Here is a 115343-nt window from a genome sequence, read left to right as displayed (position 1 = left end):
ATGCAGGTCTGCGGCGGCTCACAGTCCTTCAACGTCGTCAATACCCTGCGTCTGCTGGGCCGCTGGATGCGCATGTTCACGATTCCGAACCAGTCCTCCGTGCCGATGGCCTACAAGGAGTTCGACGAGGCCGGGCGCATGCGGCCCTCGGCCTACTACGACCGCGTCGTCGACGTGATGGAAGAGCTTTTCAAGATCACATTGTTGATGCGCGGCCGTACTGACTACCTGACGGACCGTTATAGCGAACGTGACGAGCGGGCTCGCAAGGCGATCGACCGGCAGATCGAAAAGCTGTAGAGCGCTCGTCCACAATCGCATGCACTCATCAGTAAGTCATTGATATGGTTACGTGTTGAAGTAAAACGTCGCGCCCCTCGTGCACACGTTGAAATGCTCTTTCCATGTTTGCAGCCGGCACGAATGGAATCAAGCACTTAGCCCGGTCCTTACGGTTGGGCTTTTTGCTTTCTGGGGTTTGTACACGCGCTACCGTGTGTCACTAGCCAGGCGAATCGGCACACTAATTTCCTGCAGCCAAGATTCACCGTTGTTTGTCACACTTATTTACCGAAACAATGCGTGCGCTTGTCGAGATCGGGGTGATAATGAGTGACTTTTTAGCAAGACCTTGACATCATGGGTCATTCGACCTCAACGGTTTCAGTCTCACCCGAATCGCATGAAACGTAACATCCCGGATGGGCTTTCGATTTACCTCGACCTGGTGCGCCTCGCAGCGGCTTTCATCGTCCTGCTGACGCACGTCTGGTCCTTTCTTTTTCCGCAATACCCCCTGCCCTGGCCCGGGCATTCGGCCGTCGTCATCTTTTTCGTACTGTCGGGTTTTGTGATTTCCCATGCAGCAAGGCCCGACCTTGGCCTGCAAGGTTACGCGCTGCACCGGATCGCGCGGATCTACCCCGTCGTGCTGGCCGCGGCGCTGCTTTCCATCGCCATCGCGAGTGTCGGCATCCCCAACCTCATCAGGTATGGCAGCCCACGCGGCTCTGATTGGCAAGATATCGGTATCAACCTCGCGTTTCTCGGGCAGTCATGGACAGACGTGGCGATGCCTTACGTCGGCACGCTATGGTCCCTGGACTACGAAATCTGGTATTACATCCTGTTTGGCCTGTGGTGCTATTACCGGAGTGTTCCGCTGCTCGCGTGTGCCGCCCTGGTAGCCGGGCCGAAGATTCTGTTGCTGATGCCCGTCTGGCTGCTCGGCGTCGTGTTACACCGCAAGATGGTGCCGCTGAAACCGCGCTATGCACTGTCGCTGTTCGTCGTATCGCTCGCGGCGGGCCTGGCGTTCTTCTGGTTCGATGCCGGCATCCAGATACGCGAAGCCATGCGCGTGGTGTCGCCGTGGTTGATTCAGGTCACCCAAGGGTCGAATCAATTCGTCGGCGATTTCATACTGGGCCTGATCGTGGCGTTGAATTTCCTGGCCGCGGGTTCGCTCGGCATGAAGCTGGCCCTGAAATTCAAGACCGTCATCCGCTATTTATCCAGCTTCACGTTCTCGCTGTACGTATTCCACCTGCCGCTCGCAGTCATCCTCTGGAACGGTCTGCACGTGCGTTCAGCGCCCGTCTTTTTCGGGCTCCTGATGGCTGGCGTCTGGATACTCGGCACGCTGACCGAACGGCGTACGAGCTGGTATCGCTCGAAGTTGAGCAACATCTGGCCTGACAAGAAAAAGGCCGCCGTCCCCGACCCGCTACCTGTTGATGCGGCCGGCGGGGACGAACACCGTCCAGCCGGACAAGCGGCAACCGGCGTTGACCTGGCTGAGCAACAAAGAGAGCGGCTGGCTTCCTAGTCCAACTTCATCGTCCATACTTTATTTCAACGCTGATGAACCGATCACTGTCCTCCTACCTCAACCTCTTGCGGTTCCTGGCTGCGCTGGCGGTGTATGTCTCTCATGCCGGTTACTTTACGAAAATGCGCATCCCTTACGTGGGGAATATGGGCAGCGAGGCGGTGTTCGTATTTTTCGTTCTGTCCGGGATGCTCATCACGTTCTCGGGCATGAAACAGCCCGACGGGTACGCGTTCCTCCGCGCGCGCCTCGTCAGATTATGGTCCGTCTGCTTGCCGGCGCTGGTGCTGACGATGGTATGGGACACGATAGGGCAATCCATCTCGCTGGACGCCTATTCGCCCATGCAGCCCTACAATATCTTCAAATGGGTCGCGTCGCTTGGCCTGAACGCCCTGTTCCTCAACCAGGTCTGGCATGCGAACATCTATCCGGGTACCAATGGGCCGTTCTGGTCGCTCTCCTACGAATTTTGGTACTACATGATTTTCGCTGCCGCAGTCTATTTCTCCGGCAAGAAAAAATACATCGCCATCGCCTGCGCTGCCGCGATCGCCGGCCCGGATATTCTGGTGGGACTCCCGATCTGGCTGCTGGGCTCCGCCATCCACTTTGCCGTGGCGCGCCGCGGTACGTCGGCTTTGGTCGGCTGGACGTTCTGGCTCGGCTCAATCGTTGCTGCCCTCGCATTTTCAGCATTCAATGCCGGTCCGGTACTTGCGGAGACCTTCCCGGGCATTGCGGCGGGTGCGAAATGGAAGGTGGGTTTCTGGCCGGCGAGCTACCTCATCGGCGTACTGGTCGCCATCAATATTTATGGATTCTCGCGCATTGCCGACCGCTTCCAGGCGGTACTGCAGCGCTTTGCATGGCCGATCCAGGTCGGTGCCGATATCAGTTTCGGGCTGTATTTGTTCCATTACCCGCTCATGTATTTCATCAAGGCGATTCTGTACGGCGCAAAGTTGACGAGCGGGCCCGTGTTCGTTGCCGCCATCTACCTCGTGCCATTCCTGGTCGCCGCATGGCTCGCGCTTCTGTGCGAGCGGCACAAGGGCTGGATCGGCAAGTTGATCGATCAAGTCCACAATGTGACCAGGCTAGGATCGTCGACACCTGTCAAGAATGACGTGGCGATCCCGCTCGACGATCTCCTGTTGCCGCCCCAGCCCTCGCCGAGCGTTGCTGCCGATGAAGAACGCCTTTCCGGATAAATCGGGATCTGAGCGATTGAAAAACAAAGGGGTTACGAGCACAAACTCGTAACCCCTTTGTGTTTGGCTGCTCAGCGCAGCTTAAGCACGCTTGCGGCGCAGCAGCCCGAGCGCACCGATGCCCAGCAGTGCCAGCGACGCCGGTTCCGGTACGTCCGCCGGCGGAACGACGACGGCCGAGTCGACGTTCAGGATGTCGAATGCCCAGTGCGCATCGCGCTTGTCACCAGCCACGTCGACGAAGCCGTTGCGGAAGTTCTGGTAGGCGACGCCGTCGCGATCGAACCCGTCCGACAGATGAGCACCCGCCGCGAAGTTGTCATATTGCTGGACCGTCACCGTGTACGTCCCAGCCGCCAGGTCAGTCGTGTATTTGACGTCGAAGCAACGGCCCGTCACGGCATCGCCTGCCACCACGCCGCATCCGGCGTCGTCCTGCTCGTAGAGCTTGTTGCCCGTCGAGTCGAACAGCCCCAGGATCGGATCGAATCCGCCGCGGGCGATCGTGTCGCCGTTCGCGTTCACGCCGCCGGCATACGACCAGCTGCGCAGGGTCACACTCGACGTGCTGCTCACCGTGAAGGTAAAGGCTTGCACGTCATTGTCATGGTTGAAGTTACCCGTGAAAGACAGGTCGGTCGCCTGGGCGCCGGTTGCGAATACGGTCAGCGCCAGCAAGGCGACAGCGGGTTTGAATCTCATTCTCGGTCCTAGTTCATGAAAAAGGTTTATCAAAAGTACCACGGGACCGAGGTTAGCAAGAGCTATGCCAGTAACAAAATGCCATTGATTTGTATGACAAAATAAGATTATGCACAATGAATGTAAATTTACTCGACATTCTTATGCATATCTGTAAATTGCTTGCATTAATATAAAGTTTTATAAGGAAATATCTATTGAACCGATGAGTTAGCCGTCGTCCGGCCCGTCACCGTGCAGCTGTCCACGCCATCGTGCCGTCCGAAGTGGAAACTCACTGGCAGGAACATCTCGATCACTTGAGCGTTGGTCCGCGCATGCATGGACACCTCGTCCAGCGTAAAGCCGCCGGCACCCGCCAGCGCGAGCGGCAGCATCATCTGGTCGGCGAGGTATTCGGCGAACGCGCCTTCCGACACGAGGTATTGGCGCGCACGCTGCACCACCTGGCGCGCCACCTGTTTGGATGACACGGATTTTTCGCCGAACGCCGTGAAGACCTCGGTCGCGTGCTCGTATTCAAGCGTCAGCATCAGCGCGTTGCCCGGCCCCTGGTCGGCCGGCAGGCCACGTATCAGCAGTTGATCGTCGCCCCAGTTCATCGACTTGCCGACGCATTCCAGCTCACGCTGCGCCACCCGCCCCGGCACGCCGGCCACGAACGCCTCGGCATAGGCGGCACGGCGCTCGCCGCGCGTCATCCACGTGCGCGGCAGCAGTCGCGCGCACGGTGCCACGCGTGCCTCGACGCCGCCGCCGCCGGCCGGATAAAAACCGAAGCGCTCGAGGCGGATGTCGATGTGCGCCCCCATCTCGGCCAGGCGCGGACACCAGGCGCGCTGCAGGAATTGCACCGGCGGCGCCATCGGGTTGTGCGTCCCGCCCGTCAGCGTCAATGTCGACGGCTTGTCCGCCGCCAGCAAGGCCGGCAGCACGGTCTGCAGCACCAGCGTGCAGCTGCCGGCCGTACCGATCGCGAACGCGTAGTCGCCCCCCTTCACGGGCCCCGGCAGGAACGTCAGGTCCTGACTGCCGAGCGCGGCCCCGGACGCGTCGCCGCCGCACACCCGCAGCGCCGCCTGCACGGCCACGAGGTGCTGGCGCATCAAGCCCGGCTTGGCGCGATTCGCGCGGATGTTCCGGATGCGGAACGGCTGCCCCGTGATCATGGCCAGCGTGAGCGCGCTGCGCAGGATCTGGCCGCCGCCTTCGCCGACGGCGCCATCCAGTTCGATCATGTGTTGTCCTTTCATCCCTTGACGCAGACGATCTGCTTCAACGTGTGCACGACTTCGACCAGGTCGCTCTGTGCCGCCATCACTGCGTCGATGTCCTTGTAGGCCATCGGGATCTCGTCGATCACGTCGGCATCCTTGCGGCATTCGACGCCTTCCGTGGCGCGCACCTGGTCCTCGACGGAGTAGCGGCGCTTGGCTTCCGTGCGGCTCATCGTACGGCCGGCGCCGTGGCTGCAGCTGTGGAAGCTGTCCGGATTCCCCTTGCCACGCACGATGAAGCTCTTCGCGCCCATCGAACCCGGAATGATACCCAGCTCACCCTCGCGCGCGGACACGGCGCCCTTGCGCGTCACCAGCACGTCCTTGCCGAAGTGGTGTTCCTTCTGCACGTAGTTGTGGTGGCAGTTCACCGCCTCCACGTGCGTCTCGAACGGCTTCGTGATGACCGTGCGCACGGCCGCGATCAGGTTCTGCATCATCACTTCGCGGTTCATGCGTGCGAACTTCTGGGCCCAGCCCACGGCTTCGACGTAGTCGTCGTAATGCTGCGTCCCTTCCGGCAGGTACGCCAGGTCCTGGTCCGGCAGGTTGATGAAGTGCGTCCGCATGTCCTGCTTGGCCAGTTCGATGAAATGCGAGCCGATCGCATTGCCGACACCGCGCGAGCCGGAGTGCAGCATGAACCACACGAAGCCCTGCTCGTCCAGGCAGATCTCGATGAAGTGGTTACCGCTGCCCAGCGTTCCCAGGTGCTTGTAATTGTTCGTGTTCTTCAACCGCGGGGTCTTGCGGCAGATGTCGTCGAACTCGTCCTTCAGCGTCATCCAGGCCTGGTCGACGGGCTGCGGCGGCGTATCCCACGATCCCTTGTCGCGGCCCTTGAAGCCGCGCGTCTTCGGCGACATCCCGTGCGGCACGGAGCGCTCGATGGCGCTGCGCAGCGGCCCCAGGTTGTCCGGCAGGTCGTTCGCGCTCAGCGTGGTCTTCGCGGCCATCATGCCGCAGCCGATGTCGACGCCGACGGCGGCCGGGATCACGGCGCCCAGCGTGGGGATCACGCTGCCGATCGTCGACCCCTTGCCCAGGTGGACGTCGGGCATCGCGGCCATGTGCTTGTAGATGAACGGCATGCGCGCCGTGTTGGCCAGCTGGCGTTTCGCCTCCTCTTCCACCGGGACGCCGCGCGTCCACATCTTGACGGGACGGCCGCCTTCCACGTTCAGCACATCGTAGTGTTCATGTTTCGCCATTTTCGTACTCTCTCTTTCGTATTCGTTCACGTGCCCACGAGCGTGGTCAGCACGTTTTGCCAGACGCGCCGCGCCTGCCAGGCCGGCACCGCACCGGCGACATCGGATGCGAGCGCGACGGCGTCCGGGTTCGCCGTCACCCGCGCCCTCACGCCGTGTGCGTCGAAGCTGACCGACAGCGTCTGCGGCCATCCATTTTTCGTTTTGCTGCCTCTTGCGCCGGCCGTGCCGACGCTGATCGTCCAACCCATCATCGTCTCCGTCCCTTTATCTCGCAATCGCTTCTTTTGCAATCGGCGTGCCAGGCAGCGCCGATCTGATTCCTGGCCTCGCAATTCATTGATTTACTTGTGTTTTTATCTCGTAGGCGAAAAACCGGCGTCTGCCTTGGCAAAAGCAAAACATGCTAGAGTTATCCAAATTTATAAGTCTTTATAAGATGGATAAGAAGAAAACCGTCGTGATCGGCTTCATCGGCACCCAGCTCGACAGCGGCACAGGGAGCGCACGCTGGGAAAAATGGCGGCCGACGGTGGCGTTGACGCAGCACGAAGACATCGTCATCGATCGCCTGGAACTGCTGTTCAACCGTGATCCCACGAGGCTGGTCGACCAGGTGACGCAAGACATCCGGACGGTATCGCCGGAAACGGAGATCGTGCCGCGCCAGATCGACATCGACGACCCATGGGATTTCGAACAGGTCTACGGCGCGCTGTTCGACTTCGCGCGCGCCTATCCCTTCGAGCCCGATCGGGAGGATTACTGGATCCTCATCACGACGGGCACGCACGTCGTCCAGATCTGCCTGTTCCTGATGACGGAGGCGCGCTATTTCCCGGGTAGCCTGCTGCAGACCTCGCCGCCGCGCCGCCACGCGCCCGGCGCGCCCGGTACGCTGGCGCTGATCGACCTCGACCTGTCGAAATACGACCAGATCGCGCGGCGCTTCTCGCGCGAGCAGCAAGATGCCGTCGCCTTCCTGAAATCCGGCATCGCGACGCGCAATGTGCGCTTCAACACGATGATCGACGAGATCGAACGCGTGGCCATCAAATCGCGTGCGCCGATCCTGTTGATGGGACCGACCGGCGCAGGCAAGTCGTTCCTCGCGCGCCGCTTGTACGAACTCAAAAAGACGCGCCGGCAAGTGGCCGGACGTTTTGTCGAAATCAACTGCGCCACCTTGCATGGCGACGGTGCCGGTTCCACGTTGTTCGGCCACGTCAAGGGCGCGTTCACCGGGGCGATGTCGGAACGCAGCGGCCTGCTGCGCACGGCCGACAAGGGCGTGCTGTTCCTGGACGAGATCGGCGAACTGGGCCTGGACGAACAGGCGATGCTGCTCAAGGCGATCGAGGAAAAACGCTTCCTGCCCGTCGGCGGCGACCACGAAGTCCACAGCGACTTCCAGCTGGTCGCCGGCACGAACCGCGACCTGGCGCGCGAAGTCGCGCACGGCCGCTTCCGCGAAGACCTATTCGCCAGGATCAATTTATGGACATATGAATTGCCGGGACTGATCGAACGCAGCGAGGACATCGAGCCGAACATCGAGTACCTGCTGCGCGAATTCGGCGCCGAACACGGGCACATGGTGCGCTTCAACAAGGAAGCGCGCGATCACTACATGCGTTTTGCGATGTCGCAGGACGCACGCTGGACGGGCAATTTCCGCGACCTGTCCGCGTCGATGACCCGGATGGCCACCCTGGCCGAATCCGGCCGTATCAACGATGCCATCGTCGCCGGCGAGATCGCGCGCCTGCGCCAACTGTGGCGGCCGTTCCACGATACCGTGGCGCAGCCGGCGGATCTGGATCAGGTGCTGGGGGCGGCCGCGGCCGCGCAGCTCGACCAGTTCGACGCGCTGCAGTTGCAGGCCGTCCTCGGCGTGTGCCGCCAGTCCGTGTCGCTGTCGGATGCGGGCCGCAAGCTGTTCGCCGTGTCGCGCACCGCCAAGCGCCAGCCGAACGATGCGGACCGCCTCAAGAAATACCTGGCGCGGTTCGGGCTGTCCTGGGACGACGTGCGCGGGTGACAGCGGGACGGCGCGGCGTTTTCGCGGCCTGTACCGCCAATGCTGCAATCCGTCGCAATCGCCGGGTTCCGTGCATGGCACTTGCCTATAGTGATTCCAACAGCACACCAACGGAGACCCGATATGAACAACCTGATCAAGAGCGCCGTCCTCGCCATCGCCCTGGCAATCGGCACGCATGCTGCGCTGGCTGACGACCTCGTCCGCGAAAACCGCCCCGTGGATGCGAGCGTATCGAAAGTGCGCCTGGGCGGCGTGATCCGCCTGAACCTGCACCAGGGATCGACGCCTTCGCTCGTCGTGTCCGGCGACAAGCGTTATGTCGCGAAGGTGACGACCACGCAGCGCGGCGATACGCTCGTCATCGACATGGAAAACAATACCCGTATGGATGGCAACAACAAGAGCGAGCTGCGCGCCGACCTCACCGTACCGAACCTGCAGGAATTCGTGTCGCAGGGCGTCGGCTCGAGCGACGTGTCCGGCTTCAGCGGCGACAAGCTGAAGCTGGCGCTGGACGGCGCCGGCGCCGTGCGCTTCACGGGACAGTATCGCGACGTCGATGCACGCCTGGGCGGTGTCGGCGGTCTCACGCTGAACCCCGGCCAGGCCGAGCGCATCGAGCTGCACCTGGGTGGCGCCGGCCATATCACCGTGGCCGGCCAGACGAAGCTATTGCGCGCGCAACTGGGCGGCGTCGGTGGCCTGGACGCTCAACAATTGCGCGCGGAAACGGTCGATCTGGACATGACCGGCCTCGGCGGTGCCAGCGTGTACGCGAAAACGGCGGCCAACGTGAACCTGAGCGGCATGGGCTCGGCCACCGTGTACGGCAAGCCGGCGACGCGCAATGCGACGACGAACGGCTTCGGCAAGGTCAGCTGGCAGTAAAGCGGTGCGCCGGCACGGCGCCGCCGTGCCGGCGTCAGCGGATCACCGTGTCGTTCTTGACCGATTTCACGCCCTTGACGTTGCGCGCGATTTCCACGGCCTTCTCGGCGGATTCACGGGAGTCGACGAACCCGCTCAGCTGCACCGTTCCCTTGAACGTTTCCACCTTGACCTGGGTCGCCTTGACGGTCGGGTCGGCAGCGAACGCGGCCTTCACCTTGCTGGTGATCAAGGAGTCGTCGATGTATTCGCCCGTGCCTTCGCGGGTCGGCGTCGGGGCGCAGGCGACGAGCGAGACCAGCAGCGAGGTCGCGAGAACAGACTGAGCAATAGCGGTCTGGAAACGAATGAGCTTCATGGCGCTTCTCCCGAGTTATCAAGAATTTTATTATTCCGAATTTCGGGACAGCCTGTCGCCCGCTACTGTTGTGGAATCGGCACGGTTCGCGCCAGGCCGTCGGCGCCGCCTGCCAGTGCGACGAGCAGCCCCGACGGCGGCTTGTCGCCGATGCGGTCCAGCGGCACGTCGTGGCCGATGACGAGGCGCACGTCTGCGCGCCCATCCATGCCGGCCTCGACCGGTTCGCCGGTCCCGACCTGCCGCGCCAGGCGTTCCGCCACCGTCCGGAAGGCCGGCTGGTATTCGACGCGCGTCCGGCGCACGCCGAACCCTTTTTCGTTGGTCAGGCGCACCACCGTGAGCCCGGCATCGCGCAACTGGCGCGCCACGCGGCGCGCGAGGCCCTGGCGGCCGTCGCCGTTGCTGATCTCCAGTCGGGCGACCGTCTCCGGCACGGACGGCCGGGCGATCGGCGCGGCCTCTTTCGACGGCACGCGACGCAGTTCGAGCATGCCGTCGTCCCTGCGGACCACCTCGACGACGGCCCATTCCTCGTCGGGTCGTTGGTCGGCCTTGACGGCCTGCTCGATGGCGGGCAGCCGCGTGCCGCCGTTCGCCGTCGCATAGTCGGCGCGGAAGTCGTGCGCACGCAAGGCCTCGGCCTGGCGCAGCATCTGCCGGCCGCGTTCTTCCTGGCCGAGTTTCAACAGGGTCTCGCCCAGGTATTGCCAGGCGCGCTGGTCCAGCGGATCGAGCAGGCAGGCCTTTTCGAGCGCGACCTGGGCCGCGTCAAAGTCGCCGCTGAGCAGGTAGGCATAACCCAGGTTGGCAAACAGGAAGGCGGCCGCGGGGCCGGACGCCATCGTGGCGTCGCGCGTGAGGTCGCGCCAGATCGGGATCGCACGGGCGAAATCGCGCTTCTCGGCGTACGCGATCGCCAGCCCGTTGCGCGCGTTGACGTGCGTGGCGTCGAGGCGCAGCGCGGCCTCGTAAGCGGCGATCGCATCGTCGTAGCGGCGCGCGAGGTACAGGTTGCGGCCGCGCAGGTAGTTGTCGTTCGCCGCGGAGAACGCCGGTCCGCCGGCGTCGGGCTGCGGCGGCGGACTGCTGCAGGCCAGCAGCAGCACGCCGCTGCACAACAGGGGCAAGGCGGACAACAGGATACGCGAGCGCATGGCAATCTCCGTCGAATCAGTTGGTACCGCCCAGGGCGGTGCCGAAGATCTTGGTGATCTGGATGCCGGCGGGGCCGAGCAGCACCATCAACAAGGTCGGGAAGATGCAAAAGACAAGAGGGAACAACAGTTTCAGGCCGATCTTGGCGGCCGCCTCTTCGGCCACCATGCGGCGCTTGGTGCGCAGCGTCTCCGAATACACGCGCAGGGCGTCGCCGATGCTCGTGCCGAAGCGCTCGGACTGGATCAGCATCGCAACGAGCGAATCGATGTCGTCCAGCCCGATACGCAGCGCGAAATTGCGCAGCGCCTTTTCCTTGCTGAAGCCGGCGCGCGTCTCCATCAGCACCAGCTGCAACTCCTGGCCCAGCGTCACGCTCTTGACGTGGATCTCGGCGGCGACCTTGACCAGCGCGCGCTCGAGGCTTAGGCCCGCCTCCACGCATACGGTCAGCAGATCGAGCGCATCGGGGATGTTCTCGAAGATCTCGCGCTTGCGGCGCTTGACGACGCGGTCGAGGATCACGTTCGGCAGGTAGTAGCCGCACGTCGCCGCGAACAGCAGCACGGCCATCGTCTCGAAGCCGGCGACGGTGGCGGGCACGAACGCCAGCACGAGGCCGACGAGCGCGGGCAGTCCCAGCGCAAGCGCCGTCTTCGATGCGAAGTACAACGTCGGCGCGGCCGGATTGCGCCAGCCGGCGTTCATGAAGCGGGTGCGCAGCGCCGATTTTTCCCAGCCCTCGTCCGGCACCGACAGCTTCGTCAGGGGCTTGGCCGCGCGCGCCACGCGTTCGACCCAGCTGCTGCGCTGCGCCTGGCCGTCGTCCGTGTGCCCCATGAAGCTGGCCAGCCGGGCGCGCAGCGCGGCGGGCGCGAACAGCACCGCCGCCAGCCACGCGAGGCAGCAGACCACCGCGAAGACGATCAACAGGAACAGCAGCTGTGCGCGAGTCATCGATGCCTCCTCAGATGCGGATGCGGATCATCCGCTTCAGCCAGATCACCCCGACGATGATCATCACGAGCGCGGTCCAGAGCAGCTTGACGCCGGCCGGATCGGTCCACAGGACCATGATGTACGTGGGATTCACGAGCACCAGCATGGCGCCCACGGCGAACGGCAGCAGCCCCAGGATCCAGGCGGACATGCGTCCTTCCGCCGACAGCACGCGGACCTGGGCCGCGAGCCGCAGGCGGCCGCGGATGATGTGGCTGATGTTGCTGAGGATTTCGGCCAGGTTGCCGCCCGTCTCGCGCTGGATCAGGATCGCGATGACGAGATAGCGCAGGTCGGTGAGCGGAATGCGCGACGCCATGTTGTGCAGCGCTTCGCCCAGCGGCACGCCGTAATTGATCTCCTCGCGCGCGATGCGGAACTCGCCGCTGAGCGGTTCCGGCAATTCGTTGCCGACGATTTGCAGCACGTTCGAGAACGAGTGGCCGGCACGCAGCGCGCGTGCGATGAAATCGGCGGCGTCGGGCAGTTGCTCCTCGATGCGCGCGAGGCGGCGCAGGCGTGCGCGGCGCACCAGCAGCAACGGCACGAAGGCACACAGCAGTACGAGCGCCACACGCACCAACACCGGCACCGGCAACGGCATCGGCCACTGCAGCACGAGATAGCCGGCCAAAACCGCGACGACGCCGGAGCACAGCAGGAAGTGCTCGACCGACCACCCCATGCCCGCCTGCACGAGCAGCCGGTCGATGCGGTGCGCGAAGCGGGCGCGCTGCAGCAGGCGCTCCGTCAGCGCGTGCCGGCCGAAGCGGCGCAGCTTCAGGATCGAGATGCGTTCGGCGTTCTTGCCCTGGTGTCCGGACATCAGCTGCAGCCGGCGCGCGATGCGCTGGGCACTGGCGCCGTGCGTGTTCACCCACCAGAGATACACGCCCTCGATACCGAGGATGATGGCGGCGAACAGGAAGACGATGAATCCGTAGAAGAGGATGTCCATGCGAGGCTTTCGCGGCGATTCCGCGGTTCAGGTGAAGACGCGGTCCGGGTCGAAGGTATCCTCGGGTACCGCCGCGCCGAACATCCGCAGGCGGTCGGCGAAACGCGGCCGCACGCCCGTCGCGCAGAAATGACCCTGCACCTTGCCGTCGGCGTCGATCCCCGTCTGCTCGAAACGGAAGATCTCCTGCATCGAAATGATCTCGCCTTCCATGCCCGTGATTTCCTGCATGCTGACGACCTTGCGCGTGCCGTCGGCCAGGCGCGAGGCCTGCAGGATCACCGTGATGGCGGACGCGATCTGCTGGCGGATGGCGCGCGGCGTCAGGCTCACGCCGGCCATGCCGACCATGTTTTCCAGGCGCGCGAGCGCGTCGCGCGGCGTGTTCGCGTGGATGGTGGCGAGCGAACCCTCGTGGCCCGTGTTCATGGCCTGCAGCATGTCCAGCGCTTCCGGTCCGCGCACCTCGCCCAGGATGATGCGGTCCGGGCGCATGCGCAGCGAGTTGCGCACGAGCGCGCGCTGCGTCACCTCGCCCTTGCCTTCGATGTTCGGCGGGCGCGTCTCGAGGCGCACGACGTGCGGCTGGCGCAGCTGCAGTTCGGCCGCGTCCTCGATTGTCACGATGCGCTCGTTACCCGGGATGAAGCCGGAGATCAGGTTCAGCATCGTCGTCTTGCCGCTGCCGGTGCCGCCCGAGATCAGGATGTTCACTTTCGCGAGGCCGAGGCTTTCGAGCACCTTGATCATCGGCGGCGTGACGCTTTTGTAGTCGAGCAGGTTCTGCACCGTGAGCGGCGAGGCGCCGAACCGCCGGATCGACACGAGCGGGCCGTCCACTGCGAGCGGCGGGATGATCGCGTTGACGCGCGAGCCGTCCGGCAGGCGCGCGTCGACCATCGGGCTCGATTCGTCCACGCGGCGGCCGACGCGCGAGACGATCTTCTCGATGATCTTCATGAGGTGCGCGTTGTCGTGGAACGAAACGTCGGTCAGCTCGAGGCGGCCGCGCCGCTCGACGTAGACCTTGTCATACGTGTTGACGAGGATGTCGGAGACGGTCGGGTCGTTCAGCAGGGGCTCCAGGGGACCGAAGCCGAGCATCTCGTGCTGGATGTCGAGCACCAGGTGATGGCGCTCCTGCTGGTTCAGCACGATCCGTTCTTCCTCGATGATGCGCTGGACCAGCAGCGCCAGCTCGTGCTTGAACTGTTCGCTCGTCAGGCGCTTCAGGCGCTCCAGGTCGATCCGGTCGAGGATCATCTGGTGCATCGTCTTCTTCAGCTCCGCGTAGGCTTGTTGCGCCGCGGCCGGTACCGGCTGGTATTGGCGCTCCTCGTCCGTCACGGACAGGCGTTCGCGCAGGGACATGGGTGGCTCCTTGAACAATCAATCGTCTTCGCCGCGCCCGAACAGGCGGTCGAACAGGCCCTTGGCCTCGGGAATGCGGCGCGACGTCACTACTTCGACGAGATCGGCCAGGCTGCGCGCGGCGGCGCTCGTGCGTGCCAGCTGCAGCACGGGTATGCCCTGGTTGACGGAGTCGGTGACGGCGATGTAGTCGTTGGGGACGGTGTGCAGCACTTCCGCTCCCAGCGCCGCATGCAGATCCTGCAGGCGCAGCTTGCCGCCCTTTTCGTAGCGGTTGACGATCAGGCGGATATGGTCGGTCACGTAGCCGAGCGAGCGGAAGATGTCGAGCAGGCGGCGCGCGTCGCGGATGTCCGGCAACGCGAGCTGCAGCACCGGGTAGATCGCGTCGGTGCTGTCGAGCGCGCGCAGCGACACCGCGTCGATCTGGCGGCCGACGTCGAGCAGGATGTAGTCGTAGTACTGGCGCGCCACGCGCAGGATCGTGTCGATGTGTTCGGGCTTGGCCTCGACGTTCTGGCCCGGATCGTCGGCCGCCGCCAGCACGCCGAATCCGGGCGCCACGTGCACGAGGCAGGACTCAAGGAACGGCCCGTCGATGCGGGCGATCTGCTGGCACACGTCGGACAGGGTCATGGCCGGCTTCTGGTCCGACACGTACAGCGTGGCGTCGCCGAACTGGCGGTGCAGGTCGATCAGCAAGACCTTCTTGTCCGCCAGCGTGGCCAGCGCGTAGCCGAAATTGGTGGAGATGAACGTGGCGCCGCTGCCGCCCTTGCAGGCGATGAAAGCGAGTATCTTCCCGTCGCGCAGCGCGGCCACGCCGGCGCTGGCCGCGATGCGGTCGATCGCCTCGTGCAGCGCGCGATGCACCAGCGGCAGTTGCAGCACTTCGCGCACCCCTGCGCGCATGGCGCGGATCAACAGGTCGGGGTGGTGATTGTCGGTCAACAGCATGAAATGCGCCGCCGAATAATGGCGGGTCAGGCGCTCCAGCAGGTCACCGTCGGCGGCATCGGCATCGGCGTCGCTGATGTCGACGATGATCAGGCTCGGGCTGTCGGACAGCGGGCGTTCCAGCGCATCGCGCAGGCTGGCGCGGCTGGCGGCGACGTTCAGTGGCGGCACGCGCGCCGCGCCTTGGGAGGCGATCTCCGCGTAAAGCTGGGTGTCGCGGCTGATCAGGAGGGCTTTCATCGTGGTCCTTGGGACGGCAATCGGGATGTTCAGGGCGGACGGTGCGTCAGTTGCTGCCTGCTCCACTGATGACGAGCGGCCTGACGGGTTTTTCCGGTTCCTTGAACGAATTCTGGTAGCGCTCGTGGGCAATGGCGGCGGCGGCACCGTCCATGCCGGCCGCCGGATTCGTGTTCGCCGCGGCGGCCGGATCGAGTACCTGCGCCGCCACGTTGGCGCGCACGGACTGGCCGAAGTGTTCGTTGAAGCGCGGCGTCGTGCTGCATCCGCACAGCAGCATGCCCGCCAGCGCCGCGCACGCCATTCCCTTGCATGGGGTCGTGATGGCCATCGCTCTCTCCTATTTCAATTCGAAGCCGCCCGCGCTATGCACCGGCGGTGTCACCGGCGCCGGCGCCGACAAGGCGGCCGTCGACGCCGGTGGCGGCGGTCCATCGAGGCGGCCGCCCAGCATCAACGCGGCACGCGACGGCTCGCCCACCTTGTCGGTCGGGAGCGTGTAGCTGTTGCCGGCCTGGGGCTTGACGAGGTGCGCGGTGATCACGAACACCAGTTCCGTACGGTCCTGTTGATAATCGGTGCTGCGAAACAGCGCGCCCAGCACGGGCAATTCGCCCAATATCGGCAGCCCTTTCATGTTGGCGACGAGGTTGCTCTTGATCAGGCCACCGATCGCGAAGCTCTGGCCGTCGTACAACTGGACCGTCGTGGTGGCGCGGCGCGTCGTCACGACCGGCATGATGGCGGTGCCGGAAAAACCCGTCGCCGAGATGCCGATGCCCTCGCGCGACAATTCCGAGACCTCGGGCGCGACCCGCAGGTTGATGCGCCCTCCCCCCAGCACCGTCGGCGTGAAGCGCAGACCGACGCCGAACTCCTTCTCCTCGAGCGTCACGCGGTTGTTCTCCTGTGCGACCGGGATGTAGAACTTGCCGCCCACGAGGAACGTGCCTTCCTGGCCGCTGATCGCCATCACGTTTGGCTCGGCCAGCACGCGCACGAGTCCGTCCTGCTTCTCGGCCGCGCCGGCCAGGGTGCCGCTGGTGCCTTTCTGCGCCTGGACCGATGCGTGCGCCGTACCGGTGAGGAAATTCGACAGCAAGGTCGCGCCCCAGCTGCCGGAACCGAAACGCCACGTGACGCCTGCTTCGAGACGATCGAGCAGCGACTTCGACACTTCGGCGATCTTGACTTCCAGCTGCACCTGTTGCGGCGCACGGACGGACAGCATGTTGACCACCCGCGCCGCGGCAGCCGCCGCGCCGCCCTGGTTCTGGCCTTCGCGCTGGTTCTGGCTGGCGGCATCCTGCTTGTCGGGCACGGTCAGCGCGCGCAGCGGCCGCCGCACGTAGGCCGTCGCCAGTTCGACGACGCGCGCGGCGGCAGTGGCATCGCTCACGGTGCCGGTCAACACGAGGGCGTCGGATGCGGCCAGCACCTTGATGTCGTGCTCGTCCGGCAAGGCGACGGCCAAGGTCGCCTGCAGGGCCGACGGGTCCATCGCGACCGTGATGTCGAGCACGCTGCACAAGCCGCTTTTACCCTGGATGATCATATTCGTCGTACCGACGTCGACGCCAGCGATGTACAGCGTGTCGGGCGCCACCATCAGGGCCTGCACGACGAGTGGGTTGCCGACGCTGCGCTGCTGGACCGGTTCGGGCAGGCGCATCAGGCTCGATTTGCCGACCTGCAGGGCCAGCTGGGCCGGCCGCGCGGCTTCGCCCGTGCAATTGGGGCCGGCCTCGGCGCGCGGCGGCACGGCCTCGCCCGGATTGTCCGCGGCCTGGGCTTTCGTTCTGGCGGCCGCGCCGGCGGGTCCGGCGGCCGCCAGCGCCAGGCCGGCGGCGAACAGGCAGCGAAACAACGGCGATGGCGTCAAGCATCCGTTCATGGCTTTACCCTGCGAGGTTCAGAAGCACTCCTGCGACACGCGCAGGCCATTGAGCACGGTGACGCATTCGCGCCGCACCGGCGCCGTCACCTTGACCACCACGGGCGCGGGGCGCACCGCCAGCGCCGGCTTGGTCGCGGGCTTGCGCGGCGCCGCCGGCGTCTCGGGCAGCAGGGTCACCTTGGTCGCGCCTTCCGTGCTGGCCGACTGCGGGTCGACCTGGTTGCGCAGGGCCAGCGACAAGGTGCCGACGCTGCGCGCCAGGTCGAGCTTTTCGGCCTGCTCCGGCGTGACTTCGAGCGTGACCGCGTTGACGACTTTCGGCTTCGTCTCGTCGCGGTTGACTTCCTGGGCGACCGCGAGCACGAGGATCCGCTCCAGCACGATCTTCGAGATGTTCTGCTGGCGGGCTTCCGCGCCGGGCGGCAAGTCCTTCTGGGTGCTGACGATGATGTCGACGTAGTTGCCGGGCAGCGCGAAGCCGGCCACGCCGATCACGTCGTTCACGCGCACCGTGATCGCGCGCTTGCCTTCCGTGATCAGGGCGGACAGGCCGCCGAGCGTGCCGGCCGGCGCCAGCTTGACCTCGCTGACCGGCTCGCCCATCAGCAGATTGGTCCTCAGCACGCGGCCGCTCAATTTCTGCGGGTCCGTGAACGCGCCTTTCGGCACGCTGTCGGCCGGCCAGTCCGCGAGCTTGAACATCTCCGCTGCCAGGCGCTGGCCGAGGCTGATGTCGGTGGCCGCCACGACGATGCGACCGCTGCTGCCGCCCGGCTGCTTCAGCAGCCAGCGCGACGCGAACACGACGGCCGCGAATCCGAACAGGACCGCGACGGTCATGACGATGAGGGCGCGCTTGTTCTTCATGGCTCGACCTCCGTCGTGCCGGCGATGAACATGCTGCGCCAGGCCTGCTCGGCGGCGGCGATCGTGAGGCGCGGCTCGGTCCCGGCGAAACCGGCGAAATCGGCGACCCGGTCGAGCAGTTCGCCCGGGTAGCAAGCCAGCAGCGCGCGCCCGGATTGCGGGTGCAGCCGCTCGACCAGGTGATCGATGGCGGCATCGTCGACGTCGATGCGCCGCATCCGGCACTGGCGCCGCAACAGGGCGCGATAGCCGGCCGGCGTCCACGCGCCGATGTCCGCCTTGTAGCCGATGCGGCGCAGCGCGGCGTCATCGAATACGGTGGACGGCGGCAGGTTGGTCGCAAACACGACGGCCACGTCGAACGGCACCGCTTCGGCCTGGCCGCCCTGCAAGGTCAGCTGGTCGCACCCGGCATCCAGCGGGCCGGTGAAGCGGTTCAGCAGCTCGGCGGCGCCGATGCGCTGGCGGCCGACGTCGTCGAGCACCAGCATGCCGTTGTTCGCCTGCAGGTGCGGCGGCGCGTGATAGACGCCCTGTTCGGCGTCGTGGCGCAAGTCGAGCATGTCGCGTCCGAGTTCCGCGCCGACGTGGACGAGCGGACGCTGGCACACGGTCCAGCGCGCGTCGCAGCTGCGCCGTTCCTCCTGCTGGCGCACGCTCGGCGGGGGCGCGACGTGCAACGCGGGATCGTACAGGCGGATCACGTGGCGTCCGGCCATCAGCGCGTACGGCACGGCGATGGGACCGGGCAGCAGGCGCCCGAGCTTGCGCGCCAGCGTCGTCTTGCCGCCGCCGGACGGCCCATACAGCAGCAGCGAGCGGCGCGCATACAATGCGGCGCCCAGCACGTCGCGCGCGGCCGGGGCCAGGCCGTCCTCGCCGAGGACGCCGGCCAGTTGCGCGAGCGTGATGCGTTCGGCATCGGCATCGCGCAGCGCCTGGCTTTCGACGACGGCGCGGTACGACGCGAGCGTCACGGGCGCCGGGCCGACGTAGCGGCAGCGCGCCAGGGCGTCGGCGGCGCCGCGCTGTCCGTGCGCGGTCAGCTGGTACTGCATGTCGATGTCGGATTCGCCGCACCAGGCCACTTCCACCTGCTGTTCCGCGATCAGGGGATTGAGGACTTCGCGCAACACGCTGATCGACAGCCGCAGCTTGCCGGCCAACAGCGTCAACGGCGCCTTGCCGCCGGCCTGGATCGCCTTCAGCACCAGATCCGTCACGAAGCGCGGTTCGAGGCCCGTATCGCGCACGGTCTTCGCCTGGCGCGGCAGGACCGGCGCGATGTCCGGACTGCCCGCCGCCGGTTGCGCGGCGCGCGGCGCCGACGCGGTATTGCCTGTCGATAGCGTTTCAAACATCGGAACCCCCTTGCCTTGCGTGTTTTCCGAAACAGGTCAGAATGATTCTAACGACCGGTCTTTTGGCCACCCTTGAGGTTCGCCAAGAGCGGACTCATCCATAACGGGTAACGAGGACGGCGATCGTGCCGAGCGCGATGGCCAGTCCGTAGGGCATGGAACCGGCGCTTTGCGGCAGCGTCGTGTCGGCCAGTTTCGTGCCTGGCACGAGGAGTCCGCACAGCAGGTGGCCGATGTTCGCGAGCACCAGGCGCACGCGGCTGCGCAGCAATACGACGAGCAGTGCCATCACGCCGCCTGCGCACCACGTGATGACGGCGATCTGGAATGCCGCGGTCGGGCCGGTGAAGAAGCCGACCACCGCCATCATCTTGACGTCGCCGGCGGCCATGCCCCGCACCAGATAGAACGGCAGGAACAGGCCCAGCCCAAGCGACATGCCACCGAGGGCGGACAACAAGGCGGCGCCCGGTGCGCCGGACAGCCCGTGCAGCACCAGCGCGCCGGCCAGGCCGACGAGCAGCAGGCGGTTCGGGATACGCCGCGCCGCCAGGTCATTGACGGCGGCGATGCTTACCATGAGCAGCAGCAGCGCATCGCGATATTGTTCGACTTGCATGACGCCCCCAAAAAAAAGCCCCCCGGGCTGGAAAACCCGGAGGGCTGCCACTACATTAAGCGCCAATAGTGCCCATCTGGCCGGAAATGTAGTCGAACGCCGCTTTCACCTTCGCGCCCACGTCTTTCGCCGAGGCTGCCATCACCACGCCGATCACGGCGGCGATCAGGCCGTATTCGATGGCCGTCACGCCGTTTTCGTCAGCGGCGAAGGTTTTGACTGCAGAGATGAAGTTGCTCATGACAAACTCCCATATGGTAGGTTGATAAGAACTGCCACTAGCCGGAGGGGCGCTGGTCAAGTCACTGTGGCTGGCTTGCTGCGTTCCGTGCCAGTGAATTCACTATAAGAGTTGATGCCACACAGCAAGTTGAGCCCACGCAACTTTTCCATAAAGAACTAGTAATTGCTTTTTAGGATCTAAATCGCCGCTGATAAGGGGAGTATGATGTGGTGTATGGTTGAGAAAATTCACTCAGGCTAAAGAAATTGCATTTGCATAATTGCTCGGGATGCAAAAACCCGATATCCTGTTTCGCTTGCTCTTTGTGAAACGCCAGACACCTGCGAACGCGACGGCGGCTGTGCCCAGTCCGCAGGTCGGTTGATTACATTGCTGAGAACGACATGGATTCGCTCCTGAAACACATGGTTGACATGACCGGCCACCGCGATCACGCGATGCTCGACATGTCCGTAATCTCGGCCGTGCAAGAGCTGGCGGACGCGGCTCAGACGCGCATCCTGACCATCACGACCGTGTCTGGACAGCAATACCTGCGTGCGCGCGCCAGCGTCGTGAAAGGCGGCACGGCGCGCCTGGAAGACACGTACGACGGCGCACTGGGCGAAGCCGTGGCGGCCCTTCCCGAGCTGAAGCGCTGCCTCGCGGAGCACCAGAACAGCGTGGAAGCGATCCTTCCCAACGGCATGCGCGTGCTCTGGCTGCCGATCTGGTTCGGCGACAAGGCCACGACCTGCCTCGAAATCCGCGACGACAAGGCGTTTTCGCACGATAGCGTCTACGTGATCGGCGGCATTGTCGGGGTCTACCGGAATTTCCAGAATCTGCTCGACTACAGCGAACGCGACTCCCTGACCGGCCTGCTCAACCGCAAGACCTTCGACGACCAGCTGGCGCGCATGCTGCAGAATGCGCACGAACACGACCCGCGCCTGCCGGGCGAGCCTGAGCGGCGCCAGCACCATGCCGAGGAAAGGCAGTGGCTGGCCGTCGTCGACGTCGACCACTTCAAGGCCGTCAACGACAAGTTCGGCCACCTGTACGGCGACGAAGTGCTGATCCTGATCGCGAACCTGCTGCAATCGTCGTTCCGCGCCCAGGACCGCGTGTTCCGCTTCGGCGGCGAGGAATTCGTCGTGCTGCTGCGCTCGACCACACTGGACAACGCCTGGAAGATCATCGAGCGCTTCCGCGCCAACGTGGAAACCCACGTGTTCCCGCAGGTGGGACGGGTCACGGTCAGCGTCGGCTTCGTCAGCATCAGCGCATATGATTCGCCGGTAGTCACGCTCGGCCACGCCGATCAGGCGCTGTACTACGCGAAAAGCAATGGGCGCAACCGCGCCTGCCATTACGACGACCTCATCGCGCACGGCCTGTTGCAGACCGTTGCCTCCAACGACACCGCCGAGTTTTTCTGACGACCGCCCCCGCGGCTCAAGCCACCTGCATGAAGCGCAGCGGGTCGACCTGCCATTTCTCAGGCGATTCGTAGCGCACGATCTTGTCACCGCCGCCAAAGCCCAAGCCCCGAGCCAGGTCCACGGTGTGGGGCTTGATATAGGTCTGGCTCTTGGTGCTGTAGAACACGTTGACCTTGGGCGTGAGCAAGCTCGTTTCGTGCGGTTCCACGACGACGGCCAGGCGCCCCGATTCCAGCAGGACGAGCGTCCCGACCGGATAGATGCCGACGCAGCGCATGAATTCCTGGGTCAGCGCCGGATTGAAATGGAATTTGCTCCACTCGTACATCTTGCGCAGCGCCTCGGCGGCCGGCATGCCCTTGTGGTAGCAGCGGTCGGCCGTGATGGCGTCGTACACGTCGACGATCGCGGCCATCTGCGCCAGCTCGCTGATGCTCTGCTCGGCCTGGCGGTCCGGATACCCGGTGCCGTCGCGCCGCTCGTGGTGGTGCAAGGTGATGTCGAGGGGGATCGGGCCGACGCCCTCGGAACGGCGCAGGATGTCGTACCCGTCCTTCGGATGACGCCGGACGATGTCGAATTCCTCTTCCGTCAGGCGGCCCGGCTTGTTCAGGATGGCATCCGGCACGAGCGCCTTGCCCGTGTCGTGCAGCAGGCCGCCGATGCCGGCCTGGTACGTGGTCTCGGCATCCAGCTGGCGCGAACGACAGAACGCCACCAGCAACGTGCAGACGCTGACCGAATGCAGGAACGTGTAGTCGTCCTTGTTCTTGATGACGGACAGGCCCAGCAAAGCGGACGCATTGCGCAGGATCGACGCCGTGATGTTCTCGACGACGTGCGACACCTTGTCCAGTTCCACCGCCTTGCCCAGGCGCGCATCCTGCATGACCGCCCTGACGAGGCCCGCGGCCTGGCGCCGGATCGACACGGCGCGGTCGAATTCCTCGGCGAGCGTGACACGCAGCGGCGTCACAGGCTTAGCGGCCAGCGCGGCCACCTCGGCCTCCGTCGCGGCGTCCGCTTCCGCGATCGTGGGCGCATCGGCCACGTCCAGCCCGCGCGCGCAGTCGATCGTCACGCTGCGGATGCCGGCGGCGACGATCTTGCGGATCTCGTCCTCGCCCGTGATGACGAAGCGGTTGCGGACGAACGGATGTTCCATCCAGCCGCAGTCGAGGTCATGGATGAACATCCCCACTCGCAACTGGGAAGAACCGACTTTCTTGAGCATGGAAGTGTCCAGGGGTATGTTAATCTCGGCGCCTTTAGGTCGTTCAAGTATAACGACTTGATGACAAAAAGTTTCCAATAATAAACATGTGGCGATCGCGTGTAGCCATAAAGATACAAACATTTACTAAATGGAACTTCGCCAGCTGCGCTATTTCGTCGCCATCGTGGACCACGGCTCGTTGTCGCGCGCCGCGCTGGTCCTGCATGTGGCGCAGCCGGCGCTGACGCAGCAACTGCGCCAGCTCGAAGAGGAGCTGGGCGTGCAACTGCTGCACCGCTCGGCCCAGGGCGTACTGAACACCGACGCCGGCAAGGTCTTCTACGAGCATGCGCAAGCGATCCTCAAGCAAGTCGCGGATGCGCAGGCCGCCGTCGTGCAATCGGCCGAGCGCCCATCGGGCAGCGTCACGCTCGGCCTGCCGCACAGCATTTCCGATGCCCTTGCCTTGCCGCTGCTGACCGCGATCCGCGCGCGCTATCCGGAAATCACGCTGCAACTGACCGAGGAAATCACGGGCAGCCTGGCCGAGCAGCTGCGCGCCGGCCGCATCAACCTGGCCGTGCTGTTCGACGATGGCCAGCTGGGCAGCTTCAGCGCCACCCCGCTCGTCGAGGAAGAGCTGCGCTACGTCTGCCGCGCCGACGCGCCGGCCGCCGCCGGACGCGACAGCCTGTCCTTGCGCGACGCCCTCGACACCACGCTGATCCTGCCCGGGCTGCAGCACGGCGTGCGCCCGCGCATCGAAAGCACGGCGCGCGCCGCAGGCCTGGCCACGCGCAATGTCATCGAGATCAATTCGATCGCCATCCTGAAATCGGCCATCCTCGCCGGCATGGGCGCCACCATCCTGCCCGTGGCGCCCGTGCAGGCCGAGGTCGAACGCGGTGCCATGCGGGCGCTGGCCATCCGCGATCCGGCCATTGCCCGCACTGTCGTGCTGTGCGCGTCGCGCAATATTCCGCTGACGAATGCGGCGGCGGCCGTCGGCCGTCTCGTCACGCAGGTGGCGCACGACCTGTGCACGGATGGCCGCTGGGTCGGCGCCCGCGCGCTCGCCGGCTAATCCCGGGCCATCATTTTTTCTTATGGCTCCATCCCCAATCCGTATTTCCGTATACGTCAACTTGTCTCTACACTGGGTGTAACAGCCGCCAAAGCGGCCCCCGGCCCCATTCCGGCCAGCGCCTACCCGGCGCGCCACCGGCACGGGTCCATCTGAAAACACAAAGTTTGGAGACTCCATGCCTGACACCGTCCTGGGCCAGGGCGCATCCGCGTCCACCCCTGCCACGCCCGCCGTTCCCGCTCCCCTCAAAGACGTCAGCCTCGACGACAAGTACACCGCCACCTCCGGCAAGATCTTCCTGTCCGGCATCCAGGCACTCGTGCGCCTGCCGATGATCCAGAAACTGCGCGACGAGCAGGCCGGCCTGAACACCGCGGGCTTCGTCTCGGGCTATCGCGGCTCGCCCTTGGGCGGCCTGGACGAGAACCTGTGGAAGGCCAAAGGCCACCTCGAAGCGAAATCCATCAAATTCGTGCCGGGCGTAAACGAGGACCTGGCCGCGACGGCCGTCTGGGGCACGCAGACCGTGGACCTGATCGGCCCCGCGAAATACGACGGCGTATTCGCGATGTGGTACGCGAAAGGCCCGGGCGTGGACCGCTGCGGCGACGTCTTCAAGCACATGAACCATGCCGGCACGGCAAAGAACGGCGGCGTGCTGCTCGTCGCGGGCGACGACCACGGCGCCTATTCTTCCACGTTGCCGCACCAGTCCGACCACATCTTTGCCGCCTGCATGATCCCCGTGCTGTATCCGTCCAACGTGCAGGAATACCTGGACCTCGGTGTGCATGGCTGGGCAATGTCGCGCTTTTCCGGCCTCGCCGTCGCATTCAAGGCGCTCGCCGACACGGTGGAATCGAGTGCTTCCGTCGATGCCGATCCGTTCCGCGTCGACGTGAAAATCCCGCAGGATTTCGCGATGCCGGAAGGCGGCCTGAATACGACCCTGTCCTCGATCCCGCTGGGCCAGCAGGCGCGCAACCAGGAAGCGCTGATGCAGGACTACAAGATCTACGCGGCCCTCGCGTATGCGCGCGAGAACAAGCTGAATCGCACGACGATCGACAGCCCGGATGCGAAGCTCGGCATCATCGCGTCCGGTAAATCGTACGTGGACGTGCTGGAAGCGCTGGAAGAACTGGGCATCGACGAAGCGATGGCGGCGCAGGTCGGCCTGCGCCTGTTCAAGGTTGCGATGATCTGGCCGCTGGAGCCGGAAGGCGTGCGCGAATTCGCGCAGGGCCTGGACGAGATCCTCGTCGTGGAAGAGAAACGCCAGGTCGTCGAATACCAGCTCAAGGAACAGCTGTACAACTGGCGCGACGACGTGCGCCCGCGCGTGATCGGCAAGTTCGACGAAAAGGGAGAATGGGTCGCGCCGCGCGGCGAATGGCTGCTGCCGCCGAAGGCCGATTTCTCGGTCGCCCAGGTCGCGCGCGTGATCGCCGGCCGTATCACTCGCCTGAACCTCGACGAGCGTACCCGCGATCTGATCCGCGCCCGCCTGGCGTTCCTCGAAGCGAAGGACGCCGTCCTGATGAAGGCCGTGACGACGCCGTTCCGTCCCGCTTTTTACTGCTCCGGCTGCCCGCACAACACGTCGACGAAAGTACCGGACGGTTCGTTCGCGCTGGCCGGCATCGGCTGCCACGTGATGGCCACGTCGATCTACCCGGAGATGAACAAGCTGACGACGCATATGGGCGGCGAAGGCGCGCCGTGGATCGGCCAGGCCGCGTTCTCCAACGTGCCGCACGTGTTCCAGAACCTGGGCGACGGCACCTATTTCCACTCCGGTTATCTCGCCGTGCGCGCCGCCATCGCGGCCAACGTGAACATCACTTATAAAATCCTGTACAACGACGCCGTCGCGATGACGGGCGGCCAGCCGGTGGACGGTACGACGTCCGTACCGCTGATCGCGCGCCAGATGGCGGCCGAAGGCGTCAAGCGCATCGCGCTCGTGACGGAAGACCTGTCGCGTTATGAAGACCGTTCCGCGCTGCCGGCTGAAGTGACGCTGTACGACCGCAGCAAGATGGACGACGTGCAGCGAGAACTGCGCGAGATCCCTGGCGTGACGGTGCTGATCTACGACCAGACCTGCGCCGCCGAGAAGCGCCGTCGTCGTAAAAAGGGCGAGTTCCCGGACGTGGCGAAGCGCATGGTGATCAACGAAGCCGTGTGCGAAGGCTGCGGCGATTGCGGCGTGCAGTCGAACTGCGTGTCGATCCTGCCGAAGGATACGGAGTTCGGCCGCAAGCGCGCCATCGACCAGTCCGCGTGCAACAAGGATTATTCGTGCGCGAAGGGCTTCTGCCCCAGCTTCGCCACCGTCGAAGGCGGGACGCTGAAGAAGAACAAGGCCGGCGCCAGCAAGAAGGATGGCGACGATGGCTGGGGCCCGCTGCCGACGCCCGTTCTGCCGTCGATCGCGGCGCCGTACAACATCCTGATCAACGGCATCGGCGGCACGGGCGTCATCACCGTCGGCGCGCTGATGGGCATGGCCGCGCACCTCGAAGGCAAGGGCGCGTCCGTGCTGGACATGACGGGCATGAGCCAGAAGAACGGCTCCGTCACGTCGCACGTGAAGATCGCGGAGACGCCGGAGCGCCTGCGCGCCCAGCGCATCGCCACCGGCGAGGCCGACCTCGTACTGGGCTGCGACATGCTGACGGCCGGCGCGGCCGACGCCATCTCGAAAATGCGTCCGGGCCGCACGATGGTCGTCGTCAACCTGCACGAGCAGCCGACCGGCACGTTCGCGCAGCAGCGCGACTGGGAATTCCCCGCCGCCCAGGTACGTTCGCTGATCGTGGAAGCCGTCGGTGGAGAATCGGGCGCCGACTTCCTCGACGCGACGAAGCTGGCGACGGCACTGATGGGCGACTCGATCGCCGCCAACCTGTTCATGCTGGGCTATGCGTGGCAGAAGGGCCTCGTGCCGCTGTCGGAAGCGTCGCTGCTGCGCGCCATCGAATTGAATGGCGTGGCCATCGCATCGAACCAGCGCAGCTTCCTGTGGGGCCGCCGCGCCGCCGTCGACTTCAAGCGCGTCGAGCAGGTGGCGACGCCGGCGCAGCCGGTCGTGCTGCAGATGCCGCGAAGCCTCGACTCGGTCATCAAGAAACGCGTCGAGTTCCTGACCGGTTACCAGGACGCGGCCTACGCGGCGCAGTACGAGGCGCTGGTCGCGCGCGTGCGCGAGCGCGAGGCGGCACTCGGCCTCGGCAACAAGCTGGCCATGGCCGTCGCGAAGTCGTACGCCAAGCTGCTGGCCTACAAGGACGAATACGAAGTGGCCCGCCTGTACACGGACGGCCGGTTCGTCGAACAGCTGCAAAGCCAATTCGACGGCACGTTCAGCGTGAAATTCAACCTGGCGCCGCCGCTGTTCGCGAAGAAGGACGCCAAGGGCCACCTCGTGAAAGCCGAATTCGGATCGTGGATGTGGAGCGCGTTCAAGCTGCTGGCCAAGCTGAAGGGCCTGCGCGGCACGGCGTTCGACGTGTTCGGCTACACGGCCGAGCGCAAGATGGAGCGCGCCCTCATCACCGAATACCATGACATGATCGAGGCGCAGCTCGCGTCGCTGGATGCGGCGAATCACGCCGTTGCCGTCGAGCTGGCGGCGCTGCCGGAGCAGATCCGCGGCTTCGGGCACGTCAAGGAGAAGGCCGTGGCCGAGTATCGGATGCGCAGGCAGGAGCTGCTTTCCGGGGCCGTCAAAAAGCGCGCCGTGCAAGCCGCGTAATTTCCGTAGGGTGGGCACCCCGTGCCCACGCGGGCGTTTGCGACATACACACGTTACGCGTGGGCTCGGGGGAGCCCACCCTACGCACTTCGACACGATCCCGATCGCATTCTTGACGTTTACGTTAACGTCATATACCGTACAAAGAACCAAAAGTTCGCTTCCGTTTTCCAAGGAACACCATGAACGACATCACGCCCGCCGCCAAGCTCGACCTGCCGGAGCACGCCAAACTGTCCAACAAAGTCCGCTTCGTCACGGCCGCCTCGCTGTTCGACGGCCACGACGCCTCGATCAACATCATGCGCCGCATCCTGCAGACGAACGGCGCCGAAGTCGTGCACCTGGGCCATAACCGCTCGGTCGACGAAGTCGTCACCGCCGCGCTTGCCGAGGACGTGCAAGGCATCGCCATCTCCAGCTACCAGGGCGGCCACGTCGAATACTTCAAGTACATGATCGACCTGCTGCGCCAGCGCGGCGGCGCCCACATCAAGGTGTTCGGCGGCGGCGGCGGCGTCATCGTCCCGCACGAGATCGAAGAACTGCATGCGTACGGCGTCACGCGCATCTTCTCGCCGGAAGACGGCCAGCGCATGGGCCTCGTCGGCATGATCCGCTCGATGCTGGAAGCGTGCGACGTCGACCTGTCGCCGTATGCGCCTACCACGCTCGAGCCGCTGCAGGCCGGCCCCATCGAGCAGCGCCACCGCCCGCTCGCGCAGCTGATCACGGCGCTGGAGAACGGTAAAGCCGAGGCCCGCCTGCGCAAGCGCATCATGGACGCGGCCGAAGGGCTGAAGGTTCCCGTGCTGGGCATCACGGGCACGGGCGGCGCCGGCAAGTCGTCGCTGACGGATGAGCTGATCCGCCGCATCCGCCTCGACCAGGGCGACCGGCTGAACATCGCCGTGATTTCCATCGACCCGTCGCGCCGCAAATCCGGCGGCGCACTGCTCGGCGACCGCATCCGCATGAATGCGATCAACCCGTGGAACGGGCAGACGCGCGTGTTCATGCGCTCGCTGGCCACGCGCGAAGCGGGCTCCGAGATCTCGCAGGCGCTGCCGGACGTGATCGCCGCGTGCAAGGTCGCGGGCTTCGACCTCGTCATTGTCGAGACGTCCGGCATCGGCCAGGGCGACGCCGCCATCGTGCCGCACGTGGACGTGTCGATGTACGTGATGACGCCGGAATTCGGCGCCGCGTCGCAGCTCGAGAAGATCGACATGCTCGACTTCGCCGACTTCATCGCCATCAACAAGTTCGACCGCAAGGGCGCGCAGGACGCGCTGCGCGACGTGGCGAAGCAGGTCCAGCGCAACAAGGAATTGTGGAGCAAGTCGCCGGACGAGATGCCTGTCTACGGCACGCAAGCGTCGCGCTTCAACGACGACGGCGTGACGGCGCTGTACCTCGGCCTGCTGCCGGCGCTGGCCGAATTCGGCCTGAAGACGGAACCGCCCAAGCTGCCGAAGCCCGCCGCCAAATACTCGAGCGGCAAGAACGTGATCGTGCCGCCCGCGCGCAATCGCTACCTGGCCGAGATCGCGGACACCGTGCGCGGCTACCACCGCAACGTCGGCAAGCAGGTGAAGCTCGCGCGCGAGCGCCAGCAGCTGACGGAAACGAAGCGCATGCTGGCGGCCGCGAACCGTGAAGTCGTCCTCGACGATCTGATCACGGAACGCGACAACGCGATGGCAGGCGAGGCGAAACAGCTGCTCGCATCCTGGCCGCAACTGCAGGCGACGTATGCGGGCGACGAGCACGTCGTGAAAATCCGCGACAAGGAAATCCGCACGAACCTCACGTACACGACGCTCTCGGGCAACAAGGTGCGCAAGGTCGCCCTGCCCCGTTTCGAGGATCACGGCGAGATCCTGCGCTTCCTGATGCTGGAAAACGTGCCGGGCGCCTTCCCGTACACGGCCGGCGTGTTCCCCTTCAAGCGCGAAGGCGAAGACCCGACCCGCATGTTCGCCGGCGAAGGCGACGCGTTCCGCACGAACCGCCGCTTCAAGCTGGTATCGCAAGGCATGGACGCGAAGCGCCTGTCGACGGCGTTCGACTCCGTCACCCTGTACGGCGCCGACCCGGCGCTGCGGCCGGACATCTACGGCAAGGTCGGCAACTCAGGCGTGTCGATCGCCACGCTGGACGACATGAAGGTGCTGTACGACGGCTTCGACCTGTGCAGCCCGAACACGTCCGTGTCGATGACGATCAACGGCCCTGCGCCCACGATCCTCGCGATGTTCATGAATACGGCGATCGACCAGCAGGTGGACCGGTTCGAACGCGACAACGGCCGCAAGCCGACGCTCGACGAAGCAGCGACGATCCGCGCCTGGGTGCTCGCGAACGTGCGCGGCACGGTGCAGGCCGACATCCTGAAGGAAGACCAGGGCCAGAACACGTGCATCTTCTCGACGGAGTTCTCGCTGAAGGTGATGGGCGACATCCAGGCATACTTCGTCCAGAACCAGGTGCGCAATTTCTACTCGGTGTCGATCTCCGGCTACCACATCGCGGAAGCGGGCGCGAACCCGATCTCGCAGCTGGCGTTCACCCTGTCGAACGGCTTCACCTTCGTCGAGGCGTATCTGGCTCGCGGCATGCACATCGACGATTTCGCGCCGAACCTGTCGTTCTTCTTCAGTAACGGCATGGACCCGGAATACACGGTGCTGGGCCGCGTGGCGCGCCGCATCTGGGCCGTCGCCATGCGCGACAAGTACGGCGCGAACGACCGCTCGCAAAAGCTGAAGTACCACATCCAGACCTCGGGCCGCTCGCTGCACGCGCAGGAAATCGACTTCAACGACATCCGCACCACCCTGCAGGCGCTGATCGCGATCTACGACAACTGCAATTCGCTGCACACGAATGCATACGACGAGGCGATCACGACGCCCACCGACGAATCCGTGCGGCGCGCACTCGCGATCCAGCTGATCATCAACCGCGAATGGGGCCTGGCCAAGAACGAGAACCCGAACCAGGGCTCGTTCATCCTCGAGGAATTGACGGACCTCGTCGAGGAAGCCGTGCTGCAGGAATTCGAACGCATCGCCGAACGCGGCGGCGTGCTCGGTGCGATGGAGACGGGCTACCAGCGCGGCAAGATCCAGGAAGAGTCGATGCTGTACGAGCACCGCAAGCACGACGGCAGCCTCCCGATCGTCGGCGTCAATACGTTCCGCAATCCGAAAGGTGCCGCGGCGCCGGCGACGATCGAGCTGGCACGCTCCACCGATGACGAAAAACAGTCGCAACTGACGCGCCTGGAAGACTTCCACCGGCGCCACGCGAACGAGGCGCCGGCCGCGCTGGCGGCACTGCAGCAGGCCGCCATCGACAACGAGAACGTGTTTGCCCGGCTGATGGATGCCGTGCGCGTATGCTCGTTGGGTCAGATCACGACGGCGCTGTTCGAGGTCGGCGGACAGTATCGCCGCAATATGTAACGCGTACAATTCGGGGTCAGAGCACATTTTCGGCTTCGCCAAAAATATCCTCCGACCCCTGGGAGCCGTCCATGCCGATCCAGCCCCAGCAACTCGCCGACCTCATGCGCGAAGTCGAACAGGAAGACCCGATCGACTTCGCGGACCTCCCCTTCCCCGAGGACGACCTGCGCGAGCTGGTCGCCAATCATTTGTGCGCCATGGCCGCCTCGATGGACAACTTCAGCACCGAGGACCGCCTGATGACCTTGCTGGCCGTTTCGGCCAAGCTCGTGCTCGAAAATCTGGTGCTGCATGTGCAATTGTTACGTCGCCATGGCTTGCCCGTCGGGGACAACGTGGAAGCCTTGCTGAGCCGCCTGCGCAAGGGCGACGGCGGGCCGGGAAAGTAATATGGTCGTCATATTCCGCCACATCGCACCAGAAGCGGTGAACTTGCGCTACTTTGGTGGGGGGATTTGCAACATGACGCCAAACTTGTGCGTCTTTCTTACTATTCCTTCAGGTATTATTGTTGAATAGGAATCTGCACAACGATGCTGATCCAAACTTATCTTGAGGAATCCAGATGCTGCGTCACCCTAACAAGCTGAAACTCACCGCTGCGATCCTGTCCGGCGCTTTCATGGTCGCCGGATTGTCCGCTTGCGGGCGCTCCTCGCAATCGACCGAGCAATTGCTGACCGACGCCAAACAGTACCAGCAAAAGGGCGACCTGAAGTCGGCAATGATTCAACTGAAAAATGCCGTCGAAAAGAGCCCGGAAAACGGCGAAGCGCGCCTGGCCCTGGGCACTCTGGAACTCGACATGGGCGACTACCTGTCGGCCGAAAAGGAATTCCGTAAAGCCCGCTCCATCGGCATCCCGTCCGAGCGCGTGCTGCCGCTGCTGGCCAAGGCGATTTCGCAACAAGGCAAATTCAAGGACATTCTCACCGAAGTGACACCCGAGGCGGCCGCCAAATCGGCGCCGCTGCTGGTGCTGCGCGGTGACGCCCTGCTGTCGACCGGCAAGGCCGACGAGGCGCAGAAGTCGTTCGAACAGGCCCTCGCGCTGAACGCGAATTCCGGTGACGCCCTGCTCGGCATGGCACGCTATGCCGCCGTCAAGCAGGACAAGGACGGCGTGCAGCGGTATATCGACGAGGCTGTCGCCAAGGATCCGAAGAGTGCGGACGCATTCCTGGCGCGCGGCACCATGCTGCGCACGCTGGGCAAGGCCGACGAGGCGATGGCCGCCTTCGACCAGGCCCTTGCGCTCGATCCGCACAATCGCACGGCCCATATCGAAAAAGCGTACATCGAAATCACGCGCGGCAAATTCCCTGAGGCGAAAGCGCAAATCGACGCGGCCGAGAAGAATTCACCCGGCAATCTGCTCGTGACGTACACCCGCGCGCTTTACGAATTCTCGCAAGGTAAGTACCAGGCTGCGCAGGACAACCTGCAGCGCGTGCTGAAAGTCGCGCCCGACCACATGCCCAGCGTGCTGCTGCAGGGTGCATCCGAGCTGAATCTCGGCTCGCTGCAACAGGCCGACCTGCATCTGCGCAAATACCTGGAGAGCAATCCCAACGACGTCTATGCGCGCAAGCTGCTGGCGCAGGTCCAGCTCAAGAGCGCCCAGCCGGCCGACGCTGTCGCCACACTGGCGCCGGCACTGAAGAGCGCGCCGGACGACCCGCAAGTGCTGGCCCTGGCCGGCGAAACCTATATGCAGGTGCATGACTTCAACAAGGCCAGCGCCTACCTGGAGAAGGCCGCGGCGCTGGCGCCGAAAGCGGCCAGCCTGCGCACGTCGCTGGGCCTGTCCAAGCTGGCCCAGGGCGACCAGGCGCGCGGCCTGTCCGAACTGGAGATGGCGACGACGCTCGACCCGAAGTCGGCGCAAGCGACGATGGCGCTGGTCCAGACGGAAATGACGCTGAAGCATTACGACAAGGCGCTGGCCGCCGTCGATGCACTCGAAAAGCAGCAGCCCGACAATCCGCAAGTGTTGACCCTGAAGGGTGCCGTCAACATGGTCAAGGGCGACGTCGCGGCCGCCCGGGCCGCGCTGGACAAGGCCGTCGCGCTGAACCCCACGTACATTCCGGCCGTACAGAACCTGGCGCGCCTCGACCTCGTGGAAAAGAAACCCGACGCCGCCAAGCAGCGCTACGAAAAAGTCCTGCAGAAGGAACCGAACAACGCCGACGCGATGCGCGCCCTGGCTGAACTGGCCCTGATGCAGAACCATCCCGAAGAAGCGACCACGTGGTTCGAGAAGGCCAGCAATGCGAATCCGAACGCCGTCGGTCCGGCAATCAATCTCGGCAGGCATTACCTGCGCACGAACCAGGCACAGAAGGCGCTGACGCTGGCACGCAAGTTCCAGACCGCCAACCCGACCAATCCGGAACTGGTGGAACTGCTGGGCCAGGCCCAGATCGCCACCAAGGACGCGCCCGGCGCGCTGGATACCTTCAGCAAGCTCGTGAATCTCGTGCCGAAATCGGCCACGCCGCACCTGCATCTGGCCGGTGTGCACATGGTATTGCAGAACAATACCGCCGCGGCAGACGACCTCAAGCGTGCCGTCGACCTGCAGCCGGACCTGATTCCCGCCCGCATGGCCCAGGCCGAGCTCGCCATGCGCACGGGACGCCCGGACGACGCCCTTGCTGCGGCACGGCAGATCCAAAAGATCAACGACAAGTCGCCCGTCGGCTACGCGACGGAAGGCGACATCCTGATGGCGCAGAAAAAGCCGGCGCAAGCGTTGCCGGCCTACGACAAGGCGTTCGCGATCGCCAAGGCGCCGGAAATCCTCATGAAATCCCTGCAGGCCATGGCCCAGTCCGGCAAGGGCAAGGAAGCGCTGGCGCGCGCCACGCAGTGGCTGAAGGACCATCCGGACGACGCGCTGATCGGCATGTACGTGGCCGAGAACAACCTCGCCGCCAAGGATTACAAGGCAGCGATCGCGCGTCTGGAAGACATCGTCAAACGCGTACCAAACAATGCTGCCGCGCTGAACAACTTGGCGTATGCTTATCAACAGGTCAAGGACCCGCGCGCCCTGGCCACCGCCGAACAAGCGTACAAGCTGGCCGACAACAACCCCGGCGTGATCGATACGCTGGGCTGGCTGCTCGTGGAACAGGGCAATACGAGCCGCGGCGTGCCGCTGTTGCAGAAGGCCAGCAGCATGGCGCCGAAGTCGTCGGACGTGCGCTACCACCTGGCGGTCGGCCTGAGCAAGTCGGGCGACAAGGCCGGTGCACGCAAGGAGCTCGACAAGCTTCTCGCGGACGACAAGTCATTCGCTCAAGCTGACGAAGCGCGCGCGTTGCTAAAGAATTTGTAAGACGCTAAGATCAATTAATAATTAAATAATAATCTGCGCCCGGCACCGCCAGGGCACGGGCGACCAGAACTCCGTCCGCCGCAGCCGCGGACGTTTTTAAACAATTGGGGAATCCTGCGATGACGACATTTGACGATTTCAAGGATCCAGAGGGTGTTTCGGCCGCATCCCTATCGGACGCTCATGATTTCAGTGATCGCGATAATATGACGCCCTCGCAATATGAGGATGTTATCGTGAACCACGATTCGTATGGAATCCGGCTTACCGATACTGCGGACGGGCGAAATTCGGCAAGTATGCTGATCAACAAGATGTATGCCTGGCGCGGTTATGCGGGCACCCATCAATTCAGCGACGACCCGAATCGCATTACGCTGACCGCCACCGACAAGGGTGACGTGGTCGGTACGCTCACGATTGGTATCGATTCGCCCATCGGTCTGATGGCAGACCAGATCTTCAAGGAAGAACTGGACGCCCATCGCAACCTTGGCGCGCGCCTGTGCGAGTTCACGAAGCTCGCCTTCGACCCGTCGGTACGCTCCAAGACCTCGCTGGCCAACCTGTTCCACCTGGCCGTGATCTACGCGCGCGACATTCACCACTGCACGGATATCGTCATCGAGGTGAATCCGCGTCACCGCCGTTTTTACGAACGGATGCTCGGCTTCAAGCAGGAAGGCGAACTGAAGATCAACCCGCGCGTCGAAGCGCCGGCTTACCTATTACGGGTAAATCTGGAATTTGTTACGGAACAGATCCAGAAATACGGCGGCACGTTCAGTGCCGATAACAACGTTTCGGAACGTTCGTTTTATCCCTATTTCTTCTCGCCACGCGAAGAACGAGGCATCATCAACCGCCTCCTCCGCATGGACGAACAGCACGCGTAAAAAGGCCTGTTCATAGTAGATATCGGCACGTTTCTGCCGCTTTATCGATAAAACCGTTTTTCTTCATCAATGACAAATCCGTTTCGCTATGAACAAGCGTTTTCACGCAATATTGGCTGGGTAACGCCTTCAGAACAACAAACCCTGCGAGGCAAACGTGTCGCCATCGCGGGCGGTGGCGGCGTTGGCGGGGTGCACATGCTGACCTTGGCACGCTTGGGCGTGGCGCAGTTCCATATCGCCGACTTCGACACGTTCGACCTCGTCAACTTCAATCGCCAGGTCGGCGCCATGATGTCGACGGTCGGCCAGCCCAAGGCCGAGGTGCTGGCCCGCATGGCCAAGGACATCAATCCTGAAATCGATGTCAAAATTTTTTCGGAAGGCGTCAACCCGGACAATCTGGGTCAATTCCTGGACGGTGTCGACCTGTACGTCGACGCCCTCGACTTTTTCGCGTTCGACGCACGCCAGCAGACGTTCGCCGCCTGCGCCCGCCTCGGCATCCCGGCCACGACGGCCGCGCCGCTCGGCATGGGTGCCGCCCTGCTGAACTTCCTGCCCGGCCAGATGACGTTCGAACAGTACTTCCAGTGGGGCGACCTGCCCGAACTGGACAAGGCGATCCGCTTCGTCGTCGGCCTCGCGCCGGCCGGCCTGCACCGCCCTTACCTCGTCTTGCCGGACGCCGTCAATTTCGCGGAGCGCCGCGGTCCGTCGACCTTCATGGCCTGCCAGCTGTGCGCCGGCATCGTCGCCACCGAGGCGCTGAAGATCCTGCTCGGCCGCGGCAAGGTGCTGGCCGCGCCGCACGGCATGCAGTTCGACGCCTACCGCAACAAATTGGCCCATACCTGGCGCCCGGGTGGAAACGGGAATCCGCTGCACCGCCTGATGATCGCCGTCGCCAAGCGCCAGATGACGCGTGAACTGGCAGCGAAAGCAACGAAGGCATGAACCTCCCGCAGACGATCCACGACATCCTCGACCTCGCGCGCTGGGCACCAAGTGGAGACAATACCCAGGTCTGGCGCTTCGAAGTGCTCGGCCCCGACCACGTCGCCGTGCATTTCCACGACACGCGCGAGGATTGCGTGTACGACTTTCGCGGCCGCCCCAGCCAGCTGTCGCATGGCGCCCTGCTGGAAACGATGGCGATCGCCGCCACCGCCCACGGCCTGCGCGCGGAAATCCGCCGGCGCGCGGACGACACCGACCATCTGCCCGTCTTCGACGTGCGCTTCGCCCCCGATCCCGCCGTCAAGCCGAGCCCCCTGCTGCCCGCGATCCAGACCCGCAGCGTGCAGCGCCGCCCGATGAGCACGCGTGCGCTGACGCCCGAGGAAAAACGTGCCCTCGAGGACAGCGTCGGTGCCGGCTATGAAGTGCGCTGGATCGAAGGTTTCCAGGGCAAGCTGGCCGCCGCGCGCCTGATGTTTTCGAACGCCAAGCTGCGCCTGACGATGCCGGAAGCCTACGAGGTGCACCGCCGCATCATCCACTGGAACGCGCGCCACAGCCCCGATCGCGTTCCCGACCAGGCGCTCGGCGTCGACGCCGCCACGCTGCGCCTGATGAAATGGGCAATGGTCAGCTGGGGCCGGATGTCGACGATGAACCGCCTGATGGGCACCTGGGCGCCACGCCTGCAGATGGACCTTGTGCCCGGCCTGCGCTGCGCCGCCCATTTCGTCATCATGGCCAAGCGGGCGCCCGAGACCGTCGAGGACCACGTCGCCGCCGGCCGCGCCGTGCAACGCTTCTGGCTAACGCTGACCCATCTGGGACTGGCGATGCAGCCGGAGATGACGCCGCTGATCTTTTCCGCCTACGTGCAGCACGATCAGCCGTTCTCGACGGTCGACAGATTGCATGGTTCGGCACGACAATTGCACCAGCGCCTGCACAAACTGATCGGCACCGGCAACGGCCAGCCGGTCTTCATGGGCCGCCTCGGCGCCGGTCCGGCACCCCAGGCCCGTTCGCTGCGCAAGCCGGTCGAAGAGTTGATGAAGTAACCGGCAGCGCGGGCGTCCCCGCGCGCCAGCGGCGTCCGCTTCCCGCAACCCTTACACGATCAATATTCCTATGGAACGCATAAAAATCCTGTTTTTTGCGGAAGCCGTGACCTTGGCCCACGTCGGCCGTCCCATTGCGCTCGCACAATCCCTCGATCCCGCGCGTTTCGACGTGCATTTCGCCTGCGCGGACGGCTACGACTTCTGCTTCAACGGGACGCAGTTCACCCGCTGGACCATCCACAGCATCCCCAGCCAGCAATTCCTCGACGCGCTCGCGGGCGGCAAGCCGGTGTACAACACGGCGACCCTGGCCGGCTATGTCGAGGACGACCTGCGCGTGCTCGACGCCGTGCGTCCGGATATCGTCGTCGGCGACTTCCGGCTGTCGCTGTCGGTCAGCGCGCGCCTGCGCGGCATTCCGTATGTGTCGCTGATGAATGCGTACTGGAGCCCGTACGTCGTGCAGCACTATGCCGTGCCGCACATCCCGCTGACGCGCCTGCTGCCGATCCGCATCGCGAATGCGATCTTCCGGATGGCGCGCCCCGTCGCCTTCGCCTCGCACTCCGTACCGCTGAACCGCGTGCGGCGCCAGTATGGCCTGCCGTCGCTGGGCACCGACCTGCGCAAGGTCTACACGGACGCCGACTACAGCATGTACGCCGACGTGCCCGAGCTGTTCCCGCCCAGGAACCTGCCGCAGCAGCATGCCTACATCGGCCCCATCATCTGGGCACCGCCGCTGGCCAAACCCGACTGGTGGGATACGTTGCCGGAAGATAAGCCGATCATCTACGTGACGCTCGGCAGTTCCGGCCAGGGCCGCCTGTTGCCGCTTGTCCTGGACGCCCTGGCGCCGCTGCCCGTGACCGTCATCGCCGCGACGGCCGGGACCATCGACGTCGCCAGCGCGCCGGCGAACGCGTTCGTCGCGCCCTACCTGCCGGGCGACCTGGCGGCCCGGCGCGCCAGCCTCGTCATCTGCAACGGCGGCAGCCCGACGAGCCAGCAGGCACTGGTGGCGGGCGTGCCGGTGCTGGGCATCGCCGCCAACCTCGACCAGTTCCTGAACATGAGCGGCGTCATGAAGGCCGGCGCCGGCGCCCTGCTGCGCGCCGACCGCTTCCGCGCCAAGAAGCTGACACGCCAGGTGCGTGCGATGCTCGACGATCCCGCGCTCACGACGTCGGCGCGGCGTGTGGCCGACGCGTTTGCCAACTATCCCGCGCCGCAGCGCATGGCTGCCTTCCTGGAAGGCGTGCGCGCATTCCACCGGTTCGCGCCTTCCCATGCGACGGCGGAGCAACAGGTTGCCGGCGTGGCGGACGGCGATGGCGGCGCGGTACGGACAAACGTGCACTGACGCACTGTCGGAAATTCTTACATCTTATTTCCTGCGATCCACTTTTATTTTCGCAATTGCTCGCAACTATTTGATTTTAAACAAAACCCATTACGGCTGGCACGCACCTTGCATTAAGAGGGACAAGAGCCCGCAAACAACGCTGGGCTACCCCCGAACAAAAATCAACCAGCAGATTATTTGGAGCTTAAATGAAGAATTCGTTCCGCAAACTGATCCCGGTCGCAGCCGCCCTTGGTTTCGCATTCTCCGCATCGTCGGCGCAAGCATTCACCCTGCAAAACGGTGCCGGCACCGTGTACGCCACCGATGCAACCTCGCTGGACTGGAATGAGGCCGGCAGCGGCGTCGCCATCGGTGTTGGCCCGTTCAACAGCGGCAAAGCCCTCACGGTGGGCACCAATTTCCAATTCCTGTACCAGGCTAACCTGGTCGGCGTGACCGGCACGCAGACCGATGCATGGTTGAACGGCATCGATGCAAGCTCGGACGGTATCAAGCGCTCCAGCCCGACCGCCTTCGAATACACGATCGTCGCCAAGCTGAGCGAAACCGTGACGTCGTCGGGTGTGATCGGTGGTTTGGCAACCGCGAACTTCGGCCTGAACAACACCGTGGGCGCCAACAAGGTCGCGATCTACTACGACACCAAAGCAAACGCTAGCACCAAGGCCGGCACCGGCTTCGACGATGGCAAGCTGATCGCCCTGCTGACCGTCGTGCCGGACGGCTCGCTGTCGCAATTCACCGCAAAGTCCGCTTCGAAAGGCCAAGGCTCGACCCAGCTGCAAGCCCTGATCAAGGAAAAAGGCGACTTCATCGATCCGGCTTACCTGCAAGGCGTCGGCGAAATGCTGTTCGGCGTTCAGTTCGACTCGAACCTGAACTACCCGGCAGGCACCTCGGCAACGAACAACTTCCAGAAAGGCGGCGACGAGACGCTGTTCCCGGGTTATTCCGTGACTGCCAACGACATCGTGTTCAAGGTTGACGGTGCAACCACCCTGAACGGCAATCCGGTTCCGGAACCGGGCACCATGATGCTGCTGGGCATGGGCATGCTGGGTCTGATGGGCGCCAAGCGTCGTCGCGCTCCGAAGGCCTAATCCGGTTTCCGGATCAGCCTCATGAAAAAACCGCGGTCTCGACCGCGGTTTTTTTATTGTGTTTTCACTTCCCGGCGGGCGGCTTGAACATCTTGCCGACCTCGCGGATGACCATCGAATGCGGCGCCACCCCCGCGAACAGGCGCTGCTTGTACGTGCCCTTGGCCGCGTTCACGACGGGCACCCCGCGCTCCAGCCCCGCCAGCGACGCCCGCACCACGTCGGCCGGTGCATCGCGTTCCGTCAGCGCGCTCTCGTAGGCCCCGGCCTTGGCGTCGAATTCCGTGTCCGTCGGCCCCGGCACGAGCGTCTGCACGACGATGCCGCGCTCCTTCCACTCGCCGTGCAGGGCCTGGCTGAAGCTTTGCACGAACGCCTTGCTGGCTGCATACACCGCCATGTACGGCACCGGCTGGTAGGCGGCCGCAGACGACACGTTGATCACGGCGCTGCTGGGGAATGCCGCCAGATGGTCGAAGAAGCGGCGGCACATCGCCACGAGCGCCGTCGTGTTGAGCGTGCCCAGCTCGTCGTACACCTGCGCTTGGGTGTCTTCAAAGCGGCCCCAGCGGCCCGCGCCGGCGTTATTGCACAGCAGGCGCACGCGGATACCGGCGGCGTCGAGCTCTGCACGGATGCGCGCCGCGGCCGCGGTGTCCGCGAGGTCGGCCACGATGGCCCGCACTTCGGCCCCGTACCGCACGCGCAGCGCGTCGGCGACGGCCTGCAGACGCTCTTCCCGCCGCGCCACGAGCACCAGCCGCATGCCGGCCTGGGCCAGCTGCCCGGCGAATTCCTCGCCGATGCCGGACGAGGCGCCAGTCACCAACGCCCAATGGCCTGTTAAGTCGGAAAGCTGCATCCGCGATCTCCTTGTCGATGAACGATGAACGATGAATGATGAAGACGCACGCCGCATCACGCCTGCGCCAGCAGATGGTCGGCCACGCGCAGGGCGTTCGCCGCGATCGTCAGGCTGGGGTTGGTGCCGCCGGACGACGGGAAGAACGAACTGTCGACGACGTACAGGTTGGCAAGCCCGTGCGCGCGGTTATTGCGGTCGAGCACACTCCGTGCGGGATCGTCGCCGAACCGGCACGTGCCGCACACGTGGGCGATACGCTGGTTGTTCTCGGCCTGCTTGATGAGCTTGAAACGGTAGCCGGCCAGCACCTGGCGCATGCGCGCGCGAAAAGCCTCGATGCGGGAGCGGTCGGCGTCGCGCACGCGGTATTCGATGGCCAGGCGGGCACCTTGCGCATCGTCGCGCGCGGGCTCGACGCGGTTGTCGGCATACGGAAAGTCCTCGAGCGTCGCGGCCAGGATCATGCGGCGGTGCACGAGGCCATCCAGCACGGGCGTGACGAAGGGCTTCGCCAGCTTGAACAGCGGGGCAACCCACGGCAGCGGCCCCTGGCGCAAGTCGTCGGCGACGGAAGCGGCCAAGGTGGCGGGCGGCGGCAGGCGGCCGAACGATTGCACGGAGCCGAGTTTTTGCCCATCCACGATATAGAAATCGTTGAAGGCGAGCTCTTTCTGGCGGTTATCGAACTCCCCCTCGAGCTTGGGCTCGATGAGGTACAGGTCGATGTGGTGGCGCATCAGGTATTTGCCGACGAGGCCCGATGCGTTGGCCAGGCCGTGCGGCCACGAGTCCGAGACGGAATCGAGCAGGATGCGCGGCGTCTCGAGGGCGCCCGCCGCCAGCACGACGATGGGTGCGCGCACCGTGAACCGGCGGCCGCCCCGTGCGCACACGACGCCCGTCACGCGGTGTGCATCGGCTTCCAGCGCGACGACGTCGCATGCGTCCAGCAGGCGCGCGCCGTGGTCGCGCAGGGCCGGTTCCAGGCAGATCCTGCCGGCGTCGTTCTTGCACGCGCGGCTGCACAGATAGCCCTGGCAACCGCTGCAACCGTCGACGAATTCGCACGCCAGCGGCAGCCGGTAAGGATGCAGGCCCCGTTTCTCGAAGAAGCCGTACAGCTCCTTCGAGGCCGGCGTCAGCGGCGGCGACGGCAGTAGATGTTCGCGCTGCCCGTCCGCACGCAGCGGATCCGCCGTGCCGCGCACCCGGAACAATTGCTCGGCCTTGTCGTAATACGGCACCAGCTCGTCGTAGCCGACGGGCCAGCGCAGCGGCAGGTCGGCACCGGGCGGCGCCCGGTAATGGTCTTGCGCGGCGAAATCGGATGGGAAGAAGCGCTCCAGTGCCATGCCGTACAGGGCCGTCGAACCGCCCGCGCCGGCCCCGATGAAGGGGACGAAACGCTGCGTTCGCGGCCCCGAGCGGTCGACGATCTCGTCCGCGTAACGGCCCGCACGTGCGAGGATGGCCCGGTGCGCCGGCTGGGGCGCTTGCGGCGCCGGAAAATCATCCTCCGCGTAGCGGCCGACGAGGTCCGGGTGGGCGGAGCCTTTTTCGAGGAACAACACGCGGCGGCCCGCGCGCGCCAGCGCCAGGCCCAGCGTTGCGCCTCCCATACCCGTGCCCACGACGATGGCGTCCCAGTTCTGGTCGAGATCAAACGATTCGGACATACGTTCCTGCGGCCAGGCCGCTCCTGTTGGGGTCAGCTGGCGCCGCGCAAGGCTCAGGCCGCCTGCGACGTGTTGTGCCTCGTGATAAACGCTTTATGAAACAGGTGCTGCGCGAGCAGCAGCGGCGGCATGCGCAGCCAGTTGCCGCGCACATACAGCGCAAAGTGCGCAAAGTCGCTCCATGCGTCGGCGCAACTCGCATGCAGCGGCAGCAGCGCGCGCCCGAACAATCGGTCCATCAGCCACAACAGCGCCGGGTTGGGCGCCGCCCAGGCCATGGCGGCCTGCACCGCCGGCGGGACGACCGTGCCGAGCAGGCGCGGGCAATAGCGCAGCGCATAGAACAGCGGCCGCCCCAGCTCGAGCGCGCGCGCGCGCGCCGGCAGCGCCCCCCAGAACCCCGGCTGCGCGCCGAATTCAGTCAACAGCCTGTGCATGTCGACGAGGTCGCGCAAGCCCTTGTCGAACTCGCCGTCGAAAAACAGGTGCACGGCGCTGTGCAGCACCATGTCGGCCGGGGCCAGCGTCGCGAGCCCCGGCTCGCCCGCGATCGGACGGGCCGCGGCGCGCAGCTTGTCCGGGTCCGGGCGCACGGGCGCCGTCTCCGGCAGGATCGCGTGGTGCACGTCGATCGAGTTGCCGCGGCGCGCGTGCTGCATCGGCGGCAGCTCGTGCATCCACTGCCGGTAGTAGCGCTGGTCGTACTCGTCGTGATGGGTGGTGATCCAGCCGTGCATCATGAGAGCCCCCTCGACCTCGTGCAAGCGGGTCTTCGGCACGAGGATGTCGATGTCGGAAAACAGGCGGCCGCGGCCGGCGTCCAGTCCCGCCAGCGCGTACGCGGCCCCCTTGAGCAGGATCAGCGGCAAGCCGAGGCCATCGAGCGCGCGGGCGATCTGGCGCACTTCGTAGCGCGCGGCCTGCGCATGGCCTGCGGCGCCGGCGCGCGTCCACTCCAGGTGGGCGCGCGGCGCGGCGGGGACGGTGTCCAGCAGGCCGGCATCTTCCAGCAGCACGAGCAGGTAGGCGTCGAGATTGGCGGCGTCGGCCTGGCGCAGCAGCAAGTCCCAGCCGGCGCCGTCCAGGCCTTGTGCGGCGGACGGGTCGCGCAACACGCGTAGGAGCAGCGGCAGACCGTTCATGTCGTCCCCAGCGCCAGGCGCTCGAACCGCGCCATCGCGTCCGGCAGGCTGCTGTACCGGAACGCGTACGCGTCGCTGGCGTCGATCAGGCCGCCCAGGGCGGCGAAGCCGCGTGCGCCCAGCACCTGGTAATTGAAGCAGTTGTCCGCGACCTGCATGAACGCGCGCGCCTTCGGCAGCGGGTCGAGCAGCATGGCGGCGCCGGCCTCCCAGCGCGGGAACACGATGCACGCCGGACGGGCCGGCTCGGCGGCGCGGGCGATGCTCTCCGCCGGCACCTTCAGGTGGGCGATCGTGCCCTTGGTCGTTTCCTCGACGGGACGGCTGAGCACGGCGTCGGGACGGAATGCGCGGATGATGTCGATCGACGTGTTCTTGAGGCTCACGGGGCGCGGGAGCGGCACGAGCGTGCCGTCGTCCAGATGCACGAGGGTCATCTCGTCCGACAGCAGGCGCCAGCCATGCCCCAGCAGGGCGGCCGTCAGCGTGCTCTTGCCGGAACCCGGCGGCGCGGGCAGGATCACGGCGCGGCCATGTTTTTCCAGCACCGCCGCGTGGATGATCAGGTAGCCGTGGGCGCGGTGCGAGACGCACCAGTTCATCGTCCATTCCAGCATCGGATACGCCTGCCCGAGCGGCAGCGGCTGGAACGGCGTCGCGCCGTCGTAGGCGAAATGGACCTGTGGACGATACCAGCGGCGCAGGCCGCCCGAACGGCGCAAATCGAGGTAGAAGTCGACGAAGCCGCCGTCCGGGTCGACCGGATAGTCGGCATACATCAGCGCAAAGCTGTCGATCAGCGGGAGAACGTCGCTGCGGATGCGGTTGGCGAATGGGCCCGTCCGCAGCACGATGCCGTCACCCGACAGGCGCGCCGCGAGTTCGGCGCGCGACAGCGAACCGACCGTCAGCATGGTTCGATCAAGTCCAGTCCGGCCAGCGTGGCCAGCATGTCGTCGATGAGGGAAACGAGGTCGTCGTCGCCGGCGTCGAATCGGTCGGCCAGGCGGGCCGCCAGGGCGTCGGCGTCGGCGGGTTGGTCGCGCAGCGCGTGCAACAGGTCGAGCGCGGCGCCGTCCAGCAGATGGGTGCTGCCCGAAAGATCGTTGTACAGCACCGCTTCACCGTCCCATTCCCGGCAGGCCAGCGCCTGGCCAGGTGTCAAACGCCACACCGCAACCTCAATCGTGGATGGAGCTGAGGTAGTTCGCGACCTGGGAATTGTCCCAGTACACGCCGGCGGTCGGGCTGTAGCGGCCCGTGGTCTGCAACTCGCTCCACATCGTCTGCAAGTCGGTCGGCTCGAGGAAACCGACCTTCTGCGACATGACGTTGAGGTAGGCTGCCACCAGGTGCATGCCGACGTTGTTGTTGTCGAAGCTCTGCGGGTTCAGCATGTCTTCCAGGGACGCGCAGGCATACGAGCCCGGCTCGTAACACTTGCCGTTAGGGTAGGAAGCGGCGCGCACCGGACACGCAGCAGGGGCACTGGCGGCGTAGAACACGCTCGTGAACATCGCCGTGCGCGACACGGCCGCGGGCCAGGCGTGCTGCGGCTGCTTCCAGTAACCGGGCGACAGCCCGTCGCAGGTTGGCGCCGTTTTGCCGTAATGGCTGGTGCTCAAGCCGTTCGAGAGCGAACCCGACGGCGACCTGCAGACCATCGATGCCATCGCCGACTTGCTTTCCAATGTTGCGAGGACCCCGGCGCCCACGCCGACTTTGGCCAGGCGACGGCGTGCCGCGCCCCGTTGAGTCAAGGACGGCGCCGCTTTGATCTTGTCGTTATCTTGATTTTCGGTAGCCACGTGCGTTCCCCAAAATGATGTCGCCCAGTGAGGGCGACCAGTACCTGTATTAGCAAGTTTTGCGCCAGCATGCTGCCCGGAAGAAAAACTTACATTAAATCAGGTGCTTATTTTGGCGCCATACCACCCAGCAACGACTATTGTATGTTGGAACGCCGGGTGATGTAAAAAATATCGACGGCAATGTTGTTAGAAGAAGCTTTCGGGGATGACCAGAATGTCGCCCGCGCGCATCGGAACGTTGGCCGAAATATCGCCATCCTTGATCAAATCGTCCAGGCGGACGTTGAATTGCTGCTGCTTGCCATCCACGTTGCGGATCAGCTTGGCGCGATTGCCTGCCGCGAATTCGGTGGTGCCACCGACGGCGATCATGACGTCCATCAGGCTCATGTCGCGGCGGTACGCCAGCGCCTGCGGCTTGGCGGCCTGGCCGATCACGCGGATCTGTTCGTTGTAATTGCCGACGAAGTTCGTCACGATGACGGTAACGACCGGCTGCTGAATGTATTTGGACAGGGCTTTTTCGATGTCACGCGCCAGCGCGGTCGACGTCTTGCCGGCGGCCGGCAGGTCTTCGACGAGCGGGGTCGTGATCTTGCCGTCCGGACGGACCGGCACCGACATCGACACTTCCGGGTTGCGCCAGACGATGATGTTCACGGAATCGCCCGGGCCGATCAGGTATTGGCTGTCGGTCACCTGCGTCTCGATCGGCTGCCCGCCGCGATTCGTCGCGCAACCGCCCAGCGCCAGCGCGCACGCGGCGGCGAGCACGATCGTCGAATGTTTCATCAGGTTCGCCTTGTACTTGCCCACGTCAGTCCCTTTCGTCGCAGGCCACTTCCGTGGCCGAGTATTCGTTGTTAAAAAGCCATCAACAGCGTCGTATTGTATATCATAGTGCCGAATGAAAAGACTGCGCACGATACAAATTGTTTTTGATCATGGCACGCGCGCTCGTTTTCTGTTCATTTTTTCCGCAACAAATCGCGCACGTAATTCGCAGGAATTGCATACGTGATTCCGCTCGGCGCCGTGATCGCCGTTTCCTTCAAACCTTTCACGAACACGGCATTGATCACGCCCAATACCTTGCCGGTGGCGGGATCATAAACGGGGCTGCCGCTGTTGCCCGGGTACGCCGTACCGTCGAGCTGAAAGATACTGAACGGCGCGCGCTGCAGGGCGGCGATCTGGCGCGGATCGAGGGTGCGGGCGCCGAGCGACGGCCGGACGATCGGCGTGATCGCGGCCAATGTCGCCCGGTGCGTGGCGGCGTGCAGCCCCAGCGCCATCGCCAGCGGAAAACCCGTCAGCGCCAGTTCCTGCCCTTCCTGCGCCGTATCGGAGTCGCCCAGCTCGAGCGCGGGCAGCGGCGCGCCGCTGAGGCGCAGGTGAGCGAGGTCGTGTTCGGTGTCGCGCTGTACCAGCTCGGCCGGGCGGAAGCGCACGCCTTCGCCGTCCGGCAGCACGATGCCGAGCTGTTCCATCTTGCCCTCGGCCAGCGTGGCGGGCACGACGTGGGCATTGGTGATGACGTCGAGGCCGTCGCCGACGACGAAACCAGTGCCGACAAAGACGATGGACGGACTGCGCGTGCGCTCGAACGTGCCCACGCCCACGACAGAGCGTTTGATGGTCGGCACAATCGTCCGCAGGTCGGTCGCTCCGGCCGGGACCGCCATCGCGCCCAGCGACCAGACCAGCAACGCCAGCCAGCTGCGGCGCTGCCGCGAAGGGGCGGACGGGTGGCCCGGGGCGTGATCTCTATTTCGAGGCAGCATCAACCGTGCACCCCTTTTTGCATTTTAGACATTACAATAAAGCGCTTGAACTGATCAATTGTTGCGCAGGTAGTCTACGCGATGAGGTCGCTCGATGCACCCACGTTGGCGTCAAAGACATACAACGGTTTTACGAACTTTTATTAAATCCGTGCTAATAATTGACGGTTGTGGAGCAAAGTACCGCGCTATTTTAGATTGCTTGGTGGCACTTGTGTTGCGAATGAGGCACTTCCCAAGACGGCTGCGACATTTTTCTCGCGCGTAATTGCAATTGCTCGGGGTACAAGCGATCATGCGAGGTATTTGGTTATTTTTTTGGCCTTCCGCCCCCACCGGGGTGACGGGTCGTTCAAGGCGAGACTGACGAGATGGCAGAGATCACAGCCGTACTTCTTAACTTCCTCAAGGCGATTGGCAAATACCGTTGGCATGCCGTCGTCATTACCTGGGTCGTCGCATTGATCGGCTGGGTGGTGGTATTACGCCTTCCCAATCAATACGAAGCTTCGGCACGCGTGTATGTCGACACGCAAAGCATCCTGAAACCGCTGCTGGCCAACATGACCAGCGTGCCGAATCTGGAACAACAGGTGATGTTCATGCGCCGCACGCTGATCAGCCGTCCGAACGTCGAACGCCTGATGCGCATGGTCGACCTCGACGTGAAGGCCAAGGACACCAAGGAGCACGACAAGATCGTCGACGAGCTGATGCAGCAGATCAAGATCACCGGCACCGAGCGCGACGACATCTACACGATCACCTACACGGCCGACAATGCGAAGCTGGGCAAGGACGTCGTCCAGTCGCTGCTGACGATTTTCGTGGAAGGCAGCTTCAGCGGCAAGAAGCAGGATTCGGAAAAAGCCGTCCAGTTCATCGACGACCAGATCAAGACGTATGAGGAAAAACTGGCCGCGGCGGAAAACTCGCTGAAGGAATTCAAGCTGAAGAACCTGGGCATGCTGCCGGGCGGCGGCAGCGGCACGGGCGACTTCGGCGGCCAGCTGCAACAGGCCACCGACCAGCTGAGCCAGGCGCGACTGGAGCTGGCCGAGGCCGAGCAGGCGCGCAACGCGATCCGCCGCCAGATCTCGGGCGACCCGGCCAAGCCGGGCACCGTGAAGGTCGATCCGGCCCTCATGGATCCGGAACTGGAAGCACGCATCGTCGCCGCCCAGAAGAACCTGGACATGCTGCGCATGCAGTACACGGAACAGCATCCTGACGTCATCTCCACGCGCCGCCTGCTCGACCAGCTGATGGCGCAGAGGGCCGAACTGGCCAAGGGCAAGAAGCGCAGCCTCGACCCGGGCGCCAGCTACAGCCCGATGCTGCAGCAGCTGAACGTGTCGCTGTCGCAGGCCGAGGCGCACGTTGCGTCGATGCGTGCCCGCGTCAGCGAATACGAAGCCCGCGTGGCGCGCCTGCGTACCCAGAGCACGACGGCGCCGGAAATCGAAGCACAGTTCGCGCAGCTGAACCGCGACTACACGGTCAACCGCGAGAACTACCAGAAGCTGGTCGAGCGCCGCGAATCGGCGCGCCTGTCGGGCGACCTGACGTCGGCCACCGACATGCTGCAGTTCCGCGTGATCGATCCGCCGACGGTGCCGAACCATCCGAGCGGCCCGAACCGCCTGCGCCTGTTCTCGATCGTGTTCGTCGGCGCCCTCGTCGCCGGCCTGGCCGTCGCGTTCCTGATGAGTCAGCTGCGTCCGACCTTCCTGAGCCAGAGCGCGCTGCGCGACGTGACCGGCCTGCCGGTGCTCGGTTCGATCGGCATGAACTGGACGCCGGACCAGACCGTCAAACGCAAGCGCCGCCTGGTCGCGCTCGCGAGCTCCGTGCTGCTGCTGTTCGGCGCCTATGGCATCGGGATGGCCGCAATCCTGGTCCGCCCCACGCTTTAAGATTAAGGAGTACACCGTGAGCATCATCGAAAAAGCGGCAAGCCGGATCGACCTGAAGCGCAACACACCGGCCGCCGCCAACGCGCCGGAAGCGGCGGCCATCGACGCCATCGAGGCCGCCCACGCGGCCGCGCCGAACGCCCCCATCAACCTGGCACCCTCGCCCGCTCCGGCCGCGCCCGAAGCAGCGCCCCACGCGGCGCCAAAGGCCGCGCCCACACAGAAATCCTCGACCCGCCGTGTCGAGCTCGACTTGAACCGCATGCGCGACCTGGGCATGGTGACGGCCGCCGGCGGCCGCACGCGCCTGCTGGAAGACTTCCGCGTCATCAAGCGCCCGCTGCTGCAGCGCGCGTTCACCGAGCGCGCGGAAGGAGAAAAGCCGGGCAACCTGATCATGGTCACCAGCTCGCTGCCGGGCGAGGGCAAGACCTATTGCGCCATCAACCTGGCGATGAGCATCGCGATGGAACTCGACCACACGGTGCTGCTCGTCGACGCCGACGTGGCGCGCCCGTCGGTGCTGCGCTCGCTCGGCCTGCCCGCGCACCGCGGCCTGATGGACATCCTCGTGGACGACAAGATCGACATGGCCGACGTCATGCTGCGCACCAACGTCGACACGCTGTCGATCCTGCCGGCCGGCACGAGCACGCCGCGCGCAACGGAGTTGCTGGCCAGCTCGTCCATGAGCACGCTCGTGAGCGAAATCGCCAACCGTTATCGCGACCGGGTCGTGATCTTCGATTCGCCGCCGCTGCTGCTGACCAGCGAATCGCGCGTGCTCGCGTCGCACATGGGGCAGATCGTGATGGTGGTCGAAGCCCAGACGACGACCCAGCACGCCGTCAAGGAGGCCCTGCGCCAGCTGGAAAGCTATCCGAACGTCAATCTCATCTATAACAAGACCAGGGAGTTCCCCGGCATCGAAGAAACGTATGACTATCACTACGGCTAATTTGTCCTTGTCCGCTCACCGGTTGGTCAAATGGCCCGGCAGTGCCACGCTCCGGCTCACGCCGCTTGCGCTGGCGGCACTGCTGCTGTCGAACGACTGCCTGGCGGACTGGCGAGTCGCGCCCGGTGTCCAGCTGCGTGAAACGTATTCCGACAACGTGGGCAACCTGTCCCAGGACCAGGCACGCGGCAGCTTCGTCAGCGAAGTGGCCCCCAGCGTGTCCATCACCGGCATCAGCTCGCGCCTGAAGTTCAACGCCAGCGCGGAATGGCGCAAATACGCATACAGCAACGACAACACCCCGAACACGCGCGACAGCGACCGCCGCTATTCGGCTGCGGCCGAGGCCGTCGCGGTCCGGGAATTGCTGTACGTGGACGCGAGCGCCAGCGGCACGCGCCAGGCCGTCTCGGCGTTCGGCCCGTTGCCGGCCAATTCGTTCAGCGCGAACAACGGCACCGACATCCACACGTGGAGCATCAGCCCTTACCTCCGGCACCGGTTCGGCGCGACGGCCTTGATGACGGCCCGCTACACGCGCGACGCGGTCGAGGGCGGCGCCAAGAGCGGCTTCGGCAACAGCCTGGCCAGCACGCGGTCGCTCGACCTGGTCAGCGGTCCGCGCTTCACCGATCTCGGCTGGAACTTCCACCATTCGCACCAGGACATGACCGCCCAGAACACGGGCAATACCGTCACCGAAAACAGCCTGGCGGGCCTGCAGTACCGCGTCACGCAGCACCTGAGCGCGACGACCAGCGTCGGCTACGACAAGTACGAATACCGTGCGCTGTCCCAACGGACGCGCGGCCGCAGCTGGTCCGGCGGCTTCATCTGGGCGCCGTCGTCGCGCACGCGCGTGAGCGCATCGTATGGCCGGCGCTACTTCGGCAAGACGGGCTCGTTCGACGCCAGCTACCGCACGCAGCGCAGCGTCTGGGCGCTGACGTATGCCGACGTCGTCACGACGACGCGCTCGCAATTCCTGCTGCCGGCCGCGGTCGACACGGCCGCGATGCTCGACCACCTGTTCCAGACCGCATATCCCGACCCGATCGCGCGCCAGCAGGCGGTGCAAGCCTATATGGCGCAGACGGGCCTGCCGCCCACGCTGCTCCAGAGCATCAATTACCTGAGCAACCGTTACATGCGCAACAAGCGCTTGCAGGGTTCCGCCACGTTCAAGGGTGCGCGCAGCAACCTCGTGTTCTCGGTCTTCAGCGAGCACACGCAGGCCCTGTCGCTGCAGCAGGAAGACAGCGTGCTGCTGCCGACGCAGTTGGGCGCCCTGAACGAGGACACGAAGCAGCATGGCGCCAGCGCGGATTTCGACTACCGCCTGTCCTCGCGCAGCTCGGCGCACGCCAACCTGTACGCCGTGAACGTGCAATCGCTGAAGACCGGCCTCACCAACGACATCCGCCAGGTGAGCGCGGGCCTGAGCAGCCGCTTCAGCACCAAGACCATCGGAACGCTCGACCTGCGCCACTCCAAGGGCCGCGCCGGCGTGTTCGACAATCGCGACTACCACGAGAATGCGCTCGTGGCGACGCTTTCCGTCCAGTATTGAGCCCGCGGAGGCATACGATGTACGAGTCTTTCTACGGATTTTCCGCCAAACCTTTCCAGCTGCGTCCGGACCCGCATTTCTTCTTCGGCAGCAAAGGCCACAAGCGGGCCATGGCCTACCTCGAATACGGGCTGTCGCAGGGTGAAGGCTTCATCGTCATCACGGGCGAAGTCGGCGCGGGCAAGACGACGCTCGTGCGCAACCTGTTCAACCGGCTGCCGTCCGACCAGATCGTCGCCGCCCACATCGTCAACACGCATCTCGATCCGGACGACACGCTGCGCATGGTCGTGTCGGCGTTCGGCCTGCCGTACGAAGGCGCCAGCAAGACGGACCTGCTCACGCGCCTGGAAAAATTCCTGTGCGACGTCGACCACCAGGGCAAGCGCGCCCTGCTCGTCATCGACGAGGCGCAGAACCTGTCGGCGCGCACGGTCGAGGAATTGCGCATGCTGTCGAACTTCCAGACCGACGACAAATCGCTGCTGCAGACCTTCCTGCTCGGCCAGCCCGAATTCCGCGCCACCCTGCACAGCCCCGGCATGCAGCAGCTGCGCCAGCGCGTGATCGCCAGCTACCACCTGGGCCCGATGGATGCGCAGGAAACCCACGCCTACGTCGAGCACCGCCTCGCGACCGTCGACTGGAAGGGCGATCCGTCGTTCGACGACGGCGCCCATGCCGCGATCTACGCCTACAGCGGCGGCATCCCGCGCAAGGTCAACACGCTGATGGACCGCGTGCTGCTGATGGGCTTCCTGGAAGAGATGCATGCGTTCGGCGAGCAGGACATCAACATGGTCGTGAAGGACATCAGCGAGGAATTCGAGGTCGACGATCCGCTCGGCACGCCGGCGCCGGACACGCTGAAGGGCACCGCGGCCGACGTGGATCTGGACGCGGCCTTCCGCTCCGACCTGCGCACCATCGACCAGCGCGTCGGCGATCGCCGCGTGAGCAGCGTCGAAGTGCTGGACGAACGCATGATGCGCCTGGAGAAATCGATCGTTTCCGTGCTGTCGATCCTGAAGAAGATCGTCGCCACGCCCCAGGGGGCGGTAACCCATCCGATGGACAACCAAGAATGAACATGCTCGAACTCGCCCCGCGGCCCGCACCTGCCCCGGGACAACGCATCCGCAATGCGATGACCTGCGACGTCGAGGACTACTTCCAGGTCTCCGCTTTCGCGCCGTACATCGATCGCGCCAGCTGGCCCACGCGCGAATGCCGCGTCGAAGCCAATATGGACCGCATCCTCGCGCTGTTCGAGCGCCACGGGGTGCGCGCCACGTTCTTCACGCTGGGCTGGATCGCCGAGCGCTATCCGCAGGTCGTCAAGCGCATCGTGGCCGCCGGCCACGAACTGGCCAGCCACGGCTACGGCCACCTGCGCGCGTCGGACCAGACCCGCGCCGAATTCGCCAACGACATCCGCTCCGCGAAAGCGCTGCTGGAAGACATCGGCGGCCAGGCCGTGCTGGGCTACCGCGCGCCCAGCTTCTCGATCGGCCGCGACAACCTGTGGGCGCTCGACGAGCTGCTCGAGGCAGGCTACCGCTACAGCTCCAGCATCTACCCGGTCGTGCACGACCACTACGGCATGCCGGAAGCGCCCCGTTTCGCGTTCTACCCGAACGGCACCGACGGCCTGCTGGAAATCCCGATCACGACCGTGCACATGATGGGCCGTAACCTGCCGGCCGGCGGCGGCGGCTATTTCCGCCTGCTGCCGTACGCGCTGTCGCGCTGGATGATGGCCAAGGTGAACCGCGAGGACGGCCAGCCCGCCCTGTTCTACTTCCACCCGTGGGAAGTCGACCCCGGCCAGCCGCGTCCCGAAGGCCTCGGCGCCAAGGCGCGCTTCCGCCACTACATCAACATCGACCGGATGGAACGCCGCATCGAATCCCTCGCGCGCGACTTCGCGTGGGACCGCATGGACAACATCTTCCTGAACCGCCCATGAATTCGATCATCGAGGCCGCACAGGCCAAACGGGCAGCTCCCGTGCTGTCCACGTCTCCCATGACGCTGCACCTGCTCCAGCCGCACGAATACGGCCGCTGGGACGCGTTCGTCCGCGCCTGCCCCGACGCCACCTTCTTCCACCTGTCCGGCTGGCAAAAGGTGATCGAGGGTTCGTTCGGCATCAAGACCTGGTTTTATTACGTCCAGCAGGACGGCCAGATCCTCGGCGTGCTGCCCCTCGCGGAAATCAAGAGCCGCCTGTTCGGCCACTCGCTGGGCGCGATGCCGTTCTGCGTGTACGGCGGCCCGGCCGCGACGAGCGACGCGGCACGCGCCATGCTCGACCAAGCCGCGCACGAACTGGCGCAGAAGCTGGGCGTGGGCCACCTGGAATACCGCGGCATGCAGCGCTTCCACCCGGACGACGCCAGCTGGCACACGAAGGAGCTGTACGTCACCTTCCGCAAGGAGATCTCGGGCGACGACGAGGCCAACCTGAACGCCATCCCGCGCAAGCAGCGCGCGATGGTCCGCAAGGGCATCAAGCTGGGCCTGCGCGGCGAAGTCGATGCCAACGTCGACCGCATGTTCGAGGCCTATGCGCACAGCGTGCACCGCCTGGGCACCCCGGTGTTCCCGAAAAAATACTTCGCCATGCTGCAGGAGGTGTTCGGCGACGAGTGCGAAGTGCGCACCATCGTCACGGAAGACAACCGCCTCGTGGCCGCCGTGCTGTCGTTCTACTGGCGCGACGAGGTCGTGCCCTACTACGGCGGCGGCATGGACCTCGCGCGCGAAGTGGCCGGCAACGACTTCATGTACTGGAACCTGATGCAGGCCGCGGCCGCGCGCGGCTGCCGCCTGTTCGACTTCGGCCGCAGCAAGCTGGGCACCGGCGCCTACGACTTCAAGAAGAACTGGGGCTTCACGGCGCAGCACCTGCCGTACGAATACAAGCTGTACGCCGCGAGCGCGCTGCCGGACAACAATCCGCTGAACCCGAAATACCAGCTGTTCATCAAGATGTGGAAGAAGCTGCCGCTGCCGCTGGCGAACTTCATGGGCCCTTACATCGTCCGCAATCTGGGGTGATAAGGAAAACATCGTGGAAGACCTGCTGCTGCTGATCCACCGGATCCCGTACCCGCCCAACAAGGGCGACAAGATCCGCTCGTACCACCTGCTGAAGCACCTGGCCCGGCACTACCGCGTGCACCTGGCCACCTTCGTGGACGACCCCGCCGACTGGCAGTACGTGCCGCACGTCGAGGCCTTGTGCGCCAGCAGCCGTTTCGCGCGCATGAACCCGTTGCTGGCGCGCGTGCGCAGCCTGCAGGCGCTGTTGAAGAACCGTTCGCTGTCGCTCGAGTACTACCGCGACGCTGCGCTCGCGCGCTGGGTCGACGACACCGTGGCGAAACATAAGATCGACCGCGTGCTCGTGTTCTCGGGCGCGATGGCGCAATACGCCGACCCGTACCGCTCGGCGCGCCGCGTCGTCGACTTCTGCGACGTCGACTCCGACAAATGGCGCCAGTACGCCGACCAGAAATCGTGGCCGATGAACTGGCTGTACCGCTATGAGGCGCGCCGCCTGCTCGCGTACGAGCGCCGCGTGGCGCGCGACTACGACGCGTCGCTGTTCGTCTCGGCGCCCGAGGCGGAGCTGTTCCGCCAGCTGGCGCCCGAAAGCACGGCCAAGATCGGCCACTTCAGCAACGGCGTCGACACCGACTACTTCTCGCCCGACCAGCCGCACGCGAATCCGTACGCGGCGGACGAACGCGCCGTCGTGTTCACGGGCGCGATGGACTACTGGCCGAACGTGGACGCCGTCCAGTGGTTCGCCGCCGACGTCTTCCCGCGCCTGCGCGAGCGGTTCGCCGACGTGAAGTTCTACATCGTCGGCTCGCGGCCGGCGCCGGCCGTGCAGGAACTGGCGAAGCTGCCCGGCGTCGTCGTCACGGGCACCGTGCCGGACGTGCGGCCGTACATCGCGCATGCCGCCGTGTCGGTGGCGCCGCTGCGCATCGCGCGCGGCATCCAGAACAAGGTGCTGGAAGCGATGGCGATGGCCACGCCGGTCGTCGTGTCGCCGCAGGCACTGGAAGGCATCGACGCCGTGCCGGGCAGTGAACTGGTGCTCGCCGAGGATGCCGCCGGTTTCGTCGACGCCGTGAGCACGCTGCTGGCCGGCCAGGACAGCGCCGCGGCCGCGATCGGCGCGGCGGCGCGCGCCAAGGTCCAGCGCAACTACAGCTGGTCCAGCAACCTTGCCTGTATTGGGGAGAGTCTCGAATGTTCCTGAATCCGCCACCGGGCGTCATCAACGCCACCGCTGCCCCGATATCGCGCCAGGGCGCGGCGCTGATCGCGCTGGCCCTGCTCGCGCCGTTCCTGCTGTATTTCGGCACGGTGCGCTCGATCGTCTCGGTGTGGAACAGTTCCGAGACGTTCGCACACGGCTACGTGATCCTGCCGATCAGCCTGTGGCTCGTGTGGCGCCGGCGCGAGAATTTCAGCCTGTATCCGCCCAAGCCCTGGCCGCCCGCACTGCTGCTGCTCGCGGCGCTCGGCGCCGGCTGGCTCGCCGCGCAGCTGGGCGAGGTGCAGGTCGTGTCGCAATACATGTTCGTCGCGATGTTCCCCGTCGCCGCGCTGGCCCTGTTCGGCCCGCGCCTGGCCGGCTCGCTCACGTTCCCGCTGCTCTTCCTGCTGTTCGCGGTGCCGTTCGGCGAGATCTTCGTCGCCCCGCTGATCCAGTTCACGGCCGACTTCACGGTATGGGCCGTGCGCGCCACCGGCATCCCCGTGCTGCGCAGCGGCACCCGCTTCGAACTGCCGACCGGTAACTGGTCCGTGGTCGAAGCCTGCAGCGGCGTGCGCTACCTGATTTCCTCGATCACACTGGGCAGCCTGTACGCCTACCTGACCTACCGTTCCACCGCGCGGCGCGCGCTGTTCATCGGCCTGTCGGTGGTCGTCCCCGTCATCGCCAACGGCCTGCGCGCGTACATGATCGTGATGATCGGCCACCTGTCCGGCATGGCGCTGGCGACGGGCGTCGACCACATCATCTACGGCTGGCTGTTCTTCGGCCTCGTCATGTTCATCATGTTCTGGATCGGCAGCTTCTGGCGCGAGGACAACGCCCCCGCGCCCGCGGCACCGGCGGCCGCCGGCGCCAAGCCGGCGCCCGCCTTGTCCGGAACCATGCCGCGCCGCCTCCCCGCGATGGTGGCCGGCGTGCTGCTCGTGTGCGGCTTGTGGCCCGCACTCGCGCTGGTGGGCGAGCGCGCGAACGACAACCCGGCGCCCGTGCGCCTGGCCGACGTCGCCGTGACCGCGCCGGAAGCGCGCGACTTCGCCGACTGGAAGCCGTTCTACATGGAGCCGGACGCGCGCTTCCACCGCGCCTACCAGGAAGGCAGCCTGCCCGTGAGCCTGACCGTCCTGTACTACCGCAACCAGAATCCGACGAAGAGCCTGATCAGTTCCATGAACCGCCTGACCGGCTACGAAGATACCTGGCACGAAGTGGAAAGCACGGCGCGCAGCGAGACCGTCGCCGGCACGCCCGTGACCGTGCACGAAGGCATCCTGCGCGTGCCGCAGGGCGCCATCATGGTGTGGGCCTTCAAATGGGTCGGCGGGCATTACACGGGCAGCGACCCCGTCGGCAAGCTGTGGCAGGCCGCGAACAAGGCCATGCTGCGCGGCGACGACGGCGCGGCCGTCATGCTCGCGGTCCCGTACGACCACGACAAGGAGAGCGCGCGCGCCGCGCTGCACCGCTTCCTGGCCGACCAGGGTCAAGCCATCGACGGCGCGCTGAAGGCCGCGCACGCCCGCTGACCCGGCATTCGAATAACGCGATACCAAGAGAAGAACGGAATTAAGATCATGCGAGTCCTGCACGTCCTCGACCACTCGATCCCGCTGCACAGCGGGTACACCTTTCGTACCCGCTCGATCCTGCGCGAACAGCGCGCGCTCGGCTGGGAAACCTTCCACGTCACCGGCGCCAAGCAGAATTCCGGCGACATGCTGGAAGAAACCGTCGACGGCCTGCACTTCTACCGCACGCCGGAATCGAAGGGCGCGCTGGCGAAGCTGCCCGTCCTGAACCAGGTGAACGTGATCGACGGCCTGGCCAAGCGCCTGGCCGAGATCATCCCGCTCGTGAAACCGGACGTCCTGCACGCGCACTCGCCGTCGCTGAACGCGATCGCCGCACTGCGCGCCGGCAAGCGCTTCGGCATCCCTGTCGTCTACGAAGTGCGCGCATTCTGGGAAGACGCTGCCGTCGACCACGGCACCAGCTCGGAGAACGGCCTGCGCTACCGCCTCACACGCGCGCTCGAGACCTATGCACTGAAGCAGGCCGATGCCGTCACCACGATCTGCGAAGGCCTGCGCAAGGATATCGTCGCGCGCGGCGTCCCGGCCAACAAGGTCACCGTGATCCCGAACGCGGTCGACATCGAGAAATTCTCGATGGGCGGCACGCCCGACCTCGCACTGAAGGAAAAACTGGGCCTGGGCGACGCGCGCCTGATCGGCTTCATCGGCTCGTTCTACGCGTACGAAGGCCTGGACGTGCTGCTGCGCGCCGTGCCGAAGCTCGTCGCGCGCATGCCCGACCTGCGCGTGCTGCTCGTCGGCGGCGGCCCGCAGGACGAGCAACTGCGCCAGATGGCCAAGGACCTGAACATCGCGGACAAGGTCGTGTTCACGGGCCGTGTGCCGCACGACCAGGTCAACAAATACTACGACCTGCTCGACGTGCTCGTGTACCCGCGCCTGTCGATGCGCCTGACGGACCTCGTCACGCCGCTCAAGCCGCTGGAAGCGATGGCGCAGGGCCGCATCCTGGCCGCGTCCGACGTGGGCGGCCACCTCGAGCTGATCGAGGACGGCAAGACCGGCGTGCTGTTCGGCGCCGACGATCCGGACTCGCTGGCGGACAAGGTTGGCGCCCTGCTCGCCGCACAGGAGTCCTGGCCGAAGCTGCGCCAGGCCGGCCGCCACTACGTCGAGACGGAGCGCAACTGGCGCGTCAGCGTGGGCCGCTACCCGGCCATCTACGGCCGCCTGACACAGAAGGCGCTCGCGGCATAATGGCACGACAGGCACGGAAGGCACGACGATGAACGCACCTGCCACTACGCTCGCGCCGTCCGGCGTCGACACGCGGCCGCTCGTCGTGCACCTCGTGTATTCGCTCGGCGTGGGCGGCCTGGAGACGCTCCTCGTCGACTGCATCAACCGCATGCCCGCATGGCGCCACGCCGTCGTCTGCCTGACCACGTACACGTCGTTCGCCGACCGCATCGCGCGCCGCGACGTCGAACTCTTCGCGCTCGGCAAGCCGCCTGGCCTCGGCCTCGGCACGCACCTGACGTTCTGGCGCCTGATGCGGCGCCTGCGTCCGGCCGTCCTGCACACGTACAACCTCGCTGCGCTGGAGTACGCGTTCACGGCGACCATGGCGGGCGTCCCCGTGCGCATCCACGCGGAACACGGCCGCGACGCGAGCGACCCGCACGGGCTGAACCCGAAGCACAACTTCCTGCGCCGGCGCCTCGTGCCGTTCGTCGACCGCTTCATCCCCGTGTCGGAGGACCTGAACCGCTGGCTCGGCGACGTCGTGCGCATCCCCACCGCGAAGACGCTGTTCATCAAGAACGGCGTCGACACGGACAAGTACGCGCCCGGCGGCACGCCCGCCGCGGATGCGCCGTTCCAGGCGGACGACATCGTCATCGGCACCGTCGCCCGCGTGCAGGACGTCAAGAACCACCGCGCCCTCGTCGATGGGTTCGCGCGGCTGCGCACGCAGCTGCCGCAGCTCGCGCCGCGCCTGAAGCTGGCGATCGTGGGCGACGGTCCGCTGCTGCCGGCCGTGCGCGAGCAGGTCGCGAGCCTGGGCCTGACGGACGCCGTGTGGCTGCCGGGCGCGCGCGCCGACATCGCCGCCGTGCTGCACTCGTTCTCGATCTTCGCCCTCCCGTCGCTGGCCGAAGGCACGCCCGTGTCGATGCTGGAAGCGATGGCGTGCGGCCTGCCCGTCGTCGCGTCGCGCGTCGGCGGCATACCGGAAGTGGTGGACGAGGGCGTGCAGGGCCTCCTGGTCCCCGTCGGCGACGTCGCCGCGCTGACGGACGCGCTGGCCCGCTACGCGCAGGACGCGGGCTTGCGCGCCACGCACGGCGCCGCCGCGCGCGCGCGTGTGGAAGACCGTTTCAGCTTGCGTGCCATGGTGACCGCCTACGGCGCCCTGTACGACGGACTTTGCCGAAACAAGGCACACTGACGCGTTTCCGTTTCACCCAACGAACAAGCAAGAAAGCAAACCATGTGCGGAATAGTCGGAATCTTTGACACCCAAGGCAACCGGGACATCGACCGCGAAGCGCTGCGGCGCATGAACGAAAGCCAGCACCACCGCGGTCCCGACGAAGGCGAGCTGTATCTGGAAAAGGCGCTGGGCATGGGCCACCGCCGCCTGTCCGTGATCGACGTGGCCACTGGCCAGCAGCCATTCCTGAACGCCGCGCGCGACGTGGCCCTCGTCTTCAACGGCGAGATCTACAACTACCGGATCCTGCGCGACGAATTGATCGCGCTGGGCCACGTGTTCCGCACGAAGTCGGACACGGAAGTCGTCATGAACGCGTGGCTCACGTGGGGCGAGGATTGCGTGCGCCACCTGCGCGGCATGTTCGCGTTCGGCGTGTGGGACCGCAGGAAGCAGACGCTGTTCCTCGCGCGCGACCACGTGGGCGTGAAGCCGATGTTCTATTCGCTGCTCCCGAGCGGCCTGTTCGTGTTCGGCTCGGAACTGAAGTCGATCATGACCTTCCCCGAACTGTCGCGCAAGCTGAACCCGCGCGCCGTCGAGGATTACTTCGCGTACGGCTACGTGCCGGAACCGAACACCATCTTCCACAACGCCTATAAACTCAGCCCCGGCCACTCGATCCTGTTGAAGGTCGGCGACCGCGCCGTCCAGCCGAAGCGCTGGTGGGACCTGTCGTTCAACGTCGCGCCGGCGCGGCCGGAAGCGGACGTCGAGGCCGAGCTGATCGACCGCGTGCGCGAAGCCGTCAAAAGTCAGATGGAATCGGAAGTGCCGCTGGGCGCCTTCCTGTCCGGCGGCGTCGATTCCAGCGCCGTCGTCGCGATGATGGCGGGCGCACGGGACGGCTCGGTCAGCGAAGGCGTCACCACGTGCTCGATCGGCTTCGACGATCCGGAATTCGACGAGACGCAGTACGCCATGCAGGTCGCGCAGCGCTACCGCACGCACCATCATGCGCAGATCGTCGACAAGGACGACTACGGCCTGATCGACACGCTGGCGCACCTGTACGACGAGCCGTTCGCCGACAGCTCCGCGATCCCGACCTACCGCGTGTGCCAGCTGGCGCGCCGCCACGTGACGGTGGCGCTGTCGGGCGACGGCGGCGACGAAAACTTCGCCGGCTACCGCCGCTACCGCTTCGCGATGGCCGAGCACAGCGTGCGCTCGAAAGTGCCGGAAGCGATCAGGAAGCCATTGTTCGGCACCCTGGGCAGCCTGTACCCGAAGGCCGACTGGGCCCCGCGCGTGTTCCGTGCCAAGACGACGTTCGAGGCGATCGCGCGCGACCTCGTCGAGGGCTATTTCCACGGCGTGTCGCGGCTGACCGACCGCCAGCGCAACCAGCTGTTCTCGGACGGCTTCAAGAGCGACCTGCAGGGCTACCGCGCGATCGACGTGATGCGTGAACACGCCGCGCAGGCGCCGACGGACGACCCGCTGTCGCTGATCCAGTACCTCGATTTCAAGACCTGGCTGCCGGGCGACATCCTCACGAAGGTCGATCGCGCCAGCATGGCCCATTCGCTGGAAGTGCGCGTGCCGCTGCTGGACCACGAGTTCTGCGAATACGCGGCGACGCTGCCCCCGAGCCTGAAACTGCGCGGCGGCGAAGGCAAGTACATCCTGAAAAAGTCACTGGAACCGCATCTCCCGCACGACATCATGTACCGGTCGAAGAAAGGCTTTTCGATTCCGCTGGCGGCCTGGCTGCGCGGCCCGCTGCGCGCCGCCGTGCGCGACGCGGTGCTGGGCGCGCGCCTCGTCGATACGGGCATCTTCAACCGCCGCTACCTGGAAAAGCTCGTGGCCGAGCACCACGCGGGCACCGCGGACCACAGCGTGGCACTGTGGTCGCTGATGATGTTCGACGCCTTCCTGCGCGTGAGCGCGGGCACGTGAGGACGCAGCATGCGTGACATATTCCTCCTGATCGTGATGCTGGCCAGCATCCCCTACATACTCAAGCGCCCTGTTATGGGCGCGCTGATGTACGCCGTCTTCAGCCTGATGAATCCGCACCGGATGACCTATGGCTTCGCCGGCAACTTCCCGTTCGTGATGATCATCGCGGTGGTGACGCTGCTCGCGACGGTGGCCTCGAAGGAAGAAAAGAAAGTCCCGTTCACACCCGTCGTCGTCCAGCTCCTCCTGCTGGTCTTATGGGTCACGCTGACGGCCGTCTTCGCGCTCAACCCGACCGGCGCCTGGGACGAATGGAGCACCGTGATGAAGACGATGCTGATCGTGATCCTGACGATCGCCGTCGTGCGCACCGTCAACGACGTCAAGGCCCTGTTACTCACCGTCGTCCTGTCGCTCGGCTTCTGGGGTTTCAAGGGCGGGCTGTGGACCATCGCGACCGGCGGCCACAACGGCCTGCTGGGCCCGCCGGGCACCTATATCAGCGACAACAACACGCTGGCGCTGGCGATGATCACGAGTATTCCGCTGACGGTAGCGGTGGCTTCGTTCGCGCCGACCAAATGGACGAAGCGTGCGGCCATCGCCGTCGCGGTGCTCACCGGCGTGTCCGTCATCGGTTCCTATTCGCGTGGCGCCTTGCTGGGCGGTGCCGCGATGACGCTGTTCCTGTGGCTGAAATCGCGCTCGAAGCTCAAGACCGGCCTCATATTCGCGCTCGTCATTCCGCTGCTGCTGGTCGCGATGCCGCCCGCGTGGATGGAACGCATGCATTCGATCGACAATTACCAGCAGGACGCGTCGGCGATGGGCCGCATCAACTCGTGGGGGTTCGCGATCAACGTCGCCAACCATCTGCCCCTCGGGGGCGGTTTCGCCACGTTCACGCCGAAGATCTTCCAGATTTACGCGCCCGATCCGACCGTGTTCTACGTCGCCCACAGTATCTATTTCCAGGTGCTGGGCGAGCACGGCTACATCGGCCTGTTCCTGTATTTGCTGATGTTCTTGTTCGCGTGGCGCACCGGGTCGCGCATCGTACGCAAGTGCGGCACGAATCCGGAATATGCCTGGGCCGCGACGACCGCCCGCATGTGCCAGGTCAGCATCATCGGCTACATGACGGCCGGTGCGTTCCTCGCGATGGCCTATTACGACCTGCCCTATTACGTGCTGGCGATCCTCGTCTGCCTCGAAAAGGTCTTGTTCATCGCACCGCAGCCGGACAACACGCCGCCGCTGCGCCTGCCGTTCCTGTCGCGCCGCAAGCAGCAAGGCGGCGCGTGGAAGCGGCCGGAAACGGCCGCCGCGCCCCGCAAGCGCTAGACCAGCACTTCCAGCGCCGCCGGGTGCCCGAGGAAGGCGCCCGGGCTGGCGGACGGGCCGTAGGCGCCCGACTGGAACACGACGATCAGGTCGCCGACCTGTGCATGCGCCAGTTCCATGCGGTCCGCGAGGATGTCGAGCGGGGTGCACAGCGGGCCCGTCACGCTGGCCGGACCGCTGTCCGCGGGCGCCACGCGATTGCCCACGGCGACCGGATAATTCTTGCGGATGACCTGCCCCAGGTTGCCGGAGGCGGCCAGGTGGTGGTGCATGCCGCCGTCCGCCACGAGGAACACTTCGCCGCGCGAGACCTTGCGGTCGACGACGCGCATCACGTAGATGCCGCATTCGCCGACGAGGTAGCGGCCCAGTTCCAGCGCCAGTTTCGCCTGCGGCAGCGCGGCCGTCAGTTTGTCGACTTCCGGTGCGAGGCGCGCGGCGATCGGTGCCACGTCCAGCCGTTCCTCGCCCGGGAAATACGGGATGCCGAAGCCGCCGCCGATGTTCACCTGGCGCACCGGGACCGGTGCCGCGTCGGCCAGGCGCAGCGCGAGATCGATGCTCTTCGCCTGGGCGTCGATGATGGCATCCGCGCGCAGGCTCTGCGAACCGGCGAAGACGTGGAAGCCCTGGAAATCGACGGCGAGCGCAGCCGCCATGCGCAGCAGGCGCGGCACCTCTTCCGCATCGATGCCGAACGGCTTGGCGCCGCCGCCCATCTTCATGCCGGATGATTTCAGTTCAAAGTCCGGGTTCACGCGCAGCGCGATGCGGGGCGCGATGCCGAGCATGTCGCCGGCGCGCGCGAGGGCATCGAGCTCGCGCGCCGACTCCACGTTCACGCACACGCCGGCGGCCACCGCCTGCGCCAGTTCGGCCTCCTGCTTGGCCGGGCCCGCGAAGCTGATGCGCGCGGGCGCCATGCCGGCGTCCAGCGCCGTCTTCAATTCGCCGCCGGATGCGACGTCGAGGCCGTCGACGAGGCCCGCCATGTGCTGCACGAGCGCCGGCATCGGATTCGCCTTGATCGAGTAGTGCAGCAGCACGCCTTGCGGCAGCTGGGCGCGCAGCTCGCGCACGCGCTGCGTGCACAGCGCGCGGTCGACCGCGAAGAAAGGCGTGCGGCCCACGCGCTGCGCGAGCCGGGTCAGCGGGATCCCGCCGACCTGCAGGACGTCGTCGACGACAGGAAAATAGATTTGCGGCGCGTGGCGTGGCTTGTTAGTCATGCTTCGTTGGTGTGCAGAGTATGGCGCAGCAGGTTGCGGTCGATCTTGCCGTTCGGGTTGCGCGGCAGCGGACCTGCGCGCAGGTCGACGCGGGCCGGCACCATGTACGCAGGCAGGCGGCGCTTGCATTCGGCCAGCAGCGTGGCCGCATCGATCGCGCCTTCTTCGACAGGCACCGCGATCACGGCGATGGCCTGGCCGAGCTGCGGATGGTCGATGCCGAACGCAGCCACCTCGGCGACGAGGCCGGTCGCGTGCAGCACGGATTCGATCTCGGTGGGGCTGATGCGGTAGCCGGACACCTTGATCATGTCGTCGCTGCGGCCGATGAAGTACAGGTAGCCGTCGGCGTCGCGGCGCACCGTATCGCCCGACCACACCGCGAGTTCCGGTACGGGCAGGCCCGGGTCCTGGCCGGGCGCGGGGCGGAAGCGCTGCGCCGTGCGCGCGGGGTCGTTCCAGTAGCCCAGCGCCACCAGCGCGCCGCGGTGCACGAGTTCTCCCGGTTCGCCGGCGTCGCACACAGTGCCGTCCGGACGCACGACGAGGATCTCCGCATTCGGGATCGCGCGGCCGATCGAATCGGGGCGGCGCGCCACCTCGTCCGGCGGCAGGTACGTGGAGCGGAACGCCTCCGTGAGGCCATACATCAGGAAGATCTGCGTGGCGGGCAAGGCTTCGCGCAGCGCGTGCACGGTCGGCACAGGCATGGCGCCACCGGAATTCGTGATGAAGCGCAGCGTGCAATCGGCGGGCCACGCGAGGCGCGCCAGCGCGATCCACAGCGGCGGCACGGCGGCGAGGCCCGTGATGCGCTCGCGCGCGACCATCGCCACGATGTCCTTCGGGAACAGGTAGTTCATCAGCACGACGCTGGCGCCGCACAGGAACGCGGTCGTCAGCTGCGACAGGCCGTAGTCGAAGCTCAAGGGAAGCACGGCGAGCAGGCGGTCGGCGGCGGTGAGGCCGAGGTAGCTCGCGACGCTCTGCGCGCCCGCGACCATGTTCCGGTGCGACAGCACAACGCCTTTCGGCTGGCCCGTGCTGCCGGACGTGTACAGGATCGCGGCGACGTCCGTGTCGATGCGGCGGTGGGGCGTGCAAGTGGCTGCGTCATGCGCCGGCCGCGCCGGCCACGCCAGCACGGGCAGCGCGGCCTCCGCGGGCAGCGCGTCGCCATCGGCCAGCAGCACGGCGCGCAGGTCCGGGCAGCGGTCCAGCACGGGCGCCAGTTGCGCGAGGCGTTCGGCCGTCGTGGCGAGCAGCCGCACGTTGCAGTCGGCGAGGATGTATGCGACCTGCTCCGGCTTGAGCAATGGATTGACGGGGACGAAGACGCAGCCGGCGGCCGCGGCGCCGAACATGGCGGCCACGTTCTCGATGCGCTTTTCCATGTACACGGCCACGCGCGCGCCGGGTTCCAGTCGTGCGTCGAGCAGCAGCGCGGCGACGGCGCGCACTTGCGCCGCCAGCTGCGCATAGGTGCAACGCTTGTCGCCGTACGCGAGCGCTTCGGCGGTGGGCGTGCGCGCCGCGCTGTCGAACAGGGAATCGTGGATCAGATGGTTCATCGCTGCCAAGGTTCTGCCCACAGCGCGGGTGGCTGGCAGGGCGTGGTCGGGCAAATGCCCATCTTACCAGTTCGGGCCGCGCGTATGGAACAGCTTACGGCCCGGCGTGGCCTTCCGGCGACTCGCCCAGCGGCGCCACCGGCCGTGCCGCGCGCGGCGCGGCGTGGGCAAGGACGAAGCCGGACAGCACGACAAACACGACGACGGCGGCCCGTATTCACGGAACGAACGGGCCGCGGCGATCGTTAACTTTACACGACAGATAGTTCACGGATTTTTTGCAGGGGTGGACTCGGGAATATTGGCCTGTTAGTATCTTTTTGTCTACACGCTAGACATTTCCCGAGAGTGCACCCCCAGCCAACGATAGAAACCATGGCGCCCCAACAAATCCTGCTGTTCCAGACGACCGATCCCGTCCACGTCAAGAAACGCCTGCTGCGTTTTCGCGAAGCGTTCCTGCGACTGGGACCGAATTACGAATTCGCCCTCGTGTCCTATCTTCCCAACGCCCGGACGGAAGTGCGCAACGTCGACCTGGACGGCGTGCGCATGGACCATTACGTGTTCAGCCAGGACGCCGTCGACACCCTCGACTACCCGATCAAGGGCGCGGCGCGGCCGTTCCGCCTCATTCCCGGCAACTGCGACCTCATGGCCCTGCTGGCCCGCAAAGCGGCGCCGCAGTACGCGCAGTATTGGGTGATCGAGGACGACGTCGAGTATTCGGGCGACCCGTACGGCCTGCTCGCCAGCCTGGACGGCCGCCGCGGTGACCTCCTTGCGTCCCACCTGGCGCGGGGTTATGACGACTGGGCGTATGCGTCGATGCTGCGTTCGCCCGGCGGCGACGTCAAGCCGGCCGACACCTGGCTGATCTTCCTGACGTTCTTCCGGATCAGCGCCGCGGCGCTCGACACGATCGACCGCTACTACCGCGAAGGCTGGTCGGGACACAGCGAAAACATGTGGGCCACGATCCTCAAGCACGCGGGGATGGACGTCGTCGACTTCGGCGGCAACGGCAAGTACGTTGCGGACGAAGACCGCAACAAGCACTATTACGGCTTGCCGAACGACGGCTTCCAGAAGAACGGCAGCTTCGGCACGATGAACATCCGCCTGTTCGCCGGCCGCCGCAAGGACGTGCTGTGGCACCCGATCAAGCCGCCCAAGGTCTGGGTGCGCCAGAACTACAAGCGCGTCGTCTCCATCGCCAAATGGCATCTCGGCAAGTTCGGCGCCGGCTCGCGCATTCAGAAATCCTGACGCCCCCGCGGCGCCCGGCTGGGCCGTGCGGGCGGAACCGGGGCACATGATATAGTCGAAGCATGCACTCCACGACTGACCGGCCCCGCGCGCGCCGCCCCCGAATTCCCCACGTCCCGATCCTGTCGCTCGACGCATGCGGCGGCGGGCGCGGCGGCGCGCTGCCGTCGTTGCTGGACGGTGCCGACGTGCGCCTCGTCACGAGCGGTCGCATCGCCATCGGCCTCGCGCTGCGCGCCCTCGGCGTGGGTGCCGGCGATGTCGTGCTCGTGCCGGCCTACCACAGCCCGTCGATGATCCCGCCCGCGCACTGGTGCGGCGCCGAAGTGGCGTTCTACCGCGTGCTGCCGGACACGGCGCCCGACCTGGCCGACATCGAGGCGAAGCTCGGCTCGGGCCGGGTCAAGGCGATCATCGCCACGCATTTCTTCGGCATCCCGCACGACCTGGCGCCGCTGCGCGCACTGTGCGACCGCCACGGCATCGGCCTCGTCGAGGATTGCGCCCATGCGTTCTTCGGCGCGCGCGACGGCGTGCCGGTCGGCAGCACGGGCGATTACGCGATCGGCAGCACGATGAAATTCTTCCCCGTCTACGAAGGCGGTTGCCTCGTGTCGCGGCGCCATCGGCTCGACGTCGCCCTGCGCGGCGCGAGCGCCGGCTTCGAAATGAAGGCGGCGCTGAACGCGCTGGAAGCCGCGTTCGCCCACGGCCGCCTGCCCGTGCTGCGCGTGCTGCTCGCGCTGCCGCTGCGGCTGAAAGGCGCGCTGTGGAATGCCGTCAAGGCACGCGGTGAAAGCGCGGGCACCGCTGCCGGCGCGCCGACCGCCGCGCTCGCGCCATCGTCGTCGGACAGCAGCTTCGAGTTCGACCCGCGCTGGACCGACAAGCGCTCGTCGCGGTTCTCGCGCGCCGTGCTGCGCTTGTCGTCCCCCACGCGCATCGTCGCGCGGCGACGACGCAACTACGCCGAGCTGCAGCGCGCGCTGGACGGCGCACCCGGCTGCCGCCCCCTGTTTCCGCGCCTGCCCGACGGCGCGTGCCCGTGGATGTTCCCGCTGCTCGTCGACCGGCCGCAAGCCGTCGCCGAGGCCTTGCAGCGCGCCGGGGTGCCGATGACGCGCTTCGGCGCCACGTTGTGGCCGGGCGTCGACGCGAGCGTGTGCGCCAACAGCGCGGACCTCGGCCGGCGCTTGATCGCCTTCCCCTGCCACCAGGCGCTGACCGATGCGGAGCGCGCCTGGCTGCACGCGCAGGTACGGCAGGCGCTCGAAGCCTGCGCGGCGGTGCCGGCATGAGCTGGACCGTCGTTCCCGCCCGCGACTTCGCGCGCCACGCCCCGCGCTGGCAGCTCCTGCACGCGGCAGGCCCCGCCTCCCCGCTGCTCGATGTCGATTTCGTACAAGCCCTGCTCGACGTGTTCGGCACCGGCCGCGAAATGCTGGCCTGGCACGGCGATGGCAACGACGCGGACACGATGACGATCGTGACGCCCGGCCGCCTCGGCGCCTGGAACACCTTCCAGCCCGCGCAGGCGCCCGTCGGATTGTGGCTGCAGCGCGATACCCGTCCCGCCGACGGCCTGCTGGCTGGCCTGCTGCGCGCCCTGCCCGGCCCCGCGCCGATGCTGGGCCTCACGCAATGCGACCCGATGCTGATGGCGCGTCCGGCCGCCGATGCGCGCAGCGGCGCGCGTAGTTTCGACTACATCCGCACGGCCCGCATCACGCTGCAGGGGAGCTTCGACGACTACTGGAATGCGCGCGGCAAGAACCTGCGCAACAACCTGAAAAAACAGCGCAACCGGCTGCGCCAGGACGGCATCGCCACGCGCCTTGAAGTCGTGCTCGAACCGGAGCACATGGCCGGCGCCGTGGCCGACTACGGCCGGCTGGAGACGACGGGCTGGAAGGCTGCCGAAGGCACGGCCGTCGCCGCCGACAACGACCAGGGCCGCTTCTACCGCGCGCTGCTGGAAGCTTTCGCCAAGCGCGGCGCGGCGAGCGTGTACCGCTATTGGTTCGACGGGCCAAACGACCCGCATCTCGCCGCGATGGACCTGTGCATCGAGGGCGGTGGCTGCATCGTGATCCTCAAGACGGCGTACGACGAGGCGCTCGGACCGCAGCTGTCGCCCGCGCTGCTGATGCGCGAGGAAGCGACGCGCGGCCTCTTCGACGAAGCGCGTTTCGAGCGCATCGAATTCTATGGACGGGTGATGGAATGGCACACCCGCTGGACCGACGAAATCCGCACGATGTACCACTTGAACGGCTACCGCTGGCCGCTGCTGGGCCGCCTGCATGCCCTCGCCGCGCGCGACCGGGGCGGCGAGGCGGACGTCAGCGCTGCGCCGCCAGCGCCCGCCGCAGCTGCGACAGGCTCATGAACTCGCCGCCGACCTCGGCACGGAACCAGGCACAGTAGTCGTGCACCGCGGTGATCAGGCGTTCCAGGTCGGCCGCACTACGCACATAAGGCGTATGCCCCGGCATCATCGAGGGGCTGTGGTAGGTCAGGGAAAACACCTGGCAGCCGCCGGCCAGCAGCGCGCCGGTGAGGCGGCGCATCTCGGTGCCGCTCGCCACTTCCGGGCTCAGGCGCACGCGCTCGAGCGCGCGCGTGCGCGCCAGCACGCCGCCCAGCCGCACGCGCCGGCCCCAGCGGCCCTGCGCGGCGCCGTACAGGCGCGGTCCGAAACGGCGCAGCCAGCCGCAATACCCCGTCGTCACCGGCAGTTCGAGCAATTGGCGCTCTCCCGCGCCGAACCAGTACGGATGTTCGTCGAAGGCGCGGAAATCCGGCCCGCCGTCTTCCGTGAACGCGCTGTACGGGACGACGCTCGCGTCGACGTCGTAACCGAGCGAGGCGATCGACTCGGCCGTGTGCGGACCCAGGCCGTAGCGGCCGGCCTTGAAGGCGCGGGGCTGTTTGCCGAAGGCGTCGGCGATGGTCTCGGTGAGCAGGCGCAGCTTTTCGTACTCGAGCTGGCGCGGCAGGTTGCCGCCGTAGGAATTGAAGTCCGACAGCGCTTCTTCGTACGGCGGCGATACCCACGGATGCAGGTGGGCGCCGATCTCGCAGCGGCCTGCGTCCAGCAATGCGCGCAAGGTGGCAACGGCGGACGGCGTCGTCGCGACGGGCCAGTCGACCATGTACGTGGGAACGATGCCGAACTTGTCGAACACGCGCGCATGCATCAGCGGCTGGCTGGCGATCGAGGTCGTGCCGATGGCGCTGCGGTTGAACGGCTGGTCCCAGGCGAATTCACCCTCGGTGTCGACGATTACGAGCAGGACCGGACGCTGTCCGGGTGCCAGTTGCGCAGGCACGTGCTGAGCTTTTTTCAACATCGCTTTGAATTCTTGCAGCCCGTATCGATGGCACCGCGCGCGCATGGTCGATAACGTGCCACGTGAAGATGCCGCGCTAAGGTGTTGCCGTTAAAAGTATTGCAATACTAGCATAACGCGCTTGTCGCTCGGAAATCAATCGTGTGACGGCACGGCCGATTCTTGCCTGAAAGCAAGTCATGCAACGTTGAGAAATGCCATTGTGCGAGGTGCGCACGATTACGTTGCACTGCAATATGCAGAATTCATGGCTGGGCTATAATTTGTGTCAATTATTGCAATTTTGCAACAAATACAGAGGACCACGTGACAATGTTGGGCAAGCCAGGCGTCGTATTTACCATGCGTTATCCGGACGATACGGGTTACGTATGGAATTTCACGGCCGCCGTGCGCGACCGGACCAGTGCCCACCTGCGCGACCGGGCCGACGTCTACATGGCATTTCCAAAACTGTCCGGCAATCCCAGCTACCAGCCGAAGCATCTGCAGCCGGTGGAGCTCGATTTTTACGACAATACGCCTCGAGGCCGCACCGCGATCGAACAATTCGTGCGCAGTCACAACGTCAAAGTGGTCGTGTTCATGAGCGCGTTTTCCTACACCGTATGCCTTGACCTGCTGCGCCGCCTGGGTGTGCGCACGCTCAACACGGAAAACAACGGTTTCGATCCACGCCGGCGCGACGGCGCGCTCAAGAAGACGGCGAAATACGTCGTGCGGCGTGTGTTGCGCCTGCAACAGCACGACCTGCACCTGGCGAATTCCGGCGCCCAGGAGACTTTTCTGCTGCGTTATCAGATGCTGCCGCGCGACAAGGTCGTGCTGATGCGCAACTCGGTCGACAGCGTCAAATACCAGCCCGGCGACCGGGCGGCCGCGCGCGCGCAGCTCGGGCTCGCCCCCGACCGCTTCTGGCTGCTCGCCGTGTCGCAGGCGCGGCCGGAAAAACGGCTCGAGCGCATCCTGCACGTCGTGCGCGAGGTCGTCGATGCCCGCCCGGACCGCCGCATCGGCTTCGTCTACGTGGGCGACGGCGAGCCGGCCGCGGCATGGAAGCGGGTGGCGACACAGCTCGGCCTGGACGACGCCTGCGTGTTCGCGGGCCGCCAGGACCACCTGGTGCCGTATTACCACGCCGCCGACCTGTTCGTGCACGCGGCCGAGCGCGAAAGCTTCGGCAACGCGATCGTCGAGGCGATGGCGAGCGGCCTGCCCGTCGTGGCGAGCGCCGCGCCGGGGCCGAAGGAATCCATCCTCGACGGCGAAACGGGCGCCGTCATCGGCCTGGACGATTTCGTCGGGTTCCGGCAGGCCGTGCTGCGCTATGTGGACAATCCGGAAATAACAAAAATGCATGGAAAGAACGCGCGTGCTCGCGTCGATACCGCATATAATGTTGTGCGTCAAAGCAAGGAGTTCGCCGCACACATCGAGCGGTTCTTGTGATTGCCCGACAAACACATCGCATCCATGCTTTGAATTCGATCAGCAGAAAAGGGAGTCCCGAGGAATGTCTTTAGTCGAGAGGGTGGTCCAGCGCGTCACGCGAGACTATTTCCGATGGCAGTACCAGAAAGTCGCGCGCCAGGTGCTGGATACCCGCCCCGTCGAGCGCGGCGACCTGCCCTTCACCTTGCTGTCGATGGTGCACCAGCGCGACGTCCATTCCTATCTGGTCGCGGTGAAGTCGTTCATCCATTTCCTGAACCCGTCCCGCATCGTCGTCGTGTGCGATCCGTCGATCGACGAGAACGACCGCGCGATCCTGAAACACCACCTGCCGCACGTCGAGCTGCGCGAAGCGGCCGAATTCACGCATCCCGACATTCCCCGTGGCGGCACGTGGGAACGCCTGTTCGCGATCTCCGGCTATGCGCTGGACAGCTACGTCATCCAGCTCGATGCCGACACGCTGACCATACAGCCGATCCCGGAAGTACTGCACGCCATCCAGACCGGCGCGGGCTTCGTGCTGGGCGAAATCCCCGACACGCCGATCCGCCCGCTGGACGCCGTGCGCGAGCACGCGCTGCCGAAGGTGAAGCCGGGTGCGCACGTCCAGACGCTGTCGGAAGCCGAGATGGCCAACGTCGGCCTGCCGAGCGATGCCCGCTACGTGCGCGGCTGTTCCGGCTTCACGGGCTTCCCGCCATCGGCGACGATGCGCGACAAGCTGCTCGACTTCTCGCGCCGCATGACGGCCAAGCTGGGCGAGGACTGGAAACGCTGGGGCACCGAGCAGGTGACCTCGAACTACCTGGTGGCGAACGCGTTCGCCACGACGTCGCTGCCGTTCCCGAAATACGGCACGCCCGACTGCGCCACGGCGGAGACGGCGTTCTTCCACTTCATCGGGCCGATGCGCTTCATTAACAACAAGTACAAGTCGACGTCGCGCGAGGCCATCCACCTGATCTCGAGCGCGCCGGCCTGATCGTCCCGCTCGTTTTTCTTTTCCCCACTGTGCTGTCATGGCAAATCTGCGTCGCTCGCTGATCATCAATTTTTTCTCGACGTCCGGCGCCAAGGTCCTGCAATTCATCGTCAGCATCCTGCTGGCCCGGATCCTGAGCCCGAGCGAGATCGGCATCTATTCGATGACGATCGTGTTCGTCAACTTTGCCCAGGTCTTCCGCGATTTCGGCGTTACCAACTACCTGCAGCGGGAACAGGACCTCGACAACGACAAGATCCGCTCGGCCACGGGCGTCGTGTTCACGACGTCGTGGATCATCGCGGCCGTCCTGTTCGGGGCCAGCGGCTGGCTCGGCACGTGGTTCAAGGAACCGGGCATCGTGCCGGTCATGCGCGTGCTCGCACTGGGCTTCGTGTTCATCCCGTTCGGTACCGTCACGGGCGCCCTGCTGCAGCGAAACTACGACGCGGAAAAGCAGGCGGTCGTGCACGCGGCCGGCACGATTTCGTTCTGCGCCAGCACCCTCATCCTCGGCAAAATGGGCTTCGGCGCCATGGCCATGGCCTACGGTAACCTGATCAACATCCTCGCCTGCGGGATCGCCTACATTCCGTTGCGTCCGAAAGGCATGCCGTGGATGCCGGGCCTGCGCCACTGGCGCAGCGTCGCGCATTTCGGCGTCGGCTCGCTGCTCTCGAACTGCGCCGTGGCGCTGAACAATTCGATTCCCGACATCCTGCTGGGCAAGCTCGGGACGGCGCGCCACGTCGGCCTGTTCAGCCGCGCCAATTCGACGGTGTCGATCTTCAGCTACGTGGCCGGTTCGACGATGAACTACGGCGCCATTCCGTACCTGTCGCAGACGTGGCACCGCGGCGAATCGCTGGCGCCGATCCTGTCCCGCTCCACCGTGCTGCTGACGGGTATTGGCTGGACGGCGCTGGCCCTGACGGCCGTGCTGGGCCAGGACATCGTCGTCGCGCTGTACGGCGTCAAGTGGCTCGAATGCGTGCCGGCGATCCTGCCGCTCGTGCTGGCGGCCGCCGCGGCGCTGGCCTTCAACTACATCCCGATGGCGGTGACGGCGATCGGGCGCCCTTACCTGAGCGCCTTTCCCGTCATCGTCACGCTGGGGACGCGCGTCCTGTTCGGCGTGCTGCTGTTCGACGGCAGCCTGAACGGATTTGCGTGGGCGCTGTTCTTTGCGACGCTCGCCAGCGCCCCCGTCACCGCGATCCAGCAAAGCCGCTATTTCGGCTTCACGACCGTCATGATGCTTCGCGCCGTGATGCCCAGCGCCCTCGTGGCGATCGGCACCGGCGCCGTCGCCTGGCTGCTCGCGCTGCTGCTACCGGCGGCCATCCCGCCGATGGCGCGCCTGCTCGTGCTCGCGCTGCCGCTGGCCGTGACCTGGTACCTGCTGCTGCGCGTCACCCGCCACGAACTGGTGGGCGAAGTGCACCGCCTCGCCGCGCCGCTGAAGGCCCGCCTGGCCCTGCTGCGTCCGAATGTATAATCGACCGCGCGCCGCAAGCGCGCGCTCACGAACCGAACGACCATCATGACGTATCTCGACGAAGTCAAAGCCACGCTGATCGACGTGCTGAGCCTGGGCGACGCCGGCCAGCGCCTGACCGCCGACTCCCCCCTGCTGGGCAGCCTGCCCGAACTCGATTCGATGGCCGTCGTCAGCCTGATCGGCGCCCTCGAAGAGCGCTTCGACATCGCCATCGACGATGACGACATCAGCGCCAGCACCTTCGAAACCCTCGGCAGCCTGGCCGATTTCGTGGCCGCGAAACGGGCCGAATGACCTCCGGGCCGGCTGAGGTGGACACGGAACCGTTCTTCCTCGGCAGCGGCGCGGATCAGCGCTTCTGCCTGTTCCACCGGCCGGCCGGCGCCTGCCGCGGCGCCGTCCTGTACGTCCCGCCGTTCGCCGAAGAACTCAACCGCAGTCGCCGCATGGCCGCCCTCGGCGCGCGGCGCCTGGCCGCGCACGGCTATGGCGTGCTGCAGATCGACCTGGCCGGCACGGGCGACAGCGCGGGCGACTTCGCCGACGCGCGCTGGGACCTGTGGAAGGACGACCTGGACACCGGCGCCGCCTGGCTGCGCGCGCGCATCGACGCGCCGCTCACGCTGTGGGGCCTGCGCCTGGGCGCGCTGCTCGCCCTCGACTACGCGCGCACGGCACAAGGCCCGCTCGCGCCGCTGCTGCTGTGGCAACCCGTCGCCAGCGGTTCGACTTACCTGACGCAGTTCCTGCGCCTGCGCACGGCCAACGCGATGCTGGGCGACGATCCTGCCGCGCAGACCGGCACGAAGGCGTTGCGCGCCGCGCTCCAGGCCGGCGAGACGCTGGAAATCGCCGGCTACGACCTCACGCCCGACCTGGCGCACGCGATCGACGCGCTGCCCCCGCCCGACACGATGGCGCCACCCGTGCCCGCGCACTGGTTCGAAGTGCTGGGCGCACCGAACCAGGCGCCGGGGCCGGCGGCCGCGCGCGTCAAGGCGGCGTGGGAAACGCAGGGCGCGGTGCTGCACGTGCACGCGGTGCAGGGTTTGCCGTTCTGGGCCACGACGGGCATCTCCACGTGCCCCGAACTGCTCGACGTGACGGCCGCCGTGCTGGAGGAGCGCACCCATGCCGTATGAAGAACGCGCGCTCGCCTTCGACTGCGGCGGCGCCACGCTCGTGGGCATCGCCAGCGTGCCGGCCGCGCCCGCACAGCGCGGCGTCCTGATCATCGTCGGCGGGCCGCAATACCGCGTCGGCAGCCACCGCCAGTTCGCCCTGCTCGCGCGCCACCTGGCCGCGCACGGCATCGCGGCGCTGCGCTTCGACGTCCGGGGCATGGGCGACAGCGACGGCGACGAACGGGATTTCGAAGCGATCCAGGACGACATCCGCGCCGCCGTCGACGCCTTCGCCACGGCCGTGCCGGACGTGCGCGAGATCGTGCTGTGGGGGCTGTGCGACGGCGCGTCGGCGGCTGCAATGTATGCGCCGGGCGACGCGCGCGTGCGCGGCCTCGTGCTGCTGAACCCCTGGGTGCGCACGGACGACGGCGTCGCGCGCACGACGTTGAAGCACCACTACCGCGACCGCCTGCGCGACCCGGAATTCTGGCGCAAGCTGGCGCGCGGCCGGTTCGACGTCGCCGGCTCGCTCAAATCGATGCTGGGCCTCGTGCGCGCGGCGTTCGCGCGCCGCCCTGCGGCCGACGGCGCCTCGGCCCCACTGCCCGAGCGCATGCGCCAGGGGCTGCACGCGTTCACGGGCCGCACCTTGCTCGTGATCGGCGGCGCCGACCTGACGGGACGCGAGTTCTGCGACGTGGCCGGGTCCACGCCAGCCTGGAAGCGCCTGGCGGCCGCGCCGCACGTCACGTGGCGCCGCCTCGACGACGCCGACCACACGTTCTCGCGCCGCGCCTGGCGCGACCAGGTGGCGTCATGGACCCACGAATGGGTCGTGTCGTGGTGACGCTCAAGGCGCCGCTGCGCAATCCTTGAAGCTGGCGAACGCCCCGTACACGGCAGGTGTCGCGCGGCGGGCGCCGCACAGGTCGAGCGCGTCGGCGGGCCGCTCGGTGGCATCGGACTCCTGACGCAGGGGTGGCCCGTCGCGCCAGGAAAAATCGCCCGCTTCCGGCGCGCGGAACAGGCCGCGCACGGGGTGATTCCCCAGGTAGGTGCGCCACAGCGGCAGCGCACGATTGTCGCCCAGGTGCACGATACCGCCCTCGCGGCTGCGCACCGGGCCGTCGACGAGGTTCCCGTCCACCACCGCGCTGCTCGTCGGATAGCGTACGTCGATGCCGGCCGTGTCGACCAGCGTGTTGTCGAGGATCTTGCTGCCGGCCGCGCTGTTCAGGTAGATGCCCACGTCGGAGCAACCGACGATCAGGTTCGCGCGCAGCACGCCGCCTTCCTGCTCCGTGATGCAGCGGCCGTCGCGGCAGAATTCGCCGCCGGTGCCGCCGCCGCCCAGCGACAGTCCGATGCGCTGTCCCGGCTCGCCCCGCAGATTCTGTTCGCACCACACGACGTTGCGCTCGAAGACGTTGTTCCTGCCGCCGCCCTTCACGAACGCGCCATAGCTGACGCCGTTGCCGTCGCGCTTGACGAAGTCGGTGATGAGGTTCGCGCGCAAGGTCCAGCCGCTGGCGGCGACGATGTCGACGGGCGTGACGGGTTTCGTCGTCGCGCGCACGTGCGTGGCGCCCAATGTCGTGTGCTCGATCAGGCCGTCGTCCGGGTAGCGGCCGGCGAAACCGTTGACCTTGATGTGCGCGTTGAAGTCGCGGATCGTGTTGTTGACGCTCTCGAAGTGATGACCGTCGCCCACGACGTGGAATGCATGCTCGCAGTAGTCATCGGCCGGGCACACCCCGAGGATGTCGAGGTTCTCGAAACGCCAGTACGGCGCGGCGACGACGAAGCCTTCGACCGTGGCCAGTTCGATGTGGACGGTGCCCGGCGTTGCTGCCCGCACGACGATGCGCGCGTCCGCGCGGCCCGGGCGCCCGACGGCGATGCCCTTGCCCTGGAATCGGTAGGTGCCCGGCGCCAGCGTGATGACGTCGCCCGGCGCCGCCTGGAGCAGCGCGGCGCGCAAGGCGTCCGCAGTGGCGACCTGGATGCCGTCGACGGCCTGTCCCGTCGGCCGCGCCTGCGCGCCGGCGTCGCGCGGCAGCTGCCGCGGCGGTGCGTCGCCAGTGCCGCGGTCGAGCGCCAGCAAGGTGGCGGCGACGCGCCGGCCGGTGCCGACGATCACGGGGTTATGGCCGCTGGTGCGCTTTTCGATGTAGGGCGCGAGCGTACGCGGCGCGACGCCCACGCGGTCGACGAGCGCCGGCAGCGCGGCGGCACCCACCACGGCGAGGATGCCGGCCGCCAGCAGGCTGCGGCGCGCCAGCCTGCGCACCGTCACGCGCTCGCCTTGATGCCGTGGCGTCCCATCAGGTCGTACAAGGTGGGCCGGCTGACGCCCAGCATCTCGGATGCCTTGACGATGTTCCCGTCCGTGCGCGCGAGCGCGCGGGCGATGGCCTTGTACTCGGCCTCGTCGCGCACCTGGCGCAGGTTCAGCGGCTCTTCCTCCACGACCGTGTCGGGCAGGCCCAGGTCGTCCGCGACGATGGTGTTGGCATCGGCCATGATGACGGCGCGCTTGATGCAGTTTTCCATCTCGCGCACGTTGCCGGGCCATTGGTACGCTTCGATCGCGGCCAGCGCGTCGGGCGAGAAGTGAAGCGACGCGCGCGACTCCTGCGCGCAGAACTTGTTCTTGAAATGGTGCGCGAGCAGCGCCGCATCGCCGTTTCTCTGGCGCAGCGGCGGGATCGTCACGACGATCTCCGACAGGCGGTAATACAAGTCTTCGCGGAAGCGGCCCTGCGCGCACAAGTCCTTCAGCTTCTGGTGCGTCGCGCAGACGATGCGCACGTCGACGGGGATCTCCTCGTGGCCGCCGACGCGCTCGATCACGCGCTCCTGCAAGAAGCGCAGCAGCTTGGCCTGCAGCGCCATCGGCAAGTCGCCCACCTCGTCGAGGAAGAACGTGCCGCCGTGCGCCAGTTCAACCTTGCCCTTGGTCTGCTTGGCGGCGCCCGTGAAGGCGCCCTTCTCGTAGCCGAACAATTCGCTCTCGAGCAGGTTCTCCGGAATGGCCGCGCAGTTGATGGCCATGAAGCGTTCCTTCGCGCGCGGCGACAGCGCGTGGATCGCGCGCGCCAGCACTTCCTTGCCGGTGCCGGACTCGCCCAGCAGCATCACGGACGCCGACGTCGGCGCCACCTTCTCGATGGTGCGGCAGACCTTCAGCATGCCCGGGTCGCGCGAGATCACGCCGGCCAGCGGCGAGTCGGCCTGCGACTGCTGCATGCGGCGGTTTTCCTGCTGCAGGTTGTGCAGGAAGAAGGCGCGCTGGATCACGAGGTTCAGCACTTCCGGATCGACGGGCTTCTGGTGGAAGTCGTAGGCGCCCATGCCGATCGCCTTGACGGCGTTCGCATGGTCCTGGTTGCCCGTCAGGACGATCACGCGCGTGTCCGGCGCGAGCGCCAGGATCTGCTGCAACGTGGCCAGGCCCTCGGTGGAGCCGTCCGGATCGGGCGGCAGGCCCAGGTCCATCGTGCAGACGGCCGGCTCGTGGCGGCGGATCTGCGCCAGCGCCGCCTCGCGGTCGCCGGCCACCGCGACGTCGTACGCGTCCAGGCTCCAGCGCAGCTGCTTCTGCAGGCCAGGATCGTCTTCGATGATCAACAGCTTGGGTTTTGGTGGGGTCATGGTGTCTTCTTTCAGGCGATCGTCGCTGCCGCGGCGACGCGGTGCAGTGGCAGGACGACCTTGAATGTTGTGCCGTGCGCGGGCTGGCTAGTGACCTCCAGCGCCCCGCCCAGTTCTGTAATGTACTCTCGACTCTCGAACACGCCAATGCCCATGCCGGCCGACTTGGTCGAATCGAACGGCTTGAACAAACGCTCGCGGATGAACTCCTCCGTCATGCCTTCACCCGTGTCCGTGATGTCGACCTCGACGGCGTCTCCGCGTCCTCCCGCCGGGCCCACGCGCACCATCACGTGGCCGTCGCGCGGCGTCGCCTCGATCGCGTTCTGGATCAGGTGGCCCAGCACGCGTTCGAGGCGCTCGCGGTCGGCCAGGACGAGCAGGCCGGCCTGTTCGACGAGCAGCTGCGGATGCGGTTCGAACGCGCTTTTCAGCGCCAGCGCCTGCCGCACGACGTCGTCCACGGCCAGCGGCTGCGGCTTGTCGGCATTCTCGCTGCGCGACAGCTTCTGCAGCAGCAGCTTCATCTTCTGCACCGAGTGGTTCAGCGTGTCCAGCATGTCGCGCTGGAATTCCGGATTGTCCTTGTGCTTTTCCGCGTTCGCGTTCATCAGCGACAGCTGGGCGACGAGGTTCTTCAAGTCGTGCACGACGAACGTCGACATGCGGTTGAACGACTCGAACTGGCGCGCCACCATCAGCGCGTTGGCGGCGTCCTGTTGCGCGAGATAACTGGCGGCCTGGCTGCCGGCGATTTCGAGCAGGTCGATGATTTCCCAATTCAGCTTCAGCGGGCTGCGCGCGCGCTGCAGCACGACGAAGCCGAACAGTTTTTCCTGCAGCATCAGCGGCACGACGAGCCAGCGGCGCGGCGCGTCCAGCAACCAGTCGGGCAGCGCGAGACCTTCGTATTTGTCGGGACGCTCGACGTATTCGTCGACGTCGATGACCCACTGCGTGCTTTCCAGGAAGCGGCAGAACGGCGTGTTGGCCGGTTCGGCCACGTGCATCTCGGACACCTGCCAGCCCGCCTGCACCGTGAAGCGCCCGCCCGCATCGCGCTGCCACAGCGTGCCGCCGGGGCTTTCGACGAGGGTGGCCAGCGCCTCGATCGCACGCTCGCCCAGGTTCGGGCCGCGCTCGGACAGCGTGCGCGTGAAGCGCATCCACTCTTCGCGGTAATCGTAGTTGTAGCGGAAGAAGTGCTTGCTGATCGAGACCTTCAGCCACGAACGCGCCGTGCCGGAAAACAGGATCACGGCCAGCAGCGAGATGGCGCCGAACAGGAAGCCCGTCTGCATCACCGTGCCCCAGCTGCCGCCGACGAAGCGCAGGTAGTAGCCGACCGACCCCATGGCCAGCAGGTAGATCGCGGAGCCGAACAGCGCGGCCGTATGGAACACGACGCGGCGTGACACGGCAAACGACGTCGTCCACGACTTGCGGCGCGTGATCGACAGCGCGACCAGCGGCACGGTCAATGCGTTGACGAAGCCCCGCGCCGTCCACAGGTCCGCACTCAGTTTGCGGAACAGCAGCGCGTTGCTGTACATGTAGAAGTCGTAGGCGAACAGGCCGCCGATGCCCAGGCAGGCGAACTTGATCGCCCAACGTTCCTCGATGGTCTTGTTGCGGTAGACCTGCTCGACGAGCAGCATGCCGCACACGGCCAGGCCGACGTAGCCGATCAACAGGGGCAGGCCGAGCGTGCGCAGCAGATCGCTGTTCCAGCGTGTGGCGCCGATGCCGGCCAGCAGCAGCAGGTAGACGCAGCCGGCCGCCAGCAGCGACGGGCGCGGCGCGCGGAAACGGCCGAGGATCATGCGGGCCGGCGTGCCGTCTTTCTCGTCCTGCCAGTGGCCCAGCAATGCGACGAGGAACAGCGACCAGGTGCCGTCGCGCAGCACTTCGAGAGCCGCCGTCGACGTGCTCCACATCACGTCGTGCGCAGCGTCGAGGCCGAGCGCCGCGGCCCAAACCGCCGTCGCCAGGCACGCCGCGCTCAGCGTGCCGCGCTGGGCACGGCCGTGCCAGCCCGACAGGACCGACAGGCCCAGTGCGAGGAAGCCGATGGCGGCCAGTGCGTAGCTGGAAGCAGCGATAGTGATCACGATACTGGGCAGGATTCGGTAGGCATCCGAGGCCGCCCGCCGGTCCTGCCGGCGGCCTCGGGGAACATCAGCGTCCGCTGCGGAACAGCACGACCTTCAGCGTATCGATCAGGATCAGCACGTCCAGGAACAGGCTGTTGTTCTTCACGTAGTACAGATCGTACTGCAGCTTTTGCAGCGCGTCCTCGGCCGACGAACCATAGCCGTAACGCACCTGTGCCCAGCCGGTGATGCCCGGCTTGACGCTGTGCCGCACGTTGTAATACGGGACCACTTCGATCAGCTGGTCGACGAAGTACTGGCGCTCCGGCCGCGGGCCGACGAACGACATGTCGCCCTTCAGCACGTTGAGCACCTGGGGCAGCTCGTCGATGCGCGTCTTGCGCATGAAGTTACCGACGCGCGTGATGCGCGGATCGTTCTGCTGCGCCCACTGGGGCTTGCCGCCCTTTTCCGCGTCCGTCCGCATGCTGCGGAACTTGTGGACGAAGAATGCCGCGCCATCCTTGCCGACGCGTTCCTGCGAATAGAACACGGGACCGCCGTCTTCCAGCTTGACGGCCAGCGCCGCCAGCAGCATCAGCGGCAAGGTCAGGATCATGATGATCATGCTGCAGATGATGTCGAAGCTGCGCTTCATGAACGTGCGCACGAAGCTCTGGTCGAAGCCGCCGCCGAACACGAGCCACGACGGCTGCAGCGAATCGACGCGGATCTGGCACGTCTCGCGCTCGAAGAACGTGGCGGCGTCCGTGACCTTGAAGCCTTGCAGCTTGCACTCGAGCAGGTCCTTGATGGGAAAGCCGCCACGGCGGTTCTGCACCGAGACGACGATTTCCTCGACGTTGTACTGGCGAGCCAGCGCGACGAGCGATTCACCCTCGCGCGACTTCAGGAGGCTCGTCGACGGCACGCACAGCTCTTCCGTCGGCGTCGGCACGAACCCGGCAATGTTATAGCGGTGATAGCTGGCGCTCTGCAGGGCCAGGTCGCAGCATTCCTTGGCCAGCGGACCGCTGCCCAGGAACAGGATGCGTGTTTCCAGGAAGCGCAGTTCGGACGACTTGAAGAACACCATGCGCGCCAGGAAGATGCCGCCGGCCGCTATGCCGAACACGAGCGCCATGATGCCACGCCCGAAATACAGGTCCGGCGCGACGTAGAACACGAGCGTCAGGATCAGGAAGCCCATCAGGAACGACGGCATGAGCTTCATGAAGAACGGATGGCGCAGGCCTTCGTTGAAGTCGAGCTGGTACATCCCCATCGCGCTCATGCTGAAGATGATTGCGGCGGTGAAGGCGATGGCGGATGTGAAGAAATGATCGAGATGACCGATGCTGGGCAGGCCGGCGTTCTGGCCCAATTCCATGAACCGTACCGCCGCGCCAATGTAGACCGCGCCGAGCAGTACCAGCACTTCGACGAACAACAGGACGAATACGATCTTCGACACATAGTGATTAGAAATCCTAAGCACAACTGCCTCCGGTGTAGCTGTTATTGCTGACTTTCACAACCAATAGCGCCATCGGGAGACGCACGGGCGTTCCCGAAAGTTTTTTACTCGAGGAAAGGTGATAAGGCCAAGAATAGCCAGGAACAGTCATTGTCATCATTGCATGCTAAACGGCAGGGCTCGGGGTCCAAGCGGCCTGCCCTCGGCACGACCCAGTGAATTGTCATGGCAACCGCGGCCGAAGCCGCGGATGCCCACGATACGTTACAGGCGCCAGACGCAGTAGCCGGCCTCGCGGATCCGGTTCGGATCGAACTGGGCCTTCACGTCGACGAAGCAGCCGCCGTCGTTCAGCTTGGCCTGGAAATCCGTCAGAGAACGGGCCAGCACTTCCTTGTGCGGCACCGCGACGATGAGGGCATCGGCCTTCGGCAGGGTGTCCCAGCCTAACAGCTTGATACCATACTCGTGTTGGGCTTCGTCCGCTTCGGCAACCGGATCGTGCACGTGCACTTCCACGCCGTACGACTGTAGCTCGTACACGATGTCGGCGACCTTGGAGTTGCGCAGGTCGGGGCAATTTTCCTTGAACGTCAGGCCGATCACGTTGACCTTCGAGCCCTTGACGGGGAAACCCGCCGAAATCATCGACTTGACGGTCTTTTCGGCAACGAACTTGGCCATGCCGTCGTTGATGCGGCGCCCCGCCAGGATCACTTGCGGGTGGTAGCCGATCATCTCGGCCTTGTGCGTCAGGTAGTACGGATCGACGCCGATGCAGTGCCCGCCCACGAGGCCCGGACGGAACGGCAGGAAATTCCATTTCGTGCCGGCGGCCTTGAGCACTTCCAGCGTGTCGATGCCGATCTTGTCGAAAATAATCGCCAGCTCGTTCATCAGCGCGATGTTCAGGTCGCGCTGCGTGTTCTCGATGACCTTGGCGGCTTCCGCGACCTTCAGGCTGGACGCGCGGTGCACGCCGGCCTTGACCACGGTCTCGTACATGGACGCCACGCGCTCCAGGGTTTCCGCGTCGTCGCCGGACACCACTTTCATGACGTTCGTCAGCGTGTGTTCCTTGTCGCCCGGGTTGATGCGTTCGGGCGAGAAGCCGACGTGGAAGCCGTCCATCCACTTCATGCCGGAGAATTTTTCCAGGACGGGAATGCAGACTTCCTCGGTCGCGCCCGGGTAGACGGTCGATTCATAGATCACGACCGCGCCGCGCTTCATGTGCTTGCCGACGGTCTCGCTGGCGCTGATCAGCGGCGCGAAATCGGGCACGTGCGCGATGTCGACGGGGGTCGGGACACCGATCAGGATGTAATCGGCCTGGGCCAGCGCGGCCGGGTCGGTCGTGACACTCAGGTGGCGCGCTGCGCGCAATTGTTCGGTCGACACCTCACCGGCGGGATCGACAAATTTCTTGTAGCTTTCGACCTTTGTCTCCGACAGATCGAACCCGATCGTCGGCCCGAGCTTGCCGAACTCGACAGCCAGCGGCAAACCCACATAACCCAATCCAACTACTGCGATGACCTCGTCTGGCTTCATATTGATTCCGTTCCGCATATTTGCTATTACGATAACTTTTGTTTAGCACGGAAACTTCTGCATGCTCGACAGGTGCGTCCCGTCTCGCTGACAACGGAACCTTATGTCATCAACAGGTGCAGAGCATCGTTCATGTCGAGGGGCAGGAAGCCAATCTTCACGAATGCTCACCGCCGTGCTGATGAGATAATAACATTATATCGATTACAAGTTAGCAATAAGACATACCGTGCGCATGAAACAAGCGCTCCGAGACAGCAGAATAAGTGGGCGCGGTCGAAAGTAGCAAGCACTACCTTATTCGGACACACCCGACTGTTGTAATCATGGTTATTGAACACTGGTGACTTGTCGTAATACTATGCTTTCCGGGTAGAACGAACCGTCTACCCATGTGGATAATCACCCGGGCTGGTGCTCGACGGCAAAGCCGGTCGGCGACAGCGCCGCAGGCTGGACGGCGCCGCCGCCGAGGTCCAGGAAAGCGGCCCGGCCCGCCTTGCTGCGCTCCCGGTTGGCGAGGATCGCAGGCTTGTCGATGCCGCGCAGCGAGCGGATCTTGCTCAGCTGCAGCTTGACGTCCGCCGCGTTCAGGCGCGCCAGTCCGTAGCCCAGGTGGGCGAACACGGACACCCATTCGCGGCCGAAGGAAAAATCCCCATTCGGGTTCGAGGCGCGCGCGATGACTTCGCGCCGGAAGGTTTCCCCGGACTCGAAGAATTTGCTGGGCGGGCGCTGCTCGCGGTCGTGATAGATGCGCGCCGCAGGCACGACGCCCAGCTTCAGCTTGTGGAACTGCAGGCGCTGCGTGTAATTGTCGTCCTCGCCGTAGTGGAAGAACGACGGGCTGAAGCCGCCTACCCGCTCGATGCATTCGCGCGTCATCAGCCATGCGGCGGCATTCACGAAGCCGACGTCGTACAACTCCCGCATGCGGCCAAGAAACAGGTCGGAATAGAGCCCCCGGCACTTGTGCGGGGCAATGTAATTAGAGAAGCCGTAGTCGAGGCCGTCGCCGGCGCCGTTCAGGTGCATCGGGCTGATGATGCCGCAGGCCGGATGCCGCGCGTGCGCCTCGACGAGCTTCGCGACGGCGTCCGGGGCTATCCACGCATCCTGGTTGAGCAGGAAGACGTAGTCGGCGCCGCGCTGGTACGCGCGTTCCATACCGATGTTGTTGGCCTTGCCGAAACCATGGTTCTTGCCCGTGCTCACGATCTCGACTTCCGGATACCCGGCCGCGATGCGCGCCAGCGTGTCGTCCTGCGAGCCGTTGTCGATCACGATCGTGTGCAGGGGCACGGTCGACTGGCGCAGGCTGGAAAAGCAAGGGGTCACCCAGCTGGCGCCGTTGTAGGTCACGATCAACACAAACACCTTCGCGCTCATCGTCGTCCTTTGAAGCAGTCAATCGGAAGCGAATGAACACTACCATGTGCAATCTGCATTGCAGCGCACAAACGGCAGTGACTTTGAGCGAAACGAAGAGAGGATGCCGAATCGGCAGGAAGGCATGGCGCGGCTGGCGGGGATCGAACCCACGACCCTTGGCTTCGGAGGCCAATACTCTATCCACTGAGCTACAGCCGCGCTGGTCGAAGTGATGCGAAGGATACAGTCTTTCCCGACCGACGTCTATGGGGAACCCTGCGCTTCGGCCGGAATTGCGTTTCCACCAAGTGTCTTTGGGTCTATAATCGCCCGGCGGCATTGCATTCAGATAAGCATCCGTAGGGCAGAAGCAGGTTTTTTTAATTGTATTAAGGAAATCATGAGCGACGCACAACACGAACACCACTCCTTCATTCGGACTCCCAAGCAACTGGTCATCGCAGTCGCTGGCTTCTTCCTCGTCATCGTCATCGGCATCATCCTCCTCGTGATCTTTGCCACCAATAAACCGCTCGGCGGCGCGGGTTCGGAAAGCCAGAGTGCGCAGGCCATTGCCGCGCGCGTGCGCCCCGTGGCCGAGGAAGGGTTTGCGTTCAAGGATGTGAACGCGCCCAAGGTCCTGCAATCGGGCCAAGCCGTATATAACGCCGTGTGCGTCGCCTGCCACGGCACGGGCGCCGCCGGCGCACCGAAGGCCGGCGATGCCGGTGCCTGGGCCGCACGCATCGCTCAGGGCTACGACACCCTCGTCCAGCACGCCGTGCAAGGCATTCGCGCGATGCCGCCCAAGGGCGGCAATGCGGATCTCGACAATATAGAAGTCGCCCGCGCCGTGGCTTATATGGCGAACCAGGCGGGCGCCAAGTTCAAGGAGCCGGAAGCACCGGCACCGGCGCAAGCCAATGCGGCGGCTCAATCCGCAGCCGCGGCACCTGCCGCTGCCGCAGCGGTCCCGGCCCCGGCGCCGGCCACCCCGGCCGCCACGCCAGGCACGCCGCCTGCCGCGGGCGCATTGGCAACCCCGGCCATCGCCGGTAACAGCGAAGCCGGCAAGACATTGTTCAATTCGACTTGCGCTGCCTGCCACGGCGCCGGCATCGCCGGTGCGCCCAAGGTCGGCGACAAGGCGGCCTGGGCGCCCCGCATCGCCCAGGGCACGAACACACTGTACGAACATGCGCTCAAGGGTTTCCAGGGCAAAACCGGTATGATGCCTCCCAAAGGTGGTTCCACGGCACCGGATGCCGACGTGAAGGCTGCAGTCGACTACATGGTGGCGGCAGCCAAATAAACGCCGACAAAACCGTCCCGCGGGACGGTTTTTTTTTATCAGATGAGGAATTGACGTGGCACAGACGTACACCCCCGCAACGCACAAGCCGGCCTCGGCGCTGGCTTGCCTGTCCCTTGCATCGATGCTGCTTGCCGCGGCCGGCAGCGCAGGAGCCGCCACGCTGTCCGTCGGACCGGGCAAGACCTACGTCGCGCCCTGCGCCGCGATCATGGCGGCCAAGGATGGCGACACCATCGAGATCGTCGGCGACTGGACCTACAGCGGCGACGTCTGCGCCATCACCCACAATAACCTGACCATCCGCGGCGTGCAGGGCCGCCCCGTCATCGACGCGGCCGGGCAGCAGCACGGCGGCAAGGGCATCTGGGTCGTCATCGGCAACAACATCACGGTCGAGAACGTCGAGATGCTGGGCGCCAAGGTACGGGATGGCAACGGCGCGGCGCTGCGTCTCGAGGGCACGAATTTCACCTTGCGCCGGGCGTTCATCCACGATAACGAGAACGGCATCCTGGCGAACCCCAACAAGAACAGCGACATCCTGATCGAGTACAGCGAATTCGGCCACAACGGCGGTGGCACGGGCCAGACGCACAACCTGTACATCGGCCAGGCGAAGAGCCTGACGTTCCGCTACAGCTACTCGCACGACGCCGTCATCGGCCATGACCTGAAGTCGCGTGCGACGACGAACATGATCGCGTACAACCGCTTCTCGAGCACGCCACCGGGCAAGCCCGGCAGCACCGCGAGCGGCAAACCGTCGTACGAGATCGACCTGCCGAACGGTGGCACCTCCTACATCATCGGCAACGTGATCGAGCAACCGGCGATCAACGACAATTCGAACATCGTCGCGTACGCCGAGGAAGGGCCGTCGAATCCGGGGCAGGATTTGTACGTCATCAATAACATCTTCTTGAACGATTTCACGAGCGGCATGTTCCTGATGATCAGCAACAAGGTCACGACACCCGCACTGATTCAAAACAATACGTTCGCCGGTCCCGGCACCGTGACGTCGCAGAGCAATGCCATCCTGAAAGACAACCATCGCATGGAAAAGGCGGGCTTCGTCGATCGCATGGGCCTGTCGCTGCGACCGCTCGTCAACGACGTCGTCCTGAAAGCGGGACCGGCGGCCGATCCATGGTCGAGCGGCGTCGACATGAAGGCGCCCGGAGCCAAGGGCCACGCGACAGAGTCGCACAGCCGCTGAGCCGGCCACGTCACCGACTTATCGCGAACACAGCTTTTTTGGCGTTCCTATCGAAGGCCGCGCGTGCGCGGCCTTTTTTATGTGTTGCGCGCACCGATTTCAACGCGTCCGGATGCGCCGCCGGCGCCTATTTATGCGAGTTAATTGCCCGTAATTACCGTGAAAACAACGTTTTGCCAGAAAATAGTTTCCAAGCCTGAACTTTTTCGGTAAATTCACTGAACGTGTTGGACGCGAGCAAAACTTTTTCTCAAAAAAGTTGCGGCATCCGCGCAACACCAACTTGATTTCGAAAAAAATTTTTTGTGGATAAGTCGTTAATTACCGCAAATTCAATATTGTCGGAGCGGCCACACCTGTTGTCATTCTTGCCTTGCCATATAATTTTTCGATGGAAATTAAATTCCATAGGGAAAAACCGAAAAAATGCGCGTCTGTGACATTTCCCCTTGTCACGAAGGCTAGAAAACCTGCTCACCGAAAGTACTTTATTGCCACTCAATTGCTCTAAACGGAACATTAATTAGCGTCTAATTACGCTTATTGTTCTGTTATTTCCTGTTACAACTCGTTACAAGCGGTCGATCTTAAACCTCGTATTCTGCAACTTTCCAGCAGGAACAACTGCTGACAAGCAACCCGATTACGAGGACATCGACATGCAACAACTGCGTAACATCGTTTCGAGCAACACCCAACTCTCCGCATCGCGTCTGGCTGCTGCCGTTCTGCTGGCATTCGCAGGTGTGGCCTCGGCTTCCGCAGCCACGCTGTCGGTCGGCCCCGGTAAGACCTACGCCAAGCCGTGCGCGGCAATCGCTGCCGCCGCGGATGGCGACACGATCGAAATCACCGGCAACACCACGTATAGCGGCGACGTCTGCTATATCTACCGCAACAACCTGACCATCCGCGGCGTCAACGGACGTCCGAAGATCGACGCTGCCGGCAAGAACGCCGCCGGCAAGGGCATCTGGGTCGTCGCCGGTAACAACCTGACCGTCGACAACGTCGAAATGTATGGCGCCAAAGTCGCCGACCGTAACGGTGCAGCGTTCCGCCTCGAAGGCACGAACTTCACGCTGCGTAATTCGTTCATCCACGACAACGAAGACGGTATCCTGGCCAACGCCAACACGAACAGCGACATCCTGATCGAGTACACGGAATTCGGCCACAACGGTTACGGCGACGGCCAGTCGCACAACCTGTACATCGGCCACGTGAAGAGCCTGACGTTCCGCTACAGCTTCTCGCACGACGCCAACGTCGGCCACAACCTGAAGTCGCGCGCCGACACCAACATGATCGCGTACAGCCGCTTCTCGAGCCTGAACCCGGGCGAAGTGGGCAGCACCGCCGCCGGCAAGCCGTCGTACGAGATCGACCTGCCGAACGCCGGTACCTCGTACCTGATCGGTAACGTGATCCAGCAACCGGCTTCGAACTCGAACTCGAACATGGTAGCCTACGGCGAAGAAGGTGCCGTCAACGTCGGCAGCGACCTGTACGTCGTCAACAACACGTTCCTGAACGACATGGGCAGCGGCGGTGCGTTCCTGTACATCAGCACCAAGGTCACGACCCCGGCCCTGATGCAGAACAACATCTTCGGCGGCGTGGGCGTCGTCAGCACGCAGTCGACGGCGATCGACAAGACCAACTACCGTTCCGCGGCCCCGGCCTTCGTGAACCGCGCCACGTACGACCTGCACCCGACCGGCGCGCTGATGATCGACACCGGTTCGGCACCGGGCACGTCCGCCAAGGGTGTGTCGCTGGCTCCGGTCGCACAGTACAAGGCAGTCGCTTCGGGCGAAGCACGTCCGGTGTCCGGCCAGTTCGACATCGGTGCGTACGAATCGAACGGCGCAAGCTCGACCACGACGACCACGACCACCACGACCACGGCAAAGTTCACGTACTGCGCCACCCAAGGCGGCACCTGCTCGTTCAGCGGCAAGCGTGAAGTCCGCTTCGGCACCACCACGGTCTACTACTCGAAGGTCGTGACCGGCCCGGTCGCCTGCAGCACCACCGTGTTCGGTGACCCGGCTCCCGGCCACGCCAAGTACTGCTACTACTCCAGCGTGACGCAGTAATGGTCCCGCCGACCCGGCGCCACGCGGTGCCGGGTCGATGCAACAAAAAAGGCCGCGAATCCGCGGCCTTTTGCTTTTCATACCGCCACGATCACCAGATGATCACGCGCTCCTGCGGGGCCAGGTACATCTTGTCGCCCTGCTTGACCTTGAAGGCGTCATAGAAGCCCGGCTGGTTGCGCAGCGTGCCGTTGGCGCGGAACTGGCCCGGCGAGTGCGGGTCAGTCTTCACCTGCTGGATCTGCTGCTGCTCGCGCATCTTCATGCGCCACACCTGGGCCCAGCCCATATACAGGCGCTGGTCGCCCGTGAGACCGTCGATCACCGGCGGCTTCTTGCCCTTCAGCGAGATCTTGTAGGCCTTGTAGGCAATGGCGAGACCCGAGTTGTCGGCGATGTTCTCGCCCAGCGTGAGTTCGCCGTTCACGTGGTAGCCCGGGATCGGTTCGAACTGGTTGTACTGGTTGACCAGCATCTTCGTCTTGGCTTCGAAGTTCTTGTGGTCGGCCGCGGTCCACCAGTCGCGCAGGTTGCCGTTGCCGTCGTACTGCGAGCCCTGGTCGTCGAAGCCGTGGCTGATCTCGTGGCCGATCACGGCGCCGATGCCGCCGTAGTTGACCGCGTCGTCCGCGTTGGCGTCGAAGAACGGCGGCTGCAGGATCGCGGCCGGGAACACGATCTCGTTCATCTCCGGGTTGTAGTACGCGTTGATGGTCTGCGGCGTCATGCCCCATTCGTCGCGGTCGATCGGCTTGCCGAGTTTATTCAGCTCGCGGTTGTATTCGACTTCGCGCGAACGCATCACGTTGCCCACCAGGTCGTCACGCGCGACGACGAGCGCCGAGTAGTCCTTCCACTTGTTCGGATAACCGATCTTCGGCGTGAACTTGGCCAGCTTGGCCTGCGCTTCCTTCTTGGTGGCCGGCGACATCCAGTCCAGCTTGTCGATGCTCTGCTTGTAGGCCGCCAGCAGGTTCTTCACCAGCGCTTCCATGCGCGCCTTGCGCTCCGGCGGGAAGTACTCGGCCACGTACAGCTTGCCCAGCGACTCGCCCTGCGAGCGCTCGATCGCGCCCACGCCACGCTTCCAGCGCGGCTCGATTTCCTTCACGCCCGACAGCGTCTTGCCGTAGAAGTCGAAGCGCTCGTCGACGAAGGCCTTGTTCAGGTAGCTGGCGTAGGCGTCGACCAGGTGCATCGACAGGTAGGCCTTCCACACGTCGATCGGCGTGTTGTTCGCGACCTGCATGAAGCTCTTCAGGTAGGTCGGCTGGCCGACGATCACGTACGTGACCTTGCCCGACAGGTTGGCCGCATCGAGCCAGGGCTTCCAGTCGAAGCCCGGCGCCAGCGTGCCCAGGTCGGCCAGGTTGACCTTGTTGTACGCTTTGATCGGGTCGCGCAGCTCGACCTTCGTCCACTGCACCTTGGCGATCTCGGTCTCGAAATCGACGATGGCCTTGGCGTTGGCGGCGGCGTTCTTGTCGCCCGCCATCGACAGCATGTGCTCGACGTAGGTCTGGTACTTGGCTTTCGCGGCGGCCAGCTTGGCGTCGTCCGTCTTCAGGTAGTAGTCGCGGTCGGGCATGCCCAGGCCGCCCTGGCCGATGTCGGCGACGTACTTGGTCGAATCCTTGTTGTCCTGGTGGATGCCGAAATCGAACGGCACGTTCACGCCGATCTTGCCCAGGTGCGCCAGCAGCGCGGGCAGCTCGGCCTTGTCCTTGACGGCCGCGATCTTCGCCAGCTCGCCGTTCAGCGGCGCGATGCCCAGCTGCTCCAGCTTCGCTTCGTCCATGAAGCTGGCGTAGTAGTCGCCGATGCGCTGGGCGTCGGTGCCCTTGGCCGCGTTGCTGCCCGCGGCCTTCTCGATGATGCCGCGCAGCTGCGGCAGCGTGTCGTCGCGCAGCTTGGCGAACGAGCCCCAGCTCGACTTGTCGGCCGGGATCTCGACCGTCTTCAGCCACTTGCCGTTCAGGTGCTCGTAGAAATCGTCCTGCGGGCGCACGGATGGGTCGATGTATTCGGTGGCGATGCCGGCCGCCAGCGTCTGGCCCTTCTTGATGGCCGTGCTTTTCGCGGCCGCGGCGCCTTCCGCCGCATGGCCGGCATTGACGAGCAGCGCCATGGTCAGCGTGCTCAACAAATAGTGCTTCTTCATCTCTTCATCTCCCTCGGGTTGTTATGGGTAGGATGGTGGCTGACGGGGATACCGCCTTCCGGGATTATCGCTGATGGCGATGCTTTTTTGTTACGAAATCGTTACCAGATCGTGACCCGCTGCGCCGGCGCCAGGTACATCCTGTCGCCTTCCTTCACGCCGAACGCCTCGTAGAACGCGGCCTGGTTGCGCAGCGTGCCGTTCGCGCGGAACTGGCCCGGCGAATGCGGGTCGGTCTTCACCTGCACGATCTGCTGGGCTTCGCGCATCTTCGAGCGCCAGACCTGGCCGAAGCCCATGAAGAAGCGCTGGTCGCCCGTGAGGCCGTCGATGACGGGAGCAGGCTGGCCGTGCAGCGAGATCTTGTAGGCTTTATAGGCGATCGCCAGGCCGGCGTTGTCGCCGATGTTCTCGCCCAGCGTGAGCGCACCGTTCACGTGATAGCCGGGGATCGGTTCGAACGCGTCGTACTGCTTCACGAGCATGTCGGTCTTGGCCTTGAAGCGTGCCTGGTCGTCGGCCGTCCACCAGTTGCGCAGGTTGCCGTCGCCGTCCGACTGGCTGCCCTTGTCGTCGAAGCCGTGGCCGACCTCGTGGCCGATCACGGCGCCGATCGCGCCGTAGTTCGCGGCGTCGTCCGCGTTCGCGTCGAAGAACGGCGGCTGCAGGATCGCGGCCGGGAACACGATCTCGTTCATCCGGGCGTTGTAGTAGGCGTTCACCGTCTGCGGCGTCATGCTCCACTCGTCGCGGTCGATCGGCTTGCCCAGCTTGTCGATGTTGCGGTTGTACGCGAAGACGGCGGCGCGTTCCACGTTGCCCACCAGGTCGTCCCGCTTGATCGTCAAACGCGCATAGTCGCGCCACTTGACCGGGTAGCCGATCTTCGGCGTGAACTTGGCCAGCTTGGCCTGCGCTTCCTTCTTCGTCTCCGCGCCCATCCAGTCGAGATGATCGATCGATTCGCGGTAGGCGGCCAGCACGTTCGCAACCAGCTCCTCCATGCGCGCCTTGCGCGCCGGCGGGAAATACTTCGCGACGTATTCGCGGCCCAGCGCCTCGCCCAGCGCGCCTTCAACGACGGACACGCCGATCTTCCAGCGCGGGCGGTTCACGTCCACACCGGTCAGCGTCCTGCCGTAGAAATCGAAGTTCTCGTCGACGAAGGCCTTCGACAGGTACGGCGCGTATTCGCGCAGCAGCTGCCACTGGAAATAAGCCTTGACGGTCTCGAGGTCGGTGTCGGCGAGGATGCGGTCCAGGCCCTGCAGGTAGCTCGGCTGGCCCACGATCACGTAGTCGATCTTGTTCGCCACGCCGGCGGCGGCCAGCGCCGCCTTCCAGTCGTAGCCCGGCGTCAGCGCGGCCAGCTGGGCCACGTCCATCTTGTTGTAGTTCCGGACCGGGTCGCGCAGTTCGACCTTCGTCCACTGCGCCTTCGCCAGTGCCGTCTCGAACGCGACGATCGCCCGCGCCTGCGCGTCGGCATCCTTGTCGCCGGCGAGCGCCAGGATGCGCGCGACGTGCCGTTCGTACTTCGCCTTCGTGGCGGCCATGCGCGCATCGTCGGCCTTCAGATAGTAGTCGCGGTCCGGCATGCCGAGGCCGCCCTGGCGGATGTACGTGGCGTACTTCGTCGATTCTTTCGCGTCCTGCGCGACGCCGATGCCGTACGGCGTCGCGACGCCGATCTTCGCGAGGTGCGCGACGAGGTCGGGCACGCCCTTCCTGTCCTTCAGCGTGCGGATGCGGGCCAGCTCGCCCGCGAGCGGCTTGTAGCCCAGCGTCTCGAGCTTCTTCTCGTCCATGAAGCTCGTGTACAGGTCCGCGATCTTCTGCGTGTCGGTGCCGGCTTTCCCGTGCGGGTCCTTCTGGTCGGCTTCGATGATGCCGAGCAGTTGCGGCTGCGTGTCCTCGCGCAGCTGCATGAACGTGCCCCAGCTCGCGCGGTCGGACGGGATGGCCGTCGTCTTGAGCCATTTGCCGTTCAGGTAAGTGAAGAAATCGTCCTGCGCGCGCACGTCCGGGTCGATGTACTGCGTGTCGATGCCGGAACGGTCGGCGGTGACGGCGTTGTCCGCGGCGCCGGCGGATACGCAGGCGGCCAGCAGGGACAGGGTCAAGGTGCTGAGAAGATGACGGTTCACGAAAGTCCTCGGTCGTACGGGTAGCGGCTTGTGGCCAGCGGCGAATGTAACACAGGGGGTCACGCGATCCCGGCGCCGTCCGGGACGCGTGTGATGTATCCGCTACATCTTCATTTCGTAGCGGATGCCGATCGTGGTATAGGTCCGGGTCGCCGTCGCCGCGCTTTGCACGAGCGTGCCCGTGTCGACGCTGCGCGCGCTGTCGTAGACGCGCGGATCGACGTTGTTGGCGGACAGGCGCAGCTGCGCGCCCGCATTCAGCTTGACCAGGCCGTAGACGTCGAACTGGCGCTTCATGCCCGTGTACGCGGTCTCGTTGGCGGTGGTCTGCACGAGCGTCGCCGGGGTCCAGTTCAAGCCGCCGCCCACCGTCAGCGGCACGCCCTTCAGGCGCCAGTCCGCGCCCACGTTGGCCGTCTGCTTCGGCTGCTGGTCGAGGCGGTTGTTCGGACCGGGGATGCCGTCGACGCTCGACCAGTAACGGCTGTAGTTCGAGCGCACGTCGACGTTCGGCGCACTAGGATAGACATCCGTGAGCGGGAACTTCGCTTCCAGCTCGAGGCCTGCCGTTCTGGCCTTGCCGATGTTGATGGGCGTGGACACCCAGCGCGGCCCGGACGCCGTCTGCGCCAGCATCGTTGTGCGGCGCTGCAGGTCGTCGATGTTGCGCGCGAACGCGCTCGCGGACAGGATGCCGCTTCTACCGACGTAATGCTCGTACGCGACGTCGATACCGGTCGCCAGTTCCGGCTTCAGGTGCGGATTGCCCGTGCGGTCCGGGCGCGTCGCGTCGTTGTACGTGGAGATCGTCGGCACGGCGATCAAGTCGTTCAGCGCCGGCGCCTTGTAGCTGCGTGTGACGCTCGCGCGTACCTGGTCTTTATCATGTTCGGGAATGCGCCACACGCCGTGCAGCACGGGGCTCCAGACCTTCGACAGGTTCCGTATCTCGCCGCGCCCCGCGGCCGTCTGGTCGCTCGTGATGCGGATACCTTCCCAGCGCAGGCCCAGATAGGTCGAGAACTGCGGCGTGACGTCCCACTCGTCCTGCGCGAACGCGGCGATGCGGCGCGAATCGGCCGTGAGCGAGGCGCCGCCATCGTCGAACAGCGCGGCGGAATCGCCTGCCGCCACGTGCTCCTGGCTGCGGTGGCCGCCCTCGATCTCCCAGCCCGCCGCGAACAGATGGCCTTTACCCATGGGGCGCGTGTACTTGCCGCCCGTGTTCAGGCTGCCGTCGCGCGTGCTGTCGGCATCGACGTAGCGCTTCAGCGGCGCGGCCGCGGCGTCGTAGGTGTTGCGCACGACGTCGCTGCTGCTCCTGCCGCCGGCGAAGCCGAATTTCACTTCCAGCCGCGCGCCGCCATCCATGCGGTGCAGCCAGTTGCCGAAGCCGCGCAGGAACGTCGCGCGACTCGTCGAGTCGGAACGCTGGTGCGCATACTCCGGCGCGACGGTGCCGATGGGCTGGTCGAGCAGGCTGTCGCCGCCGCTGCGGTTGCGGTTCGCGATCAGGAAAGGTTGAAACGTCAGCGTGTCGCCGTTCGTGAACTTGTAGGCGAACCGCGGCGTGAGGAACAGCGAGTCGTTGACGCCGCCCCCTTCGTCGTGGATGCGTTGCTCGCGCTGCACCGTGCCATCGTGCAGGGTGTCCAGGTTCACCGTGTCGCTGTCGTTGTGCTGGCGCGCCTGGTTGACGGCGCCCGTCAGGTTCCACGTCAGTGCGCCCTGCTGCCCCGGCACGACGACGCCCACGTTCACGCCGTGGCGGCCCTCCTCGATGCTGTCCGCGACGCGCAGTTGCACGTCCTTCTGGCGATACCCCTCGCGCAGGACGATGTTGATGGTGCCGGCGATCGCCTGCGTGCTGTGCTCCGCCACGGGTCCGCGCATCACTTCGATGCGCTCGACCTGGTCGGGCGCCAGCGCCTCCAGCGAAAAACCCGGCGGCGGACGCTCGCCGTTGACGAGCATCTGCGTATAGCCATTCCCCAGGCCGCGCATGCGCACCCCGCCGCCGCCCCGTCCCGGCGGCCCGCCGAGGGTCACGCCCGGCAGGCGCTTGAGAACTTCGCTGATGCTCGTGTCGCCGTTGCGGTCGAGCTCCTCGCGCCCGAACACCATCCTGGCCGCGGTCGACAGGCGACGCGTCTCGGTGTCGTCGGCGCGCGTGCCGTTCACGTTCACTTGCTGGATCTTGTCCGCGGTGGCGGATTCGGTGGCTGGGGGGAGGTTTTGGCCGGACTCGGCCGATGCGTGTCCCGCCGTGCCCAGCAGAGCCAGGCAGGCGATCGGGATCAGTTTACTCATGACTATCGTTGGCGTTGCTGCTTAGATAAAACCAATTCTAGCGGGGAAGGATAGCCAAAATACCGATCGATGACGATTTTTACTTAACGATACATCGTATGCATGCCTGCGGTGCTCAGCCGCCGGTGTTGAGCGAGGCGCCGCCGGGACTGCCCATGCCGCCGCCACCGCCCATGCCGCCGCGGCCATGACCGCCCATGTGGCTGCCGCGTTCGTGCTGACCGCCGTGCTCCCCGCCCGGATGCCCGTCCGGCACGACGCGCATCAGCTGTTCGCCGACGAACGTGGCGACCTGCGCACGCTGCTTGTCGTCCAGCGCGTCGTTCACTTCCAGCCACGCTTCGCGCAACTGCTTGTCCTCAAGCCCTGTCGTCGCCGCTTCCGCCTCGACGGCCTTGTTCAAGTCGCGCATTTCGACGTCCGGCTTCGCCACCATCGCCTTCGCTTGTTCCTGCAGCGCCTCGCGGCGGCGCTGGCGCTCGCGCAGCGTGGAACGGGAGCGGCCTTCCATCTGGTTCCACAGCGTCTGCTGGTTCGGTGTGAGGTTCAGCGATTTTTTCACGTCGGCGGACATGAACAGCAAATCTTCCGCGCGCATGTCCATCAGCGGCACGGCGAACGCGGGTACGGTGACGCCGACGGCGAGTGCGAACAGGCAGGCGCGGGCAAAACGGGTGGTCATCATCAAGGCTCCGGGCATAAAAAAGCCCACGGTTGGGGGACCGTGGGCAAAGACCACTTCAAGAGTGGAGAGAGAGAGAAAAACTGATAAGAACTATAGGCGGCGTCCCGCCCGCTGTCCGGGCACTTTACAAATACTTACCTGCCGATTGATGGGGGATACACCGATTTACACGAACCCGGAGTTTGTATTTACGCGCATTTACATTCCCGTGGAACGCGCCATGATGGCAACCCGCGTGCCGTTGAGCTGCGCCGTCTCGGTCGTCACCCAGCCCAGCCGCCGGTACAGCGATTCGTTATGCGGCGTAAACAGGTGGATCGTCGGGAAGCCGAGCCGCGCCGCCGCGTCGGCGACGTGCAGCGACAGCGCGGATGCGGTGCCCCGCCCCCGGTACGCGGGCGGCACGACGACCGCCGACAGCCACGGCGTCAGGTGCGGATGCGTGATCGTCCTGGCCGCCAGCGTCGCGGCGCCGGCGGGACGGCCGTCTTCATCGAGGGCGACCAGCGTCAGCGGCAACCCCGCGCCATGGAGCGATTCGCGCAGGCGGACTTCGCGCTGCTCGACGGTGATCGACGGCGTGAGGTAGCCGAACTCGGTCTGCTGCCATGCCGCGATGACGGGCAGGTGCCGCTCGCAGTCGGCCAGGTGCGCGAACGTGAACGCCATCAGCCGGGTACTCCGACGCGCAGCGGCAGGTGCCGGCTCCAGCCATCGGCCATCGCCATGGCAAGCTGCGTGAAATCCGCGCGCCGGCTGTTGTCGTCGCGCGCGCGGCACGCCGCCTCGTCGCGGTCGAACAGGGACGAAGCCAGGCTCCGCCCGGCCATTGCGATGCCCGCCGTCTTCTGGAAGCGCAACGCGGTGAACGCCTGCAGCGCCTGGCCCAGGTCGTCCGGATGCGATGCGACGCAGTGCGCGAGATGCCACGCGTCTTCCAGCGCCTGGCACGCGCCCTGGCCGGACGTCGGCAACGCTGCGTGTGCGGCATCGCCGATCATGACGAGGTTGTGCCGGTGCCACGTCGGGACGGGGTCATGGTCGTGCACGTAAATCTTGTTGATGCGCGCCGCTGGCGTGCCCGCGATGATGTGCCGCACGGGCGCCGCCCAGTCCGCGAACCGGCGCAGCAACTCGTCGTGATAAGCGGCCGGGTCGCGCGCGCCGACGGCATCCTGCGCGGCGCCACCGGCCCAATACGCGGTGTGCCGGCCGACGGGCACGATGCCGAAGCGTTCGCCCGTGCCCCAGTAATCCGAGATCGCGTCCACGTCGAACGCGATGTCCTCCCCTTCGTGGACGCCGATCCAGTTGACGAAGCCCTGGTAGATCGGCGTGTTCGCGCCCGTCACGTAGCGGCGCGCGCACGACGCCATGCGGCCGTCGGCGCCGACGATCAGGTCCGCTGTCAGCATCGATCCGTCGTCGAAATGGACTCGTGCCGCGTCGTCGTCGGACGTGTCGATGTCCACGACCCGGCGGCCATACTGGACGGCGACGCCCAGCGACCGCAACCGGGACGTCAGGATGCGCTGGAAATCGGCCCTCAATACCGACAGGCTCGGATAGCCCATCCGCGCATCGATCAGGCCGATGTCCAGCGCGCCGAGGTCGTCGCCATGGCGCGAGAGGCGTCGCATCGCGCGCGGACGGCCGGCCACGGCCGCCATCTCGTCCAGCAGGCCGAATTGCGCGAGCACGAACGCGGCATTCGGCCACACGACGATGCCGGCGCCGATGTTCTCGTCGGCCGGGCGCCGTTCGTGGACGGTGACGTCGAATCCTTGTTGCCGGAACGCGATCGCGCTGGCGATGCCCGCCACGCCGCCGCCGAGGATGGCTATCTTCATCCGCTGACCTTTGTTAAATGACGAAGGCCTGATTATGACATGTGTTGCATTAATAAAAATAAAAAAGGCTGCCGCAGCAGCCTTTTCGGGATCGTCAGGTCCGAGGATCAGTTATTGAGCTGTTCCGCGTCGCCCAGCTTGTCCTTGTACGAATCGAAGATCTTGACCAGCGCATCACGCATGGACACCTGCGGCTTCCAGCCCAGTTCCGACACGGTGTTCTCGATCTTCGGCACGCGGTTCTGCACGTCCTGGTAGCCGGTGCCGTAGTAGGCGCCCGAGCTCGTGTCGACCAGTTTCACCTGCTTTGCCGTGTCGCGGTATTCCGGATACTCGGCGGCCAGGTCCAGCATCATGCCGGCCAGTTCGCGGATCGAGTAGTTATTGACCGGGTTGCCCACGTTGAAGATCTTGCCCGTGGCCTTGCCGTCCTTGTTCTCGATGATGCGCATCAGCGCATCGATGCCATCGTCGACGTAGGTGAACGAACGCTTCTGCTGGCCGCCGTCGACCAGCTGGATCGGTTCGCCGCGCACGATGTGGCCCAGGAACTGGGTCAGCACGCGCGAGGAGCCTTCCTTCGGCGTATGGATCGAATCCAGGCCGGCGCCGATCCAGTTGAACGGGCGGAACAGCGTGAAATTCAGGCCTTCCATGCCGTAGCCCCAGATCACGCGGTCCATCAGCTGCTTGGCGCAGGCGTAGATCCAGCGCGGCTTGTTGATCGGGCCGTAGACCAGTTCCGAGTTCTCCGGATCGAATTCCGCGTCCGGGCTCATGCCGTAGACTTCCGACGTCGACGGGAAGATCAGGTGCTTCTTGTACTTGGCGGCCGAACGGACGATCGGCAGGTTCGCCTCGAAGTCCAGTTCGAAGACGCGCAGCGGCTCCTTCACATAGGTCGACGGCGTTGCGATCGCCACCAGCGGGAGGATCACGTCGCACTTCTTGACGTGGTACTCGACCCATTCCTTGTTGATGGTGATGTCGCCTTCAAAGAAGTGCATGCGCGGATTCGACAGCAGATCGGTGATCCGCTCCGAATTCATGTCCATGCCATACACTTCCCAGTCGGTCGTCTCCAGGATGCGCTTGGAGAGATGGTGACCGATAAAACCGTTGACGCCGAGGATGAGGACTTTTTTCATTTCAGATAGGAAACATTTTCACGTATCGCCCGATTATACCACTGCGCAAATTCACGCAAGCCCGCCTCCAGTGACGTCGTGGGCTTGTAGCCGACCCTGGCCTGCAGCCTGGTCGTGTCGGCGTGCGTGGCCGGCACGTCGCCCGGCTGCATCGGCTGGAAGTCCAGCTTGGCCTTGACGTCGAGCGCGCCTTCCAGGGTGCGGATGAAGTCCAGTACCTGCACCGGCGTCTGGTTGCCGATGTTGAAGACGGCGTGCGGGGGCTTGCCCTCGGGCGTGGTCGGCTTGAACAGCAACCGGACGACGCCTTCGACGATGTCGTCGATATAGGTGAAGTCGCGGTACAGCTTGCCTTCCGCGAAGACGGGGATCGCCTCGCCCGCGAGCATCTTGCGCGCGAAGCTGAAGTAGGCCATGTCCGGCCGGCCCCACGGACCGTACACCGTGAAGAAGCGCAGGCCGGTCGCCGGGAAGCCGTACAGGTGGCTGTACGAATGGGCCATCAGCTCGTTCGACTTCTTCGTCGCGGCGTACAGCGACACGGGCGCGTCGGTGACGTCGTCCTCGCTGAACGGCGTCTTCGCGTTGGCGCCGTAGACGCTGCTGCTGCTCGCGTACAGCAGGTGCTGCACCTTGTGGTTGCGGCAGGCTTCCAGCATGTGGCCGAACGCGACGAGGTTCGCCTGGACGTACGCGGCCGGATTCTGCAGCGAATAGCGCACGCCGGCCTGGGCGGCCAAGTGCACGACGAGCGCCGGTTTCACGCGGTCGAACAGCGCGACGACCTGCTCGCCGTCGCTCAGCTCGACCGTCTCGCACGGCACACCGGCCGGCTTCAGCAGGGCCTCGACGCGGTGGTGCTTCAGCGCCGGGTCGTAGTAATCGTTGAAATTGTCGCAGCCGACCACGGTATGTCCCATGGCGGCCAGGCGCACGGCCACGGCGCTGCCGACGAAGCCGGCGGCGCCGGTGACGAGGATCGTGCCGGTCTTGTTAGCTTCGGTCATTGGGCAACCTTCCCGGAACGGCGGCCGATGCCTTCGTAGACGAGGCCGGCGGCAGCGAACGCTTCCGGATCATAGATGTTGCGGCCGTCGAACACGGCCTTCTGTTTCAGCTTCTCGGCGAGGAACGGCAGGTCCGGCGCGCGGAATTCCTTCCATTCGGTGACCAGCACGAGCACGTCCGCGCCTTCGACGGCCTGGCGGGCCGATTCGACGATACGGAGGCGCGTGTTGCACAGGTCTTCGCCGTGCTCGGCCACCAGCACGCGCTTCGCTTCCTCGCGGGCGACGGGGTCGTAGGCGATCACGTTGGCGCCCGCGTCGAACAGGGCCTTGATCAGGATGCGGCTCGGCGCTTCGCGCATGTCGTCCGTGTTCGGCTTGAACGACAGGCCCCACAGCGCGATCGTCTTGCCCTTCAGGCCGGCGTCGCCGCCGAAGAAGCGCACCAGCTTCGTGAACAGTACGTTCTTTTGCGCGTCGTTGACGGTCTCGGTCGCGGTCAGCAGGTGCAGTTGCTGCTTGTGGTCGGACGCCGTCTTGATCAGCGCCTTGACGTCTTTCGGGAAGCAGGAACCGCCGTAACCCATGCCGGCGTACAGGAAGTCCGGGCCGATGCGCGGGTCCATGCCGATGCCCAGGCGCACGGCTTCGATGTCGGCGCCCAGCAGTTCGGACAGGTTCGCCAGCTCGTTCATGAAGCTGATGCGGGTCGCCAGCATCGCGTTCGCCGCGTACTTGGTCAGCTCGGCGCTGCGGATGTCCATCTCGACGAATTTCTCGTGGTTGCGGCTGAACGGCGCGTACAGCTGGCGCATCTGCTTGGCCGCGTCGGCGTCATCGGCGCCGACCACGATGCGGTCAGGCTTCATGAAGTCGTCGATGGCGGCGCCTTCCTTCAGGAATTCGGGGTTGCTGACGACGTGGAACGCGACGTTCACGCCGCGCTTCTCCAGCTCGCCCGCGATCGCGCGCTTGACCTTTTCCGCGGTACCGACGGGCACGGTCGACTTGTCGACGATCACGGCCGGCTTCGTCAGGCGCTCGCCGATGCTGCGCGCGGCCGACAGGATGTGCGTGAGGTCGGCGCTGCCGTCTTCGTCCGGCGGCGTACCGACGGCCAGGAAGATGATGTCGGCGTGGCTGACCGCGTCGTCGTAGTTCGACGAGAACAGCAGGCGGCCCGCGGCGGCGTTGCGCTGGACGAGGTTGTCGAGGCCCGGTTCGTGGATGGGGATGATCCCGTCCTTCAACATCGTGATCTTGCGCGTATCGACGTCCAGGCACAGCACGGTGTTGCCGACGTCGGCGAAGCATGCGCCAGACACCAGTCCGACGTAACCAGTCCCGATAACTGAAATTTTCATGATTTCTACAGATTGAGTGTTAGGCCATGGGAACGCCCGCGCTGCATGCCGGATCGTCTCATGTGGGTGTGGGCCGGAAGAAATGCGGCCGAGCTAAAAACTGGACGAATTTATCATAGTTTTCTGACGAGCACGCGACGCGAGTTACATTTTTGCTATTGAGCGACGGCGCGTCCCGCGAAAAACGGCAAGTTATTGCAATCTATTACATAATAGCGGCTGCGCTCCGCCTCCCCCTCTGCGAACGTCGTCGATGAAGCTCCTCACATTCAGTTCCCTGTTCCCGAACACGGTCAAACCCAGCCACGGCATCTTTGTCGAAACCCGCCTGCGCTACCTGCTCGCCAGCGGCCAGGTCGAATCGAAGGTCGTCGCGCCCGTGCCGTGGTTCCCGTCGCAGCACCCGCGCTTCGGCGACTATGCGGCCTTTTCCAAGGTGCCGGCGGCGGAAACCCGCTGCGGCATCGACGTCACCCACCCGCGCTACCTCGTCATTCCCAAAGTCGGGATGACGGCCGCGCCGTGGCTGATGGCCCAGGCCTGCAAGAAAGAGATCGGCCGCATCATCGACGAGGGTTACGACTTCGACGTCATCGACGCGCACTATTTTTATCCGGACGGCGTCGCCGCAGTGATGCTGGGCAAGTATTTCAACAAGCCCGTCGTCGTCACGGCCCGCGGTACCGACATTAACCTGATTCCGCAGTTCGCGCTGCCGAGAAAGCAACTGATGTGGGCCGCCAACAACGCGGCCGGCATGATCACCGTGTGCCAGGCATTGCGCGAAGAGATGATCGGCCTCGGCATTCCGGGTGACCGCATCGTGGCACTGCGCAACGGCGTCGACCTGCAGCGCTTCGTCCCGCTGGACCGGGCCGCCGCGCGCGCCCAGCTGGGCATGGAGGGCTTCACCGTGATCTCCGTCGGCGTGCTCGACCCGCGCAAGGCGCACGATCTGACGATCGGCGCGCTGCCGCTGCTGCCGGACGTGAAGCTTCTCATCGCGGGCATCGGGCCGGAACGCAAGAAGCTGGAAGCGCTGGCCGCCAGCCTGGGCGTGGCCGACCGCGTGACGTTCCTCGGCGCCGTCGCGCAGGCCGAGCTCAAGAATTACTACAACGCGGCCGACGCGATGGTCCTCGCCTCCAGCCGCGAAGGCTGGGCGAACGTGCTGCTGGAATCGATGGCGTGCGGCACGCCGGTCGTCGCCAGCAACGTCTGGGGCACGCCGGAAGTCGTGGCGGCGCCGGAGGCGGGTGTGCTGATGAAGGAACGCACGTCGAAAGGCATCGCCGACGCGCTGACCGAACTGCGCCGCAACTACCCCGACCACGCCGCCACGCGCCGCTACGCCGAAGGCTTCAGCTGGGACGACACGACCAATGGCCAGTTGACGTTGTTTTCGCGCATCATCAATAGCCGCGGTTCCTTGCCAGCCGGACAACGCGTCGTCGCCTGAGCACGCGTCCTGCGCCCCGGGCCCCACCCGGGACGCGGGACGGTTATACTGGACCGCAGTCACCATTCGTTCCATCGCCCATGCGCTCCAGCTTCAAGAACGCCGCCCTGGTCACGCTCGGCGTGATCCTCGGGACCGGCGTCACGATGCAATACTCGGTCCTGGCCCACAAGCCGGTCGACGGCATGCCCATCGAGGGCCTGCACGAGCTGGCGCATGCCTACAGCACGATCAAGGCCGACTACGTCGAGCCCGTGCCCGACCGCAAGCTGCTCACGCAAGCCATCTCCGGCATGGTCGGTGCGCTCGACCCGCACTCGGCCTACCTCGACCGCAAGGCCTACCGCGAGCTGCGCGAGGGCACGGAAGGCAAGTTCGTCGGCCTGGGCATCGAGATCAACCAGAGCGACGAAGGCTATATCCGCATCGTCACCCCCATCGAGGACGCGCCGGCCGCGCGCGCCGGCATCCGCGCGGGCGACCTGATCACGCACGTCGACGGCGCCGCGGTGAAAGGCATGGACCTGGACGAAGCGATCCGGCGCATGCGCGGCGAGCCGCACACGAAGGTCGTGCTCACCGTGCTCCGCAAGGACGCGCCGGCGCCGCTGTCGTTCACGATCGTGCGCGACGAGATCGTGCAAAAAAGCGTCAAGGGCAAGATCGTCGCACCCGGCTACGCCTGGGTGCGCGTATCGCAATTCCAGGAGCCGACGGTCGACGACCTGGCGAACAAGCTGGCCGCGCTGGCGCGCGAGGAACCGAATCTGAAAGGCATCGTGCTCGACCTGCGCAACGATCCTGGCGGGCTGCTGCAGGGCGCGATCGGCGTCGCGGCCGCGTTCCTGCCGAAGAATGCCGAGATCGTGTCCACGAACGGCCAGCTGGAAGACTCGAAGGCCAAGTTCTACGGCAGCCCCGAGTATTACCTGCTCAGCCGCGGCAACGATCCGCTCGAGAAGGTGCCCGACCTGTTCAAGACGATTCCCATGGTCGTGCTCGTGAACACGGGTTCCGCGTCCGCGTCGGAAATCGTCGCGGGCGCCCTGCAGGACCACAAACGCGCCGCCATCGTCGGCACCCAGACGTTCGGCAAGGGCTCCGTGCAAACCATCCGCCCGCTCGCCGGCGACACCGCCGTGAAGCTCACGACGGCGCGCTACTACACGCCCAGCGGCCGCTCGATCCAGGCGCGCGGCATCGTGCCCGACATCCACGTCGACGAGACTGCCGACGGCGACGGCCTGAACGCCCTGCGCATGCGCGAGGCAGACCTGCAGCACCACCTCAAGAACGACACCTCGCGCACGCCCGAGGACACGACGAACCACGACGACATCGAGGAACAGATGCGCATCCTCGCCGCCGGCCGCTCGCGCAAGCCGCTCGACTTCGGCAGCACCGACGATTTCCAGCTCACGCAGGCTCTGCACCACCTGCAGGGCTTGCCGGTCCAGCTGTCGAAGCGCGCGGTGCCGCCCGCGCCCCTGGCCCAGCAATCGCACTGATCCCGCACAACGCCCGTACTGACGGGCTTCCTGTGGAATCCCCCCTCGGTTCCCAGCGTCGGTACGATTGTGTAGAATCGGCGGATTCCCGGGAAGTTTCCTCCCGTTATCGTCCATGAAAGCTAGCCTGTTATGAAACCTGTCGTCATCAGCGGCACCGGCCTGTTCACGCCACCGAATTCGATTTCCAACGATGAGCTGGTGACGGCCTACAATGCCTACGCCGAGCTGTTCAACGCGGAGCACGCGGACAAGATCGCGGCCGGCGCAGTGACCGCGCTGGAACCGTCCAGCAGCGCGTTCATCGAAAAGGCGTCGGGCATCAAGTCGCGCTACGTGATGGAAAAGGAAGGCATCCTCGATCCCACGCACATGACGCCGCGCATCAAGGAACGCGCCGACGAGGAATTGTCGCTGCAGGCCGAGATCTGCGTCGCCGCCGCCCGCCAGGCCCTCGCGCGCGCGGGCCGCACGCCGGCCGACATCGACATGGTCCTCGTCGCCGCCAGCAACATGCAGCGCGCCTACCCGGCGATGGCCGTCGAAGTGCAGGAAGCGCTCGGCATCGAGGGCTATGGCTTCGACATGAACGTGGCCTGCTCGTCCGCGACGTTCGCGATCCAGACCGCCGCCGCCGCCGTGCAGACGGGCCAGGCGCGCGCCGTGCTCGTGCTCGATCCGGAAATCACGAGCGCCCACCTGAACTTCCGCGACCGCGACAGCCACTTCATCTTCGGCGACGCGTGCACGGCGATGGTCATCGAAGCGGCCGACACGGCCACGAGCGAACACCAGTTCGAGATCCTCGATTCGAAGCTGAAGACGAAATTCTCGAACAACATCCGCAACAACTTCGGTTTCATGAACCGCTTCGACGAGGACGGTGTCGGCCAGCCCGACAAGCTGTTCCGCCAGCAGGGCCGCAAGGTGTTCAAGGAAGTGTGCCCGATGGCCGCCGCGATGATCCGCGACACCGTCGAGCACGCGGGCCTGAAGATCGAGGACGTCTCGCGCTTCTGGCTGCACCAGGCGAACCTGAGCATGAACCAGCTGATCGTGCGCACCCTGCTGGGCCGCGACGCCACGCCGGAAGAAGCGCCCGTGATCCTCGACCGCTACGCGAACACGTCGTCGGCCGGTTCCATCATCGCGTTCCACTCGCACCAGGATGACTTGCCGAGCGGCGCCAATGGCGTCATCTGCTCGTTCGGTGCCGGGTATTCGATCGGCTGCGTCGTCGTGCGCAAGAAATAACGTCGACACAGCGCGTACGTCACGCGTGGGCACGGGGTGCCCACCCTACTATACGCTGTAGGGTGGGCGGCCCCCGCCCACGCGGACGCCGACAGCATGTTGGCGTTGTCGAGATAACGTAACCCGTTGTTTCACAAGAATAAGTTGGTAGTTCCAGTCCTACAAAGGTGCGCTCCCTCTTCCTCTGGAATACCGCGTTCCCGGCGCGCATGATCGTTCTGTCAGCGCATCAGCACGCGCAGCTCACAGGAGGACACCATGACGAAACAAAAAGGACCGGACAGCACGCGCTCGCGCGGCATCGCCAAGGAAAAGATCGTGCCCGTGGCGGAAGGCAGCCAGCAGCCGCGCGCACCGGGCTGGGTGGCGCCGGGCAGCGCCAACGTCCAGTCGGCCAACATCGAACAGATGGGTGCGGCCTTGCGCTCGCGCGGTTCGCTGCAGGGCGGCATCGACAACCCGAACGTGGGCACGCAGCGCGGCGGTGCCGGTGCGCAGCAGGCCGGCTGGAGCGCCCGCCAGAGCGCCCAGCGCATGCAGGCGCGCGGCGAGGAAGACCGCCTGAACGCGTCGCGCCAGTCCGGCTACGGCGGCATGGAACAGCAGCAGAAAGGCGGCTCGCTGGAATCGTCGACGGGCTCGATGCAAAGCGACACGAACATGCCGCGCCAGGGCGACCAGACGGCGCAGCCGGCGTCCGATAACCGCAGCAAGAAGAGCAGGAAACGCAGCATCGGCACGAAGAAGTAAACCCTACAAGGCCGGGTGCTCCCGGCCTTTTTTTACAACCGCGCCGCCAGCTCCGCCCCTTCGCGGATCGCCCGCTTCGCATCCAGCTCGGCCGCGAGCGCCGCGCCGCCGATCTTGTGGAACGCCGGCCCGCCGCGCGTGCCTTCCGGCGGCATCAGCTCCGCCAGGCTTTCCTGCCCCGCGCAGATCACCACGTTGTCCACTTCCAGCAGCTTCTGCTCCCCGCCGATCGTGATGTGCAGGCCCGCGTCATCGATGCGGTCGTACTGCACGCCGGCCAGCATGACGACGCCGTTGCGGGCGAGCGTCGCGCGGTGCACCCAGCCCGACGTCTTGCCCAGGCCCGCGCCGGGACGCGTCGTCTTGCGCTGCAGGAGCCAGATGCTGCGCGCGGGCGCCGTGCCGTGCGGCTTCATCAGGCCGCCCGGCGTCGCCACCTGCAGGTCGACGCCCCATTCGCCGGCCCAGTCCTCGACGGGCTGCGGGCGCGGCGCGTGCGCATCGTGGATCAGGTATTCGGCCGTGTCGAAGCCGATGCCGCCCGCGCCGATGATCGCCGCGCGCCGTCCCACGGGCGCGCCGTCGCGCAGCACGTCCAGGTACGACAGCACCTTCGGATGCGTGATGCCGTCGATGCGCGGCCGGCGCATCGTGACACCGGTCGCCACGATCACGTCGTCGTAGCCCGCGGCGACGAGTTCCTCGCGCGTGACGCGGCGGCCCAGCTGCAGCTCGACACCGGCCAGTTCCAGCTGGCGCCCGAAGTAGCGGACGGTCTCCGTGAATTCCTCCTTGCCGGGGATGCGCATGGCGACGTTGAACTGGCCGCCGATGCGATCGAGCCCGTCGAACAAGGTAACGGCGTGACCCCGCTGCGCCGCCACCGTCGCGGCGGACAGGCCGGCCGGCCCGGCGCCCACGACGGCGATCCGCTTGCGCCGGCTCGTCGGCCGGTACACGAGTTCCGTCTCGTGGCAGGCGCGCGGGTTCACGAGGCAGCTCGCGCGCTCGTTCGAGAACGTGTGGTCGAGACACGCCTGGTTGCAGGCGATGCACGTGTTGATGCGGTCGGCCTGCCCCGCCGCGGCCTTGTTCACCCAATCGGGATCGGCGAGGAACGGGCGCGCCATCGACACCATGTCCGCGCTGCCGTCGGCCAGCAGGCGCTCCGCGTCCTGCGGCATGTTGATGCGGTTCGACGCGACGACGGGGATCCCGACCGCATCGCGCAGCCGCCCCGCGATCGATGCGAACGCGGCGCGCGGCACGGAGGTGACGATCGTCGGCACACGCGCCTCGTGCCAGCCGTAGCCCGTGTTGAGGATCGTGGCGCCCGCGCCCTCCAGCGCCTGCGCCACCTGCACGACCTCGTCCCACGTGTTGCCGCCGTCAACGAGGTCCAGCACGGAGTGGCGCACCATCACGATGAAATCGCGTCCGACGGCCGCGCGGATGCGGCGCACGATCTCCACCGGCAGCCGCATGCGGTTCTCGATGGAGCCGCCCCACGCATCCGTGCGGCGGTTCGTGCGCGCGCACAGGAACTGGTTGATCAGGTAGCCCTCGCTGCCCATCACCTCGACGCCGTCGTAGCCGGCCTTTTGTGCCAGCTTCGCGCAGCGGACGTAGGCCGCGATGGTCGACTCGATGCCGCGCGGCGTCAACGCGCGCGGGCGGAACGGAGAAATGGGCGACTTGACGTTCGACGCGGACACGACGAGCGGCTGGTAGCCGTAGCGGCCCGCGTGCAGGATCTGCAGCACGATCTTGCCGCCCTCCTCGTGCACGGCGCGCGTGACGCGGCGGTGGTTGAAGACGTCGCCACGGAAGTTCAGCGTGCCGCCGAACGGCAGCAGCCAGCCCTGGCGGTTCGGCGAGATGCCCCCTGTGACGATCAGGCCCGCGCCGCCGCGGGCGCGCTCGCGGTAGAACGCGGCCAGTTTGCCGTAGTTCCAGAAGCGGTCTTCGAGGCCCGTGTGCATCGAGCCCATGATGACGCGGTTCTTCAGCGTCGTGAAGCCGAGGTCGAGGGGAGACAGGAGGTGCGGATAGGCGGTAGCGGGCAGTGAAGCAGTCATGGGCGCAACGAAAGTGGCAATCCCGGCATTACACCGGGATTTCGTCGAGCCGTGGTTCTAATCGCGATGCCGCGACGAGGTCACGCGGGATAGCTCTCCGGCGTGCGCAGTTCGGCGAACTGCTCGATGCTGCCGATGCGCACCGTGACGGGATTCAGGCTCGTATGCGGCGCCAGCGAGCGCCACGCGAACTTCCATTCCTTTTCGCGGGCATTGGCGATCGGTTGCGAGAACGCCTGGCCGAGGCGAGAGCGGATGCCGTATTCGACCGGGCCGTCGATACCCGCCCAGTTGGGCAGGGTGCGCTGCACGGCACGGTGCAGGCGCTCGCCGAATTCCTCCGTGTTGTGGATGACGAGGCAGCTGTCGGCGGGGCCGAGCACGTCGAACAGCTGCTTGTTCCACGCGGTGGAGAACGACAGCGTGAGGAAGCCGTTCTCCGGCTGGAGTTTGAACTGGCCGGTGGACAGCGCCAGTTCCAGCTCGGCGCGCAGGCCGTAGCGGTGCAGGGTCGGGGGGCGTTGGTAGTCGTGCATGATGGGTCTCGATTCGTGGGGGTCTAGTCCCGCCGCGCCGGGGCGTCGTGACGGTGGATGCGCATGTAGCGGAACGAGACGGTGACTTCGCGCAGCAGGAAAATGAAACTGGCAATCAGGGCGACCATCGCCACCACGAACATGCCGGCGATGTAGCGGTCCAGCGGGAGGTTCGTCGTATCGCCGAGGAACAGGCAGGCGATGATCAGGCAGATGAGCAGGCCGCAGCCGGTGCTGAACGTGATCGCGTAGTTGATCAGGCGCCAGCGCTGGTACAGCACGTCGAGCTCTTCGCTGCATTCGGGGTCGGGGCCTTTGCGCAGCTCGATCTTGAGGTCGCGGGTACGGTCGATGATGCGCGCGAGGCGGTTCATCAATACCGTCAGCTTGGTGGCCACGCCGGTCAGCAGGAACACGGGCGCGATCGCCAACTGGATGACATGGCCGATGTCGTTGGTCTGGATATTCATGCTGGTAGCTTGTCGTTCTTGTAAGAAGCTGGGAACAGTGTAGCAGGCGGCGGCCTCCGTCCCCGTGACTGTGGTTTCAATCGAAGCGGCCGTAACGTTTGAACTGTTCCGTGGCGGCGACGAGGGCGCGCGAGATGCCGGCTTCGAGCGCGCCGTGGCCGGCGTCCGGGATCATGCGCAGGCGCGACCCGGCCCAGGCCTGGTGCAGGCGGTAGGCGGACAGCGGCGGGCAGATGACGTCGTAGCGCCCCTGCACGATCACGGCCGGCAGGTGCGTGATGCGGTCCAGGTCGCGCAGCAGCTGGTCGGGTTCGAGGAAGCCGCCCTGCGCCATGTAGTGCGATTCGAGCCGGCCCACGCCCAGGTCGAGCGTGTCGGACGTATGCTCGTCCTCCTGCGGCAGCAGGAACACGCGGCGGCCCTCGAAGCGGCTCCACGCGCGCGCGGCGGGCCAGTACTGCTGCGGGTCGTCGGACAGCAGGCGTTTCGTGTACGCGGCGAGCAGGTCGCCGCGCTCCTCCAGCGGGATCGGCGCGACGAATTCGTCGTACAGCTCCGGGTAGAACCACTGCACGCCGTACAGGAAGAATTCGATCTCGGCCGGCGTGCACAGGAAGATCCCGCGCAGCACGAAGCCCAGGCAGCGCTCGGGGTGCGCCTGTCCATACGCGAGCGCCAGGGTGGAGCCCCAGGAGCCGCCGAACACGAGCCAGCGCTCGATGCCGAACATGGCGCGCAGGCGCTCGATGTCCTGGATGAGCAGCTGCGTCGTGTTGTTGCGCCATTCGCCGAGCGGCGTCGACTTGCCGGCGCCGCGCTGGTCGAACAGGATCACGCGGTAGGCGCTCGGGTCGAAGAAGCGGCGATGCTGCGGCGACAGGCCCGCACCTGGACCGCCGTGCAGGAACACGACGGGAATGCCGTTCGGGTTGCCCACTTCTTCCCAGTAGATCGTGTGCAGGTCGTCCACGGCCAGCATGCCGTGGCGGTTCGGGAGGATAGTGGGGAACAACGACGGCGGGGTGGCAGGCATGGCGGATCGGTGTACGAATGAAACGACAACCGATTGTAGCCTACCGCCCGTCCGTTCTAGAAGAAAGTGTTGAGCGCGAAGCGCACGGCGTAGTCGTCGTCCACGGCGAGCAGCAGGGGCCAGCGGTCGAACGTCGTGCACGGATGCGAGATGCCGCACCCGACCAGGTCACCCACGGCGAGCATGTCGCGCACGGGGCCGTCCGGCAGCTGCAGGTATGCGTGCTGGTCGTTCATCTTGACGATCGCGCAGCCGTCCGGCAGCGCGTGCGCGGCGCCGGGCCCGGGCCGGTGATGCCACAGCGGCACCGGCAGGCCGGCGTCGTGCGATGCGTCGCGCTTGCCCATCGTGAGGATCGCGAGGCCCGGCTCGGGGCGCGACTGCACGACGCTCCAGATCTCCAGCGCGGGCCGCAAGCCTTCGCCGGGCGGCACGCCTTCGCGCGCATCGAGCGCCTCGATGTGGCGGTGGTACATGCCGTGGTCGCTCGTCAGGTAGCAGCCGCTGCGCAGCACGGGGACCAGAGGCAGCGACAGCCCGTGCAGTTCCTGGAAGCCGCGCGCGACGAGGTCGAAGTACGACGAGCCGCCCGCCGTCACGAGGATCTCGCGCGTCCCGAACAGGCCTTCGTCGTCGGCCTCGCGCACGAGCGCACACAGGCGCGCGACGAAGCTCGATACGGCGCGCAGGTCGGCCTCGTGGTCGTCGGACACGAGCAGCCCTTCGTAGCCTTCGAAGCCGGCCAGCACGAGGCCAGGCGCCCGCTCGATGGCACGCGCCACCGTCAGCGCTTCCTCCGGCGTGCGGCAGCCGGCCCGCTTGCCCGACAGCCCCAGTTCGACGAGCACGGACAACGGCCGCGTCAGAGGGTGCGCCTCGACTTCTTCCGACAGGCGCGCCACGCCCGCGAGCGAATCGGCCAGCACGACGCATTCGAAGCCGGGGTCGTCGTGCAGCAGTTGCAGCACCATGCGCACGTCGCTCCGCGCGACGAGCTGGTTCGCGACGAGCACGCGGCGCACGCCGAAGCGATGCGCCACCCGCACCTGCACGGCGTTCGCGAGGGTGATGCCCCAGGCGCCGTTCGCGAGCTGGGCGCCGAACAGTTGCGGGGACATCGTCGTCTTGCCGTGCGGGGCGATGCGCACGCCGTGGCGTTCGCAGAAGTCACGCATCCAGTCGAGGTTATGGCGCAGCGCCGACGTCTTCAGCACGGCGACGGGAAAACTGGTGTCGCCATGCAGCACGTTCCAGCCCTGCATACCGACGGCGCCCTGGCGCAGCGGCGCCGTCAGCGGCAAGCCCTTCACGCCGGGCTGCAGCATCTGTTCCTCCAGGCTGGACAAGGCGAGTGCGCCGTGCGGCAAAGCGTTCATGGTGGACTCCTTCGTGGTCATCGGCGGCGATGGTAGCAGACGTTTTACACGTCGAGGCTGCGCAGCTCGTCCTCGAGGTCGACGCGCAGGAGGCCCGGCGTCGGCATCACGCCTTTCGACCCCGGCGTGCGAAAGACGCCGGGCACGAGGCCGTCCTGCTGCAACTGCGGCAGCAATTCTCCGAGCAGGTCGTCCAGCGCGAACGCCTGCGGCGCGTAGCCTTCCCACTCGAATTCCGCGCACAACTGGGCGAATTCGCGGTCCGGCCACATGGCGAACACGAGCGTGCCATCGTCCTTCTCGGCGAGCGCCCAGCCGTTGCGGTACAGCCCCCACACGATGCCCGTGGCGGCCACCCGCTTGACGAAGTATTCGTAGCGCTGCGGCGCGGGCAGGCGCACCACGGCCTTCACTTGCTCAGCATCGATCATCATCGTCTTCCCACGCGCACCCGGCGGCAGCCACCGTAGAGAGGATACGACACATGGCCGTTTAACGGCGCGCAAGCGAAATTCGGGGTCAGAGCGAAATTCGGGGTCAGAGCACTTTTTCGGCAGAATTCGGGGTCAGAGCACTTTTCAAAACATGGTCTGCGAGGAAGCCTGAAAACGCAACGCAGCTGATTCGATGTGACAGCCGCGCAACGGGACCAATACCGTCGCTTTTACGCTCAGTGTGAAAGCATGCCCTGACCCCGAATTTCCGCAGAAATGTGCCCTGACCCCGAAGTGGGGACTTAGTCGTCGAGCAGTTGTTCCAGCCGGCGCGGATAGTGGTTCAGGAAGTCGCGCGTGACGGCGTAGTGTTCCGTGTCCTCGTAGCTGATCTCGGCGATGCCTGTGCCGTCGAAACTTAAAATTTTGGCGCGCGGGTACGCGAGCAGGATCGGCGAATGCGTCGCGATGATGAACTGCGCGCCTTGCTTCACGAGATTGTCGATGACGCTCAGCGCGGCCAGTTGGCGGTTGGGCGACAGTGCGGCTTCCGGTTCGTCCAGAAGATAGAAACCGTCGCCGCGGAAGCCGAGCATCACGTCCATGAACGCTTCGCCGTGCGAGCGCAAGTGCAGCGACGGGCCGCCGCCGGGCAGCTCGTCGAGGTAAGTGAACACGTTGAACAGGCTTTCCGCGCGCAGGAAATAGCTGTTGCGGGGCCAGCGCCAGCCCTTGGTGACCTTCAGCACGTGCTGCAGCGGCGACACCTGCTGCTGCGGCGGCCGGTAGACGTTCTTCGACCCGCCTTCCGCCGGCAGTCCCAGCGCCACCGCGATCGCCTCCAGCACCGTCGACTTGCCCGCGCCGTTCTCGCCGACGAAGAACGTGACGTCCGGATGCGGCTCCAGCACGCCCAGGTCGCGCACGGCGGGAATCGTGAACGGATAGCGCTGCGGGTCGATCGTGGCCTGCGGGTCGATCTGGATGGACCGCAGATAGGGTTTGGCGGTGAGTGGCGGCATGGTTGCTCCGGAAAGAAAAACACCGCCCGGAGGCGGTGTCGATGCATGACGGCGCGCCGTCCTTATTGCATGTGCTGGCCGCCGTTGATGGCGATGTTGGCGCCGGTGACGAATGCGGCTTCGTCCGACGACAGGTAGGCCACGAGGCCAGCCACTTCTTCCGGCTTGCCCAGGCGGCCCATCGGGATCTGCGGCAGGATCTTCGATTCCAGCACTTCGGCCGGGATGTCGGTGACCATCTTGGTGCCGATATAGCCCGGCGAGATGGTGTTCACGGTGACGCCC

General features: G+C 65.5%; 95 protein-coding genes and 1 tRNA gene (2 of these 96 running past the window's edge). 44 read left to right on the top strand and 52 right to left on the bottom strand.

Features of this window, described 5'->3' with window-relative positions:
- The 3 genes from arsH to HAV22_RS06265 form a co-directional block, all read left to right on the top strand.
- Positions 1-300 carry the final stretch of an arsenical resistance protein ArsH gene (gene arsH, locus HAV22_RS06275; RefSeq protein WP_166857685.1) on the top strand. It extends 417 nt beyond the left edge of the window, so only the last 300 of its 717 coding nucleotides appear in the window; its start codon lies off the left edge, out of view; it ends in the stop codon at positions 298-300.
- Positions 301-682: 382 nt separating this feature from the next.
- A complete protein-coding gene (locus HAV22_RS06270; RefSeq protein ID WP_166857684.1) occupies positions 683-1828 on the top strand; it encodes an acyltransferase family protein in 1146 nt (381 codons plus the stop codon).
- A gap of 35 nt (positions 1829-1863) precedes the next feature.
- On the top strand, positions 1864-3045 hold the full coding sequence (locus HAV22_RS06265; RefSeq protein WP_166857682.1) for an acyltransferase family protein: 1182 nt from the start codon (positions 1864-1866) through the stop codon (positions 3043-3045).
- Positions 3046-3126: 81 nt separating this feature from the next.
- Here the strand turns inward: HAV22_RS06265 and HAV22_RS06260 are convergent, their stop codons facing one another.
- From HAV22_RS06260 to HAV22_RS06245, 4 genes are all read right to left on the bottom strand, one after another.
- Entirely contained in the window at positions 3127-3747 is a 621-nt protein-coding gene (locus tag HAV22_RS06260; protein ID WP_166857680.1) for a DVUA0089 family protein, read from the bottom strand.
- A 194-nt stretch (positions 3748-3941) separates the two neighbouring features.
- Positions 3942-4985: an RNA 3'-terminal phosphate cyclase gene (rtcA, locus tag HAV22_RS06255; protein ID WP_166857678.1), complete on the bottom strand. Its 1044-nt coding sequence runs from the start codon at positions 4983-4985 to the stop codon at positions 3942-3944.
- Positions 4986-4996: 11 nt separating this feature from the next.
- Positions 4997-6235, bottom strand: a complete 1239-nt coding sequence (locus HAV22_RS06250) for an RtcB family protein (RefSeq protein ID WP_166857676.1) — start codon at positions 6233-6235, stop codon at positions 4997-4999.
- Between the two features lie 26 nt (positions 6236-6261).
- Positions 6262-6486, bottom strand: a complete 225-nt coding sequence (locus tag HAV22_RS06245; RefSeq protein ID WP_166857674.1) for a hypothetical protein — start codon at positions 6484-6486, stop codon at positions 6262-6264.
- A 188-nt stretch (positions 6487-6674) separates the two neighbouring features.
- Here HAV22_RS06245 and rtcR point away from each other — a divergent pair, with 188 nt between their 5' ends.
- A complete protein-coding gene (gene rtcR, locus HAV22_RS06240) occupies positions 6675-8276 on the top strand; it encodes an RNA repair transcriptional activator RtcR (RefSeq protein WP_166857672.1) in 1602 nt (533 codons plus the stop codon).
- Between the two features lie 123 nt (positions 8277-8399).
- Positions 8400-9167, top strand: a complete 768-nt coding sequence (locus tag HAV22_RS06235; RefSeq protein ID WP_166857670.1) for a GIN domain-containing protein — start codon at positions 8400-8402, stop codon at positions 9165-9167.
- Positions 9168-9201: 34 nt separating this feature from the next.
- Here the strand turns inward: HAV22_RS06235 and HAV22_RS06230 are convergent, their stop codons facing one another.
- From HAV22_RS06230 to HAV22_RS06175, 12 genes are all read right to left on the bottom strand, one after another.
- Positions 9202-9525: a BON domain-containing protein gene (locus tag HAV22_RS06230; protein ID WP_166857668.1), complete on the bottom strand. Its 324-nt coding sequence runs from the start codon at positions 9523-9525 to the stop codon at positions 9202-9204.
- 62 nt (positions 9526-9587) lie between these two features.
- Positions 9588-10682, bottom strand: coding sequence for a LytR C-terminal domain-containing protein (locus HAV22_RS06225; RefSeq protein WP_166857665.1), 1095 nt, complete (start codon positions 10680-10682; stop codon positions 9588-9590).
- Between the two features lie 16 nt (positions 10683-10698).
- On the bottom strand, positions 10699-11640 hold the full coding sequence (locus tag HAV22_RS06220; protein ID WP_166857663.1) for a type II secretion system F family protein: 942 nt from the start codon (positions 11638-11640) through the stop codon (positions 10699-10701).
- Between the two features lie 10 nt (positions 11641-11650).
- Positions 11651-12640: a type II secretion system F family protein gene (locus HAV22_RS06215; protein ID WP_166857661.1), complete on the bottom strand. Its 990-nt coding sequence runs from the start codon at positions 12638-12640 to the stop codon at positions 11651-11653.
- A gap of 27 nt (positions 12641-12667) precedes the next feature.
- Positions 12668-14011: a TadA family conjugal transfer-associated ATPase gene (locus HAV22_RS06210; protein ID WP_166857659.1), complete on the bottom strand. Its 1344-nt coding sequence runs from the start codon at positions 14009-14011 to the stop codon at positions 12668-12670.
- 18 nt (positions 14012-14029) lie between these two features.
- Complete coding sequence (locus HAV22_RS06205) at positions 14030-15208, bottom strand: CpaE/TadZ family protein (RefSeq protein WP_166857657.1); 1179 nt, start codon at positions 15206-15208, stop codon at positions 14030-14032.
- A gap of 46 nt (positions 15209-15254) precedes the next feature.
- Positions 15255-15539: a hypothetical protein gene (locus HAV22_RS06200; RefSeq protein WP_229421109.1), complete on the bottom strand. Its 285-nt coding sequence runs from the start codon at positions 15537-15539 to the stop codon at positions 15255-15257.
- A gap of 9 nt (positions 15540-15548) precedes the next feature.
- Positions 15549-17102 (bottom strand): type II and III secretion system protein family protein, encoded by a 1554-nt coding sequence (locus tag HAV22_RS06195; RefSeq protein WP_166857655.1) that lies wholly within the window; start codon positions 17100-17102, stop codon positions 15549-15551.
- An 18-nt stretch (positions 17103-17120) separates the two neighbouring features.
- Entirely contained in the window at positions 17121-17972 is an 852-nt protein-coding gene (gene cpaB / locus HAV22_RS06190; protein WP_166857653.1) for a Flp pilus assembly protein CpaB, read from the bottom strand.
- Positions 17969-19333: a DUF8689 domain-containing protein gene (locus tag HAV22_RS06185; protein WP_166857651.1), complete on the bottom strand. Its 1365-nt coding sequence runs from the start codon at positions 19331-19333 to the stop codon at positions 17969-17971. Before HAV22_RS06185 ends, cpaB begins: the two co-directional genes overlap by 4 nt.
- 94 nt (positions 19334-19427) lie before the next feature.
- Positions 19428-19952 carry an A24 family peptidase gene (locus HAV22_RS06180; RefSeq protein WP_166857650.1) on the bottom strand — a complete coding sequence of 175 codons (525 nt, stop codon included), beginning with the start codon at positions 19950-19952 and terminating at the stop codon, positions 19428-19430.
- 55 nt (positions 19953-20007) lie between these two features.
- A complete protein-coding gene (locus HAV22_RS06175) occupies positions 20008-20193 on the bottom strand; it encodes a Flp family type IVb pilin (RefSeq protein WP_166857648.1) in 186 nt (61 codons plus the stop codon).
- Between the two features lie 386 nt (positions 20194-20579).
- Between HAV22_RS06175 and HAV22_RS06170 the strand changes: the two genes are divergently transcribed.
- Positions 20580-21617, top strand: coding sequence for a GGDEF domain-containing protein (locus HAV22_RS06170; protein WP_166857646.1), 1038 nt, complete (start codon positions 20580-20582; stop codon positions 21615-21617).
- A 16-nt stretch (positions 21618-21633) separates the two neighbouring features.
- Here HAV22_RS06170 and HAV22_RS06165 read toward each other — a convergent pair whose 3' ends face one another.
- Positions 21634-22854: an HD-GYP domain-containing protein gene (locus HAV22_RS06165; protein ID WP_166857644.1), complete on the bottom strand. Its 1221-nt coding sequence runs from the start codon at positions 22852-22854 to the stop codon at positions 21634-21636.
- A gap of 130 nt (positions 22855-22984) precedes the next feature.
- On the opposite strand from HAV22_RS06165, the gene HAV22_RS06160 reads away from it, so the two are divergent.
- The 10 genes from HAV22_RS06160 to HAV22_RS06115 all read left to right on the top strand — a co-directional run bounded on the left by HAV22_RS06160 (position 22985) and on the right by HAV22_RS06115 (position 39888).
- Entirely contained in the window at positions 22985-23920 is a 936-nt protein-coding gene (locus HAV22_RS06160; protein ID WP_166857642.1) for a LysR substrate-binding domain-containing protein, read from the top strand.
- A gap of 178 nt (positions 23921-24098) precedes the next feature.
- Positions 24099-27683, top strand: coding sequence for an indolepyruvate ferredoxin oxidoreductase family protein (locus tag HAV22_RS06155; protein ID WP_166857639.1), 3585 nt, complete (start codon positions 24099-24101; stop codon positions 27681-27683).
- A gap of 182 nt (positions 27684-27865) precedes the next feature.
- A complete protein-coding gene (gene icmF, locus HAV22_RS06150) occupies positions 27866-31153 on the top strand; it encodes a fused isobutyryl-CoA mutase/GTPase IcmF (protein ID WP_166857637.1) in 3288 nt (1095 codons plus the stop codon).
- A 71-nt stretch (positions 31154-31224) separates the two neighbouring features.
- Positions 31225-31545 (top strand): hypothetical protein, encoded by a 321-nt coding sequence (locus HAV22_RS06145; protein ID WP_166857635.1) that lies wholly within the window; start codon positions 31225-31227, stop codon positions 31543-31545.
- A gap of 176 nt (positions 31546-31721) precedes the next feature.
- Complete coding sequence (gene prsT / locus HAV22_RS06140; protein WP_166857634.1) at positions 31722-34502, top strand: XrtA/PEP-CTERM system TPR-repeat protein PrsT; 2781 nt, start codon at positions 31722-31724, stop codon at positions 34500-34502.
- A gap of 119 nt (positions 34503-34621) precedes the next feature.
- Complete coding sequence (locus HAV22_RS06135) at positions 34622-35398, top strand: N-acyl amino acid synthase FeeM domain-containing protein (protein WP_229421108.1); 777 nt, start codon at positions 34622-34624, stop codon at positions 35396-35398.
- A 69-nt stretch (positions 35399-35467) separates the two neighbouring features.
- Positions 35468-36355, top strand: coding sequence for a ThiF family adenylyltransferase (locus tag HAV22_RS06130; RefSeq protein WP_166857632.1), 888 nt, complete (start codon positions 35468-35470; stop codon positions 36353-36355).
- Positions 36352-37416, top strand: a complete 1065-nt coding sequence (locus HAV22_RS06125; protein ID WP_166857630.1) for a nitroreductase family protein — start codon at positions 36352-36354, stop codon at positions 37414-37416. Before HAV22_RS06130 ends, HAV22_RS06125 begins: the two co-directional genes overlap by 4 nt.
- 70 nt (positions 37417-37486) lie before the next feature.
- Complete coding sequence (locus tag HAV22_RS06120) at positions 37487-38782, top strand: glycosyltransferase (RefSeq protein WP_166857628.1); 1296 nt, start codon at positions 37487-37489, stop codon at positions 38780-38782.
- A 191-nt stretch (positions 38783-38973) separates the two neighbouring features.
- Positions 38974-39888 (top strand): PEP-CTERM sorting domain-containing protein, encoded by a 915-nt coding sequence (locus HAV22_RS06115; RefSeq protein WP_166857625.1) that lies wholly within the window; start codon positions 38974-38976, stop codon positions 39886-39888.
- A gap of 64 nt (positions 39889-39952) precedes the next feature.
- Here the strand turns inward: HAV22_RS06115 and HAV22_RS06110 are convergent, their stop codons facing one another.
- The 8 genes from HAV22_RS06110 to HAV22_RS06075 all read right to left on the bottom strand — a co-directional run bounded on the left by HAV22_RS06110 (position 39953) and on the right by HAV22_RS06075 (position 47166).
- Positions 39953-40750, bottom strand: a complete 798-nt coding sequence (locus tag HAV22_RS06110) for an SDR family NAD(P)-dependent oxidoreductase (protein ID WP_166857623.1) — start codon at positions 40748-40750, stop codon at positions 39953-39955.
- Positions 40751-40806: 56 nt separating this feature from the next.
- On the bottom strand, positions 40807-42429 hold the full coding sequence (locus HAV22_RS06105) for a GMC oxidoreductase (RefSeq protein WP_166857621.1): 1623 nt from the start codon (positions 42427-42429) through the stop codon (positions 40807-40809).
- Positions 42430-42482: 53 nt separating this feature from the next.
- The gene (locus HAV22_RS06100; protein WP_166857619.1) at positions 42483-43571 is read right to left on the bottom strand and encodes a nucleotidyltransferase domain-containing protein; all 1089 of its coding nucleotides are present in this window, start codon (positions 43569-43571) and stop codon (positions 42483-42485) included.
- Positions 43568-44485: an HprK-related kinase A gene (locus HAV22_RS06095; RefSeq protein ID WP_166857617.1), complete on the bottom strand. Its 918-nt coding sequence runs from the start codon at positions 44483-44485 to the stop codon at positions 43568-43570. Before HAV22_RS06095 ends, HAV22_RS06100 begins: the two co-directional genes overlap by 4 nt.
- Positions 44479-44745 (bottom strand): HPr-rel-A system PqqD family peptide chaperone, encoded by a 267-nt coding sequence (locus HAV22_RS06090; protein WP_208296080.1) that lies wholly within the window; start codon positions 44743-44745, stop codon positions 44479-44481. The genes HAV22_RS06095 and HAV22_RS06090 overlap by 7 nt, the downstream gene beginning before the upstream one ends.
- Before the next feature lie 7 nt (positions 44746-44752).
- Positions 44753-45196 carry a hypothetical protein gene (locus HAV22_RS06085; RefSeq protein WP_166857613.1) on the bottom strand — a complete coding sequence of 148 codons (444 nt, stop codon included), beginning with the start codon at positions 45194-45196 and terminating at the stop codon, positions 44753-44755.
- 372 nt (positions 45197-45568) lie between these two features.
- Positions 45569-46174, bottom strand: coding sequence for an XrtA/PEP-CTERM system exopolysaccharide export protein (locus HAV22_RS06080; protein ID WP_166857611.1), 606 nt, complete (start codon positions 46172-46174; stop codon positions 45569-45571).
- A gap of 176 nt (positions 46175-46350) precedes the next feature.
- On the bottom strand, positions 46351-47166 hold the full coding sequence (locus HAV22_RS06075; RefSeq protein ID WP_308789197.1) for a S1C family serine protease: 816 nt from the start codon (positions 47164-47166) through the stop codon (positions 46351-46353).
- 371 nt (positions 47167-47537) lie between these two features.
- Between HAV22_RS06075 and HAV22_RS06070 the strand changes: the two genes are divergently transcribed.
- Genes HAV22_RS06070 through HAV22_RS06015 form a run of 12 tightly spaced genes read left to right on the top strand, consistent with a single transcriptional unit; the run spans position 47538 to position 63194 of the window.
- Positions 47538-49082, top strand: coding sequence for an XrtA system polysaccharide chain length determinant (locus HAV22_RS06070; RefSeq protein WP_166857609.1), 1545 nt, complete (start codon positions 47538-47540; stop codon positions 49080-49082).
- A 16-nt stretch (positions 49083-49098) separates the two neighbouring features.
- Positions 49099-50040 carry an XrtA-associated tyrosine autokinase gene (locus tag HAV22_RS06065; protein ID WP_371869554.1) on the top strand — a complete coding sequence of 314 codons (942 nt, stop codon included), beginning with the start codon at positions 49099-49101 and terminating at the stop codon, positions 50038-50040.
- On the top strand, positions 50021-51610 hold the full coding sequence (locus HAV22_RS06060; RefSeq protein WP_166857604.1) for a TIGR03016 family PEP-CTERM system-associated outer membrane protein: 1590 nt from the start codon (positions 50021-50023) through the stop codon (positions 51608-51610). The genes HAV22_RS06065 and HAV22_RS06060 overlap by 20 nt, the downstream gene beginning before the upstream one ends.
- A 17-nt stretch (positions 51611-51627) precedes the next feature.
- A complete protein-coding gene (locus HAV22_RS06055; protein WP_166857602.1) occupies positions 51628-52698 on the top strand; it encodes an XrtA/PEP-CTERM system-associated ATPase in 1071 nt (356 codons plus the stop codon).
- Positions 52695-53579 carry an XrtA system polysaccharide deacetylase gene (locus HAV22_RS06050; RefSeq protein ID WP_229421107.1) on the top strand — a complete coding sequence of 295 codons (885 nt, stop codon included), beginning with the start codon at positions 52695-52697 and terminating at the stop codon, positions 53577-53579. The genes HAV22_RS06055 and HAV22_RS06050 overlap by 4 nt, the downstream gene beginning before the upstream one ends.
- Positions 53576-54673: a FemAB family XrtA/PEP-CTERM system-associated protein gene (locus HAV22_RS06045; protein ID WP_166857600.1), complete on the top strand. Its 1098-nt coding sequence runs from the start codon at positions 53576-53578 to the stop codon at positions 54671-54673. The genes HAV22_RS06050 and HAV22_RS06045 overlap by 4 nt, the downstream gene beginning before the upstream one ends.
- A 13-nt stretch (positions 54674-54686) precedes the next feature.
- On the top strand, positions 54687-55889 hold the full coding sequence (locus HAV22_RS06040; protein WP_166857598.1) for a TIGR03087 family PEP-CTERM/XrtA system glycosyltransferase: 1203 nt from the start codon (positions 54687-54689) through the stop codon (positions 55887-55889).
- Entirely contained in the window at positions 55880-57436 is a 1557-nt protein-coding gene (gene xrtA, locus HAV22_RS06035; protein ID WP_166857595.1) for an exosortase A, read from the top strand. Before HAV22_RS06040 ends, xrtA begins: the two co-directional genes overlap by 10 nt.
- A gap of 48 nt (positions 57437-57484) precedes the next feature.
- Positions 57485-58702: a TIGR04063 family PEP-CTERM/XrtA system glycosyltransferase gene (locus tag HAV22_RS06030; RefSeq protein ID WP_208296079.1), complete on the top strand. Its 1218-nt coding sequence runs from the start codon at positions 57485-57487 to the stop codon at positions 58700-58702.
- A 28-nt stretch (positions 58703-58730) separates the two neighbouring features.
- Entirely contained in the window at positions 58731-59897 is a 1167-nt protein-coding gene (locus HAV22_RS06025) for a TIGR03088 family PEP-CTERM/XrtA system glycosyltransferase (RefSeq protein ID WP_166857593.1), read from the top strand.
- 42 nt (positions 59898-59939) lie between these two features.
- Entirely contained in the window at positions 59940-61847 is a 1908-nt protein-coding gene (locus HAV22_RS06020; protein WP_166857591.1) for an XrtA/PEP-CTERM system amidotransferase, read from the top strand.
- A gap of 9 nt (positions 61848-61856) precedes the next feature.
- Positions 61857-63194, top strand: a complete 1338-nt coding sequence (locus HAV22_RS06015; RefSeq protein WP_166857589.1) for a putative O-glycosylation ligase, exosortase A system-associated — start codon at positions 61857-61859, stop codon at positions 63192-63194.
- Here HAV22_RS06015 and HAV22_RS06010 read toward each other — a convergent pair.
- Both HAV22_RS06010 and HAV22_RS06005 read right to left on the bottom strand, forming a co-directional pair.
- A complete protein-coding gene (locus HAV22_RS06010) occupies positions 63191-64423 on the bottom strand; it encodes a pyridoxal-dependent decarboxylase, exosortase A system-associated (protein ID WP_166857587.1) in 1233 nt (410 codons plus the stop codon). The two genes, HAV22_RS06015 and HAV22_RS06010, sit on opposite strands and share 4 nt — an antisense overlap.
- Positions 64420-65994: an acyl-CoA ligase (AMP-forming), exosortase A system-associated gene (locus HAV22_RS06005; RefSeq protein WP_166857585.1), complete on the bottom strand. Its 1575-nt coding sequence runs from the start codon at positions 65992-65994 to the stop codon at positions 64420-64422. Before HAV22_RS06005 ends, HAV22_RS06010 begins: the two co-directional genes overlap by 4 nt.
- Positions 65995-66369: 375 nt before the next feature.
- Here HAV22_RS06005 and HAV22_RS06000 point away from each other — a divergent pair, with 375 nt between their 5' ends.
- The 3 genes from HAV22_RS06000 (at position 66370) to HAV22_RS05990 (ending at position 69652) form a co-directional block, all read left to right on the top strand.
- Positions 66370-67263 (top strand): hypothetical protein, encoded by an 894-nt coding sequence (locus HAV22_RS06000; RefSeq protein WP_166857583.1) that lies wholly within the window; start codon positions 66370-66372, stop codon positions 67261-67263.
- Positions 67264-67325: 62 nt separating this feature from the next.
- The gene (locus tag HAV22_RS05995) at positions 67326-68561 is read left to right on the top strand and encodes an aminotransferase class I/II-fold pyridoxal phosphate-dependent enzyme (protein ID WP_166857581.1); all 1236 of its coding nucleotides are present in this window, start codon (positions 67326-67328) and stop codon (positions 68559-68561) included.
- The gene (locus tag HAV22_RS05990) at positions 68558-69652 is read left to right on the top strand and encodes a GNAT family N-acetyltransferase (RefSeq protein WP_166857579.1); all 1095 of its coding nucleotides are present in this window, start codon (positions 68558-68560) and stop codon (positions 69650-69652) included. Before HAV22_RS05995 ends, HAV22_RS05990 begins: the two co-directional genes overlap by 4 nt.
- Here HAV22_RS05990 and HAV22_RS05985 read toward each other — a convergent pair.
- The gene (locus HAV22_RS05985) at positions 69606-70616 is read right to left on the bottom strand and encodes a polysaccharide deacetylase family protein (protein ID WP_166857577.1); all 1011 of its coding nucleotides are present in this window, start codon (positions 70614-70616) and stop codon (positions 69606-69608) included. The two genes, HAV22_RS05990 and HAV22_RS05985, sit on opposite strands and share 47 nt — an antisense overlap.
- Positions 70617-70928: 312 nt before the next feature.
- Between HAV22_RS05985 and HAV22_RS05980 the strand changes: the two genes are divergently transcribed.
- From HAV22_RS05980 to HAV22_RS05955, 6 genes are all read left to right on the top strand, one after another.
- The gene (locus tag HAV22_RS05980; protein ID WP_166857575.1) at positions 70929-72065 is read left to right on the top strand and encodes a glycosyltransferase family 4 protein; all 1137 of its coding nucleotides are present in this window, start codon (positions 70929-70931) and stop codon (positions 72063-72065) included.
- Positions 72066-72129: 64 nt separating this feature from the next.
- On the top strand, positions 72130-73053 hold the full coding sequence (locus HAV22_RS05975) for a hypothetical protein (RefSeq protein ID WP_166857573.1): 924 nt from the start codon (positions 72130-72132) through the stop codon (positions 73051-73053).
- Between the two features lie 37 nt (positions 73054-73090).
- Positions 73091-74551, top strand: coding sequence for an oligosaccharide flippase family protein (locus HAV22_RS05970; protein WP_166857571.1), 1461 nt, complete (start codon positions 73091-73093; stop codon positions 74549-74551).
- A gap of 45 nt (positions 74552-74596) precedes the next feature.
- A complete protein-coding gene (locus tag HAV22_RS05965) occupies positions 74597-74848 on the top strand; it encodes an acyl carrier protein (RefSeq protein ID WP_166857569.1) in 252 nt (83 codons plus the stop codon).
- Complete coding sequence (locus HAV22_RS05960; protein WP_166857567.1) at positions 74845-75696, top strand: hydrolase 2, exosortase A system-associated; 852 nt, start codon at positions 74845-74847, stop codon at positions 75694-75696. Before HAV22_RS05965 ends, HAV22_RS05960 begins: the two co-directional genes overlap by 4 nt.
- Entirely contained in the window at positions 75686-76528 is an 843-nt protein-coding gene (locus HAV22_RS05955; protein ID WP_166857565.1) for a hydrolase 1, exosortase A system-associated, read from the top strand. The genes HAV22_RS05960 and HAV22_RS05955 overlap by 11 nt, the downstream gene beginning before the upstream one ends.
- 3 nt (positions 76529-76531) lie before the next feature.
- Here HAV22_RS05955 and HAV22_RS05950 read toward each other — a convergent pair whose 3' ends face one another.
- The 7 genes from HAV22_RS05950 to HAV22_RS05920 all read right to left on the bottom strand — a co-directional run bounded on the left by HAV22_RS05950 (position 76532) and on the right by HAV22_RS05920 (position 86049).
- Positions 76532-77977, bottom strand: a complete 1446-nt coding sequence (locus tag HAV22_RS05950; RefSeq protein ID WP_166857563.1) for a right-handed parallel beta-helix repeat-containing protein — start codon at positions 77975-77977, stop codon at positions 76532-76534.
- Positions 77974-79335, bottom strand: coding sequence for a PEP-CTERM-box response regulator transcription factor (gene prsR / locus HAV22_RS05945; RefSeq protein WP_166857561.1), 1362 nt, complete (start codon positions 79333-79335; stop codon positions 77974-77976). Before prsR ends, HAV22_RS05950 begins: the two co-directional genes overlap by 4 nt.
- 11 nt (positions 79336-79346) lie before the next feature.
- Positions 79347-81446, bottom strand: a complete 2100-nt coding sequence (gene prsK, locus HAV22_RS05940) for an XrtA/PEP-CTERM system histidine kinase PrsK (RefSeq protein ID WP_166857559.1) — start codon at positions 81444-81446, stop codon at positions 79347-79349.
- A gap of 67 nt (positions 81447-81513) precedes the next feature.
- A complete protein-coding gene (locus HAV22_RS05935) occupies positions 81514-82902 on the bottom strand; it encodes a TIGR03013 family XrtA/PEP-CTERM system glycosyltransferase (protein ID WP_371869553.1) in 1389 nt (462 codons plus the stop codon).
- 267 nt (positions 82903-83169) lie between these two features.
- Positions 83170-84459, bottom strand: coding sequence for a nucleotide sugar dehydrogenase (locus HAV22_RS05930; protein ID WP_166857555.1), 1290 nt, complete (start codon positions 84457-84459; stop codon positions 83170-83172).
- Positions 84460-84861: 402 nt separating this feature from the next.
- Positions 84862-85848 carry a glycosyltransferase family 2 protein gene (locus HAV22_RS05925; RefSeq protein WP_166857553.1) on the bottom strand — a complete coding sequence of 329 codons (987 nt, stop codon included), beginning with the start codon at positions 85846-85848 and terminating at the stop codon, positions 84862-84864.
- A gap of 125 nt (positions 85849-85973) precedes the next feature.
- Positions 85974-86049, bottom strand: a tRNA-Arg gene (locus HAV22_RS05920).
- Between the two features lie 181 nt (positions 86050-86230).
- Here HAV22_RS05920 and HAV22_RS05915 point away from each other — a divergent pair.
- The 3 genes from HAV22_RS05915 (at position 86231) to HAV22_RS05905 (ending at position 90466) form a co-directional block, all read left to right on the top strand.
- A complete protein-coding gene (locus tag HAV22_RS05915) occupies positions 86231-87142 on the top strand; it encodes a c-type cytochrome (protein WP_166857551.1) in 912 nt (303 codons plus the stop codon).
- Between the two features lie 55 nt (positions 87143-87197).
- On the top strand, positions 87198-88364 hold the full coding sequence (locus tag HAV22_RS05910; RefSeq protein WP_166857549.1) for a right-handed parallel beta-helix repeat-containing protein: 1167 nt from the start codon (positions 87198-87200) through the stop codon (positions 88362-88364).
- 659 nt (positions 88365-89023) lie between these two features.
- Positions 89024-90466 (top strand): right-handed parallel beta-helix repeat-containing protein, encoded by a 1443-nt coding sequence (locus HAV22_RS05905; protein ID WP_166857547.1) that lies wholly within the window; start codon positions 89024-89026, stop codon positions 90464-90466.
- A gap of 91 nt (positions 90467-90557) precedes the next feature.
- Here HAV22_RS05905 and HAV22_RS05900 read toward each other — a convergent pair whose 3' ends face one another.
- The 9 genes from HAV22_RS05900 to HAV22_RS05860 all read right to left on the bottom strand — a co-directional run bounded on the left by HAV22_RS05900 (position 90558) and on the right by HAV22_RS05860 (position 103138).
- Positions 90558-92627 (bottom strand): M13 family metallopeptidase, encoded by a 2070-nt coding sequence (locus HAV22_RS05900; protein WP_166857545.1) that lies wholly within the window; start codon positions 92625-92627, stop codon positions 90558-90560.
- 101 nt (positions 92628-92728) lie between these two features.
- Positions 92729-94774, bottom strand: a complete 2046-nt coding sequence (locus tag HAV22_RS05895; protein ID WP_166857543.1) for a M13 family metallopeptidase — start codon at positions 94772-94774, stop codon at positions 92729-92731.
- 102 nt (positions 94775-94876) lie between these two features.
- Positions 94877-97084 (bottom strand): TonB-dependent receptor plug domain-containing protein, encoded by a 2208-nt coding sequence (locus tag HAV22_RS05890; protein ID WP_229421106.1) that lies wholly within the window; start codon positions 97082-97084, stop codon positions 94877-94879.
- 115 nt (positions 97085-97199) lie between these two features.
- Positions 97200-97769: a Spy/CpxP family protein refolding chaperone gene (locus tag HAV22_RS05885; protein WP_208296078.1), complete on the bottom strand. Its 570-nt coding sequence runs from the start codon at positions 97767-97769 to the stop codon at positions 97200-97202.
- Between the two features lie 198 nt (positions 97770-97967).
- Complete coding sequence (locus tag HAV22_RS05880; RefSeq protein ID WP_166857541.1) at positions 97968-98438, bottom strand: GNAT family N-acetyltransferase; 471 nt, start codon at positions 98436-98438, stop codon at positions 97968-97970.
- A complete protein-coding gene (locus tag HAV22_RS05875) occupies positions 98438-99619 on the bottom strand; it encodes an FAD-dependent monooxygenase (protein WP_166857539.1) in 1182 nt (393 codons plus the stop codon). Before HAV22_RS05875 ends, HAV22_RS05880 begins: the two co-directional genes overlap by 1 nt.
- A 107-nt stretch (positions 99620-99726) precedes the next feature.
- Positions 99727-100767 carry a bifunctional UDP-4-keto-pentose/UDP-xylose synthase gene (locus HAV22_RS05870; protein ID WP_166857537.1) on the bottom strand — a complete coding sequence of 347 codons (1041 nt, stop codon included), beginning with the start codon at positions 100765-100767 and terminating at the stop codon, positions 99727-99729.
- A complete protein-coding gene (locus tag HAV22_RS05865) occupies positions 100764-101774 on the bottom strand; it encodes an NAD-dependent epimerase/dehydratase family protein (protein ID WP_166857536.1) in 1011 nt (336 codons plus the stop codon). Before HAV22_RS05865 ends, HAV22_RS05870 begins: the two co-directional genes overlap by 4 nt.
- Positions 101771-103138 carry a UDP-glucose dehydrogenase family protein gene (locus tag HAV22_RS05860; protein WP_166857534.1) on the bottom strand — a complete coding sequence of 456 codons (1368 nt, stop codon included), beginning with the start codon at positions 103136-103138 and terminating at the stop codon, positions 101771-101773. Before HAV22_RS05860 ends, HAV22_RS05865 begins: the two co-directional genes overlap by 4 nt.
- Before the next feature lie 253 nt (positions 103139-103391).
- Here HAV22_RS05860 and HAV22_RS05855 point away from each other — a divergent pair, with 253 nt between their 5' ends.
- The 4 genes from HAV22_RS05855 (at position 103392) to HAV22_RS05840 (ending at position 108109) form a co-directional block, all read left to right on the top strand.
- Positions 103392-104597, top strand: a complete 1206-nt coding sequence (locus HAV22_RS05855; RefSeq protein ID WP_166857532.1) for a glycosyltransferase family 4 protein — start codon at positions 103392-103394, stop codon at positions 104595-104597.
- Positions 104598-104677: 80 nt separating this feature from the next.
- A complete protein-coding gene (locus HAV22_RS05850) occupies positions 104678-106105 on the top strand; it encodes a S41 family peptidase (protein ID WP_166857529.1) in 1428 nt (475 codons plus the stop codon).
- Positions 106106-106237: 132 nt separating this feature from the next.
- A complete protein-coding gene (locus HAV22_RS05845) occupies positions 106238-107359 on the top strand; it encodes a beta-ketoacyl-ACP synthase III (RefSeq protein ID WP_166857527.1) in 1122 nt (373 codons plus the stop codon).
- Positions 107360-107617: 258 nt separating this feature from the next.
- Positions 107618-108109: a hypothetical protein gene (locus tag HAV22_RS05840; RefSeq protein WP_166857525.1), complete on the top strand. Its 492-nt coding sequence runs from the start codon at positions 107618-107620 to the stop codon at positions 108107-108109.
- A 32-nt stretch (positions 108110-108141) separates the two neighbouring features.
- Here HAV22_RS05840 and HAV22_RS05835 read toward each other — a convergent pair whose 3' ends face one another.
- The 8 genes from HAV22_RS05835 to phbB all read right to left on the bottom strand — a co-directional run.
- Positions 108142-110187 (bottom strand): NADPH-dependent 2,4-dienoyl-CoA reductase, encoded by a 2046-nt coding sequence (locus HAV22_RS05835; protein ID WP_166857523.1) that lies wholly within the window; start codon positions 110185-110187, stop codon positions 108142-108144.
- Between the two features lie 80 nt (positions 110188-110267).
- Positions 110268-110723 (bottom strand): hypothetical protein, encoded by a 456-nt coding sequence (locus HAV22_RS05830; RefSeq protein WP_166857521.1) that lies wholly within the window; start codon positions 110721-110723, stop codon positions 110268-110270.
- Positions 110724-110746: 23 nt separating this feature from the next.
- Entirely contained in the window at positions 110747-111193 is a 447-nt protein-coding gene (locus tag HAV22_RS05825; protein ID WP_166857519.1) for a DUF2721 domain-containing protein, read from the bottom strand.
- Positions 111194-111269: 76 nt separating this feature from the next.
- Positions 111270-112226: a prolyl aminopeptidase gene (gene pip / locus HAV22_RS05820; protein WP_166857517.1), complete on the bottom strand. Its 957-nt coding sequence runs from the start codon at positions 112224-112226 to the stop codon at positions 111270-111272.
- Positions 112227-112282: 56 nt separating this feature from the next.
- Complete coding sequence (locus tag HAV22_RS05815) at positions 112283-113602, bottom strand: amino acid deaminase (RefSeq protein WP_166857515.1); 1320 nt, start codon at positions 113600-113602, stop codon at positions 112283-112285.
- Positions 113603-113646: 44 nt separating this feature from the next.
- A complete protein-coding gene (locus HAV22_RS05810; RefSeq protein ID WP_166857513.1) occupies positions 113647-114036 on the bottom strand; it encodes a DUF2750 domain-containing protein in 390 nt (129 codons plus the stop codon).
- A gap of 302 nt (positions 114037-114338) precedes the next feature.
- A complete protein-coding gene (locus HAV22_RS05805; protein ID WP_166857511.1) occupies positions 114339-115058 on the bottom strand; it encodes an AAA family ATPase in 720 nt (239 codons plus the stop codon).
- A gap of 62 nt (positions 115059-115120) precedes the next feature.
- On the bottom strand, positions 115121-115343 hold the 3' portion of the coding sequence (gene phbB, locus HAV22_RS05800) for an acetoacetyl-CoA reductase (protein WP_166857509.1). The gene runs 518 nt beyond the window's last position; 223 of the gene's 741 nt are visible here — the last part of the coding sequence; its start codon lies off the right edge, out of view; its stop codon occupies positions 115121-115123.

It is taken from the genome of Telluria antibiotica, from assembly GCF_011682055.1.
GTDB classification, from domain to species: domain Bacteria; phylum Pseudomonadota; class Gammaproteobacteria; order Burkholderiales; family Burkholderiaceae_D; genus Telluria; species Telluria antibiotica.
Note: the sequence above shows the minus strand (reverse complement) of the source record. Positions and strands in the feature narration are given on the sequence as shown.

Coding starts and splice junctions, on each gene's coding strand:
- HAV22_RS06270 (WP_166857684.1), top strand. CDS start 683: ATGAAACGTAACATCCCGGATGGGCTTTCGATTTACCTCGACCTGGTG.
- HAV22_RS06265 (WP_166857682.1), top strand. CDS start 1,864: ATGAACCGATCACTGTCCTCCTACCTCAACCTCTTGCGGTTCCTGGCT.
- HAV22_RS06260 (WP_166857680.1), bottom strand. CDS start 3,747: ATGAGATTCAAACCCGCTGTCGCCTTGCTGGCGCTGACCGTATTCGCA.
- rtcA (WP_166857678.1), bottom strand. CDS start 4,985: ATGATCGAACTGGATGGCGCCGTCGGCGAAGGCGGCGGCCAGATCCTG.
- HAV22_RS06250 (WP_166857676.1), bottom strand. CDS start 6,235: ATGGCGAAACATGAACACTACGATGTGCTGAACGTGGAAGGCGGCCGT.
- HAV22_RS06245 (WP_166857674.1), bottom strand. CDS start 6,486: ATGGGTTGGACGATCAGCGTCGGCACGGCCGGCGCAAGAGGCAGCAAA.
- rtcR (WP_166857672.1), top strand. CDS start 6,675: ATGGATAAGAAGAAAACCGTCGTGATCGGCTTCATCGGCACCCAGCTC.
- HAV22_RS06235 (WP_166857670.1), top strand. CDS start 8,400: ATGAACAACCTGATCAAGAGCGCCGTCCTCGCCATCGCCCTGGCAATC.
- HAV22_RS06230 (WP_166857668.1), bottom strand. CDS start 9,525: ATGAAGCTCATTCGTTTCCAGACCGCTATTGCTCAGTCTGTTCTCGCG.
- HAV22_RS06225 (WP_166857665.1), bottom strand. CDS start 10,682: ATGCGCTCGCGTATCCTGTTGTCCGCCTTGCCCCTGTTGTGCAGCGGC.
- HAV22_RS06220 (WP_166857663.1), bottom strand. CDS start 11,640: ATGACTCGCGCACAGCTGCTGTTCCTGTTGATCGTCTTCGCGGTGGTC.
- HAV22_RS06215 (WP_166857661.1), bottom strand. CDS start 12,640: ATGGACATCCTCTTCTACGGATTCATCGTCTTCCTGTTCGCCGCCATC.
- HAV22_RS06210 (WP_166857659.1), bottom strand. CDS start 14,011: ATGTCCCTGCGCGAACGCCTGTCCGTGACGGACGAGGAGCGCCAATAC.
- HAV22_RS06205 (WP_166857657.1), bottom strand. CDS start 15,208: ATGAAAGCCCTCCTGATCAGCCGCGACACCCAGCTTTACGCGGAGATC.
- HAV22_RS06200 (WP_229421109.1), bottom strand. CDS start 15,539: ATGGCCATCACGACCCCATGCAAGGGAATGGCGTGCGCGGCGCTGGCG.
- HAV22_RS06195 (WP_166857655.1), bottom strand. CDS start 17,102: ATGAACGGATGCTTGACGCCATCGCCGTTGTTTCGCTGCCTGTTCGCC.
- cpaB (WP_166857653.1), bottom strand. CDS start 17,972: ATGAAGAACAAGCGCGCCCTCATCGTCATGACCGTCGCGGTCCTGTTC.
- HAV22_RS06185 (WP_166857651.1), bottom strand. CDS start 19,333: ATGTTTGAAACGCTATCGACAGGCAATACCGCGTCGGCGCCGCGCGCC.
- HAV22_RS06180 (WP_166857650.1), bottom strand. CDS start 19,952: ATGCAAGTCGAACAATATCGCGATGCGCTGCTGCTGCTCATGGTAAGC.
- HAV22_RS06175 (WP_166857648.1), bottom strand. CDS start 20,193: ATGAGCAACTTCATCTCTGCAGTCAAAACCTTCGCCGCTGACGAAAAC.
- HAV22_RS06170 (WP_166857646.1), top strand. CDS start 20,580: ATGGATTCGCTCCTGAAACACATGGTTGACATGACCGGCCACCGCGAT.
- HAV22_RS06165 (WP_166857644.1), bottom strand. CDS start 22,854: ATGCTCAAGAAAGTCGGTTCTTCCCAGTTGCGAGTGGGGATGTTCATC.
- HAV22_RS06160 (WP_166857642.1), top strand. CDS start 22,985: ATGGAACTTCGCCAGCTGCGCTATTTCGTCGCCATCGTGGACCACGGC.
- HAV22_RS06155 (WP_166857639.1), top strand. CDS start 24,099: ATGCCTGACACCGTCCTGGGCCAGGGCGCATCCGCGTCCACCCCTGCC.
- icmF (WP_166857637.1), top strand. CDS start 27,866: ATGAACGACATCACGCCCGCCGCCAAGCTCGACCTGCCGGAGCACGCC.
- HAV22_RS06145 (WP_166857635.1), top strand. CDS start 31,225: ATGCCGATCCAGCCCCAGCAACTCGCCGACCTCATGCGCGAAGTCGAA.
- prsT (WP_166857634.1), top strand. CDS start 31,722: ATGCTGCGTCACCCTAACAAGCTGAAACTCACCGCTGCGATCCTGTCC.
- HAV22_RS06135 (WP_229421108.1), top strand. CDS start 34,622: ATGACGACATTTGACGATTTCAAGGATCCAGAGGGTGTTTCGGCCGCA.
- HAV22_RS06130 (WP_166857632.1), top strand. CDS start 35,468: ATGACAAATCCGTTTCGCTATGAACAAGCGTTTTCACGCAATATTGGC.
- HAV22_RS06125 (WP_166857630.1), top strand. CDS start 36,352: ATGAACCTCCCGCAGACGATCCACGACATCCTCGACCTCGCGCGCTGG.
- HAV22_RS06120 (WP_166857628.1), top strand. CDS start 37,487: ATGGAACGCATAAAAATCCTGTTTTTTGCGGAAGCCGTGACCTTGGCC.
- HAV22_RS06115 (WP_166857625.1), top strand. CDS start 38,974: ATGAAGAATTCGTTCCGCAAACTGATCCCGGTCGCAGCCGCCCTTGGT.
- HAV22_RS06110 (WP_166857623.1), bottom strand. CDS start 40,750: ATGCAGCTTTCCGACTTAACAGGCCATTGGGCGTTGGTGACTGGCGCC.
- HAV22_RS06105 (WP_166857621.1), bottom strand. CDS start 42,429: ATGTCCGAATCGTTTGATCTCGACCAGAACTGGGACGCCATCGTCGTG.
- HAV22_RS06100 (WP_166857619.1), bottom strand. CDS start 43,571: ATGAACGGTCTGCCGCTGCTCCTACGCGTGTTGCGCGACCCGTCCGCC.
- HAV22_RS06095 (WP_166857617.1), bottom strand. CDS start 44,485: ATGCTGACGGTCGGTTCGCTGTCGCGCGCCGAACTCGCGGCGCGCCTG.
- HAV22_RS06080 (WP_166857611.1), bottom strand. CDS start 46,174: ATGAAACATTCGACGATCGTGCTCGCCGCCGCGTGCGCGCTGGCGCTG.
- HAV22_RS06075 (WP_308789197.1), bottom strand. CDS start 47,166: ATGCTGCCTCGAAATAGAGATCACGCCCCGGGCCACCCGTCCGCCCCT.
- HAV22_RS06070 (WP_166857609.1), top strand. CDS start 47,538: ATGGCAGAGATCACAGCCGTACTTCTTAACTTCCTCAAGGCGATTGGC.
- HAV22_RS06060 (WP_166857604.1), top strand. CDS start 50,021: ATGACTATCACTACGGCTAATTTGTCCTTGTCCGCTCACCGGTTGGTC.
- HAV22_RS06055 (WP_166857602.1), top strand. CDS start 51,628: ATGTACGAGTCTTTCTACGGATTTTCCGCCAAACCTTTCCAGCTGCGT.
- HAV22_RS06050 (WP_229421107.1), top strand. CDS start 52,695: ATGAACATGCTCGAACTCGCCCCGCGGCCCGCACCTGCCCCGGGACAA.
- HAV22_RS06045 (WP_166857600.1), top strand. CDS start 53,576: ATGAATTCGATCATCGAGGCCGCACAGGCCAAACGGGCAGCTCCCGTG.
- xrtA (WP_166857595.1), top strand. CDS start 55,880: ATGTTCCTGAATCCGCCACCGGGCGTCATCAACGCCACCGCTGCCCCG.
- HAV22_RS06030 (WP_208296079.1), top strand. CDS start 57,485: ATGCGAGTCCTGCACGTCCTCGACCACTCGATCCCGCTGCACAGCGGG.
- HAV22_RS06025 (WP_166857593.1), top strand. CDS start 58,731: ATGAACGCACCTGCCACTACGCTCGCGCCGTCCGGCGTCGACACGCGG.
- HAV22_RS06020 (WP_166857591.1), top strand. CDS start 59,940: ATGTGCGGAATAGTCGGAATCTTTGACACCCAAGGCAACCGGGACATC.
- HAV22_RS06015 (WP_166857589.1), top strand. CDS start 61,857: ATGCGTGACATATTCCTCCTGATCGTGATGCTGGCCAGCATCCCCTAC.
- HAV22_RS06010 (WP_166857587.1), bottom strand. CDS start 64,423: ATGACTAACAAGCCACGCCACGCGCCGCAAATCTATTTTCCTGTCGTC.
- HAV22_RS06005 (WP_166857585.1), bottom strand. CDS start 65,994: ATGAACCATCTGATCCACGATTCCCTGTTCGACAGCGCGGCGCGCACG.
- HAV22_RS06000 (WP_166857583.1), top strand. CDS start 66,370: ATGGCGCCCCAACAAATCCTGCTGTTCCAGACGACCGATCCCGTCCAC.
- HAV22_RS05995 (WP_166857581.1), top strand. CDS start 67,326: ATGCACTCCACGACTGACCGGCCCCGCGCGCGCCGCCCCCGAATTCCC.
- HAV22_RS05990 (WP_166857579.1), top strand. CDS start 68,558: ATGAGCTGGACCGTCGTTCCCGCCCGCGACTTCGCGCGCCACGCCCCG.
- HAV22_RS05985 (WP_166857577.1), bottom strand. CDS start 70,616: ATGTTGAAAAAAGCTCAGCACGTGCCTGCGCAACTGGCACCCGGACAG.
- HAV22_RS05980 (WP_166857575.1), top strand. CDS start 70,929: ATGTTGGGCAAGCCAGGCGTCGTATTTACCATGCGTTATCCGGACGAT.
- HAV22_RS05975 (WP_166857573.1), top strand. CDS start 72,130: ATGTCTTTAGTCGAGAGGGTGGTCCAGCGCGTCACGCGAGACTATTTC.
- HAV22_RS05970 (WP_166857571.1), top strand. CDS start 73,091: ATGGCAAATCTGCGTCGCTCGCTGATCATCAATTTTTTCTCGACGTCC.
- HAV22_RS05965 (WP_166857569.1), top strand. CDS start 74,597: ATGACGTATCTCGACGAAGTCAAAGCCACGCTGATCGACGTGCTGAGC.
- HAV22_RS05960 (WP_166857567.1), top strand. CDS start 74,845: ATGACCTCCGGGCCGGCTGAGGTGGACACGGAACCGTTCTTCCTCGGC.
- HAV22_RS05955 (WP_166857565.1), top strand. CDS start 75,686: ATGCCGTATGAAGAACGCGCGCTCGCCTTCGACTGCGGCGGCGCCACG.
- prsR (WP_166857561.1), bottom strand. CDS start 79,335: ATGACCCCACCAAAACCCAAGCTGTTGATCATCGAAGACGATCCTGGC.
- HAV22_RS05930 (WP_166857555.1), bottom strand. CDS start 84,459: ATGAAGCCAGACGAGGTCATCGCAGTAGTTGGATTGGGTTATGTGGGT.
- HAV22_RS05925 (WP_166857553.1), bottom strand. CDS start 85,848: ATGAGCGCGAAGGTGTTTGTGTTGATCGTGACCTACAACGGCGCCAGC.
- HAV22_RS05915 (WP_166857551.1), top strand. CDS start 86,231: ATGAGCGACGCACAACACGAACACCACTCCTTCATTCGGACTCCCAAG.
- HAV22_RS05905 (WP_166857547.1), top strand. CDS start 89,024: ATGCAACAACTGCGTAACATCGTTTCGAGCAACACCCAACTCTCCGCA.
- HAV22_RS05900 (WP_166857545.1), bottom strand. CDS start 92,627: ATGAAGAAGCACTATTTGTTGAGCACGCTGACCATGGCGCTGCTCGTC.
- HAV22_RS05890 (WP_229421106.1), bottom strand. CDS start 97,084: ATGAGTAAACTGATCCCGATCGCCTGCCTGGCTCTGCTGGGCACGGCG.
- HAV22_RS05885 (WP_208296078.1), bottom strand. CDS start 97,769: ATGATGACCACCCGTTTTGCCCGCGCCTGCCTGTTCGCACTCGCCGTC.
- HAV22_RS05880 (WP_166857541.1), bottom strand. CDS start 98,438: ATGGCGTTCACGTTCGCGCACCTGGCCGACTGCGAGCGGCACCTGCCC.
- HAV22_RS05875 (WP_166857539.1), bottom strand. CDS start 99,619: ATGAAGATAGCCATCCTCGGCGGCGGCGTGGCGGGCATCGCCAGCGCG.
- HAV22_RS05870 (WP_166857537.1), bottom strand. CDS start 100,767: ATGAAAAAAGTCCTCATCCTCGGCGTCAACGGTTTTATCGGTCACCAT.
- HAV22_RS05865 (WP_166857536.1), bottom strand. CDS start 101,774: ATGACCGAAGCTAACAAGACCGGCACGATCCTCGTCACCGGCGCCGCC.
- HAV22_RS05860 (WP_166857534.1), bottom strand. CDS start 103,138: ATGAAAATTTCAGTTATCGGGACTGGTTACGTCGGACTGGTGTCTGGC.
- HAV22_RS05855 (WP_166857532.1), top strand. CDS start 103,392: ATGAAGCTCCTCACATTCAGTTCCCTGTTCCCGAACACGGTCAAACCC.
- HAV22_RS05850 (WP_166857529.1), top strand. CDS start 104,678: ATGCGCTCCAGCTTCAAGAACGCCGCCCTGGTCACGCTCGGCGTGATC.
- HAV22_RS05845 (WP_166857527.1), top strand. CDS start 106,238: ATGAAACCTGTCGTCATCAGCGGCACCGGCCTGTTCACGCCACCGAAT.
- HAV22_RS05840 (WP_166857525.1), top strand. CDS start 107,618: ATGACGAAACAAAAAGGACCGGACAGCACGCGCTCGCGCGGCATCGCC.
- HAV22_RS05835 (WP_166857523.1), bottom strand. CDS start 110,187: ATGACTGCTTCACTGCCCGCTACCGCCTATCCGCACCTCCTGTCTCCC.
- HAV22_RS05830 (WP_166857521.1), bottom strand. CDS start 110,723: ATGCACGACTACCAACGCCCCCCGACCCTGCACCGCTACGGCCTGCGC.
- HAV22_RS05825 (WP_166857519.1), bottom strand. CDS start 111,193: ATGAATATCCAGACCAACGACATCGGCCATGTCATCCAGTTGGCGATC.
- pip (WP_166857517.1), bottom strand. CDS start 112,226: ATGCCTGCCACCCCGCCGTCGTTGTTCCCCACTATCCTCCCGAACCGC.
- HAV22_RS05815 (WP_166857515.1), bottom strand. CDS start 113,602: ATGAACGCTTTGCCGCACGGCGCACTCGCCTTGTCCAGCCTGGAGGAA.
- HAV22_RS05810 (WP_166857513.1), bottom strand. CDS start 114,036: ATGATGATCGATGCTGAGCAAGTGAAGGCCGTGGTGCGCCTGCCCGCG.
- HAV22_RS05805 (WP_166857511.1), bottom strand. CDS start 115,058: ATGCCGCCACTCACCGCCAAACCCTATCTGCGGTCCATCCAGATCGAC.